The 115343-nt window shown below is 56.0% G+C and carries 104 protein-coding genes and 1 tRNA gene (2 of these 105 running past the window's edge); 70 read left to right on the top strand and 35 right to left on the bottom strand.

Annotation, left to right across the window (positions count from 1 at the left end):
• Positions 1 to 209 carry the 3' portion of an MFS transporter gene (locus L3068_RS15930; protein WP_014884673.1) on the top strand. Its footprint begins 970 nt before the window's first position, so the window shows 209 of its 1179 coding nt (coding positions 971-1179); the start codon falls outside the window, past its left edge; it ends in the stop codon at positions 207 to 209.
• An 84-nt stretch (positions 210 to 293) separates the two neighbouring features.
• Here L3068_RS15930 and flk read toward each other — a convergent pair whose 3' ends face one another.
• Positions 294 to 1298, bottom strand: coding sequence for a flagella biosynthesis regulator Flk (gene flk, locus L3068_RS15925; RefSeq protein WP_014884672.1), 1005 nt, complete (start codon positions 1296 to 1298; stop codon positions 294 to 296).
• Between the two features lie 113 nt (positions 1299 to 1411).
• On the opposite strand from flk, the gene pdxB reads away from it, so the two are divergent.
• The 15 genes from pdxB (at position 1412) to hisP (ending at position 15473) form a co-directional block, all read left to right on the top strand.
• Positions 1412 to 2548 (top strand): 4-phosphoerythronate dehydrogenase PdxB, encoded by a 1137-nt coding sequence (gene pdxB / locus L3068_RS15920; RefSeq protein WP_045269240.1) that lies wholly within the window; start codon positions 1412 to 1414, stop codon positions 2546 to 2548.
• A 67-nt stretch (positions 2549 to 2615) separates the two neighbouring features.
• Positions 2616 to 3629, top strand: coding sequence for an aspartate-semialdehyde dehydrogenase (locus L3068_RS15915; RefSeq protein ID WP_023330985.1), 1014 nt, complete (start codon positions 2616 to 2618; stop codon positions 3627 to 3629).
• A complete protein-coding gene (truA, locus tag L3068_RS15910) occupies positions 3629 to 4441 on the top strand; it encodes a tRNA pseudouridine(38-40) synthase TruA (protein ID WP_014884669.1) in 813 nt (270 codons plus the stop codon). Before L3068_RS15915 ends, truA begins: the two co-directional genes overlap by 1 nt.
• Positions 4442 to 4469: 28 nt before the next feature.
• Positions 4470 to 5129, top strand: coding sequence for a DedA family protein (locus tag L3068_RS15905; RefSeq protein ID WP_117580786.1), 660 nt, complete (start codon positions 4470 to 4472; stop codon positions 5127 to 5129).
• Positions 5130 to 5283: 154 nt separating this feature from the next.
• Complete coding sequence (gene accD, locus L3068_RS15900; RefSeq protein ID WP_014884667.1) at positions 5284 to 6189, top strand: acetyl-CoA carboxylase, carboxyltransferase subunit beta; 906 nt, start codon at positions 5284 to 5286, stop codon at positions 6187 to 6189.
• Between the two features lie 70 nt (positions 6190 to 6259).
• Positions 6260 to 7528, top strand: a complete 1269-nt coding sequence (folC, locus tag L3068_RS15895; protein WP_014884666.1) for a bifunctional tetrahydrofolate synthase/dihydrofolate synthase — start codon at positions 6260 to 6262, stop codon at positions 7526 to 7528.
• Entirely contained in the window at positions 7518 to 8204 is a 687-nt protein-coding gene (gene dedD / locus L3068_RS15890; RefSeq protein ID WP_023330982.1) for a cell division protein DedD, read from the top strand. Before folC ends, dedD begins: the two co-directional genes overlap by 11 nt.
• A 218-nt stretch (positions 8205 to 8422) precedes the next feature.
• Entirely contained in the window at positions 8423 to 8911 is a 489-nt protein-coding gene (gene cvpA, locus L3068_RS15885; protein WP_000262116.1) for a colicin V production protein, read from the top strand.
• 33 nt (positions 8912 to 8944) lie between these two features.
• A complete protein-coding gene (gene purF / locus L3068_RS15880; protein ID WP_014884664.1) occupies positions 8945 to 10462 on the top strand; it encodes an amidophosphoribosyltransferase in 1518 nt (505 codons plus the stop codon).
• A gap of 89 nt (positions 10463 to 10551) precedes the next feature.
• A complete protein-coding gene (locus tag L3068_RS15875; protein WP_014884663.1) occupies positions 10552 to 11121 on the top strand; it encodes a UbiX family flavin prenyltransferase in 570 nt (189 codons plus the stop codon).
• 290 nt (positions 11122 to 11411) lie between these two features.
• The gene (gene argT / locus L3068_RS15870; protein WP_014884662.1) at positions 11412 to 12194 is read left to right on the top strand and encodes a lysine/arginine/ornithine ABC transporter substrate-binding protein ArgT; all 783 of its coding nucleotides are present in this window, start codon (positions 11412 to 11414) and stop codon (positions 12192 to 12194) included.
• Positions 12195 to 12420: 226 nt separating this feature from the next.
• Positions 12421 to 13203 carry a histidine ABC transporter substrate-binding protein HisJ gene (gene hisJ / locus L3068_RS15865; RefSeq protein ID WP_008502592.1) on the top strand — a complete coding sequence of 261 codons (783 nt, stop codon included), beginning with the start codon at positions 12421 to 12423 and terminating at the stop codon, positions 13201 to 13203.
• 88 nt (positions 13204 to 13291) lie between these two features.
• Positions 13292 to 13978 carry a histidine ABC transporter permease HisQ gene (locus L3068_RS15860; RefSeq protein WP_014884661.1) on the top strand — a complete coding sequence of 229 codons (687 nt, stop codon included), beginning with the start codon at positions 13292 to 13294 and terminating at the stop codon, positions 13976 to 13978.
• Positions 13975 to 14691, top strand: a complete 717-nt coding sequence (locus L3068_RS15855; protein ID WP_008502590.1) for an ABC transporter permease — start codon at positions 13975 to 13977, stop codon at positions 14689 to 14691. The genes L3068_RS15860 and L3068_RS15855 overlap by 4 nt, the downstream gene beginning before the upstream one ends.
• 8 nt (positions 14692 to 14699) lie before the next feature.
• Positions 14700 to 15473, top strand: coding sequence for a histidine ABC transporter ATP-binding protein HisP (gene hisP, locus L3068_RS15850; protein WP_014884660.1), 774 nt, complete (start codon positions 14700 to 14702; stop codon positions 15471 to 15473).
• 45 nt (positions 15474 to 15518) lie between these two features.
• Here the strand turns inward: hisP and L3068_RS15845 are convergent, their stop codons facing one another.
• The 4 genes from L3068_RS15845 to yfcG all read right to left on the bottom strand — a co-directional run bounded on the left by L3068_RS15845 (position 15519) and on the right by yfcG (position 18053).
• Positions 15519 to 16028: a GNAT family N-acetyltransferase gene (locus L3068_RS15845; RefSeq protein WP_117580788.1), complete on the bottom strand. Its 510-nt coding sequence runs from the start codon at positions 16026 to 16028 to the stop codon at positions 15519 to 15521.
• A 44-nt stretch (positions 16029 to 16072) separates the two neighbouring features.
• A complete protein-coding gene (locus tag L3068_RS15840) occupies positions 16073 to 16966 on the bottom strand; it encodes a TIGR01777 family oxidoreductase (protein WP_023330978.1) in 894 nt (297 codons plus the stop codon).
• 13 nt (positions 16967 to 16979) lie between these two features.
• A complete protein-coding gene (folX, locus tag L3068_RS15835) occupies positions 16980 to 17348 on the bottom strand; it encodes a dihydroneopterin triphosphate 2'-epimerase (protein WP_023330977.1) in 369 nt (122 codons plus the stop codon).
• Positions 17349 to 17423: 75 nt separating this feature from the next.
• Complete coding sequence (gene yfcG / locus L3068_RS15830) at positions 17424 to 18053, bottom strand: GSH-dependent disulfide bond oxidoreductase (protein ID WP_058691113.1); 630 nt, start codon at positions 18051 to 18053, stop codon at positions 17424 to 17426.
• 141 nt (positions 18054 to 18194) lie between these two features.
• Here yfcG and yfcF point away from each other — a divergent pair, with 141 nt between their 5' ends.
• The 3 genes from yfcF to yfcD are packed head-to-tail and all read left to right on the top strand — an operon-like array spanning position 18195 to position 20069.
• A complete protein-coding gene (gene yfcF / locus L3068_RS15825; RefSeq protein WP_117580790.1) occupies positions 18195 to 18839 on the top strand; it encodes a glutathione transferase in 645 nt (214 codons plus the stop codon).
• Positions 18840 to 18895: 56 nt separating this feature from the next.
• Positions 18896 to 19447 carry a phosphodiesterase gene (gene yfcE, locus L3068_RS15820; protein ID WP_014884651.1) on the top strand — a complete coding sequence of 184 codons (552 nt, stop codon included), beginning with the start codon at positions 18896 to 18898 and terminating at the stop codon, positions 19445 to 19447.
• A gap of 55 nt (positions 19448 to 19502) precedes the next feature.
• Positions 19503 to 20069, top strand: coding sequence for an NUDIX hydrolase YfcD (gene yfcD / locus L3068_RS15815; protein WP_006811396.1), 567 nt, complete (start codon positions 19503 to 19505; stop codon positions 20067 to 20069).
• A 3-nt stretch (positions 20070 to 20072) separates the two neighbouring features.
• Here yfcD and L3068_RS15810 read toward each other — a convergent pair whose 3' ends face one another.
• Entirely contained in the window at positions 20073 to 21092 is a 1020-nt protein-coding gene (locus L3068_RS15810) for a LacI family DNA-binding transcriptional regulator (protein ID WP_048997210.1), read from the bottom strand.
• Between the two features lie 233 nt (positions 21093 to 21325).
• Between L3068_RS15810 and L3068_RS15805 the strand changes: the two genes are divergently transcribed.
• From L3068_RS15805 to L3068_RS15785, 5 genes are all read left to right on the top strand, one after another.
• Complete coding sequence (locus L3068_RS15805) at positions 21326 to 21769, top strand: PTS sugar transporter subunit IIA (RefSeq protein ID WP_014884649.1); 444 nt, start codon at positions 21326 to 21328, stop codon at positions 21767 to 21769.
• Between the two features lie 79 nt (positions 21770 to 21848).
• Entirely contained in the window at positions 21849 to 22121 is a 273-nt protein-coding gene (locus tag L3068_RS15800) for a PTS sugar transporter subunit IIB (RefSeq protein ID WP_014884648.1), read from the top strand.
• Positions 22122 to 22142: 21 nt separating this feature from the next.
• On the top strand, positions 22143 to 23534 hold the full coding sequence (locus L3068_RS15795; protein WP_014884647.1) for a PTS ascorbate transporter subunit IIC: 1392 nt from the start codon (positions 22143 to 22145) through the stop codon (positions 23532 to 23534).
• On the top strand, positions 23531 to 24361 hold the full coding sequence (locus L3068_RS15790; protein WP_023338574.1) for a transketolase: 831 nt from the start codon (positions 23531 to 23533) through the stop codon (positions 24359 to 24361). The genes L3068_RS15795 and L3068_RS15790 overlap by 4 nt, the downstream gene beginning before the upstream one ends.
• Entirely contained in the window at positions 24354 to 25307 is a 954-nt protein-coding gene (locus L3068_RS15785; RefSeq protein WP_032635980.1) for a transketolase family protein, read from the top strand. The genes L3068_RS15790 and L3068_RS15785 overlap by 8 nt, the downstream gene beginning before the upstream one ends.
• A gap of 115 nt (positions 25308 to 25422) precedes the next feature.
• Here the strand turns inward: L3068_RS15785 and pta are convergent, their stop codons facing one another.
• Together pta and ackA are read right to left on the bottom strand one after the other, a co-directional pair.
• Positions 25423 to 27564: a phosphate acetyltransferase gene (gene pta / locus L3068_RS15780; RefSeq protein WP_014884644.1), complete on the bottom strand. Its 2142-nt coding sequence runs from the start codon at positions 27562 to 27564 to the stop codon at positions 25423 to 25425.
• Between the two features lie 76 nt (positions 27565 to 27640).
• The gene (gene ackA, locus L3068_RS15775) at positions 27641 to 28843 is read right to left on the bottom strand and encodes an acetate kinase (protein ID WP_014884643.1); all 1203 of its coding nucleotides are present in this window, start codon (positions 28841 to 28843) and stop codon (positions 27641 to 27643) included.
• A gap of 337 nt (positions 28844 to 29180) precedes the next feature.
• Between ackA and yfbV the strand changes: the two genes are divergently transcribed.
• The 4 genes from yfbV (at position 29181) to L3068_RS15755 (ending at position 32802) form a co-directional block, all read left to right on the top strand.
• Positions 29181 to 29636, top strand: coding sequence for a terminus macrodomain insulation protein YfbV (yfbV, locus tag L3068_RS15770; protein WP_014884642.1), 456 nt, complete (start codon positions 29181 to 29183; stop codon positions 29634 to 29636).
• Positions 29637 to 29728: 92 nt separating this feature from the next.
• A complete protein-coding gene (locus tag L3068_RS15765) occupies positions 29729 to 30223 on the top strand; it encodes a YfbU family protein (protein WP_008502874.1) in 495 nt (164 codons plus the stop codon).
• 11 nt (positions 30224 to 30234) lie between these two features.
• Positions 30235 to 30894 carry a sugar phosphatase gene (locus L3068_RS15760; RefSeq protein ID WP_014884641.1) on the top strand — a complete coding sequence of 220 codons (660 nt, stop codon included), beginning with the start codon at positions 30235 to 30237 and terminating at the stop codon, positions 30892 to 30894.
• 75 nt (positions 30895 to 30969) lie between these two features.
• Positions 30970 to 32802 carry an SLC13 family permease gene (locus L3068_RS15755; RefSeq protein WP_023338572.1) on the top strand — a complete coding sequence of 611 codons (1833 nt, stop codon included), beginning with the start codon at positions 30970 to 30972 and terminating at the stop codon, positions 32800 to 32802.
• Between the two features lie 52 nt (positions 32803 to 32854).
• Here the strand turns inward: L3068_RS15755 and yfbR are convergent, their stop codons facing one another.
• Together yfbR and alaA are read right to left on the bottom strand one after the other, a co-directional pair.
• Positions 32855 to 33454 (bottom strand): 5'-deoxynucleotidase, encoded by a 600-nt coding sequence (gene yfbR, locus L3068_RS15750; RefSeq protein WP_014884639.1) that lies wholly within the window; start codon positions 33452 to 33454, stop codon positions 32855 to 32857.
• A 118-nt stretch (positions 33455 to 33572) separates the two neighbouring features.
• Positions 33573 to 34787 carry an alanine transaminase AlaA gene (gene alaA, locus L3068_RS15745; protein WP_003861471.1) on the bottom strand — a complete coding sequence of 405 codons (1215 nt, stop codon included), beginning with the start codon at positions 34785 to 34787 and terminating at the stop codon, positions 33573 to 33575.
• A 940-nt stretch (positions 34788 to 35727) separates the two neighbouring features.
• Here alaA and lrhA point away from each other — a divergent pair.
• The 14 genes from lrhA (at position 35728) to nuoN (ending at position 52236) form a co-directional block, all read left to right on the top strand.
• Entirely contained in the window at positions 35728 to 36666 is a 939-nt protein-coding gene (lrhA, locus tag L3068_RS15740) for a transcriptional regulator LrhA (RefSeq protein ID WP_014884638.1), read from the top strand.
• A 630-nt stretch (positions 36667 to 37296) separates the two neighbouring features.
• A complete protein-coding gene (nuoA, locus tag L3068_RS15735; RefSeq protein WP_014171000.1) occupies positions 37297 to 37737 on the top strand; it encodes an NADH-quinone oxidoreductase subunit NuoA in 441 nt (146 codons plus the stop codon).
• Between the two features lie 15 nt (positions 37738 to 37752).
• Complete coding sequence (gene nuoB, locus L3068_RS15730; RefSeq protein WP_003861482.1) at positions 37753 to 38427, top strand: NADH-quinone oxidoreductase subunit NuoB; 675 nt, start codon at positions 37753 to 37755, stop codon at positions 38425 to 38427.
• Between the two features lie 89 nt (positions 38428 to 38516).
• Positions 38517 to 40319 (top strand): NADH-quinone oxidoreductase subunit C/D, encoded by a 1803-nt coding sequence (gene nuoC, locus L3068_RS15725; RefSeq protein WP_014884637.1) that lies wholly within the window; start codon positions 38517 to 38519, stop codon positions 40317 to 40319.
• 2 nt (positions 40320 to 40321) lie between these two features.
• A complete protein-coding gene (nuoE, locus tag L3068_RS15720) occupies positions 40322 to 40822 on the top strand; it encodes an NADH-quinone oxidoreductase subunit NuoE (protein ID WP_014884636.1) in 501 nt (166 codons plus the stop codon).
• Positions 40819 to 42156: an NADH-quinone oxidoreductase subunit NuoF gene (gene nuoF, locus L3068_RS15715; protein WP_117580792.1), complete on the top strand. Its 1338-nt coding sequence runs from the start codon at positions 40819 to 40821 to the stop codon at positions 42154 to 42156. Before nuoE ends, nuoF begins: the two co-directional genes overlap by 4 nt.
• A gap of 54 nt (positions 42157 to 42210) precedes the next feature.
• Positions 42211 to 44934 (top strand): NADH-quinone oxidoreductase subunit NuoG, encoded by a 2724-nt coding sequence (gene nuoG / locus L3068_RS15710; protein ID WP_023330966.1) that lies wholly within the window; start codon positions 42211 to 42213, stop codon positions 44932 to 44934.
• The gene (gene nuoH / locus L3068_RS15705) at positions 44931 to 45908 is read left to right on the top strand and encodes an NADH-quinone oxidoreductase subunit NuoH (protein ID WP_008500211.1); all 978 of its coding nucleotides are present in this window, start codon (positions 44931 to 44933) and stop codon (positions 45906 to 45908) included. The genes nuoG and nuoH overlap by 4 nt, the downstream gene beginning before the upstream one ends.
• Before the next feature lie 13 nt (positions 45909 to 45921).
• Positions 45922 to 46464: an NADH-quinone oxidoreductase subunit NuoI gene (gene nuoI / locus L3068_RS15700; RefSeq protein WP_003861491.1), complete on the top strand. Its 543-nt coding sequence runs from the start codon at positions 45922 to 45924 to the stop codon at positions 46462 to 46464.
• Positions 46465 to 46474: 10 nt separating this feature from the next.
• A complete protein-coding gene (gene nuoJ, locus L3068_RS15695; protein WP_008500212.1) occupies positions 46475 to 47029 on the top strand; it encodes an NADH-quinone oxidoreductase subunit J in 555 nt (184 codons plus the stop codon).
• On the top strand, positions 47026 to 47328 hold the full coding sequence (gene nuoK / locus L3068_RS15690) for an NADH-quinone oxidoreductase subunit NuoK (protein WP_003861496.1): 303 nt from the start codon (positions 47026 to 47028) through the stop codon (positions 47326 to 47328). The genes nuoJ and nuoK overlap by 4 nt, the downstream gene beginning before the upstream one ends.
• Positions 47325 to 49166 carry an NADH-quinone oxidoreductase subunit L gene (gene nuoL / locus L3068_RS15685; RefSeq protein ID WP_047344838.1) on the top strand — a complete coding sequence of 614 codons (1842 nt, stop codon included), beginning with the start codon at positions 47325 to 47327 and terminating at the stop codon, positions 49164 to 49166. The genes nuoK and nuoL overlap by 4 nt, the downstream gene beginning before the upstream one ends.
• A 76-nt stretch (positions 49167 to 49242) precedes the next feature.
• A complete protein-coding gene (gene nuoM / locus L3068_RS15680) occupies positions 49243 to 50772 on the top strand; it encodes an NADH-quinone oxidoreductase subunit M (protein WP_014884633.1) in 1530 nt (509 codons plus the stop codon).
• 6 nt (positions 50773 to 50778) lie between these two features.
• Positions 50779 to 52236 (top strand): NADH-quinone oxidoreductase subunit NuoN, encoded by a 1458-nt coding sequence (gene nuoN / locus L3068_RS15675; protein ID WP_014884632.1) that lies wholly within the window; start codon positions 50779 to 50781, stop codon positions 52234 to 52236.
• Between the two features lie 90 nt (positions 52237 to 52326).
• On the opposite strand, the gene L3068_RS15670 is transcribed toward nuoN, so the two are convergent.
• Complete coding sequence (locus tag L3068_RS15670) at positions 52327 to 53331, bottom strand: chemotaxis protein (RefSeq protein WP_014884631.1); 1005 nt, start codon at positions 53329 to 53331, stop codon at positions 52327 to 52329.
• A 64-nt stretch (positions 53332 to 53395) separates the two neighbouring features.
• A complete protein-coding gene (rbn, locus tag L3068_RS15665) occupies positions 53396 to 54313 on the bottom strand; it encodes a ribonuclease BN (RefSeq protein ID WP_045268979.1) in 918 nt (305 codons plus the stop codon).
• A 71-nt stretch (positions 54314 to 54384) separates the two neighbouring features.
• Between rbn and L3068_RS15660 the strand changes: the two genes are divergently transcribed.
• The 8 genes from L3068_RS15660 to menE all read left to right on the top strand — a co-directional run bounded on the left by L3068_RS15660 (position 54385) and on the right by menE (position 62296).
• Positions 54385 to 54846 carry a GNAT family N-acetyltransferase gene (locus L3068_RS15660; RefSeq protein ID WP_023338569.1) on the top strand — a complete coding sequence of 154 codons (462 nt, stop codon included), beginning with the start codon at positions 54385 to 54387 and terminating at the stop codon, positions 54844 to 54846.
• Between the two features lie 53 nt (positions 54847 to 54899).
• Complete coding sequence (elaB, locus tag L3068_RS15655) at positions 54900 to 55205, top strand: stress response protein ElaB (protein WP_008500219.1); 306 nt, start codon at positions 54900 to 54902, stop codon at positions 55203 to 55205.
• An 86-nt stretch (positions 55206 to 55291) separates the two neighbouring features.
• Positions 55292 to 56587 (top strand): isochorismate synthase MenF, encoded by a 1296-nt coding sequence (gene menF / locus L3068_RS15650; protein WP_047344837.1) that lies wholly within the window; start codon positions 55292 to 55294, stop codon positions 56585 to 56587.
• 88 nt (positions 56588 to 56675) lie between these two features.
• Complete coding sequence (gene menD, locus L3068_RS15645; protein WP_047344836.1) at positions 56676 to 58346, top strand: 2-succinyl-5-enolpyruvyl-6-hydroxy-3-cyclohexene-1-carboxylic-acid synthase; 1671 nt, start codon at positions 56676 to 56678, stop codon at positions 58344 to 58346.
• Positions 58343 to 59119, top strand: coding sequence for a 2-succinyl-6-hydroxy-2,4-cyclohexadiene-1-carboxylate synthase (menH, locus tag L3068_RS15640; RefSeq protein ID WP_047344835.1), 777 nt, complete (start codon positions 58343 to 58345; stop codon positions 59117 to 59119). The genes menD and menH overlap by 4 nt, the downstream gene beginning before the upstream one ends.
• Positions 59116 to 59973: a 1,4-dihydroxy-2-naphthoyl-CoA synthase gene (gene menB, locus L3068_RS15635; RefSeq protein WP_013098093.1), complete on the top strand. Its 858-nt coding sequence runs from the start codon at positions 59116 to 59118 to the stop codon at positions 59971 to 59973. Before menH ends, menB begins: the two co-directional genes overlap by 4 nt.
• A complete protein-coding gene (gene menC, locus L3068_RS15630; RefSeq protein WP_047344834.1) occupies positions 59973 to 60938 on the top strand; it encodes an o-succinylbenzoate synthase in 966 nt (321 codons plus the stop codon). Before menB ends, menC begins: the two co-directional genes overlap by 1 nt.
• Complete coding sequence (menE, locus tag L3068_RS15625) at positions 60935 to 62296, top strand: o-succinylbenzoate--CoA ligase (protein ID WP_117580806.1); 1362 nt, start codon at positions 60935 to 60937, stop codon at positions 62294 to 62296. The genes menC and menE overlap by 4 nt, the downstream gene beginning before the upstream one ends.
• Here menE and L3068_RS15620 read toward each other — a convergent pair whose 3' ends face one another.
• The 3 genes from L3068_RS15620 to L3068_RS15610 are packed head-to-tail and all read right to left on the bottom strand — an operon-like array spanning position 62297 to position 65246.
• Positions 62297 to 63811, bottom strand: coding sequence for a tripartite tricarboxylate transporter permease (locus L3068_RS15620; RefSeq protein WP_014884623.1), 1515 nt, complete (start codon positions 63809 to 63811; stop codon positions 62297 to 62299).
• Positions 63812 to 63822: 11 nt separating this feature from the next.
• Positions 63823 to 64254, bottom strand: coding sequence for a tripartite tricarboxylate transporter TctB family protein (locus L3068_RS15615; protein ID WP_014884622.1), 432 nt, complete (start codon positions 64252 to 64254; stop codon positions 63823 to 63825).
• A gap of 11 nt (positions 64255 to 64265) precedes the next feature.
• A complete protein-coding gene (locus tag L3068_RS15610) occupies positions 64266 to 65246 on the bottom strand; it encodes a Bug family tripartite tricarboxylate transporter substrate binding protein (RefSeq protein ID WP_063667305.1) in 981 nt (326 codons plus the stop codon).
• Between the two features lie 141 nt (positions 65247 to 65387).
• On the opposite strand from L3068_RS15610, the gene tctD reads away from it, so the two are divergent.
• From tctD to L3068_RS15590, 4 genes are all read left to right on the top strand, one after another.
• Positions 65388 to 66062 carry a transcriptional regulator TctD gene (gene tctD / locus L3068_RS15605; protein WP_063667306.1) on the top strand — a complete coding sequence of 225 codons (675 nt, stop codon included), beginning with the start codon at positions 65388 to 65390 and terminating at the stop codon, positions 66060 to 66062.
• Entirely contained in the window at positions 66049 to 67458 is a 1410-nt protein-coding gene (locus L3068_RS15600) for a sensor histidine kinase (protein WP_117580810.1), read from the top strand. The genes tctD and L3068_RS15600 overlap by 14 nt, the downstream gene beginning before the upstream one ends.
• A 129-nt stretch (positions 67459 to 67587) precedes the next feature.
• Positions 67588 to 68127 (top strand): YfaZ family outer membrane protein, encoded by a 540-nt coding sequence (locus L3068_RS15595; protein WP_023330955.1) that lies wholly within the window; start codon positions 67588 to 67590, stop codon positions 68125 to 68127.
• 93 nt (positions 68128 to 68220) lie between these two features.
• Positions 68221 to 69420 (top strand): nicotinamide mononucleotide deamidase-related protein YfaY, encoded by a 1200-nt coding sequence (locus tag L3068_RS15590; RefSeq protein ID WP_117580812.1) that lies wholly within the window; start codon positions 68221 to 68223, stop codon positions 69418 to 69420.
• Positions 69421 to 69452: 32 nt separating this feature from the next.
• Here the strand turns inward: L3068_RS15590 and glpC are convergent, their stop codons facing one another.
• From glpC to glpA, 3 genes are read right to left on the bottom strand one after another with little or no spacing between them, the layout of a single operon-like run.
• Positions 69453 to 70643 (bottom strand): anaerobic glycerol-3-phosphate dehydrogenase subunit GlpC, encoded by a 1191-nt coding sequence (gene glpC, locus L3068_RS15585; protein ID WP_047344830.1) that lies wholly within the window; start codon positions 70641 to 70643, stop codon positions 69453 to 69455.
• On the bottom strand, positions 70640 to 71857 hold the full coding sequence (glpB, locus tag L3068_RS15580; RefSeq protein ID WP_071922023.1) for a glycerol-3-phosphate dehydrogenase subunit GlpB: 1218 nt from the start codon (positions 71855 to 71857) through the stop codon (positions 70640 to 70642). The genes glpC and glpB overlap by 4 nt, the downstream gene beginning before the upstream one ends.
• Positions 71847 to 73475 (bottom strand): anaerobic glycerol-3-phosphate dehydrogenase subunit A, encoded by a 1629-nt coding sequence (glpA, locus tag L3068_RS15575; RefSeq protein WP_117580813.1) that lies wholly within the window; start codon positions 73473 to 73475, stop codon positions 71847 to 71849. The genes glpB and glpA overlap by 11 nt, the downstream gene beginning before the upstream one ends.
• Positions 73476 to 73727: 252 nt before the next feature.
• Here glpA and glpT point away from each other — a divergent pair, with 252 nt between their 5' ends.
• Both glpT and glpQ read left to right on the top strand, forming a co-directional pair.
• On the top strand, positions 73728 to 75080 hold the full coding sequence (gene glpT, locus L3068_RS15570; RefSeq protein WP_014884613.1) for a glycerol-3-phosphate transporter: 1353 nt from the start codon (positions 73728 to 73730) through the stop codon (positions 75078 to 75080).
• Between the two features lie 11 nt (positions 75081 to 75091).
• Positions 75092 to 76147, top strand: a complete 1056-nt coding sequence (gene glpQ / locus L3068_RS15565; protein ID WP_117580816.1) for a glycerophosphodiester phosphodiesterase — start codon at positions 75092 to 75094, stop codon at positions 76145 to 76147.
• Between the two features lie 81 nt (positions 76148 to 76228).
• Here the strand turns inward: glpQ and yfaE are convergent, their stop codons facing one another.
• From yfaE to ubiG, 4 genes are all read right to left on the bottom strand, one after another.
• Entirely contained in the window at positions 76229 to 76483 is a 255-nt protein-coding gene (gene yfaE / locus L3068_RS15560) for a class I ribonucleotide reductase maintenance protein YfaE (protein ID WP_008500234.1), read from the bottom strand.
• Positions 76483 to 77613, bottom strand: coding sequence for a class Ia ribonucleoside-diphosphate reductase subunit beta (gene nrdB, locus L3068_RS15555; protein ID WP_014884611.1), 1131 nt, complete (start codon positions 77611 to 77613; stop codon positions 76483 to 76485). Before nrdB ends, yfaE begins: the two co-directional genes overlap by 1 nt.
• A gap of 100 nt (positions 77614 to 77713) precedes the next feature.
• The gene (gene nrdA / locus L3068_RS15550) at positions 77714 to 79999 is read right to left on the bottom strand and encodes a class 1a ribonucleoside-diphosphate reductase subunit alpha (RefSeq protein ID WP_117580818.1); all 2286 of its coding nucleotides are present in this window, start codon (positions 79997 to 79999) and stop codon (positions 77714 to 77716) included.
• Between the two features lie 347 nt (positions 80000 to 80346).
• A complete protein-coding gene (ubiG, locus tag L3068_RS15545; RefSeq protein WP_014884609.1) occupies positions 80347 to 81075 on the bottom strand; it encodes a bifunctional 2-polyprenyl-6-hydroxyphenol methylase/3-demethylubiquinol 3-O-methyltransferase UbiG in 729 nt (242 codons plus the stop codon).
• Between the two features lie 146 nt (positions 81076 to 81221).
• Here ubiG and gyrA point away from each other — a divergent pair, with 146 nt between their 5' ends.
• Both gyrA and rcsC read left to right on the top strand, forming a co-directional pair.
• Positions 81222 to 83858 carry a DNA topoisomerase (ATP-hydrolyzing) subunit A gene (gyrA, locus tag L3068_RS15540; RefSeq protein ID WP_014884608.1) on the top strand — a complete coding sequence of 879 codons (2637 nt, stop codon included), beginning with the start codon at positions 81222 to 81224 and terminating at the stop codon, positions 83856 to 83858.
• 134 nt (positions 83859 to 83992) lie between these two features.
• The gene (rcsC, locus tag L3068_RS15535; RefSeq protein WP_023330948.1) at positions 83993 to 86839 is read left to right on the top strand and encodes a two-component system sensor histidine kinase RcsC; all 2847 of its coding nucleotides are present in this window, start codon (positions 83993 to 83995) and stop codon (positions 86837 to 86839) included.
• A gap of 79 nt (positions 86840 to 86918) precedes the next feature.
• Here rcsC and rcsB read toward each other — a convergent pair whose 3' ends face one another.
• Positions 86919 to 87569, bottom strand: a complete 651-nt coding sequence (gene rcsB, locus L3068_RS15530; protein WP_003859405.1) for a response regulator transcription factor RcsB — start codon at positions 87567 to 87569, stop codon at positions 86919 to 86921.
• A gap of 16 nt (positions 87570 to 87585) precedes the next feature.
• Positions 87586 to 90258, bottom strand: a complete 2673-nt coding sequence (gene rcsD, locus L3068_RS15525; protein WP_045268967.1) for a phosphotransferase RcsD — start codon at positions 90256 to 90258, stop codon at positions 87586 to 87588.
• 743 nt (positions 90259 to 91001) lie between these two features.
• Here rcsD and L3068_RS15520 point away from each other — a divergent pair.
• The 6 genes from L3068_RS15520 (at position 91002) to mgtE (ending at position 98373) form a co-directional block, all read left to right on the top strand.
• Complete coding sequence (locus L3068_RS15520; RefSeq protein ID WP_014884606.1) at positions 91002 to 92117, top strand: porin OmpC; 1116 nt, start codon at positions 91002 to 91004, stop codon at positions 92115 to 92117.
• A gap of 115 nt (positions 92118 to 92232) precedes the next feature.
• Complete coding sequence (apbE, locus tag L3068_RS15515; protein ID WP_045268966.1) at positions 92233 to 93288, top strand: FAD:protein FMN transferase ApbE; 1056 nt, start codon at positions 92233 to 92235, stop codon at positions 93286 to 93288.
• A 72-nt stretch (positions 93289 to 93360) separates the two neighbouring features.
• On the top strand, positions 93361 to 94419 hold the full coding sequence (ada, locus tag L3068_RS15510; protein ID WP_050862913.1) for a bifunctional DNA-binding transcriptional regulator/O6-methylguanine-DNA methyltransferase Ada: 1059 nt from the start codon (positions 93361 to 93363) through the stop codon (positions 94417 to 94419).
• Positions 94419 to 95075, top strand: a complete 657-nt coding sequence (gene alkB / locus L3068_RS15505) for a DNA oxidative demethylase AlkB (RefSeq protein WP_023330945.1) — start codon at positions 94419 to 94421, stop codon at positions 95073 to 95075. Before ada ends, alkB begins: the two co-directional genes overlap by 1 nt.
• Positions 95076 to 95144: 69 nt before the next feature.
• Positions 95145 to 96788, top strand: coding sequence for a multidrug ABC transporter permease/ATP-binding protein (locus tag L3068_RS15500; RefSeq protein ID WP_045281828.1), 1644 nt, complete (start codon positions 95145 to 95147; stop codon positions 96786 to 96788).
• Positions 96789 to 96936: 148 nt separating this feature from the next.
• The gene (gene mgtE / locus L3068_RS15495; protein WP_014884601.1) at positions 96937 to 98373 is read left to right on the top strand and encodes a magnesium transporter; all 1437 of its coding nucleotides are present in this window, start codon (positions 96937 to 96939) and stop codon (positions 98371 to 98373) included.
• Here the strand turns inward: mgtE and L3068_RS15490 are convergent.
• Positions 98336 to 99625, bottom strand: a complete 1290-nt coding sequence (locus L3068_RS15490; protein WP_117580819.1) for a SulP family inorganic anion transporter — start codon at positions 99623 to 99625, stop codon at positions 98336 to 98338. The two genes, mgtE and L3068_RS15490, sit on opposite strands and share 38 nt — an antisense overlap.
• 187 nt (positions 99626 to 99812) lie before the next feature.
• Here L3068_RS15490 and mqo point away from each other — a divergent pair, with 187 nt between their 5' ends.
• Complete coding sequence (mqo, locus tag L3068_RS15485) at positions 99813 to 101462, top strand: malate dehydrogenase (quinone) (RefSeq protein WP_014884599.1); 1650 nt, start codon at positions 99813 to 99815, stop codon at positions 101460 to 101462.
• 80 nt (positions 101463 to 101542) lie between these two features.
• On the opposite strand, the gene eco is transcribed toward mqo, so the two are convergent.
• Positions 101543 to 102043: a serine protease inhibitor ecotin gene (gene eco / locus L3068_RS15480; RefSeq protein WP_045134317.1), complete on the bottom strand. Its 501-nt coding sequence runs from the start codon at positions 102041 to 102043 to the stop codon at positions 101543 to 101545.
• A gap of 208 nt (positions 102044 to 102251) precedes the next feature.
• Between eco and L3068_RS15475 the strand changes: the two genes are divergently transcribed.
• Complete coding sequence (locus tag L3068_RS15475; protein ID WP_008500962.1) at positions 102252 to 102512, top strand: DUF2534 family protein; 261 nt, start codon at positions 102252 to 102254, stop codon at positions 102510 to 102512.
• Between the two features lie 92 nt (positions 102513 to 102604).
• On the opposite strand, the gene L3068_RS15470 is transcribed toward L3068_RS15475, so the two are convergent.
• From L3068_RS15470 to L3068_RS15460, 3 genes are all read right to left on the bottom strand, one after another.
• Positions 102605 to 102681, bottom strand: a tRNA-Pro gene (locus tag L3068_RS15470).
• A 71-nt stretch (positions 102682 to 102752) separates the two neighbouring features.
• A complete protein-coding gene (yejM, locus tag L3068_RS15465) occupies positions 102753 to 104513 on the bottom strand; it encodes an LPS biosynthesis-modulating metalloenzyme YejM (RefSeq protein WP_023330941.1) in 1761 nt (586 codons plus the stop codon).
• 19 nt (positions 104514 to 104532) lie between these two features.
• The gene (locus L3068_RS15460) at positions 104533 to 104760 is read right to left on the bottom strand and encodes a YejL family protein (protein WP_117580821.1); all 228 of its coding nucleotides are present in this window, start codon (positions 104758 to 104760) and stop codon (positions 104533 to 104535) included.
• Positions 104761 to 104894: 134 nt separating this feature from the next.
• On the opposite strand from L3068_RS15460, the gene yejK reads away from it, so the two are divergent.
• Positions 104895 to 105902, top strand: a complete 1008-nt coding sequence (gene yejK / locus L3068_RS15455) for a nucleoid-associated protein YejK (RefSeq protein WP_014884595.1) — start codon at positions 104895 to 104897, stop codon at positions 105900 to 105902.
• 51 nt (positions 105903 to 105953) lie between these two features.
• On the opposite strand, the gene rplY is transcribed toward yejK, so the two are convergent.
• Both rplY and radD read right to left on the bottom strand, forming a co-directional pair.
• A complete protein-coding gene (gene rplY / locus L3068_RS15450) occupies positions 105954 to 106238 on the bottom strand; it encodes a 50S ribosomal protein L25 (RefSeq protein WP_014884594.1) in 285 nt (94 codons plus the stop codon).
• Between the two features lie 125 nt (positions 106239 to 106363).
• Complete coding sequence (gene radD / locus L3068_RS15445) at positions 106364 to 108124, bottom strand: DNA repair helicase RadD (RefSeq protein WP_045281821.1); 1761 nt, start codon at positions 108122 to 108124, stop codon at positions 106364 to 106366.
• Between the two features lie 151 nt (positions 108125 to 108275).
• On the opposite strand from radD, the gene rsuA reads away from it, so the two are divergent.
• The 3 genes from rsuA (at position 108276) to L3068_RS15430 (ending at position 110819) form a co-directional block, all read left to right on the top strand.
• Positions 108276 to 108983 (top strand): 16S rRNA pseudouridine(516) synthase RsuA, encoded by a 708-nt coding sequence (gene rsuA, locus L3068_RS15440; protein WP_014884592.1) that lies wholly within the window; start codon positions 108276 to 108278, stop codon positions 108981 to 108983.
• A 15-nt stretch (positions 108984 to 108998) separates the two neighbouring features.
• Positions 108999 to 110195 (top strand): Bcr/CflA family multidrug efflux MFS transporter, encoded by a 1197-nt coding sequence (locus L3068_RS15435; RefSeq protein ID WP_050862909.1) that lies wholly within the window; start codon positions 108999 to 109001, stop codon positions 110193 to 110195.
• A gap of 279 nt (positions 110196 to 110474) precedes the next feature.
• Positions 110475 to 110819 (top strand): YejG family protein, encoded by a 345-nt coding sequence (locus L3068_RS15430; protein WP_014884590.1) that lies wholly within the window; start codon positions 110475 to 110477, stop codon positions 110817 to 110819.
• A 3-nt stretch (positions 110820 to 110822) separates the two neighbouring features.
• On the opposite strand, the gene yejF is transcribed toward L3068_RS15430, so the two are convergent.
• The 4 genes in view from yejF to L3068_RS15410 are tightly spaced (at most 9 nt apart) and all read right to left on the bottom strand, a layout consistent with a single transcriptional unit that may run on beyond the window.
• Entirely contained in the window at positions 110823 to 112412 is a 1590-nt protein-coding gene (gene yejF / locus L3068_RS15425; protein ID WP_014884589.1) for a microcin C ABC transporter ATP-binding protein YejF, read from the bottom strand.
• Position 112413: 1 nt separating this feature from the next.
• A complete protein-coding gene (locus L3068_RS15420) occupies positions 112414 to 113439 on the bottom strand; it encodes an ABC transporter permease (RefSeq protein ID WP_014884588.1) in 1026 nt (341 codons plus the stop codon).
• Positions 113439 to 114533 carry a microcin C ABC transporter permease YejB gene (locus tag L3068_RS15415; RefSeq protein ID WP_032636009.1) on the bottom strand — a complete coding sequence of 365 codons (1095 nt, stop codon included), beginning with the start codon at positions 114531 to 114533 and terminating at the stop codon, positions 113439 to 113441. The genes L3068_RS15420 and L3068_RS15415 overlap by 1 nt, the downstream gene beginning before the upstream one ends.
• Positions 114534 to 114542: 9 nt before the next feature.
• Positions 114543 to 115343, bottom strand: partial view of an extracellular solute-binding protein gene (locus L3068_RS15410; RefSeq protein WP_117580823.1) — the 3' end only. 1005 nt of this gene lie beyond the right edge of the window; the window shows 801 of its 1806 coding nt (coding positions 1006-1806); the start codon falls outside the window, past its right edge; the stop codon is at positions 114543 to 114545.

Genomic DNA, 115343 nt, shown 5'->3' with positions numbered 1-115343 from the left:
GCGTGGAAGTCGTGAAGCGTGTGGCCCCGCAGGTGCGTGGCACAGCACTCGGCGGCTATGCGGCGTTTCAGGATATCTCATACGGAGTAACCGGACCGCTGGCCGGACTGCTGGCCACCTCGTTTGGCTACCCGTCCGTCTTCCTGGCCGGTGCTGTTTCTGCAGTGATGGGTATTGTGGTGACGCTGGTGGCGTTTCGCCGGTCGTAGTTTTTGCCCGGTGGCGCTTCGCTTACCGGGCCTACAACCGCACTGGCCTTAGGCCGGGTAAGGCGAAGCCGCCACCCGGCAGTGTTAAGCAACCAGCCAGAAAATCGCCAGCGCAATCAGTAACGCAATAAACAACAATCCCGGACGGGCAGAAAGCGTTCTGAACGTCTCCACAACGGGCGCAAAAAGCGGGCTGTAGATCGGCTGAATGTTTCTTGCCTCCGGTACGCCGCCTTCCCGCTCGGCGCGGCGCACGAAGATCTGATTGAGCACATCCTGCACCTGCGCGGTGGTCAGTACCGTTTGCGGTGTCGCCTGCCAGTTCTGCTGGGCGTAATCCCGAATCGCCTCGAACTCGTGCGGTTCCAGCGGCTGTTTAAGCGCAGCCTGAACGGTATGCAGGGTAGGGGCGCTCTGGGTGCTGAGCGTCTGGCGCGCCTGTAGCCAGGTCACCAGATGGGGAAACTGTTTGGCCGGGATCAACTCGCCCGCCTTTACGCCGGACAGTTCGAGCATGGATTGCCAGATAAGCTTTGTTGACTCGCCGGTGGCGGCGGCCAGTTTGGTCACCATTTGATTCAGCGTGTTGTGCTCAGCAGGCAGCAGCGAACGCTCGGTCGCTGGCCGCAGCTGCGGCTGTGGGATCGACAGCTGATTGTTCTGCAACAGCGTCAGCACGGTTTTAAGCTGGTCTGGCGTCAGCTGGCTCAGGGCCGTCTGGCCATACTGCTGGCGGATAAAGTCGCTGACCGCCTGACGGTTATTTCCCTGGCCGAGCAGCTCGGTCAGTTGCGTGACAATCTGCCGTGTGGTGTGGTTCTGCTGTGCGGTCGTAATACGCTGGTTAAGATTTTGCTCGGCAGCAGGGAAATGTCGCGACTGCAGCGGTGCGTCGTTCCTTACGCCTAAATCATGCTTTACCCCGGCCCAGACTTCCGCGTTTTGCTGTGAAGTCAGCGCAATCAGGCGCGTGATCAGTCGCTCCAGCACGGTGCGCTGTTGCGTGGATAGCGGTTGTTCACCGGCAACGTTTGGCGTGACAGGGCCTTCACCCGGAGGGCGTGGCGGCGTACCTGAAATGGGCTGCATCGTCAAAAATCCTTAAAGTCAAAACTCAGCGTAAACCTGGCAGACGTATATGCCTGGCGGCCAGATTATGGCACACTTGGCAGGTTTACTTCCTCTCAAACAGGTACTCAGACGTGAAAATCCTCGTTGATGAAAATATGCCTTATGCCCGTGAGCTGTTTAGCCGCCTGGGTAATGTTAAGGCTGTCCCTGGTCGCCCGATCCCGGTCAACGAACTGGATGACGCAGACGCGCTGATGGTGCGCTCGGTGACCAAAGTAAATGCGTCGTTGCTCGCCGGAAAAGCGATTAAGTTTGTCGGAACCGCAACGGCAGGGACCGATCATGTGGATGACCAATGGCTGAAGCAGGCGGGGATCGGCTTTTCCGCCGCGCCCGGCTGTAATGCTATTGCCGTCGTGGAATATGTCTTCTCCTCTTTGCTGATGCTGGCCGAGCGCGACGGTTTTGTGCTGAAAGACCGCACCGTGGGGATCGTCGGGGTGGGTAACGTGGGGGGACGCCTGCAAAAGCGCCTGGAGGCGTTAGGTATTCGCACGCTGCTGTGCGACCCGCCGCGTAAAGACAACGGTGAGGAAGGGGATTTCCGCTCGCTGGATGAGCTGGTTGAACAGTGCGATGTGCTGACGTTCCACACGCCGCTGTTTAAAGAGGGCCCCTATACGTCCCTGCATCTTGCCGATGAAGCACTGATCCGTCGTCTGAAGGCTGGCACTATTCTGATAAATGCCTGCCGTGGCCCGGTGGTGGACAACGCCGCGCTGCTGAAATGTCTGAATGAAGGACAAGACCTCCGCGTTGTGTTGGACGTCTGGGAGCCGGAGCCGGATCTTAACGTTGAACTGCTTAACAAGGTGGACGTAGCCACTGCGCATATCGCGGGCTATACGCTTGAAGGCAAAGCCCGCGGCACAACGCAGGTGTTTGAAGCCTACAGCACGTTTATTGGCCATCCGCAGCAGGTGGCGCTGGATACCTTACTTCCCGCACCTGAATTTGGCCGCATTACCCTGCATGGCCCGCTCGATCAGGCAACGCTGAAAAGGCTGGTGCATTTGGTGTATGATGTGCGCCGCGATGATGCGCTGCTGCGTAAAGTGGCGGGGATCCCGGGTGAATTTGACAAGCTGCGTAAGAACTATGTTGAGCGCCGCGAGTGGTCGTCCCTGTATGTGATGTGCGACGACGCAACGGCCGCGACGCTGCTGAAAAAACTGGGTTTTAACGCCGTTCATCACCCGGCGCATTAATGTCTTCTTAATGCTCCCTGTCGGATACTCCGGCAGGGACGCTTTTTTATTTCTGGAGTAAACCACCATGTCTGAAGGCTGGAACATTGCCATTTTAGGTGCCACCGGTGCCGTGGGCGAAGCCCTGCTCGAAACCCTTGCTGAGCGTCAGTTTCCGGTGGGCGATATCTATGCGCTGGCGCGTACCGATAGCGCGGGTGAGCATCTGCGCTTTAACGGTAAATCCGTCATGGTCCAGGATGCGGCTGCGTTTGACTGGACCCAGGCGCAGCTGGCATTTTTCGCCGCGGGTGCTGAAGCCACGGCGTCTTACATCGAAGAGGCGACCAATTCAGGTTGTCTGGTGATCGACCTGAGCGGTCTGTTCGCCATGGAGCCGGACGTGCCGCTGGTGGTGCCGGACGTCAACCCGTATGTCCTGGCTGACTACCGTAACCGTAATATCATCGCGGTACCAAACAGTCTGACCAGCCAGCTGCTGACCGCTCTCAAACCGCTGATTGACGACGGTGGCCTGTCGCGTATCACCGTCACCAGCCTGCTGTCTGCCTCCGCAAATGGCAAAAAGGCCGTCGATGCGCTGGCCGGGCAGAGCGCGAAGCTGCTGAACGGTATCCCGATTGATGAGGATGATTTCTTCGGTCGCCAGTTGGCGTTCAACATGCTGCCACTGCTGCCGGATCGTGAAGGTTCCGTGCGCGAAGAGCGCCGTATCGTCGACGAAGCGCGCAAAATTCTGCAGGATGAGGGGCTGATGATCTCCGCAAACGTCGTGCAGTCGCCGGTATTCTACGGTCACGCGCAGATGGTAGGTTTTGAAGCCCTGCGCCCGCTGGCGGCGGAAGAAGCGCGCGATGCGTTTGGCCGCGGTGAAGATATCGTACTTTCCGAAGAGAGCGAGTTTCCGACGCAGGTCGGTGACGCCACCGGTAGCGCCCATCTTTCAGTCGGTTGCGTGCGGAACGATTACGGTATGCCGGAGCAGGTTCAGTTCTGGTCCGTTGCGGACAACGTTCGTTTTGGCGGCGCGCTGATGGCGGTCAAAATTGCTGAGAAACTGGTGCAGGAGTACCTGTACTGATGTCAGAAGTGGAACAAAAGCCGGTTCATAAAATTGCCCTCGGTATCGAGTACGATGGCAGTAAATATTATGGCTGGCAGCGTCAGAATGAGGTGCGTAGCGTCCAGGAAAAGCTGGAGAAAGCGCTCTCTCAGGTGGCAAACGAGCCGATTAACGTTCTGTGTGCAGGACGTACGGATGCGGGTGTTCACGGTACCGGGCAGGTGGTCCACTTTGAAACCACTGCCGTACGCAAAGATGCCGCCTGGACGCTGGGTGTAAATGCGAATTTACCTGGTGACATTGCGGTGCGTTGGGTGAAAGCTGTGCCGGATGATTTTCACGCGCGCTTCAGCGCGACGGCGCGTCGCTACCGCTATGTCATCTACAACCAGCGTCTGCGTCCGGCGGTGCTAAGCCAGGGCGTAACGCATTTTTATGAACCGCTCGATGCTGAACGCATGCATCGTGCGGCGCAGTGTCTGATTGGTGAAAATGACTTTACGTCGTTTCGTGCGGTGCAATGTCAGTCCCGTACGCCGTGGCGTAACGTTATGCACATAAACGTCAGCCGTTTTGGCGCGTATGTGGTGGTGGATATCAAAGCCAATGCCTTTGTACATCATATGGTGCGGAATATTGTAGGCAGCCTGATGGAAGTGGGTGCCGGACACCAGCCGGAGAGCTGGATTGCAGACCTGCTGGCAGCGAAGGACAGAACGCTTGCGGCAGCCACGGCGAAAGCAGAAGGACTGTATCTGGTTGCGGTAGACTATCCGGATCGGTTTGACCTGCCAAAACCGCCAATGGGCCCGCTGTTTTTAGCGGACTAAACAAAGGTGCAATTAAGGCTTAGACAATATGGACGTAATACGTTTTCTGATTGATTTCATTCTGCATATTGATGTTCACCTGGCGGAACTGGTCGCGCAGTATGGCGTCTGGGTTTATGCCATCCTGTTCCTCATTCTGTTCTGTGAAACCGGTCTGGTCGTTACCCCCTTCCTGCCGGGGGACTCCCTGCTCTTTGTTGCGGGTGCGTTATCGGCCCTACCGACCAATGATATGAACGTGCATCTGATGGTGGTGTTGATGGTGATTGCCGCAATTATCGGGGATGCCGTCAACTATACCATTGGCAGGGTGTTCGGTGAGCGCTTGTTCAGCAATCCTGATTCGAAAATTTTCCGTCGCAGCTATTTAGATAAAACCCATGCGTTTTATGAACGTCATGGCGGAAAAACCATTATCCTTGCGCGTTTTGTGCCTATTGTGCGCACATTTGCACCGTTTGTGGCGGGAATGGGGCATATGTCCTATCGTCATTTTGCGATGTATAACGTCGTGGGCGCGCTGCTGTGGGTGCTGTTGTTTACCTATGCAGGCTACCTGTTTGGCGACTTGCCGGTGGTTCAGGAAAACCTTAAGTTACTGATTGTAGCGATTATTGTGCTTTCCGTACTGCCTGGCGTTATCGAGATTATTCGTCACAAACGCGCGGCGGCAAAGCAAGCGAAGTAAATGCACGCTGGCGGTTCGACCACTTTTTTATCCAAAGTTTCGGGCTGTTATGTTTTAATGTGCAACATTCATGGTCTGTTGGAGGCAAAAATGGCATTATTCGCCTCTTATAGCAAAACTGGCATACGACCAGGTTCAGGCAGAAAGGTTATCAATGAGCTGGATTGAACGAATTAAAAGCAACATTACCCCAACGCGCAAAGCGAGCATTCCTGAAGGGGTATGGACGAAGTGTGATAGCTGCGGCCAGGTTCTGTACCGTGCAGAGCTGGAACGCAATCTTGAAGTGTGTCCGAAGTGTGACCACCATATGCGTATGTCGGCGCGTAACCGCCTGCATAGCCTGCTGGACGAAGGTTCACTGGTAGAACTGGGCAGCGAGCTTGAGCCAAAAGATGTGCTGAAGTTCCGCGATTCCAAAAAATACAAAGATCGTCTGGCCTCTGCACAGAAAGAGACTGGCGAGAAAGACGCGCTGATCGTCATGAAAGGCACCCTGCATGAAATGCCGGTTGTCGCCGCGGCGTTTGAGTTCTCCTTTATGGGTGGCTCAATGGGCTCTGTCGTGGGTGCACGTTTTGTGCGTGCCGTTGAGCAAGCGCTGGAAGATAACTGCCCGCTGATCTGCTTCTCTGCCTCTGGCGGAGCACGTATGCAGGAAGCGCTGATGTCTCTGATGCAGATGGCGAAAACCTCTGCGGCGCTCGCGAAAATGCAGGAACGCGGTCTGCCTTACATTTCCGTACTGACAGACCCAACCATGGGTGGCGTCTCTGCAAGCTTCGCGATGCTGGGCGATCTGAACATTGCTGAGCCAAAAGCACTGATCGGTTTCGCTGGTCCTCGCGTCATTGAGCAAACCGTTCGTGAAAAACTGCCGCCGGGCTTCCAGCGCAGTGAGTTCCTCATTGAGAAAGGCGCCATCGATATGATCGTCCGCCGTCCGGAAATGCGCCTGAAACTGGCAAGCGTTCTGGCGAAGCTGATGAATCTGCCCGCGCCAAACCCGGATGAGCCGCGCGAAGGCGTGGTGGTACCGGATCAGGAACCCGAGGCCTGATAACTGAAAAGGGCAGGGCCAGATGGCGCTGCCCTTTTGCTTTATAACCTGCTAATGACAACCGGGCATCATGGAAAATAAAAGCATTCCTCAAGCCACGTCGCCCCTGGCCGCGTGGCTTTCTTATCTGGAAAACCTGCACAGTAAAACCATTGATATGGGGCTTGAGCGCGTAAGCCAGGTTGCCGCGCGTCTGGGCGTGCTGAAACCTGCGCCTTTCGTTTTCACCGTCGCAGGCACCAACGGTAAAGGCACTACCTGCCGTACGCTGGAATCCGTCCTGATGGCGGCGGGTTACAAGGTTGGCGTTTACAGCTCACCACACCTGGTACGTTACACTGAGCGGGTTCGCGTGCAGAACAGCGAGCTGCCGGAATCGGCGCATACGGCGTCGTTCGCGGAAATCGAAGCCGCGCGAGGCGATATCTCGTTAACCTATTTCGAGTACGGCACGCTTTCGGCATTGTGGCTGTTCAAACAGGCGCAGCTGGATGTGGTGATTCTGGAAGTGGGTCTTGGCGGGCGGCTTGATGCCACCAATATGGTGGATGCGGACGTGGCGGTGGTCACCAGTATCGCGCTGGACCATATCGACTGGCTGGGGCCGGATCGTGAAAGCATTGGTCGCGAGAAGGCCGGTATTTTCCGGGCGAATAAACCCGCCGTGGTCGGTGAGCCGGATATGCCGCACACTATTGCTGACGTGGCCCAGGAGAAGGGCGCTCTGTTGCTGCGCCGTGGCGTTGACTGGCAATATGAGGTTCAGGATAACGGCTGGCGCTTTAGCGATGCGCAGGGAATGCTGGACAACCTGCCGCTGCCGCAGGTGCCACAGCCTAACGCGGCAACCGCGCTGGCGGCATTGCGCGCCAGCGGATTAGCGGTCAGCGATCAGGCGATCCGCGACGGCATTCAGAATGCGCTGCTGCCGGGACGTTTTCAGATAGTGAGTGAGTCACCGCGCCTGATCCTGGACGTGGCGCACAACCCACACGCAGCGGCGTACCTCGCAGGACGTCTCAAATCGTTACCAAAAACCGGGCGCGTGCTGGCGGTTATCGGTATGCTTCATGATAAAGATATCGGTGGCACGCTGGCCTGCATGGAGAGTGTGGTCGATAGCTGGTATTGTGCTCCTCTTGAGGGGCCGCGTGGTGCGACGGCCGAGCAGTTGATGGAACATCTCGGCAAAGGCGCAATCTATAGTAGCGTGGCTCAGGCCTGGCATGCCGCGATGGCGGATGCTAAACCAGAAGATACCGTGCTGGTGTGTGGCTCTTTCCACACGGTGGCACATGTCATGGAAGTGATGGACGCGGGGAGAACCGGTGGCGAGTAAGTTTCAGAACCGTTTAACAGGAACCATTGTGCTGGTCGCGCTCGGGGTGATTATTCTTCCCGGGCTGCTCGACGGGCAGAAAAAGCATTATCAGGACGAGTTTGCAGCCATTCCGCTGGTGCCGAAACCGGGCGACCGTGATGAACCGGATATGCTGCCTGCGGCGACACAGGCGCTGCCTGCCCAGCCGCCGGAAGGGGCGGCTGAAGAAGTTCGCGCGGGCGATGCCGCTGCGCCGTCGCTCGACCCGTCGCGTCTGGCGGCGAATAACAACATCGAGATTGATCCGGTACCGGTAGAGAAGCCGAAGCCTGTTGAAAAACCGAAGCCGGTAGAGAAACCGCAGCCGAAGCCAACGCGTGATAAAGCGGCAGAGCAACTGGCTGCTGCGTCAGAAACCCCTCCGCCAGCGAAGCAAGACGCAGCCCCGACCGGCAAAGCCTATGTTGTGCAACTGGGCGCGTTGAAAAACGCCGATAAAGTTAACGAGGTCGTGGGTAAACTGCGCAGCGCGGGCTATCGTGTTTACACTTCACCTTCCACGCCGGTGCAGGGTAAAATTACCCGTATCCTTGTGGGGCCGGAAGCGTCTAAAGATAAGCTGAAAGGCTCGCTGGGTGAGCTGAAGCAGATCTCCGGTCTGAGCGGTGTGGTGATGAACTATAGCGCGAACTGATAAGATCTCCCCCTCACCCTAACCCTCGCCCTCAAGGGAGAGGGTTAGGGTGAGGGGGAGAAGACGTCCACAGAGATGTCAAAAGGACCGTGGCGTTGATTATTTTTTCAGCGCCTTTTTTATTTACGCGCGGGAAGGAAATCCCTACGCAAACGTTTTCTTTTTCTGTTAGAATTCGCCCCGAACTGGATGACAGGGCGTTAAATCGTGGGACACATATGGTCTGGATTGATTACGCCATCATTGCGGTGATTGGTTTTTCCTGTCTGGTTAGCCTGATCCGTGGCTTTGTTCGTGAAGCGTTATCGCTGGTGACTTGGGGTTGTGCTTTCTTTGTTGCCAGTCATTACTACACTTACCTGTCTGTCTGGTTCACGGGCTTTGAAGATGAACTGGTCCGAAATGGAATCGCCATCGCGGTGCTGTTTATCGCGACGCTGATTGTTGGTGCTATCGTCAATTACGTGATAGGTCAGCTGGTCGAGAAAACCGGTCTGTCAGGAACGGACAGGGTACTCGGGATCTGTTTCGGGGCGTTGCGAGGTGTGCTGATTGTGGCCGCCATCCTGTTCTTCCTGGATACCTTCACCGGGTTCTCCAAAAGTGAAGACTGGCAGAAATCGCAGCTCATTCCTGAGTTCAGCTTCATCATCAGATGGTTCTTTGACTATCTGCAAAGCTCGTCGAGTTTTTTGCCCAGGGCATAAACCCTGAGATGTGGCTTAACGAGGAAAAGACGAATGTGCGGTATTGTCGGTATCGCCGGTTTCATGCCGGTAAACCAGTCGATTTATGACGCGTTAACGGTGCTTCAGCACCGTGGGCAGGATGCTGCGGGTATCATCACCATTGATGCAAACAACTGCTTCCGTTTACGTAAGGCGAATGGCCTGGTAAACGATGTGTTTGAAGCCCGCCATATGCAGCGTCTGCAAGGTAATATGGGGATCGGTCACGTTCGTTATCCTACTGCTGGCAGTTCCAGCGCCTCTGAGGCACAGCCTTTCTACGTCAACTCACCGTATGGCATCACCCTTGCCCATAACGGCAACCTGACCAACGCCCATGAGCTGCGTAAAAAGCTGTTCGAAGAGAAACGTCGCCACATTAACACCACCTCTGATTCTGAAATCCTGCTCAACGTGTTCGCCAGCGAGCTGGATAACTTCCGTCACTACCCGCTGGAAGCAGACAATATCTTTGCTGCCATTGCTGCGACCAACCGCCAGATCCGCGGTGCATACGCCTGCGTGGCGATGATTATCGGTCACGGTATGGTTGCCTTCCGCGATCCAAACGGCATTCGTCCGCTGGTGCTGGGCAAGCGCGACCTTGGCGATGGCCGTACCGAATATATGGTTGCCTCTGAGAGCGTGGCGCTGGATACCCTGGGCTTCGAATTCCTGCGTGACGTTGCGCCGGGCGAAGCGGTGTATATCACCGAGAAGGGCCAGCTGTTTACCCGTCAGTGTGCCGACAACCCGGTCAGCAACCCGTGCCTGTTTGAATACGTCTATTTCGCCCGCCCGGACTCCTTCATCGACAAGATTTCCGTCTACAGCGCGCGCGTAAATATGGGCACGAAGCTCGGCGAGAAGATTGCTCGCGAATGGGACGATCTCGACATCGACGTGGTTATCCCTATCCCGGAAACCTCCTGCGATATCGCTCTGGAAATTGCCCGTATTCTGGATAAACCTTACCGTCAGGGCTTCGTGAAGAACCGCTACGTTGGCCGCACCTTCATCATGCCGGGCCAGCACCTGCGCCGTAAGTCCGTACGTCGTAAACTGAACGCCAACCGCGCCGAATTCCGTGATAAGAACGTTCTGCTGGTGGATGACTCCATCGTGCGTGGTACCACCTCTGAGCAGATTATCGAGATGGCGCGCGAAGCGGGGGCGAAGAAAGTGTATCTGGCGTCTGCCGCACCGGAAATTCGCTTCCCGAACGTGTACGGCATCGATATGCCAACCGCCAATGAGCTGATTGCGCACGGTCGCGAAGTGGACGAAATTCGTCAGATTATCGGCGCCGATGGCCTGATTTTCCAGGATCTGAACGATCTTATCGACGCGGTGCGCGCCGAGAACCCGGAGATTCAGCAGTTCGAGTGCTCCGTGTTTAACGGCGTCTATGTGACCAAAGACGTCGACCAGCAGTACCTTGACTATCTTGATTCGCTGCGCAACGACGATGCGAAAGCCGTTCAGCTGCAAAACGATCTCGAAAGTTTAGAGATGCACAACGAAGGTTAATCTCTCTGCAGGTGAGGGCGTTCGCCCTCACTTGCAACTCCCCGCGAAATCCTGCACAGTCTGCCCTGAAATCAGTAAGGGCGAAAATCATGAAACGACTCATTGTTGGGCTCAGCGGTGCCAGTGGCGCCATTTACGGCGTACGTCTGCTGCAGGTTTTGCGCGACGTAGCGGAAGTCGAAACCCATCTGGTGATGAGCCAGGCGGCGCGACAAACCCTCTCCCTTGAAACCGATCTCTCCCTGCGTGATGTTCAGGCACTGGCCGACGTCGTTCACGACGCGCGCGATATCGCCGCCAGCATCTCCTCAGGCTCGTTTAAAACCGCTGGCATGGTGATCCTGCCCTGTTCAATTAAAACGCTCTCCGGCATTGTGAACAGCTATACCGACACGCTGGTGACGCGCGCGGCGGATGTCGTGCTAAAGGAACGTCGCCCGCTGGTGCTTTGCGTGCGGGAAACGCCGCTACATCTGGGGCATTTGCGCCTGATGACCCAGGCCGCCGAGCTGGGCGCCGTGATCATGCCGCCGGTACCCGCGTTTTATCATCGCCCGCAGTCGCTGGATGATGTGATCAACCAGACCGTCAACCGCGTGCTGGATCAGTTTGATATCGACCTGCCGGAAGATCTCTTCACCCGCTGGCAGGGAGCCTGATTCTGTGCACACATGCTGTGCATGAAAAGAGACGTTGCCCTGTTTCAGGGCAATTATGCAACGGCGATCATATCCTCGACATTTAATTCGTTTTTTCCCTTTTTCTCTCTCCGGTTCGTTCGGCAGACCTGCTATCTTTCACCATTAAGGCAATATCGCAACGTTTTATTAACATATTTAACGTCGAAGTTTTGACCAGACGGCAATGTGGCATAAGACCTGCAAGAGAAGCCTGCAACACAACACACAACACAATACATAATAAAATCACGGTACTTGAGGGTAAATGTATGAAGAAGACGGTTCTGGCTCTGTCTTTGCTGGTGGGGTTAAGTGCGGCGGCAGGTAGCTATGCAGCGCTTCCACAGACGGTTCGTATCGGTACAGACGCAACCTACGCGCCATTCTCTTCCAAGGATGCGAAAGGCGATTTCGTGGGGTTTGATATCGATCTGGGAAATGAAATGTGCAAACGCATGCAGGTGAAATGCACATGGGTGGGCAGCGACTTTGACGCATTAATTCCGTCGCTGAAAGCCAAGAAAATCGATGCCATTATCTCTTCTCTCTCTATCACCGAAAAACGTCAGCAGGAGATTGCCTTCTCTGACAAGCTCTACGCCGCTGATTCACGTCTGATTGCTGCTAAAGGCTCCCCGATCCAGCCGACCATCGACTCCCTGAAAGGCAAGCATGTTGGCGTGCTCCAGGGGTCAACGCAGGAAGGTTATGCCAATGCTAACTGGCGCGAGAAGGGTGTCGACGTGGTTGCCTATCAGAATCAGGATCTGATTTACTCTGACCTGTCGGCGGGCCGTCTGGATGCTGCATTCCAGGATGAAGTCGCCGCGAGCGAAGGCTTCCTGAAGCAGCCAGCCGGGAAAGACTACGCTTTTGCAGGCCCGTCCGTGAAAGACAAAAAATACTTTGGTGACGGCACCGGTATTGGCCTGCGTAAGGATGATACCGAGCTGAAAGCCGCCTTTGACAAAGCGTTTACAGAGCTGCGTAAAGACGGTACTTACGACAAACTGGCGAAGAAATACTTCGACTTCAACGTCTACGGTGACTGAGACCTGACGGTGATGCACTGAAAAGAGGCATCAGGCGAAGGGGTGATCCAGTATGGTGCGTTAAATGCACTATATTGGATCGCTTTGTGCATACTTACGCATTTATAATGCAAAATATCCCGGCCCGAAGGCATTAATCTTTGCCTGAAGGTGGGGATTAATGGCACATTAGCACCACCCCGTCGTCGTAAAAATCCCGTATGAAGACAGTTTGTTGAGGACAAATATGAAAAAACTCGTGTTGTCACTATCTCTGGTGCTGGCCTTTTCCAGCGCCACCGCGGCATTCGCAGCCATTCCGCAGAAAATCCGTATTGGTACCGATCCAACCTATGCGCCGTTTGAGTCGAAGAATTCAAAGGGTGAATTGGTGGGTTTTGACATCGATCTGGCCAATGAGCTGTGCAAACGCATCAAAGCGCAATGTACCTACGTTGAGAACCCGCTGGACGCACTTATCCCATCCCTGAAAGCAAAAAAAATCGACGTAATTATGTCCTCGCTCTCCATCACTGAAAAACGCCAGCAGGAGATTGCCTTCACCGACAAACTCTACGCGGCCGATTCACGTCTGGTGGTGGCGAAGTCTTCTGATATTCAGCCAACGCTTGAGTCGCTGAAGGGTAAACGCGTGGGCGTGCTGCAGGGCACCACCCAGGAAACCTACGGTAACGAACACTGGGCGCCGAAGGGGATCGAAATTGTCTCCTATCAGGGCCAGGAAAATATTTACGCAGACCTGACGGCCGGCCGTATTGATGCGGCATTCCAGGATGAAGTCGCGGCAAGCGAAGGCTTCCTGAAAACGCCGGTGGGCAAAGATTACAAGTTCGGCGGTCCGTCCATTAAGGATGTGAAGTTGTTCGGTGTGGGTACCGGTATGGGCCTGCGCAAAGAAGACAACGAACTGCGCGAAGCGCTGAACAAAGCGTTTGCGGAAATGCGCGCTGACGGTACCTATGACAAGCTGGCGAAAAAGTATTTTGATTTCAATGTGTACGGCGGCTAATCGCTCCGTCAAATAACGTGCGGCCCCTCCCGATGCGGGAGGGGAAAAGACACGGTTTCACCACTCACGATACGACAGGGCTCGCGGTATGCTGTACGGATTTTCTGGCGTCATTTTACAGGGCGCGCTTGTCACCCTTGAGCTGGCTATCAGCTCCGTGGTGCTGGCGGTGCTGATAGGTCTGGCGGGCGCAGGGGCGAAGCTTTCGGCTAACAAACCGCTGGCGCTCATTTTTGAAGGCTATACCACGCTCATTCGCGGCGTACCCGATCTGGTGCTGATGCTGCTCATCTTTTATGGTCTGCAGATTGCGTTAAACAGCGTAACGGATGCGATGGGACTGGGACAAATTGATATCGACCCGATGGTGGCCGGTATTATTACCCTCGGTTTTATCTACGGTGCCTACTTCACCGAAACCTTCCGCGGTGCTTATATGGCCGTGCCGAAAGGTCACATTGAGGCGGCAACCGCATTTGGTTTTACCTCTTCACAAACGTTTCGCCGGATCATGTTCCCGGCCATGATGCGCTATGCGCTGCCGGGCATTGGTAACAACTGGCAGGTTATCCTCAAAGCGACGGCGCTGGTCTCTTTGCTCGGTCTGGAAGATGTGGTCAAAGCCACTCAGCTGGCGGGTAAAAGCACCTGGGAGCCCTTCTACTTTGCGGTGGTCTGTGGCGTGATCTATCTGGTCTTTACGACCGTCTCCAATGGTGTGCTGCTTCTGCTTGAGCGTCGCTACTCCGTGGGTGTGAAGAGGGCTGACCTGTGATTGAGATTATTCAGGAATACTGGAAATCCCTGCTGTGGACGGATGGCTATCGCTTTACCGGCGTGGCGATCACGCTGTGGCTGCTGATTTCGTCCGTGGTGATGGGCGGCATTCTGGCGGTGTTTCTCGCCATTGGCCGCGTGTCGAACAATAAATTTATTCAGTTCCCCATCTGGCTGTTTACCTACGTCTTTCGCGGTACGCCGCTGTACGTGCAGCTGCTGGTCTTCTATTCAGGCATGTACACGCTGGAAATCGTAAAAGGCACGGAAATGCTGAATGCGTTCTTCCGTAGCGGCCTGAACTGTACGGTGCTGGCGTTGACGCTCAACACCTGTGCCTATACCACCGAGATCTTCGCCGGGGCTATTCGTTCCGTGCCTTATGGCGAGATTGAAGCGGCGCGGGCGTATGGCTTTTCGTCGGTAAAACTTTACCGCTGCATTATTCTGCCATCGGCGCTGCGTATTGCGCTGCCTGCGTACAGCAACGAAGTGATTCTGATGCTGCACTCCACTGCGCTTGCCTTTACCGCGACGGTGCCGGATCTGCTCAAAATCGCGCGCGATATTAACTCCGCGACCTATCAGCCGTTTACCGCGTTTGGCATTGCGGCGGTGCTCTATTTAATTATCTCTTATGTCTTGATTAGCCTGTTCCGCAAGGCTGAAAAACGCTGGTTGCAGCATATAAAACCTTCTTCGACGCACTGAGAAAAATGATGGCTGAGAACAAATTAAACGTTATTGATTTGCACAAACGCTACGGCGAACATGAAGTGCTGAAAGGGGTGTCGCTGCAGGCGAATGCAGGCGACGTAATCAGTATCATCGGCTCATCCGGCTCGGGTAAAAGTACCTTCCTGCGCTGCATTAACTTCCTCGAAAAACCGAGTGAAGGCTCGATTGTGGTGAGCGGGCAGAATATTAATCTGATACGCGATAAAGACGGCCAACTGAAGGTGGCGGATAAGAATCAGCTGCGCCTGCTGCGCACGCGTCTGACCATGGTGTTCCAGCACTTCAACCTCTGGAGCCATATGACGGTGCTGGAGAACGTGATGGAAGCGCCGATTCAGGTGCTGGGCCTGAGCAAACAGGAAGCCCGCGAGCGCGCGGTGAAATACCTGGCGAAAGTGGGTATCGACGAGCGTCAGCAGATGAAATATCCGGTGCACCTCTCCGGCGGTCAGCAGCAACGTGTCTCCATCGCCCGCGCGCTGGCGATGGAACCCGAAGTGCTGCTGTTCGATGAACCGACCTCAGCGCTGGATCCTGAACTCGTTGGCGAAGTGCTGCGCATCATGCAGAAGCTGGCCGAAGAGGGCAAAACGATGGTGGTGGTGACGCACGAGATGGGCTTTGCCCGTAACGTTTCTAACCACGTCATCTTCCTGCATCAGGGCAAAATTGAAGAGCAGGGCCATCCGGACGACGTCTTAGCGAATCCGCAAAGCCCGCGTCTGCAGCAGTTCCTGAAAGGCTCCCTGAAATAACGGGGGTTTTCCCTCTCCCCGTGGGAGAGGGTTGGGATGAGGGCATCAGACCGCACCACACTCCAGCCGATAGACCCAGTCGTCATACCGCACCCCATTAATTTCATATGCCTTTTCCAGTACCTGCGTACGCACAAACCCGGCTTTCTCCAGAACGCGCACCGACCCGCCGTTATCCGCCAGCACAAACGCGTTAATGGCCTTCACGCCGGTCTGGTTAAAGGCGTAATCACACACCGCGCGCAGCGCCTCGCTGGCAATACCTTTCCCCTGCGCAGCAGGCACAACCGTATAGCCGATATCTGCCTCTTCATGATTCGCCGGGCTGATTTGCAGGCCAATATCGCCAAGCGGGGTCTCCTCATCCCGAAAACGGATCACGAAAACATGCTCGGCCATCAGGCGCGCGGCAAACACGCGTCGGGTCTCTTTTTCCGGCGCGATGGTGGACATATAGCGCATGATGTCGCGGTTTTCACGCAGCGAGCGGAAGAAGGCCCAGTCGGTGGGTTCGAAAGGAGTGAGATGAAGCCGGGGAGTGGTGATGGTTGCCATTGTTACGCCATTTCATCGGAACATGGCGTACAACTGTAACATATTCACCGCACCACATCCCCCAGCGCCTCTTCTAAGTCATACCAGCGGAACGCGAACCCCGCCGCTTCCAGCCGTTTGGGTAGCGCCCGTTGTCCGCCTAATACCAGCACGGACGCTTCACCCATCATCAGGCGGATCACCGTGGCAGGTACGCGCAATATCGCCGGGCGGTGCAGGGCGTGCCCCAGTGCGTGAGCAAACTGTTCATTACGCACCGGATATGGCGCGACCATATTAAACGGTCCGCGCAAATCGTTATCCAGCAGCCAGAGAATGCCGTTGACCATATCGTCGATATGGATCCACGCCAGATACTGACGGCCGTTGCCAATCGGTCCACCGAGTCCCAGCTTAAAAGGCGGGAGCATTTTGCCCAAAATACCGCCGTTCGGCGCCAGTACCACACCGGTACGCAGCAGGCAGACGCGGGTACGATCGCTTTGCGCCGCACAGGCGATGCGTTCCCACTGGGCACAGAGTTTATGGGTAAATTCGTTGTGGGGCGGCTCTTCCTCGGTCACCACCACTTCGCCAAGATCGCCGTAATAGCCCGTCGCTGAGCCCGAAATCAGCACCGACGGCGGCGTGTGGCTGTTGCGAATCAGCTCAACCAGCTTCTCGGTGATGTTCCAGCGGCTGCTGCAGAGCCGCTGTTTCTGCTCTTCGGTCCAGCGCTTATCGGCAATGGGTTCACCCGCGAGGTTGATGACGGCATCAAAGCCGTCCAGATTCTGCTGCTCAGCCAGCCCTTTCCAGATGTCGACGCCTGCGCCGAGCACCTGACGCGCTTTTTCCGGGCTGCGCGTCACCACGGTGATGTCATGATGCAGCGCCTGAAGACGCGCAATGAGATGGCGACCAATCAGGCCCGTACCGCCGGTCAGCAAAATCTTCATACAACCTCCAGGTTTATCCCTGGCGTCGCCAGCTTAACGTCATAGAGACGGAGTCGGCGTAGCGCAGGGCGTGAAGTTTATCGATCTCTACTTCAGCATAAGTGACCCAGTGATGATCGCGTGCGATATCGAGCACATCCTGAGTTAATTTCTCCAGCAGAGAGAAGCGGTTGTTCTCCACGTACTGAATGATGTTTTTGGTTATCGTGCGATAGTTCAGCGCGTCATTGATGTCTTCGCTGGCCCGCGCTTTGTCGGCGGGATAGTGAATAACCACATTAATGACAATATCCTGACGGTTGGCAATCTCTTCCTCTTTGATACCGATGAAGGTACGCAAGCGTAAATTTTTTATACGAATAATAGCGTCTGGCTGTGACATTGCAGGTCTTCTCCGTGTCAGTAATTGCCGCCCATAATACATGAGAGGCTTGCAGGCACACAGCCTCCTATAAGGTTAAATCTGCTGGATTTTTTGCAGTGCGCGTTCGGTGGCCGGGCGGGTACGGATACGTTCAAACCAGTTGTTCACCGCCGGGTAGGACGCGAGATCAATCCGGTGTTTTTCATGGGTATTCACCCACGGCCAGCAGGCGATATCGGCAATGCTGTAATGATCTCCCCCAAGCCACGGCGTTTTTTCCAGCCGCTGGTTTAGCACGCCATACAGACGTTGCGTCTCCACCTGATAGCGTTCTATCGCATAAGGGATGGGCTGCGGGGCGTAAGCGGTAAAATGGTGATTCTGTCCCAGCATGGGCCCAAGTCCGCTCGTCTGCCAGAAGAGCCATTGCAAGGTATGGTGACGTTCACGCAGCTCCCCGCTCAGGAGTTTGCCGGTTTTCTCCGCCAGATAGAGCAAAATTTCGCCGGATTCAAACAGGCTCAACGGTCTTCCTCCGTCGGCCGGCTGATTGTCAATAATGGCCGGAATTTTATTGTTCGGCGAGATAGCCAGAAAGAGAGGACTGAACTGTTCACCTTTGCTGATATCCACGCGAATGATTCTGTAATCCAGTTCGGCTTCTTCGAGAAAGAGGGTGATCTTATGGCCGTTTGGGGTAGGGGCGTAATAAAGGTCAATCATTCTCAACTCCTGTCCATGCGAATAGTAGTGCCACGACAACTGAGTATAGGTAATTGTTGTAAATCGTGAGTTTTCATCAAGTGACAGCGGGGCAAAGAGATTATATGTTGAGTAAAAAACCGATCAGCCGATGAGGATGTTATGAACCAGCCCCTAATCACGTTGTGGTCCGATGCGAATTTCTTTTCCCCCTATGTCATGAGCGTGTACGTTGCGCTGGCTGAAAAAGGGCTTACTTTTACGCTGAAGACCGTTGATCTCGACGGCGGGGAACATCTCAAACCGCAGTGGCAGGGTTACGATCTCACCCGACGCGTGCCGGTGCTGGAGGTTGACGGCTTTGCGCTGAGCGAATCATCAGCGATCGATGAATACCTGGAAGATCGTTTTGCGCCGCCCGAGTGGGAACGGATCTATCCTCACGATCTGCAAAAATGCGCCCGTGCGCGGCAGATCCAGGCGTGGCTACGTAGCGACCTGGTGCCGATTCGTGTAGAGCGCTCGACAGATGTCGTGTTTGCCGGGGTGAAAAAGCCAGCTCTGAGCGCGGAAGGTACGCACAGCGCCCAAAAACTGATTGAAACGGCCACGTCGCTTCTCGCGCACGGCAATCCGAACCTGTTTGGTGAATGGTGCATTGCCGATACCGACCTGGCGCTGATGCTGAACCGCCTGATCCTCAACGGCGATGAAGTCCCTCAGCTGCTGGTGGATTATGCAGCGTTCCAGTGGCAGCGCGCCTCTGTGCAGCGCTATGTGGCACTCTCCGCTAAGCGCGCGGGCTGATAAGCCCTGACGCTTCAGGTATGATAAGGGCAGTGAGTTTTCCGAGGGAGAGACGAATGAAATTGATGTTTGCGTCGGATATCCATGGATCGCTGCCCGCGACCGAGCGCGTGCTTTCTCTGTTTGCGCAAAGCGGCGCGCAATGGCTGGTGATTCTGGGGGATGTGTTAAACCATGGCCCGCGCAATGCGCTGCCAGAAGGCTATGCCCCTGCGCAGGTCGCGGAGAAGCTTAATCCGTTTGCCTCGCGCATCATTGCCGTGCGCGGTAACTGCGACAGCGAAGTCGACCAGATGCTACTGCACTTTCCCCTTACCGCTCCGTGGCAACAGGTACTGCTGGAAAACAGCCGCCTGTTCCTGACCCACGGGCACCTTTTCGGCCCGGATAATCTCCCGGCACTCGCGGCTGGCGATGTCCTGGTTTACGGTCATACTCATATTCCGGTGGCTGAAAAACGCGGTGAAATTTATCACGTTAACCCGGGGTCGGTCAGCATACCCAAAGGCGGATATCCTGCGAGCTATGGCATGCTGGATGGAAATACCCTGAGCGTAATCGCACTTAATGATCAGCAAGTTATTGCGCAGGTAGCGATTAATCCGTAAGTTACACCCCAACTGCAAACGCGCCGAAAGAGCGCTTAGACGAGAAGGTTTCCCGATGGTGGAGCAGAATCATTTGGCAAGTACTGAATGGGTTGACATTGTCAGCGAAGAAAATGAAGTGATCGCGCAGGCCAGCCGCGAACAAATGCGTGCAGAGCGTCTGCGTCACCGTGCAACCTACATTGTTGTGCATGACGGCATGGGCAAGATTCTGGTTCAGCGTCGCACGGATACGAAAGATTTTCTCCCAGGTATGCTGGATGCCACAGCGGGTGGTGTCGTGCAGGCCGATGAAGTGCTGCTGGATTCCGCGCGTCGTGAAGCGGAAGAAGAGTTAGGGATTGCCGGTGTGCCATTTGCTGAACATGGGCAGTTCTATTTCGAAGACGAACATTGCCGCGTCTGGGGCGGACTGTTTAGCTGCGTTTCCCACGGGCCTTTCGCCCTGCAGGAAGAAGAAGTGAGCGAAGTCTGCTGGATGACGCCGGAAGAGATTACCGCGCGTTGCGACGAGTTCACGCCGGATTCGTTAAAAGCACTGGCGCTATGGATGACCCGCAACGCCAAAAACGAATCCGCTAAGCCGGAAAATAAAGCGGAAAAAGAGGAAGAGGCTGAATAAGCCTTAACAGCTTTCCCGCAGACACAGGCTGGACGCGATAGGTTTATGGTCGCGCCAGTCTCCATCATTCAGACGTTCCAGTAACGCTTTCCCGGCCTCAATTCCAATCTTTCGATGCGGTACCGCCATGGTCGTCAGCGGCGGCTGACAGACGCGGCTGACGTCGCTATCCCCAAAGCCCACGACGGCAAGATCGTCCGGCACTTTGATTCGCCGACGCTGACACTCATACAGCACACCACAGGCCAGTTCGTCTGAAACGCATACCAGCGCATCCAGCTCCGGCCACGCCAGCAGAAACTCAGGCAGCTGCGCCGCACCGGTCGAGAAGCTCGGCGGCATGGCGGCGTTAATTACCCGGTTCGGCGACAGATGATGGCGCAGCATCGCTTTGTACCAGCCCTGCAAATGCTGCTGGAAAATCCACTGTTCCTGGTTGGCGCACAGCAGGCCGATATTCTGGTAGCCGCGCTTAATAACCATTTCTGTTAGCTCATACATGGCCGCCACGTTATCAATCCCGATATTCATATCAATCGGGTCGGCGCGCATAGCACCCATCTCCATCACCGGGATGGAGGCATTTTTCAGCCAGTGGCGAACGGTGTCGGTATGCTCCACGCTGAGCAGGATCGCGGCGGCAATATTTGACGCCAGTAGCGTTTCCAGCAGCTTTTCCTCTTGTTCAAGACGATGCTGAGACTCGGCCAGCATGATCTGGTATCCGGCAGGCTGAAGCACCTGCTGTAGCCCGGCAAACATCTCTGAACACCCAGCTTCGGAAAGATTAGGAACAACCATTGCGATCGTCCATGACGACGCCGATGCCAGTGCGCTGGCGGCGAGATTGGGCATATAACCCAGTTCCTGCACCGCAGCTTCAATTTTTTCACGCAGTTTATCGGAAACCTGTTCCGGCGTGCGGAGCGCACGGGAGACGGTCATCGTGCCAACTCCGGCAAGCTGTGCGACATCCGCGAGCGTGACTTTTCCGGTACTGCGCCGTTTTCGGGTTAAAGACATACACCTTCCTGCTGACCAGACGCGTTCTTATTTCCTTCACTCCAGGTGACAGGCAGTATACGCCTTAAATCCCTTTTTTTGCTGTGATTTCACACGATGATGGCATTTTGATAGCGCTATCACACTTCTGCATGTTAATCGTTGGTAGCGCTATCTTTGTGACCGGGATCGCAGTCAAGGATTGATGGGTTGAATAAAGTTTGCTCATCTTTGGCGTGACGACGGAGTGAAAAGTGCTCAAAAAGTGGATATATGATACAACCATCACACTTCAGGAGAGCGTTGAAAGCTGGCCTCAGGCGCTGGAGATATGCGCGAAACCGTTACTGGAGCTGCAGGTGATTGAACCGGAATACGTGACGGCAATCATTCAGCAGCACCATGCTTTAGGACCGTATTATGTGCTGGCACCAGGGCTGGCCATGCCGCATGCGCGGCCGGAAGAAGGCGCCAAAGGACTGGGGTTGTCATTACTAAAACTAAAACAGGGTGTCTCTTTTGGTGCCGGGGAGTTTGACCCTGTCGATGTCATTATTATGCTCGCGGCACCGGACAAACATAGCCATATCGAGATGATCTCATCGCTGGCAGAGTTATTTTCCAGCGACGAAGATATGGAAAAATTACATCAGGCGAATACCCTGGAGGACATTAAAACCATTATTGACCGCTTCTGATTTAATTCTTTAATCCGATTATTCACAACATTACGCGCCAGCGTGATGGGGCGTGCTCTACTCATAAAAGGGGACAACAATGAAAATCATGGCTATTTGTGGGTCTGGCCTGGGCAGCAGTTTTATGGTCGAAATGAACATTAAAAAGGTGCTCAAAAAGCTGGAAATTGACGCCGAGGTTGAACACTCCGATCTCTCCTCCGCCACGCCGGGCGCGGCTGACCTGTTCGTGATGGCAAAAGATATTGCCGCCAGCGCCAGCGTACCGGAAAGCCAACTGGTGGTGATCAATAACATCATTGATATCAACGAACTTGAAGCGCAACTGCGCGCCTGGTTCGAAAGACAATAATCCTGATAAGGCGAGGTGGATATGTTTATCCTTGAAACGCTGAATTTCGTTGTTGATATTTTAAAAGTCCCTTCGGTGTTGGTCGGATTAATTGCCTTGATCGGTCTGGTTGCGCAGAAAAAAGCGTTTTCAGATGTGGTGAAGGGAACCATTAAAACGATTCTTGGTTTTATTGTGCTGGGCGGTGGCGCCACGGTGCTAGTGGGGTCATTAAATCCATTGGGGGGTATGTTCGAGCACGCCTTTAATATTCAGGGCATCATTCCCAATAATGAAGCGATTGTTTCGATTGCGCTGGAAAAATACGGTGCCTCTACCGCGCTGATAATGGCGTTTGGGATGGTGGCGAATATTATCGTCGCGCGCTTTACCCGTCTGAAGTACATCTTCCTGACCGGGCACCACACGTTTTACATGGCGTGCATGATTGGCGTAATTCTCACCGTGGCGGGCTTTGAGGGGGTAGGGCTGGTCTTTACCGGATCGCTGATCCTCGGCCTGATTATGGCTTTCTTCCCGGCCATTGCGCAGCGTTACATGAAGCGCATCACCGGTAACGATGAGATCGCCTTCGGCCACTTCGGCACCCTGGGCTACGTGCTGTCCGGCTGGATTGGCAGCAAGGTCGGCAAAGGCTCTCGTTCAACCGAAGAGATGAACCTGCCGAAGAACCTGAGCTTCCTGCGCGACAGTTCGATCTCTATCTCCCTGACGATGATGATTATCTACCTGATCATGGCGGTGAGCGCCGGGCGGGAGTACGTCGAAGCCACCTTCAGCGGCGGTCAGAACTACCTGGTTTACGCCATTATCATGGCGATCACCTTCGCGGCGGGCGTTTTCATCATCCTGCAGGGCGTGCGCCTGATTCTGGCGGAAATCGTCCCGGCCTTTACCGGCTTCTCTGAAAAACTGGTGCCGAACGCACGCCCCGCGCTGGACTGCCCGGTGGTCTACCCCTATGCGCCAAATGCCGTGCTGATTGGCTTCCTGTTCAGCTTCCTCGGGGGAATTGTCGGGTTGTTCATCTGCGGGCAGTTCAGCTGGGTGCTGATCCTCCCGGGCGTCGTGCCGCACTTCTTTACCGGTGCAACGGCGGGCGTGTTCGGTAATGCCACCGGCGGACGTCGCGGGGCAATGATAGGCGCCTTCGCCAATGGTCTGCTGATTACCTTCCTGCCGGTTCTGCTGCTGCCAGTGCTGGGCGCGATTGGCTTTGCTAACACCACCTTCTCGGACGCCGATTTCGGCGCGGTGGGGATTGTGCTCGGTAACCTGGCGCGCTTCCTGTCACCGCTTGCCATCACCGGGCTGGTCGTGGCGCTGTTCGCGCTGCTGGTGGCCTACAACCTGTTTGCGAAAAACAAACCTGCGGGCGGTAACGCGCAGGAAAATACCGGAGCCAAATCATGAATGAGAATGAGATAACCGAGCTGGCGCGCCAGATTCGCCTTGAGACGCTGAAATCGCTGACGCAGCTCGGATTTGGACACTACGGCGGCAGCATGTCGGTGGTCGAAACGCTGGCCGTGCTGTACGGCGCGGTGATGAAAATCGACCCGGCGGATCCGGACTGGCCAGAGCGAGATTATTTTGTCCTGTCAAAGGGCCATGCGGGCCCGGCGCTGTACAGCACGCTGGCGATCAAGGGCTACTTCCCGGTGGAGGAACTGAGCACCCTGAACCAGAACGGTACGCGCCTGCCGAGCCATCCGGATCGCCTGAAAACACGCGGCGTGGATGCGACCACCGGTTCGCTGGGGCAGGGGATTTCCATTGCCGGCGGGATGGCGCTATCGCACAAGCTCGCGGGGCGACCGAATCGGGTTTTCTGCATTGTCGGTGACGGCGAGCTGAACGAGGGACAGTGCTGGGAAGCCTTCCAGTTTATTGCCCACCATCGTCTGAACAATCTGACGGTATTCGTCGACTGGAACAAACAGCAGCTGGATGGCGAACTGGATGAAATCATTTGCGCGTTTGACCTCGAAGGGAAATTTCGTGCCTTTGGTTTTGACGTGGTGACCGTGAAGGGAGACGACATTCCGGCGCTGCTGGACGTGACGTCGCGCGTGCCGGCGAAAGACGCCCGCCCGCAGGTGGTGATCCTCGACAGCATTAAAGGGCAGGGGGTGCCGTATCTGGAACAGCTCAGCAATTCGCACCACCTGCGATTGACCGCGGAGAGCAAAGCGGCCCTCAACGAGACGATTCGCCAACTGGAGGCTTCACATGATTAAGGTTGCACCGGCAGGACAGAAAGACGCCGTTGAGATGCGTAAGGTCTACGCGGGCTTCGTGGCAAAGCAGATTGAGGCCGAAAGCGAGATTATCGCCCTGGAAGCGGACCTGATGAGTTCGATGGCGATGGACGGCGTGGCGCGCGATTATCCGCAGCACGTGATTAACTGCGGCATCATGGAGGCCAACGTGATCGGTACAGCTGCCGGGCTGTCGCTCACCGGTCGCAAACCGTTCGTGCATACGTTCACCGCGTTTGCCAGCCGACGCTGCTTCGACCAGCTGTTTATGTCCCTGGACTATCAGCGTAACAACGTGAAGGTGATAGCCTCGGATGCTGGCGTGACGGCCTGTCACAACGGCGGGACGCATATGTCGTTCGAGGATATGGGCATCGTGCGCGGTCTGGCGCACTCGGTGGTGCTGGAGGTGACCGACGCGGTGATGTTTGACGATGTGCTGCGCCAGCTTATCGATCTGGAAGGCTTCTACTGGGTACGCACCATCCGTAAGCAGGCCCCGAGCGTGTATGCGCCGGGCTCAACCTTCACCATCGGCAAAGGCAACGTGCTGCGTGAGGGAAGCGATATTACGCTTATCGCCAATGGCATTATGGTAGCGGAAGCGCTGGAGGCGGCGCGTCAGCTGGAGCAGGAGGGGGTCAGTGCAGCGGTTATTGATATGTTCACCCTGAAGCCCATCGACCGTATGCTGGTGAAAAACTACGCTGAGAAAACCGGGCGCATCGTGACCTGTGAAAACCACAGCATTCACAACGGTCTTGGCTCGGCGGTGGCGGAAGTGCTGGTGGAAACCTGCCCGGTGCCAATGCGACGCGTGGGGGTGAAAGAGCGTTACGGTCAGGTGGGGACGCAGGACTTCCTGCAGAAGGAGTACGGCCTGACGGCACATGACATCGTGTCGGCGGCGCGAGAGCTGCTGTAATAAAAAAAGGCGACCCTTTGTGGTCGCCTTTTTGTTGCCCGGTGGCGCTAGCGCTTACCGGGCCTACGGTCCTGTAGGCCGGATAAGCGAAGCGCCATCCGGCAAGACCTTACAATTACTGCTGCTGCGAAGACTGGATCGCCGTCAGCGCGATGGTATAGACGATATCGTCAACCAGTGCACCACGGGACAGGTCGTTCACAGGTTTGCGCATACCCTGCAGCATTGGCCCGATGGAGATCAGGTCTGCTGAACGCTGTACCGCTTTATAGGTGGTGTTACCGGTGTTCAGATCCGGGAAGATGAACACGGTAGCGCGACCTGCAACCGGAGAGTTCGGCGCTTTGGATTTTGCCACGTCAGCCATCACGGCGGCGTCGTACTGCAGCGGACCGTCGATCATCAGATCCGGACGTTTTTCCTGAGCAATACGGGTCGCTTCACGCACTTTCTCTACGTCGCTACCTGCACCAGAAGTACCGGTGGAGTAGGAGAGCATCGCAACGCGCGGCTCGATGCCGAAGGCAGTCGCGGAATCTGCGGACTGAATAGCGATCTCAGCCAGCTGCTCTGCGGTTGGATCCGGGTTGATCGCGCAGTCGCCGTAAACATAAACCTGTTCAGGCAGCAGCATGAAGAACACGGAGGAGACCAGAGAACTGCCCGGTGCGGTTTTGATCAGCTGCAGCGGTGGACGGATGGTGTTTGCGGTGGTGTGAACTGCACCGGAAACCAGACCGTCAACTTCGTCCTGCTCCAGCATCAGCGTACCCAGCACCACGTTGTCTTCCAGCTGCTCGCGCGCAACGGCTTCGGTCATGCCCTTGCTCTTACGCAGTTCAACCAGACGGGCAACGTAGCTTTCACGAACCACTTCAGGGTCAACGATTTCGATGCCCGCACCCAGCTCAACGCCCTGAGACGCCGCAACGCGGTTGATCTCATCCGGGTTACCCAGCAGCACACAGGTCGCGATGCCGCGCTCTGCACAGATAGCCGCCGCTTTAACGGTACGTGGCTCGTCACCTTCTGGCAGAACAACGCGTTTGCCCGCTTTACGCGCCAGCTCGGTCAGCTGGTAACGGAATGCAGGAGGAGACAGACGGCGGCTGCGCTCGGAGGTCGCGGTCAGGGATTCGATCCAGTCTGCGTTGATGTAACCTGCAACGTATTCCTGAACTTTCTCGATACGCTCGTGGTCATCAACCGGCACTTCCAGGTTGAAGCTCTGCAGGCTCAGGGAGGTCTGCCAGGTGTTGGTATTCACCATGAAGACCGGCAGGCCAGTGGCAAACGCGCGTTCGCACAGCTTGCTCACGCGTGGGTCCATCTCGTAAGCGCCGGTCAGCAGGATGGCACCGATCTCTACGCCGTTCATCGCCGCCAGACACGCTGCAACCAGCACGTCAGGACGATCGGCAGACGTTACCAGCAGGGAACCTGCGCGGAAGTGTTCCAGCATGTGCGGAATGCTACGCGCACAGAAGGTCACGGACTTCACGCGGCGGGTATTGATATCGCCTTCGTTAACGATGGTCGCGTTCAGGTGACGCGCCATATCGATTGCACGGGTGGCAATCAGATCGAAGCTCCAGGGTACCGCGCCGAGAACAGGCAGCGGGCTGGAATCCTGCAGTTTAGCCGGATCAACTTTGATGACCTTCGCTTTGGAAGAGTCGTCGAAGATCTCAGACAGGTCTGGGCGAGTACGGCCCTGATCGTCAACCGGGGCGTTCAGTTTGTTCACGATCACGCCGGTGATGTTGGTGTTTTTCGTGCCGCCGAAGCTGCTGCGTGTCAGTTCGATACGCTCGTTCAGCTGTTCCGGGGTATCAGTGCCCTGGGACATGACGAAAACGATCTCTGCGTTCAGGGTTTTCGCGATTTCAAAGTTCAGAGACTGAGCAAACTGGTGTTTGCGCGTCGGGACCAGACCTTCAACCAGCACCACTTCTGCGTCCTGCGCATTTGCATGGTAGTTGGCGATGATCTCTTCCATCAAAACGTCTTTTTGGTTGCTGGAGAGCAGCGACTCAACGTGACTCATCTTCAGCGGTTCAGCTGCTGGCAGATTGGAGTTTTTGCGAACGATGGTGGTGGTCTGGTCAGGCGCATCGCCACCGGCACGAGGCTGGGCGATTGGCTTAAAGACGCTCAGACGAACGCCTTTGCGTTCCATAGCACGGATTACGCCAAGGCTGACGCTGGTCAGGCCGACGCTGGTTCCGGTAGGGATCAGCATAATAGTACGGGACACGGTTTATCCTCTTTCGTTACCGCCGACACGGGGCGGGTTACAAAACAGCACCGCCAGCATTGCTGGCGGTGTGGAATCAGGCAGTCAGGCGGTGTGCGTCTTGCGCGATGACCAGCTCTTCGTTAGTTGGGATAACGATAGCCGGACGGGTGCCTTCTTTGTTGATGAAGCCAGACTTGCCGAAACGCGCAGCCAGGTTACGCTCGTGATCAACGTCGAAGCCCAGAACGCCGAGTTTGCCCAGGGACAGTTCACGAACCATAGCCGCGTTCTCACCGATACCACCGGTAAAGATAACCGCGTCCAGACGACCGTCCATCAGCGCAGTGTAAGAACCGATGTATTTCGCCAGACGGTGGCAGTAAACGTCCATTGCACGTTTAGCGTCTGCTTTCTCTGCGTAGTTGTCTTCAACATAGCGGCAGTCGCTGGTGACTTCGGTCAGACCCAGCAGGCCAGACTCTTTAGTCAGCATTTTGTTGATGTCGTCAACGCTCATGCCCAGAGTGTCGTGCAGGTGGAAGATGATCGCCGGGTCGATGTCACCGGAACGGGTACCCATCACCAGACCTTCCAGCGGGGTCAGACCCATGGAGGTATCAACACATTTACCGTTGCGGATAGCAGAAACAGAACCACCGTTGCCCAGATGGCAGGTGATGATGTTCACTTCTTCAACAGGTTTGTTCAGGATTTTTGCGGCTTCCTGAGTCACAAAGAAGTGGCTGGTGCCGTGCGCGCCGTAACGACGTACGCCGTGCTCTTTGTACAGGCTGTATGGCAGGGCATAGAGGTAAGACTCTTCCGGCATGGTCTGATGGAACGCGGTGTCGAACACGGCCACGTTTTTGTCTTTCAGATTCGGGAAGGATTTCAGCGCTTCAGCGATACCGATCAGGTGCGCCGGGTTGTGCAGCGGAGCAAAAGAGGCAGAATCTTTGATGCCCTGGATAACAGATTCGTCGATCACGACGGAGCTGGTGTATTTTTCGCCGCCGTGGACGATACGGTGACCAATCGCAGTCAGCTGAGCAGACAGTTCTGGTTTTTGTGCCAGAATAGTGTTAACGATAAAGTTCAGCGCTTCACTGTGAGCGGCGCCTGCACCTAAAGCCGCTTCTTGTTTGCTGCCGTCCATCTTCCACTTGATACGTGCTTCAGGCAGATGGAAACATTCGGCCAAACCAGAGAGGTACTCGTCACCGTTGAGCGCATCGATGATGGCGAATTTCAGTGAGGAGCTACCGCAGTTCAGAACCAGTACTAACTTACTCGACATGGAAGTACCTATTATTGATACGTGGCTAAAAAAACGTCAGTGAGTCTAACAGCGTAACGCATGATGACTCGGACATTTATGATTAACATCATGCCAAACGAACATTGTGGCATGATGGAAGAAATAACTATGATTTTATGCCATTTTGCACAATTTTCAGCCAATGGCATAATGTGCGATAATTTGACGAGTGAATGATTCTCGTCTATGGCCCAATCAGGCTGGCACAGGATACCCGATACGGGGTAGCGATGACAAAATATTTTGAACGTTGTCATAGCCTGTTGTGGTTTTGCACAAAAATTTTAATTTTTATACGTGAAGTTGAGGTACAGCCATGTCGACACCCGAAACCCCTACCGTGAATTTCTTCAGTCTGTTTCGTCGGGGACAGCATTACGCAAAGACGTGGCCGATGGAAAAGCGCCTTGCGCCAATGTTTATTGAGAATCGCACCATCCGCGCCACGCGCTACGCGATTCGCTTTATGCCCCCTGTCGCCATTTTTACCCTGTGCTGGCAAATAGCGTTAGGCGGACAGCTTGGCCCGGCCGTGGCGACAGCACTCTTTGCATTAAGCCTGCCGATGCAGGGGCTGTGGTGGTTAGGAAAACGGTCCATCACGCCACTGCCACCTTCTATTTTACACTGGTTTTATGAAGTCCGTGGAAAACTGGAGGAGGCCGGGCAGGCGCTTGCTCCGGTTGAAGGCAAGCCTGATTACCAGGCGCTGGCGGACACGTTAAAGCGCGCTTTTAAGCAGTTGGATAAAACATTCCTCGATGACTTGTGATTGATCATCGAAACGACCAACAAAAAAAGGCACAGTAACAAACCGTTACCGTGTCTTTTTTTTACAGTGCAATGCGCTACAGGAGTCGAAAGATGGAAATGACCCATGCTCAACGTCTGATTTTGTCTAACCAGTACAAAATGATGACAATGCTTGATCCCGATAACGCTGCGCGCTACAGCCGCCTGCAGACTATCGTCGAACGGGGGTTTGGTTTGCAAATGCGCGAACTGGACCGCGAGTTTGGTGAGCTGAAAGAAGAAACCTGCCGCATCGTGATCGACATTATGGAGATGTACCACGCCCTGCATGTTTCCTGGACTAATCTCAAAGATCAGCAGTCCATTGACGAGCGCCGTGTCACCTTCTTAGGCTTTGATGCAGCGACGGAAGCGCGTTATCTGAGCTATGTCCGCTTTATGGTGAATACCGAAGGGCGTTATACCCACTTCGATGCGGGTACCCACGGCTTTAACGCGCAGACCCCAATGTGGGATAAATACCAGCGCATGCTGAGCGCGTGGCACGCCTGCCCGCGTCAGTACCATTTAAGCAGCAACGAAATTCAACAAATCATTAATGCCTGACGGAGGTGCGTGTGCAGTGTAGAGGTTTTCTGTTTGATCTGGACGGTACGCTGGTGGATTCGCTGCCGGTTGTGGAGCGTTCATGGTGCCATTGGGCTGACAGACAGGGTATCGACCATCAGGACGTACTGAATTTCATCCATGGCAAGCAGGCCATAACCTCGTTGCGGCACTTCTTAGCGGGGCGTTCTGAGGAGGAGATTCAGGCGGAGTTCAAATACCTGGAGCAGATTGAGGCCACCGATACGGAGGGTATCACTGCACTGCCTGGCGCACGCGAACTGCTTGAACATCTTAACGAAGCGCAGATCCCGTGGGCTATCGTCACGTCCGGCTCTGTTCCGGTCGCGCATGCCCGTCACAAAGCGGCCGGTTTACCGAAGCCCGAGGTGTTCATTACCGCTGAACGCGTTAAACGCGGCAAGCCAGAGCCGGATGCGTTTCTGCTTGGCGCTGAACTGCTGGGCCTCGCTCCCGCTGAGTGCGTGGTCGTGGAAGACGCGGCGGCCGGCGTGCTGGCCGGGCTGAACGCCGGGAGTCACGTCATTGCCGTTAACGTTCCGGCGGGGTCTCCCCGGCTGAGTGAGGCGGACTTTGTGCTGGATTCCCTGACGGCACTGGCGGTGTCTAAGGCGCCCGATGGCGTTGTAACCGTCTCGCTAAAAATGTAATCCCATGATTTAGCCCCACGTTGCTGGGGCTTTTTTATGGCAAAATTCCTCATCTTCCACTGACAAGGATAGGTTGTGAACGGTGAACTGATTTGGGTCCTGAGCCTGCTTTTAATCGCCATTATTCTCTTCGCCACAGGCAAGGTGCGCATGGATGCCGTTGCCCTGTTTGTCATCGTCGCGTTTGTGCTGAGCGGCACGCTTACGCTACCGGAAGCTTTCTCCGGGTTCAGCGATCCTAACGTTATCCTGATTGCCGCCCTGTTTATTATTGGCGACGGCCTGGTGCGCACCGGTGTGGCGACCATCATGGGCGCGTGGCTGGTTAAAGTGGCCGGCAGCAGTGAAACCAAAATGCTGATCTATCTGATGCTGACGGTTGCCGGGCTGGGGGCGTTTATGAGCTCAACGGGCGTGGTCGCTATTTTTATCCCGGTGGTACTGAGCGTCTCCATGCGGATGCAAAGCTCGCCGTCGCGACTGATGATGCCTCTGAGTTTTGCCGGTTTGATAAGCGGTATGATGACGCTGGTGGCGACGCCGCCGAACCTGGTCGTAAACAGTGAGCTGCTGCGGGAAGGTTTTCAGGGCTTCAGCTTTTTCAGCGTCACCCCGTTGGGTCTGGTGATTCTGGCGATGGGCGTGGTCTATATGCTGCTGACCCGTTTTGCCCTGAAAGGCGAGAACCAGGACAAAAACAAAGACGGGTGGAAGCGGCGCACTTTCCGCGATCTCATCAAAGAGTACCGCCTCACCGGGCGGGCACGGCGTCTGGCCATTCGCCCCGGCTCGCCGATGGTCGGCCAGCGTCTTGACGACCTGAAACTGCGCGAGCGCTATGGGGCGAACGTGATCGGCGTGGAACGCTGGCGCCGTTTTCGCCGGGTGATCGTCAACGTCAATGGCGTATCGGAATTTCGGGCGCGTGACGTCCTGCTGATCGATATGTCCACTGCGGATGTGGATTTGCGCGAGTTCTGCAGCGAACAACTGCTGGAGCCAATGGTGCTGCGCGGGGAGTATTTCTCCGATCAGGCGCTGGATGTCGGTATGGCTGAAGTCTCGCTGATCCCCGAGTCCGAACTGTTGGGCAAAACCGTGCGCGAAATGGGGTTCCGCACCCGGTATGGCCTGAACGTCGTGGGGCTGAAGCGCGACGGCGTGGCGATGGAAGGGGCCGTCGTGGATGAACCGATCCTACTGGGGGATATCTTCCTTGTGGTGGGAAACTGGAAGTTGATTAGCCAACTCGGGCAAAAAGGGCGTGATTTTGTGGTGCTCAACATGCCGGTTGAGGAGAGCGATGCGTCTCCGGCGCACAGCCAGGCGCCGCACGCGATTTTTTGTCTGGTGCTGATGGTCGCGCTGATGCTGACCGATGAAATTCCAAACCCCATAGCCGCCATCATTGCCTGTCTGCTGATGGGGAAATTCCGCTGTATCGACGCCGAGAGCGCTTATAAAGCCATCCACTGGCCGAGCATCATTCTTATCGTGGGGATGATGCCTTTTGCCCTCGCGCTGCAAAAAACCGGCGGGGTAGATTTAATCGTTAAAGGGCTCATGGACATGGGCGGCGGGTACGGACCGTATTTGATGATGGTGTGCCTGTTCATTATGTGCGCCACGATCGGGTTGTTTATCTCCAATACCGCCACGGCGGTGCTGATGGCACCCATTGCGCTGGCGATGGCGAAATCCATGGGCGTGTCACCCTACCCGTTTGCGATGATGGTGGCGATGGCGGCTTCCGCGGCATTTATGACGCCGGTTTCATCCCCGGTCAATACGCTGGTGCTGGGGCCAGGAAATTATAAATTCAGTGATTTTGTAAAGATTGGCGTGCCATTCACCGTGCTGGTGATGGTGGTGTGCGTGGTGTTAATTCCGGTTTTATTCCCGTTTTAGCGTGAGCGCAGAAACGTAGGCCGGGTAAGGCGAAGCCGCCACCCGGCTAAAATTACAACGGTGAATCCTGGCTAATCTCATCCAGCGATAAATGGAAGCTCGGCACAAATACCTGCATAAAATAATCCATCTCGTCGCTGCGGCGGGATGCCAGGGTTTTTTCCAGACGCGTTTTCGCCAGTAAAAACTCGTTATTGCCCGCAGACAACTCTTCAAGACACTTCAGATAGGCGCACAGCGCGTCGGCCTGTTTGACCAGCGACTTTTCATCTTCCGTATACTGATGCTCGTCGATGAGCGGTTCAAAGATATCGCGCAGCTCCTCGGGCACCATGTCGATCAACTTCTGTTGGGCGATTTTCTCAATGGCCTTATATTCCTGCGCAATCTGTGAGTTGAAATATTTCACCGGCGTCGGCAGATCCCCGGTTAACACTTCTGACGCGTCGTGGTACATCGCCAGCAATGCGATGCGCTCGGCATTCACCTGCCCGTTAAATTTGCGGTTTTTAATGGCGGCCAGCGCGTGCGCGACCATGGCAACCTGAAGACTGTGCTCTGATACGTTCTCTGTGCGCACGTTGCGCATCAGCGGCCAGCGGTTGATGAGTTTCAGGCGGGAGAGGTGGGCAAAGAAATGACTCTGACTCATAGGTTACCTTTTGTCTTCACTGCGACAGGACTTCATTGTGCGGGGAGGGGAGGCAAGATGCAAATTTGCGGATTTTGTAGGCCGGGTAAGCGCAGCGCTACCCGGCAGAATGGCTACGTTACTGATGATAACCTGAGAGGAATCGCCCGAAGCGGCTGATAGCCATTTCGAGATCGTCCTCGCGCGGCAGCGTCACGATACGCACATGGTCCGGCCACGGCCAGTTAAATGCCGTCCCCTGAACCAGCAGCACTTTTTCCTGCAACAGGAAATCGAGCACCATCTTCTGATCGTCGTGAATATTGAAGCGCTTCGCGTCGATTTTCGGGAACATATAGAGCGCCCCATTTGGCTTCACGCAGGAGACGCCCGGGATATCGTTGATCAGCTCCCACGCGCGGTTACGCTGTTCGTACAGGCGGCCTCCAGGGACGATAAACTCGCTGATGCTCTGATAGCCACCGAGCGCGGTCTGGATTGCATGTTGTGCCGGCACGTTGGCGCAAAGACGCATAGACGCCAGCATTTCCAGCCCTTCAATATAGCCTTTGGCGTGCTTTTTCGGGCCGTTGAGTACCATCCAGCCCTGGCGGAAACCGGCCACGCGGTAGGTTTTAGACAGGCCGTTAAAGGTAACGGTCAACAGGTCCGGGGCCAGCGCGGCAATGGAGTGGTGTTGCGCCGCGTCATAGAGGATCTTGTCGTAAATTTCGTCGGCAAAAATGATCAGGTTGTGCTGGCGGGCGATCTCAACGATCTCCATCAACAGCTCTTTTGAGTAGACCGCGCCCGTCGGGTTGTTCGGGTTGATAATTACGATGCCGCGCGTGCGAGGGGTAATCTTCGCGCGAATATCATCCAGATCCGGGAACCAGTCAGAGGATTCGTCGCAAAGATAATGGACAGCTTTACCGCTGGACAGTGATACGGCAGCCGTCCACAGCGGATAGTCTGGCGCGGGAACCAGCATTTCGTCACCGCTGTTCAGCAGCGCCTGCATGGCCTGGACGATCAGTTCAGATACACCGTTGCCAATGTAGATATCTTCTACGGTAACGTCACGCATGCCGCGAGCCTGGTAGTGCTGCATAATGGCTTTACGTGCGGAATAAAGTCCTTTTGAGTCGCAATAGCCTTGCGCTGTGGGCAGGTTGCGGATCACATCAACCAGAATCTCATCCGGCGCTTCAAAACCAAATGGCGCAGGGTTACCAATGTTGAGCTTCAGAACCTTATTGCCTTCTTCCTCAAGGCGTTTTGCCTCTTTCAGAACCGGGCCACGGATGTCATAACAGACGTTATCTAGCTTGCTGGATTTTTCGATAGGGGACATGAACCTTTAACCTTTTCGCTATTATTGCCACTCCCTGCCGTGGAAGTCAGCACGGAATAATGTACTCCCCCCACGCTTCGTTTTGAAGGGTGTGCAGTAGAAGATTTTGTGCATGTTGTGAAATTCTGGTGAATCTTTTTTGCTGTTTATTGACGCTTTTACTGTTGTAACGTAAGGTCAAATGCGCTGGTTAAGGGTGATTGTGCTGAAAATCATTGTAAAAAATGGATATTATCCCGGTGTAAAATAAATGACCCGTAGAGGAGAGACAGAAGTCACTCTGCGTGACTTTTCGTAAAACCTGAGTGTTGAAAAAATCTTGCAGTAATAGCCTGCAGCGGCTAAAAGTTACTCATGTGAAAATAATGTTAAGTGTTATTAATGAATGACCTTAATCGAAATTAAAATTTATTTATTATTAACCAACAAAATGCAACTTTAGTTAATTTTAATAAAATTAGTTGAGAAGCTTAACAAAGCGCTTTACTCCTTAATATTGCAATAAGACTTATAAATAAAGTGGATTTGGGTTAAGATGTCTTTAGGTAAAGCAGATGAAAGATACCCAAATGTTGTATATCTGAAACTGGTTTTCCGATTTAATTGATTGTTATTGTTAGAGTTATCTCTGGCTGGAATGTGTAAAACATCTCCTGCTACGTTGACAGCGCTGCGATAAAGATGGCAGAAAAGGTGTCACGCCTTTAATGTAATTTACATAAACCTGCGAACATCTAAATATCCTGAACGTTTAAGAGAATAAAAATATCGTCATGAAACGTGCTTTCTGACTGTTGATATAAAGCAGCACAATAACTATCTGTCAGGCAGTCTGCCGGGCCGGGATGCGAGGGAAAATCTTCAGAGGGAATTGCTTAACTGTTACACACACAGCTTCAACCCGGGCAGCTCCGCACGAGCAACCTGAAAGTGAATAGATATGATAAATGCAAATCGTCCGATAATGAATCTCGACCTCGATCTGCTGAGAACGTTTGTTGCGGTCGCCGATCTCAACACTTTTGCAGCAGCTGCTGCCGCCGTCTGCCGAACTCAGTCCGCCGTTAGCCAGCAAATGCAGCGGCTGGAGCAACTGGTCGGTAAAGAGCTTTTTGCCCGTCACGGACGCAATAAGCTCTTAACGGAACACGGTATTCAGCTACTGGGTTATGCCAGGAAAATTCTTCGCTTTAATGATGAAGCATGTATGTCACTTATGTTTAGCAACCTTCAGGGGGTGTTAACCTTAGGGGCATCTGATGAGTCAGCGGATACGATATTACCGTTTCTTCTCAACCGAATTAGTTCGGTTTATCCGAAACTTGCGCTGGATGTGAGCGTCAAGCGCAATGCTTTTATGGTTGAGATGTTAAATGAGAATAAGGTCGATCTGGTGGTCACCACGCATCGTCCCGGGCAGTTTGATTGCCTGACGTTGCGCAGATCGCCGACGCACTGGTATTGCGCGGCTGAATATGTGTTGCAAAAAGGGGAGCCCGTTCCACTGGTTTTACTGGACGATCCGAGCCCTTTCCGCGATATGGTGCTGACGGCATTAAATGAAGCCAATATTCCATGGCGTCTGGCGTATGTAGCGTCCACGCTGCCTGCGGTGCGTGCCGCCGTCAAAGCAGGACTTGGCGTAACGGCCCGTCCGGTGGAGATGATGAGCCCTGACCTGCGCGTTCTCGGTAAATCTGATGGTCTTCCTGCGCTGCCAGATACTGAGTATCTGCTTTGCCATAATGCGTCCAGTCATAACGAGCTGGCGAAAGTGGTGTTCGAGGCGATGGAAAACTACCATAACCCGTGGCAGTACGAGCATGTTACCTCCGAAGGAGGGGATGATTCCCTGATCGTTGAAGGTGACTTTGAGTGATCAAACGCTCAAAATTCTGGTAACAAAATGTAAGTGTAAAAAAAAGCCACTCGTGTCGTTTTCGCACGCAGTGGCTTTTTTTTGTCAATATTATCCCTGTTTGACGAAGGGGCTTCATAAATAGGGTCTATTTATCAATGTCATAAATGCTTTTGCTTAAATTCTGTTCGTTTTCAGTTCTAACTTCATCCATAACCTAACGATGTTAAAAAAACAGCAAATATGTTGCTGGTTTTTTGGTTGAATTAACAAAAGCGTGTCTCAGATCAAGAAAATACTCCTATTTGGGGGGAGGAATCGTTGGCAAATCCTGTCAAAATAGGAGGGTTATTTTTTTTACTTCCAAAACGGACACGATTCAACAACCTGCATTTGACGGAAAGTCATGTACCCACCAGGGTTAAAGGGCACCAAATGTTAATGAGAATCGCTCGATGTAATTTAATGTGAAGAAACCTTTGTTAAAGTTGACAAAAGGTTATAGAAAGGAGTAAAAAACCCCATCATTTTGCTGTCTACGTCTCATTTCAGACAGTTAGTGTAAGGTTATTTGTTCCTCCCCATGAATCGATGTGATGCCTATCTGCCAGCAAGAGCAGTGTCGTCGGTATCACTTTTGATGAGTAAGCAATGAGTATGTCAACATCCACAGAAGTCATCGCTCATCACTGGGCATTCGCAATCTTTCTTATTGTAGCCATTGGCCTGTGCTGCCTGATGTTAGTCGGCGGCTGGTTCCTGGGCGGTCGCGCCCGTGCAAGGCACAAAAACACACCTTTCGAATCAGGTATTGATTCAGTAGGTTCCGCTCGCTTACGCCTGTCTGCCAAGTTCTATCTGGTAGCGATGTTCTTCGTCATCTTCGACGTGGAAGCGCTCTACCTGTTCGCATGGTCGACCTCCATCCGCGAAAGTGGTTGGGTGGGCTTTGTCGAGGCCGCAATTTTCATTTTAGTGTTACTGGCCGGTCTGGTTTATCTGGTGCGTATTGGCGCGCTTGACTGGACGCCTGCGCGTTCACGTCGTGAACACATCAACCCGGAAAACAGTATCTCTAATCGTCAGCAGTAACAGCGAGGCAATAAGATGGATTATACGCTCACCCGCATAGATCCTAACGGTGAGAATGACCGTTACCCCCTGCAAAAACAGGAGATCGTAACCGACCCCCTGGAGCAAGAAGTCAACAAAAGCGTGTACATGGGCAAACTCGAACATGCCATGCACGATATGGTCAACTGGGGTCGTAAGAACTCTATCTGGCCCTACAACTTTGGCCTTTCTTGCTGCTACGTTGAAATGGTGACGTCATTCACTGCGGTGCATGACGTTGCGCGTTTTGGCGCCGAGGTACTGCGTGCATCCCCGCGTCAGGCTGACCTGATGGTGGTAGCCGGTACCTGCTTTACCAAGATGGCACCTGTTATTCAGCGTCTTTATGACCAGATGCTGGAGCCAAAATGGGTTATTTCCATGGGCGCATGTGCAAACTCTGGCGGCATGTACGACATTTATTCCGTTGTGCAGGGCGTTGATAAGTTCATTCCGGTGGATGTTTACATCCCGGGCTGCCCGCCGCGTCCAGAAGCCTATATGCAGGCGCTGATGCTGCTGCAGGAGTCTATCGGTAAAGAGCGTCGTCCGCTTTCATGGGTTGTTGGCGATCAGGGTGTCTACCGCGCGAACATGCAATCTGAGCGCGAGCGTAAACGTGGTGAACGTATTGCCGTCACCAACCTGCGTACGCCTGACGAAATTTAATTTGCGCCTGTGGGCCTGGAGAACACCTTCGCATATCACTACTCAAATAGCGCGAAGCCAGGCTTAACAGTCACCACGGACCATTTGCAATGGTGAACAATATGACCGACTTAACCGCGCAAGAAGCCGCATGGCAGACCCGGGATCACCTGGATGACCCCGTCATTGGCGAACTGCGCAACCGTTTTGGGCCGGATGCCTTTACCGTTCAGGCGACCCGCACCGGGGTACCCGTTGTTTGGGTGAAGCGTGAACAATTACTGGAAGTGGTCGATTTCCTCAAGAAATTGCCAAAACCTTACGTCATGCTGTTTGACTTACACGGCATGGATGAGCGTCTGCGTACTCACCGCCAGGGTCTCCCTGCAGCGGATTTTTCCGTTTTCTACCACCTGATCTCAATAGACCGCAACACGGATATCATGCTCAAGGTGGCATTGTCTGAAAACGACATGCATCTGCCGACGATCACCAAACTTTTCCCGAACGCGAACTGGTATGAGCGTGAAACCTGGGAAATGTTCGGCATGACCTTCGACGGCCACCCACATCTGACGCGCATCATGATGCCGCAGACCTGGACCGGCCACCCGCTGCGTAAAGACTACCCGGCACGTGCAACCGAATTCGATCCGTTTGAGCTGACCAAAGCCAAGCAGGATCTGGAGATGGAAGCGCTGACCTTCAAGCCGGAAGACTGGGGCATGAAGCGCGGTACCGAAAACGAGGACTTCATGTTCCTCAACCTCGGTCCGAACCACCCGTCTGCGCACGGTGCATTCCGTATTATTCTTCAGCTTGATGGCGAAGAGATTGTCGACTGCGTTCCTGACATCGGTTACCACCACCGTGGTGCTGAGAAGATGGGCGAGCGTCAGTCCTGGCACAGCTACATTCCGTATACCGACCGTATCGAGTACCTCGGCGGTTGCGTCAACGAAATGCCTTACGTGCTGGCCGTTGAGAAACTGGCGGGTATCGTTACGCCGGATCGCGTTAACGTGATTCGCGTCATGCTGTCAGAACTGTTCCGTATTAACAGTCACCTGCTGTACATCTCCACGTTCATTCAGGACGTCGGCGCGATGACCCCGGTCTTCTTCGCCTTTACCGATCGTCAGAAAATCTACGATCTGGTGGAAGCGATTACCGGTTTCCGTATGCACCCGGCCTGGTTCCGTATCGGCGGTGTGGCACACGATCTGCCGCGCGGCTGGGATCGTCTGCTGCGTGAATTCCTTGACTGGATGCCAAAACGTCTGGCCTCTTACGAGAAAGCCGCACTGCGCAACACCATCCTGAAAGGCCGTTCCCAGGGCGTTGCTGCCTACGGCGCAAAAGAAGCGCTGGAGTGGGGGACGACAGGTGCAGGTCTGCGTGCGACCGGTATTGATTTCGACGTGCGTAAAGCCCGTCCTTACTCTGGCTATGAGAACTTCGACTTTGAAGTCCCGGTGGGCGGCGGTGTTTCCGACTGCTACACCCGCGTGATGCTGAAAGTGGAAGAACTGCGCCAGAGTCTGCGCATCCTTGAGCAGTGCCTCAACAATATGCCGGAAGGCCCGTTCAAAGCGGATCACCCGCTGACCACGCCGCCACCGAAAGAGCGCACGCTGCAACATATCGAAACCCTGATCACTCACTTCCTGCAGGTTTCCTGGGGCCCGGTCATGCCGGCGCAAGAATCCTTCCAGATGATTGAAGCGACCAAGGGTATTAACAGTTACTACCTGACCAGTGATGGCAGCACCATGAGCTACCGTACCCGCGTGCGTACGCCGAGCTTTGCGCACCTGCAGCAGATCCCGTCCGCCATTCGCGGCAGTCTGGTCTCCGACCTGATTGTGTATCTGGGTAGTATCGATTTTGTTATGTCAGATGTGGACCGCTAATTATGCACGAGAATCAACAACCACAAACCGAGGCTTTTGAGCTGAGTGACGCAGAGCGTGCCGCCATTGAGCACGAGATGCACCACTACGAAGACCCGCGTGCGGCGTCCATTGAAGCGCTGAAAATCGTACAGAAACAGCGTGGTTGGGTGCCGGATGGGGCGATCTACGCGATCGCAAAAGTGCTGGGTATTCCGGCCAGTGACGTAGAAGGCGTAGCCACGTTCTACAGCCAGATCTTCCGTCAGCCGGTGGGCCGCCATGTGATCCGCTACTGTGACAGCGTGGTCTGCCACATTACCGGTTATCAGGGCATTCAGGCTGCCATTGAGAAGAAACTCAATATCAAGCCGGGCCAGACCACGTTCGATGGGCGCTTTACTCTGCTGCCAACCTGCTGCCTGGGTAACTGCGACAAGGGGCCGACCATGATGATTGATGAGGATACTCACAGCCATCTGACGCCGGAAGCGATTCCTGACCTGCTGGAGCAGTACAAATGAAAACTGTAATTCGTACTGCTGAGACGCATCCGCTGACCTGGCGTCTGCGTGATGACAAACAGCCGGTATGGCTTGACGAATACCAGAGCAAAAACGGCTATGCCGGTGCGCGTAAAGCCCTTAGCGGCATGGCGCCGGACGACATCGTTAACGCGGTGAAAGACTCCGGCCTGAAAGGTCGCGGCGGTGCGGGCTTCTCCACCGGTCTGAAGTGGAGCCTGATGCCGAAAGACGAATCCATGAACATCCGTTACCTGCTGTGTAACGCTGATGAAATGGAGCCGGGCACCTATAAAGACCGCCTGCTGATGGAACAGCTGCCGCACCTGCTGGTGGAAGGCATGCTGATCTCCGCGTTTGCGCTGAAAGCCTACCGTGGCTACATCTTCCTGCGCGGTGAGTACATCGAAGCGGCGGAAAACCTGCGTCGCGCGATTGCCGAAGCCACCGAAGCCGGCCTGCTGGGTAAAAACATCCTGGGCACTGGCTTTGACTTTGAACTGTTCGTGCACACCGGTGCAGGGCGTTATATCTGCGGTGAAGAAACCGCGCTGATTAACTCCCTGGAAGGCCGCCGCGCGAACCCGCGTTCCAAGCCACCGTTCCCGGCAAGCTCCGGCGTATGGGGTAAACCGACCTGCGTCAATAACGTTGAAACCCTGTGTAACGTTCCGGCTATCCTCGCCAACGGCGTGGAGTGGTATCAGGGCATCTCTTCAAGTAAGGATGCCGGTACCAAGCTGATGGGCTTCTCCGGTCGCGTGAAAAACCCGGGTGTCTGGGAACTGCCGTTCGGTACCACCGCACGCGAAATTCTTGAAGACTACGCGGGCGGCATGCGTGATGGCCTGAAATTCAAAGCCTGGCAGCCAGGTGGGGCAGGGACAGACTTCCTGACCGAAGCCCACCTTGACCTGCCAATGGAATTCGAAAGCATTGGTAAAGCAGGCAGCCGTCTGGGTACGGCGCTGGCGATGGCCGTCGACCACGAGATCGGCATGGTTTCGCTGGTGCGTAACCTGGAAGAGTTCTTTGCCCGCGAGTCCTGCGGCTGGTGTACACCTTGCCGTGACGGACTGCCGTGGAGCGTGAAGATCCTGCGTGCTATCGAACGCGGCGAAGGTCAGCCGGGCGATATCGAGACACTTGAGCAACTGTGTCGATTCCTTGGCCCTGGTAAAACCTTCTGTGCCCACGCGCCGGGTGCCGTCGAGCCGCTGCAGAGCGCGATTAAATATTTCCGCGACGAATTCGAAGCAGGCATCAAGCAGCCGTTCAGCAATACCCATTCTATCAATGGGATTCAGCCGAACCTGCTGAAAGCACGCTGGTAAAGACAGAATTTTGATTAACGCTCGGTTACGACCGAGCCAACTGGAAGCATGCTAATGGCTACGATTCATGTAGACGGCAAAGAATACGAAGTCAACGGGGCGGACAACCTTCTGGAAGCTTGTCTGTCTCTTGGCCTCGATATTCCGTACTTTTGCTGGCATCCGGCGCTGGGCAGCGTCGGTGCTTGCCGCCAGTGTGCGGTGAAGCAATATCAAAACGCGGAAGACACGCGTGGTCGCCTGGTGATGTCCTGTATGACGCCAGCCACCGAAGGCACCTTTATTTCGATTGATGACGAAGAAGCCAAACAGTTCCGCGAAAGCGTGGTGGAGTGGTTGATGACCAACCACCCGCACGACTGTCCGGTCTGTGAAGAGGGCGGTAACTGCCACCTTCAGGATATGACCGTAATGACCGGTCACAGCTTCCGTCGCTATCGCTTTACTAAACGTACCCACCGTAACCAGGATCTGGGGCCGTTCATCTCTCACGAAATGAACCGCTGCATCGCCTGCTACCGCTGCGTGCGTTACTACAAAGACTACGCAGACGGTCAGGATCTGGGCGTGTATGGCGCGCATGACAACGTCTACTTCGGTCGCCCGGAAGACGGAACGCTGGAAAGCGAGTTCTCCGGTAACCTGGTAGAAATCTGCCCGACCGGCGTATTCACGGATAAAACCCACTCCGAGCGTTACAACCGTAAATGGGACATGCAGTTTGCGCCTAGCATCTGCCAGCAGTGTTCCCTCGGCTGTAACACCAGCCCGGGTGAGCGTTACGGCGAACTGCGTCGTATCGAAAACCGTTACAACGGTACCGTTAACCACTACTTCCTGTGCGACCGCGGTCGTTTCGGCTATGGCTATGTGAACCTGAAAGACCGTCCGCGTCAGCCGGTTCAGCGCCGTGGTGACGACTTCATTACCCTGAACGCTGAGCAGGCGATGCAGGGCGCGGCAGATATTCTGCGTCAGTCGAAGAAAGTGATCGGTATCGGTTCCCCGCGCGCCAGCATCGAAAGCAACTTCGCGCTGCGTGAGCTGGTTGGGGCTGAGAACTTCTATACCGGCATCGCCGAGGGCGAGCAGGAACGTCTCCAGCTGGTTCTGAAAGTGCTGCGTGAAGGCGGTATTCATACCCCTGCGCTGCGCGAAATTGAATCCTACGATGCGGTTCTGGTGCTGGGTGAAGACTTGACTCAGACCGGCGCACGCGCGGCTCTGGCGGTTCGTCAGGCGGTGAAAGGGAAAGCACGTGAAATGGCTGCGGCGCAGAAAGTGGCTGACTGGCAGATTGCGGCGATCCTGAACATCGGTCAGCGTGCGAAGCATCCTCTGTTTGTGACCAACGTCGACAACACCCGTCTGGACGATATCGCTGCGTGGACCTACTGCGCGCCGGTTGAAGATCAGGCACGCCTTGGCTTTGCCATCGCCCACGCGCTGGACAACAACTCTCCTGCCGTTGAACTGGATCGCGATCTGCAAAACAAGGTTGACGTGATTGTTCAGGCTTTGGCAGGTGCGAAGAAACCGCTGATTATTTCCGGTACCAACGCCGGTAGCGCGGAGATCATTCAGGCGGCAGCTAACGTGGCTAAAGCGCTGAAAGGCCGTGGTGCAGATGTTGGTGTGACCATGATTGCCCGTGCGGTGAACAGCATCGGTCTGGGTATGATTGGCGGCGGCTCGCTGGAAGCGGCGTTAAGCGAACTGGAGTCTGGTTCTGCGGATGCCGTTGTGGTGCTGGAAAATGACCTGCATCGCCATGCTTCTGCCGCTCGCGTTGACGCCGCGCTCTCCAAAGCGCCGCTGGTCATGGTCATCGACCATCAGCGCACCGCGATCATGGACAAAGCACACCTGGTGCTCTCTGCGGCAAGCTTCGCAGAAAGTGACGGTACCGTTATCAACAACGAAGGTCGCGCACAGCGTTTCTTCCAGGTCTATGATCCGGCGTACTACGACAGCAACACCGTGATGCTGGAAAGCTGGCGCTGGCTGCACTCCCTGCACAGCACCGTACAGAGCCGTGAAGTGGACTGGACGCAGCTTGACCACGTTATCGACGCGGTGGTGGAAAAACTGCCTCAGCTGGCGGGCATTAAAGATGCAGCCCCTGAAGCAAGCTTCCGTATTCGCGGCCAGAAACTGGCACGTGAACCGCACCGCTACAGTGGCCGTACCGCAATGCGTGCCAACATCAGCGTACACGAACCGCGTCAGCCGCAGGATAAAGACACCATGTTCGCCTTCTCAATGGAAGGGAACAACCAGCCGTCTGCGCCGCGTTCGCAAATCCCGTTCGCATGGGCTCCGGGCTGGAACTCCCCGCAGGCGTGGAACAAGTTCCAGGCTGAAGTGGGCGGTTCCCTGCGCCACGGCGATCCGGGCGTGCGTCTGATTGAAGCGTCTGAAACCGGTCTGGATTTCTTCACGACCGTGCCAGCAAGCTTCCAGGCCCAGGACGGTAGCTGGCGTATTGCGCCGTACTACCATCTGTTCGGTAGCGACGAGCTGTCCCAGCGTTCACCTGTCTTCCAGACCCGTATGCCGCAGCCGTACATCAAGCTCAACCCGGCGGATGCCGCAAAGCTTGGCGTTAACGCGGGTGCGAATATTGCCTTTAGCTATGACGGCCAGACCATCAGCCTGCCGCTGATTATCTCTGAAAGTCTGACAGCAGGGCAGGTGGGTCTGCCGATGGGTATGCCAGGCATCGCGCCGGTTCTGGCGGGTGCGCGTCTTGATAATCTGCAGGAGGCAAAAGCATGAGTTGGTTAACGCCGGATCTTATCGACATCCTGCTGAGCATTCTGAAAGCGATTGTTATCCTGCTGGTGGTGGTCACCTGCGGCGCGTTCATGAGCTTCGGTGAACGTCGTCTGCTCGGTCTGTTCCAGAACCGTTACGGACCGAACCGCGTGGGCTGGGGTGGTTCACTCCAGCTGGTCGCGGACATGATCAAGATGTTCTTTAAAGAGGACTGGATCCCGCGCTTCTCGGACCGCGTGATCTTTACGCTGGCGCCGATGATCGCCTTCACCTCGCTGCTGCTGGCATTTGCTATCGTTCCCGTTAGCCCGACCTGGGTGGTCGCTGACCTGAACATCGGCATTCTGTTCTTCCTGATGATGGCAGGCCTCGCGGTTTACGCGGTCCTGTTCGCAGGCTGGTCCAGTAACAACAAATACTCGCTGCTGGGTGCGATGCGTGCTTCCGCGCAGACGCTGAGCTACGAAGTGTTCCTGGGACTCTCCCTGATGGGCGTGGTGGCGCAGGCCGGTTCATTCAACATGACCGACATCGTCAACAACCAGGCTGACATCTGGAACGTTATCCCGCAGTTCTTTGGTTTTATTACCTTTGCTATCGCGGGCGTGGCAGTGTGTCACCGTCACCCGTTTGACCAGCCAGAAGCCGAACAGGAACTGGCCGACGGTTACCACATCGAATATTCCGGTATGAAGTTCGGTCTGTTCTTCGTGGGCGAGTACATCGGTATCGTCACCATTTCCGCGTTGATGGTAACGCTGTTCTTTGGTGGCTGGCATGGCCCGTTCTTACCGCCGTTCATCTGGTTCGCGCTGAAAACCGCGTTCTTCATGATGATGTTCATTTTGATTCGCGCAGCGTTACCGCGTCCACGTTATGACCAGGTAATGTCCTTCGGCTGGAAAGTGTGCCTGCCGCTGACGCTCGTCAACTTGTTGGTAACGGCAGCTGTCATTCTCTGGCAGCAGCCATAAGGGGCTATAGACCATGACCTTAAAAGAATTACTGGTAGGCTTCGGTACCCAGGTACGCAGTATCTGGATGATCGGCCTGCACGCGTTTGCCAAACGCGAAACCCGAATGTACCCGGAAGAGCCGGTATATCTGCCGCCGCGCTACCGTGGTCGTATTGTGCTGACGCGCGACCCGGACGGTTCCGAGCGCTGCGTTGCCTGTAACCTGTGTGCGGTAGCGTGTCCGGTCGGCTGTATCTCTCTGCAGAAAGCAGAGACGGTAGATGGCCGCTGGTACCCTGAGTTCTTCCGCATCAACTTCTCACGCTGCATTTTCTGCGGTCTGTGTGAAGAAGCGTGCCCAACCACGGCGATTCAGCTGACTCCAGATTTCGAGCTGGGTGAGTACAAGCGTCAGGACCTGGTGTACGAGAAAGAGGATCTGCTGATTTCCGGTCCGGGCAAATACCCGGAATATAACTTCTACCGGATGGCGGGTATGGCAATCGACGGCAAAGATAAGGGCGAAGCAGAGAACGAAGCTAAGCCTATCGACGTCAAGAGCCTGTTACCGTAAGGAGAGGGCAATGGAATTCGCTTTTTATATCTGTGGCCTTATCGCCATCCTGGCTACGCTGCGAGTGATTACGCACACCAATCCGGTGCATGCGCTGCTGTACTTAATCATCTCGCTGCTGGCTATCTCCGGGGTGTTCTTCGCACTGGGCGCGCACTTCGCCGGTGCGCTGGAAATCATCGTCTACGCCGGGGCCATTATGGTGCTGTTCGTGTTCGTGGTGATGATGCTGAACCTGGGCGGCTCTGAAATTGAGCAGGAACGTCAGTGGTTAAAACCGCAGGTGTGGATTGGCCCGGCAATTTTGTCGGCCATCATGCTGGTTGTGATTGTTTACGCCATTCTGGGCGTGAACGATCAGGGCATCGACGGCACGCCGATCGGCGCTAAAGAGGTGGGTATCACGCTCTTTGGCCCATACGTTCTGGCGGTGGAACTGGCCTCTATGCTGCTGCTGGCAGGCCTGGTGGTTGCTTTCCACGTTGGTCGCGAAGAGCGTGCTGGCGAGGTGCTGAGCAACCGCACTGACGACCGCGCGAAAAGAAAAACGGAGGAGCGCGCATGATCCCCTTAACACATGGACTGATCCTCGCTGCGATTTTATTCGTTCTGGGTCTGACCGGTCTGGTTATCCGCCGCAATCTGCTGTTTATGCTGATCGGTCTGGAAATCATGATTAACGCCTCCGCGCTGGCCTTCGTGGTCGCCGGAAGCTACTGGGGCCAGACCGATGGTCAGGTGATGTACATTCTCGCCATCAGCCTCGCGGCTGCTGAAGCGAGTATTGGCCTGGCGCTGTTGCTGCAGCTCCATCGTCGCCGCCAGAATCTGAACATCGATTCAGTAAGTGAGTTGCGTGGATGAACATGCTTGCCTTAACCATTATTTTTCCGCTGATTGGCTTCGTGCTGCTGGCGTTTTCTCGCGGCCGCTGGTCTGAGAATCTGTCTGCGACCGTGGGCATTGGCTCAATCGGTCTGGCTGCGCTGGTCACAGCGTATGCGGGGATCGACTTCTTTAACAACGGACGTCAGCCTTTCAGCGTGCCGCTGTGGACCTGGATGTCGGTCGGTGATTTCAACATTGGCTTCAACCTGGTGCTGGACGGCCTCTCGCTGACCATGCTCTCCGTGGTCACCGGCGTTGGCTTCCTGATCCACATGTTCGCCTCCTGGTATATGCGCGGTGAAGAGGGTTACTCCCGTTTCTTCGCCTACACCAACCTGTTTATCGCCAGCATGGTGGTTCTGGTGCTGGCCGATAACCTGCTGCTGATGTATCTGGGCTGGGAAGGCGTGGGTCTGTGTTCTTACCTGCTGATTGGCTTCTACTACACCGATCCGAAGAATGGCGCAGCGGCCATGAAAGCGTTCGTCGTGACCCGCGTGGGTGACGTCTTCCTCGCTTTCGCGCTGTTCATTCTTTACAACGAACTGGGCACGCTGAACTTCCGCGAAATGGTGGAACTGGCGCCAGCGCACTTCGCTGCAGGCAACAACATGCTGTGGTGGGCAACGCTGATGCTGCTGGGTGGCGCTGTGGGTAAATCCGCACAGCTGCCGTTGCAGACATGGCTGGCCGACGCGATGGCGGGTCCAACCCCTGTCTCCGCGCTGATCCACGCCGCGACCATGGTCACCGCCGGTGTCTACCTGATTGCGCGTACCCATGGCCTGTTCCTGATGACCCCGGAAATTCTGCATCTGGTGGGTATCGTCGGTGCGGTCACGCTGGTGCTGGCAGGCTTTGCTGCGCTGGTACAGACCGACATCAAACGCGTTCTCGCGTACTCCACCATGAGCCAGATTGGTTATATGTTCCTGGCGCTGGGCGTTCAGGCGTGGGACGCGGCCATTTTCCACCTGATGACGCACGCGTTCTTTAAAGCGCTGCTGTTCCTCTCATCCGGTTCGGTGATTCTGGCCTGCCACCACGAGCAGAACATCTTCAAGATGGGCGGACTGCGTAAGTCCATTCCGCTGGTGTATGTCTGCTTCCTGGTGGGCGGCGCGGCGCTGGCGGCACTGCCGCTGATCACCGCGGGCTTCTTCAGTAAGGACGAAATCCTTGCGGGTGCCATGGCGAATGGTCATATCAATCTTATGGTTGCGGGTCTGGTCGGTGCATTCATGACCTCCCTGTATACCTTCCGTATGATTTTCATCGTATTCCACGGTAAAGAACAAATTCACGCTCACGCAGGGAAGGGGATTACCCACCACCTGCCGCTGATTGTGCTGCTGGTACTGTCCACCTTCGTTGGCGCAATGATTGTGCCGCCGCTGCAGGGCGTACTGCCAGACACCACCGAGCTTGAGCACGGTCGCGTTCTGACGCTTGAAATCACCTCCGGTGTAGTCGCTATTGCGGGCATCCTGATTGCGGCATGGCTGTGGCTGGGCAAACGCACGCTGGTGACCGCCATTGCCAACAGCGCGCCTGGCCGTCTGCTGGGCACCTGGTGGTACAACGCGTGGGGCTTCGACTGGCTGTACGACATGATCTTCGTTAAGCCGTTCCTGGGCATCGCGTGGCTGCTGAAGCGCGACCCACTGAACAGCCTGATGAATATCCCGGCGATCCTCTCCCGCTTTGCAGGTAAAGGCCTGCTGTACAGCGAGAACGGTTACCTGCGCTGGTATGTGGCGTCCATGAGCATCGGTGCGGTTGTCGTGCTGGCGCTGCTGATGGTGTTGCGTTGATCGTTAAGTGAATTTTATTCGAATTCGTTGAAAATCAGGCCCCTGCTGGGGGCCTTAAAAAGGAATGTAAATCGCCATGTTACTACCCTGGCTAATATTAATTCCCTTCATCGGCGGCTTCCTGTGCTGGCAGACTGAACGCTTTGGCGTGAAGATGCCGCGCTGGATCGCGCTGATCACCATGGGATTGACGCTCGCGCTTGGCCTGCAACTGTGGTTGCAGGGCGGTTACTCACTGACCCAGTCTGCGGGCATCCCGCAGTGGCAGTCTGAGTTCATCCTGCCCTGGATCCCACGTTTCGGTATCACCATCCACCTGGCGATTGACGGTCTGTCGCTGCTGATGGTGGTGCTGACCGGTCTGCTCGGTGTTCTGGCGGTACTCTGCTCCTGGCGAGAAATCGAAAAATACCAGGGCTTTTTCCACCTGAACCTGATGTGGATCCTGGGCGGCGTGATCGGCGTGTTCCTTGCCATCGACATGTTCCTGTTCTTCTTCTTCTGGGAGATGATGCTGGTGCCGATGTACTTCCTGATCGCGCTTTGGGGCCACAAGGCATCCGACGGTAAAACGCGTATCACGGCGGCGACCAAGTTCTTCATCTACACCCAGGCGAGCGGTCTGGTGATGTTGATTGCCATTCTGGCGCTGGTGTTTGTTCACCATAACGCGACGGGCATCTGGACCTTCAACTACGAAGATCTGCTGAAAACCCCGATGTCACACGGCGTTGAATACCTGCTGATGCTGGGCTTCTTCATCGCATTCGCGGTGAAAATGCCGGTGGTTCCGCTGCACGGCTGGCTGCCAGACGCGCACTCTCAGGCACCCACGGCGGGTTCCGTTGACCTGGCGGGCATCTTGCTGAAAACCGCGGCCTACGGTCTGCTGCGTTTCGCGCTGCCGCTGTTCCCGAATGCGTCCGCTGAGTTTGCCCCGATTGCCATGTGGCTCGGTGTGATCGGTATCTTCTACGGTGCCTGGATGGCCTTCACGCAGTACGACATCAAGCGTCTGATTGCCTACACCTCCGTTTCCCACATGGGCTTCGTGCTGATTGCCATCTACACCGGCAGCCAGCTGGCGTACCAGGGCGCGGTGATCCAGATGATTGCACACGGTCTGTCCGCTGCCGGCCTCTTCATCCTGTGTGGTCAGCTGTACGAACGTCTGCACACGCGTGACATGCGCATGATGGGCGGTCTGTGGAGCAAAATTAAATGGCTGCCAGCGCTCTCCATGTTCTTCGCGGTTGCCACCCTGGGGATGCCAGGCACCGGTAACTTCGTCGGCGAATTTATGATTCTGTTCGGCAGCTTCAAAGTGGTGCCGGTGATCACCGTGATCTCCACCTTTGGTCTGGTGTTCGCTTCCGTCTACTCGCTGGCGATGCTGCACCGCGCTTACTTCGGTAAAGCGAAGAGCGAAATTGCTGCACAAGAACTGCCGGGGATGTCGCTGCGTGAGCTGTTCATCATCCTGCTGCTGGTCGTACTGCTGGTGCTGCTGGGCTTCTTCCCGCAGCCGATTCTGGATACCTCGCACAGTGCGATGGGCAACATCCAGCAGTGGTTTGTTAATTCTGCTTCTACTACAAGGCCGTAAATCGCCATGACAATAACTCCACAACAACTGATTGCGCTGCTACCGCTGCTGATCGTCGGATTGACGGTGGTGGTTGTGATGCTCTCCATTGCGTGGCGACGCAATCACTTCCTGAATGCCACGCTGTCGGTCATCGGCCTGAACGCCGCGTTAGTCTCTCTCTGGTTTGTTGGCCAGGGCGGTGCGATGGACGTCACGCCGCTGATGCGCGTTGACGGCTATGCCATGCTCTACACCGGTCTGGTGCTGCTGGCGAGCCTGGCGACCTGTACCTTTGCGTACCCATGGCTCGAAGGCTACAACGACAACAAAGAAGAGTTTTATCTGCTGGTTCTGATTGCCGCGCTGGGCGGCATTCTGCTGGCGAATGCTAACCATCTGGCCGCGCTGTTCCTCGGTATTGAGCTGATCTCTCTGCCGCTGTTCGGTCTGATTGGTTACGCCTTCCGTCAAAAGCGCTCTCTGGAAGCAAGCATCAAGTACACCATCCTGTCTGCTGCTGCGTCCTCGTTCCTGCTGTTTGGTATTGCGCTGCTGTACGCACAGTCCGGTAACCTCTCTTTCATGGCGCTCGGCAAGAGCCTCGGCGACGGCATGCTCCATGAGCCGCTGCTGCTGGCGGGTCTGGGCATGATGATTGTAGGCCTTGGCTTTAAACTCTCACTGGTTCCGTTCCACCTGTGGACACCAGACGTATACCAGGGCGCGCCTGCGCCGGTGTCGACCTTCCTGGCGACAGCGAGCAAAATCGCTATCTTCGGTGTGGTCATGCGTCTGTTCCTGTACGCGCCGGTGGGTGACAGTGAAGCGGTTCGCGTGGTGCTGGGCATCATCGCGTTCGTCTCCATCATCTTTGGTAACCTGATGGCGCTGAGCCAGACCAACATCAAGCGTCTGCTGGGCTACTCGTCCATCTCTCATCTGGGCTACCTGATGGTGGCGCTGATTGCGCTGCAGAGCGGTGAAATGTCGATGGAAGCCGTGGGCGTGTATCTGGCCGGTTACCTGTTCAGCAGCCTCGGCGCCTTCGGCGTGGTGAGCCTGATGTCCAGCCCATACCGTGGCCCGGATGCCGACTCACTGTTCTCTTACCGTGGTCTGTTCTGGCACCGTCCGATCCTGTCCGCGGTGATGACCGTGATGATGCTCTCTCTGGCGGGTATCCCGATGACGCTGGGCTTTATCGGTAAATTCTACGTGCTGGCCGTCGGTGTGCAGGCACACCTGTGGTGGCTGACTGCCGGTGTGGTTATCGGTTCCGCGATTGGTCTCTACTACTACCTGCGCGTTGCCGTGAGCCTCTACCTGAGCGCGCCTCAGCAGCTCAACCGCGATGCGCCATCTAACTGGCAGTACAGCGCCGGTGGTATCGTAGTGCTTATCTCAGCCCTGCTGGTGCTGATCTTCGGTATCTATCCGCAGCCGCTGATTGATATCGTGCAGCGAGCGATGCCATTAATGTAAAAGTAAAACCCGCCTCGGCGGGTTTTTTTATGGTTTTCTCCCTCTCCCTGTGGGAGAGGGACGGGGTGAGGGCACCAGCCCGCACCAGACCTAAGCCAGCTGCTTCCGGCTAATCAACGGCCCGTCAATCTTCTTCATCGAGCGATCCAGCACCTCTTCAATCACCGACGACAGCTCGTTCAGCTCAAACTTCGCCACGTACCCGTCCGCCTTCACCTTGCGAATATGGTCTTCGTTGGCGTTGCCGGAAAGGGAAGAGTGGATCACCACCGGAATATCCTTCAGTACCGGGTCGGTTTTGATTTTGCGCGTCAGCGTAAAACCGTCCATCTCCGGCATTTCGAGGTCGGTCAGCACCAGGGCAATCTTATCGGTGATCGGCACACCTTCGGCCTGCGCCTGAGCGGCCAGCAGGCTAATTTTTTCCCACGCATCTTTGCCGGTGATATGCAGCTGCGCCGGGATCTCCATCGCCTGCAAACCTTTCTCCAGCATCGAGCGCGCCACTTTGGAATCTTCCGCCACAATCGCCACGGAACCCGGCTTGATGTTGAATTTAGTGGTCTTCAGATTCGTGGCGTGCAGGTCGTGGTTCGCCGGGGTGATGTCATACAGGATCTGCTCAACGTCCAGCACCATCGCCAGTTCGTTGGTATCGGCCTTCTCGTCCAGGCAGGCAATACTGGTGATGTAGCGCCCGCTGACGGCAGTTTCCGCCGCGTGCACCTGCTTCCAGTCCAGACGCATGATGTTCTCAACCGACTCCACGGCAAACGCCTGCACGCTGCGGGCATATTCGGTAATCAGCAGGATGTTCAGCCCGGTGGTGGGTTTACAGCCCGCCACGGCGGCCAGATCGATAACCGGGATCACCTGATCGCGAATATTCACCATCCCCATCAGCGGAGACTTCATCCCGGCAGGTTTCGTGAACTCCGGCATCGGTACAATTTCGCGCAGCTTGAAAACGTTAATACCAAACAGCTCGGATTTGTTGTCGTTCAGAGAGGTGCCAAGACGGAACAGCAACAGTTCAAAACGGTTCGACAGGGTCAGATTCGCCCTGTCATCAATATCTTTCTGGAAATTATCCATTCTACCCTCGAGAGAAATGCTGGCCTTTTAATCGTTATCGGCATCCTGAGGGAAAAATGAAGGGCTAAACGCTGACCTTAGCGAAATCTTCGGCCAGCTCACATTCCGGGAACAGCGCCCGACACTCTGCCAGCAGGCTTTCGCACCCCCGCGCGTCGTAACGCGAGCTGACATGGGTGATAATGAGCCTGCCGACAGCCGCGTCACGGGCAAGCAGCGCCGCCTGACGCGTTGAGCTATGGCCCCGACTGTTGGCTTTCTCTTCCATCGCCGTCTCCAGGGTGGCTTCATGCACCATCACGTCCACGCCCTGAGCAAGCTGAACGGCGGCAGGGCACGGTGCCGTGTCGCCAAAAATGGCCAGTTTTTTGCCCGGCTGAGGTGCGGCGAGATAATCCTGGCCGTTGATGATGCGCCCGTCCTCCAGCGTAACGTGCTGTCCGTGCTTCAGGCGCTGGAACAGCGGTCCAGGCTTTACGCCATCGGCGATGAGCGCGGCGGCATCCAGTGCGCCGGGTTTGTCGTGTTCCTCAATGCGGTAGCCATAGCACTCCACCGGATGATTAAGCGGTCGGGCGGTGACCTGATAATCCCCATCGTCGAAAACCAGGCCTTCGGTAATCTCAACGACCTCAAGCGGATAGTCGGTCCAGGAGCCGCTGAGGCGTAGCGCGGTTTCAACAAATTCCCGGATCCCCACAGGCCCATAAATCGTCAGCGGGTTGGCATTACCGGCCATTGAGCGGCTGCAAAGCAAACCGGGAAGGCCAAAAAGATGGTCGCCATGCAGGTGAGTGATGAAAATTTTATCCAGCTTGCCGGGGTGATAAGCGGTATGTAAAAGCTGATGTTGTGTCCCTTCACCACAGTCAAACAGCCATAGCCCGCCACGGGTGGGATGTTTAAGATCCAGCAGTATCGCGGTCACATTTCGTGATCGGGTTGGCACGCCAGCAGACGTCCCCAGAAATATCAGTTCCATAATGCAATCAGCCCTTTGCCGAACGGGGAGGGGTTTAGTATAACGTGATGAACCCCAGGAAGGAGAAAGAGATGATCCAGTGGCAAGATTTACACCATAGTGAGCTCACCGTTCAGTCGCTCTACGCGCTGCTCAAACTGCGCTGCGAAGTGTTTGTGGTTGAACAAACCTGTCCGTATCAGGATATCGACGGTGATGATCTCACAGGGGAAAACCGTCATATCCTCGGCTGGAAGGACAACGAGCTGGTGGCGTATGCGAGGATTCTGAAAAGCGAGGACGATTTTGAGCCCGTCGTGATAGGTCGCGTCATTGTCAGCAACAAAGCACGGGGCGAAAAACTCGGCTATCAGCTGATGGAAAAAACGCTGGATGCGTGCCGGAAACAGTGGCCGGACAAGGCGTTATACCTGGGCGCGCAGGCGCACCTGCAACCCTTCTACGGCCATTTTGGTTTTACGCCGGTTACCGACGTTTATGACGAAGATGGCATCCCGCACATCGGCATGGCACGGGAAGTGAAACAGGCGTAATGGCACGTCGTTGTCTATAGTTAGCGGACTGGTGTACTAACATGGAGAAAAATATGTCATTTCAATCCTGGGATACCCGTATCGACGACGACCTGGCTTTGCTGAGCGAAACGCTGGAAGAGGTGTTACGTTCCTCGGGCGACCCTGCCGATCAGAAATATATTGAGTTAAAAGCCCGTGCTGAACAGGCGCTGCATGAAGTGAAAAACCGCGTCAGCCATGCGTCTGATACTTACTACTACCGTGCCAAAAAAGCGGTTTATCGTGCCGATGACTATGTCCATGAAAAACCGTGGCAGGGCATTGGGGTGGGTGCTGCCGTAGGGCTGGTGCTGGGCCTGCTGCTGGCCCGTCGTTAAGCCGCTTAACCACTCCCTATACGTGGGTACTGCTATTTATGTTCAGTACCCCGTATAATATGCGGTTTTAACAGGGAGAGGTTCGCGTGAATTCGATTTTCCTTGCGCTGGAGCAACTGCAAACCCAGCTTTCGCAAGCGTTACCCGCTACACCCGGCCTGCGTCATTTCGACGTCTCTTTCCCGTTAAACGACGCCTTCGATCCTCTCGCCTGGCTTGGCGAGCAGCAGTGCTATCCGCAATTTTACTGGCAGCAGCGTAACGGTGATGAAGAGCTGGCTGCGCTGGGGGCGGTCACCCAATTTTCCTCTCTGGCGCTGGCCTCACAGTTTTTGCGTGCAGAACATGCGCCAAAAGAGACTCGCATCTGCGGCCTCAACGCATTCAGCCCGGAGCAGGGCAGTCTTTTTCTGCCGCGCCTGCTCTGGCGACGTACCGCTGGCAACGCCACCTTGCGCCTGCAGCTGTGGAGCGATAGCTCGCTTCAGGACGACGCGTGCACTGCCCTGGAATTACTCCAGCAACTCCGTCCAGCCAGAGCCATTCGTCCGCTGTCTGTCCAGGTTGAGCGCGAAACGCATCTGCCGCAAAAACCGGAATGGTTGACCCTTATCGGCAAGGCGACGGAGACTATCGCGCGCGGCGATTTCGAAAAGGTCGTGCTTGCCCGGGCCACCGATCTGCAGTGTAAACAGCGGGTTAATCCTGTCGCTCTGATGGCCGCCAGCCGCGCCCTGAATCTCAACTGCTATCATTTCTGCATGGTATTCGACGCCCGCAACGCGTTCCTCGGCTCCACGCCCGAGCGCCTCTGGCGGCGACGTGGCAAGCTGCTGCGCACCGAAGCGCTGGCGGGCACCGTCGCCAGCCATACGGATGATAAACAGGCGCAGCGCCTGGGCGAGTGGTTGCTGAATGATGATAAAAACCAGCGTGAAAATATGCTGGTCGTGGAAGATATCTGTCAGCGTCTTCAGCACCATACGCAGACGCTTGAGGTATTGCCTGCTCAGGTCGTCCGGCTGCGTAAAGTACAGCATTTACGACGCTGTATCTGGACGGAGCTAAAACAGGCCGATGACGAATTGTGTCTGCATGTGCTCCAGCCGACAGCCGCTGTTGCCGGCCTTCCGCGACAGCCCGCGCGTGCGTTTATCCACAACGTTGAGCCTTTCAACCGCGAATGGTACGCCGGTTCGGCCGGGTATTTATCGCCCGATCAAAGCGAGTTCTGTGTGGCGTTGCGCTCGGCGCGCGTCCAGGATGACGCCCTGCGGCTCTACGCCGGGGCGGGCATCGTCAGCGGATCTGACCCGGAGCAGGAGTGGCAGGAGATCGAAAACAAAGCCGCTGGCTTGCGCTCTCTGCTCCTTAGGGATTAATACTGATTCGCGCAATCCCGATTCATATCAAAATTCCAATTTTTTCTATTATTTATACTGTGTCGCATTCTTGATACCGGACAATCTCATGTCAGTAAGTTCTTTTAACCGACGCTGGGCGGCGGTGATCCTTGAAGCCCTGACGCGCCATGGCGTCAGGCACGTGTGTATTGCACCGGGTTCTCGCTCAACGCCGCTGACGCTGGCGGCCGCCGAAAATCGGGCATTGATTCATCACACCCATTTTGATGAGCGTGGCCTTGGGCATCTGGCGCTTGGGCTGGCAAAGGTCAGCAAAGAACCTGTGGCGGTGATTGTCACCTCCGGTACCGCCGTGGCGAACCTCTACCCGGCCCTGATTGAAGCCGGGCTAACCGGTGAAAAGCTGATCCTGCTGACGGCCGACCGTCCTCCTGAGCTTATCGACTGCGGAGCGAATCAGGCCATTCGCCAGCCGGGACTCTTTTCTTCGCATCCTTCGCAGACGGTTTCGCTGCCGCGTCCTACCCAGGATATTCCGGCAAGCTGGCTGGTCTCCACGGTCGATCACGCCATGGAGACATTGCGCAGCGGGGCGTTGCACATTAACTGTCCATTTGCCGAGCCGCTGTATGGCGAACTGGACGATACCGGCCTTGACTGGCAGCGCTCCCTCGGTAACTGGTGGCAGAGTGAAAAACCGTGGCTGCGCGGGCAAACGCATCTTGAGAGCGCGAAACAGCGCGACTGGTTCTTCTGGCGCCAAAAACGCGGCGTGGTTATTGCCGGGCGCATGAGCGCCGCCGAAGGCAGGCGGGTCGCCGAATGGGCGCAAACCCTCGGCTGGCCGCTGATTGGCGACGTGCTTTCCCAGACCGGTCAGCCGCTGCCGTGCGCCGATCTCTGGCTCGGGAATGCGAAGGCGGTCACTGAGCTTTCACAGGCGCAGATTGTGGTTCAGATCGGCGCCAGCCTGACCGGGAAACGCCTGCTGCAGTGGCAGGCGACCTGCACGCCGGAAGAGTACTGGCTGGTCGACCCGCTGGAAGGGCGGCTTGACCCGGCGCACCATCGCGGCCGCCGTCTGGTGAGCAACATTGAGAGCTGGCTGGAACTGCATCCGGCGGAAAAACGTCAACCCTGGGCGGTGGCAATCCCCGAATTATCTCGTCAGGCGTGGGAAATCACCAAAGCGCACTGTGAGACATTCAGCGAAGCCGGTCTGGCGCACCGTATTCGTCAGTATCTGCCTGAACAGGGCCAGCTGTTTGTCGGTAATAGCCTGGTGGTGCGTCTGATTGACGCCTTTTCGAAGCTGCCTGCGGGCTACCCGGTTTATAGCAACCGCGGCGCCAGCGGCATCGACGGGCTGATCTCGACGGCGGCGGGCGTGCAGCGCGCCAGCGCGAAATCGACGCTGGCGATCGTGGGCGATCTCTCCGCGCTTTACGATCTCAACGCGCTGGCGCTGCTGCGTCAGGCTTCCGCACCGTTTGTGCTGATCGTCGTGAACAACAACGGCGGGCAGATTTTCTCTCTGTTGCCAACGCCCCAGAGCGAGCGTGAGCGTTTCTATCTGATGCCGCAGAACGTGCAGTTTGAACATGCTGCGGCAATGTTCAGCCTGAAATATCACCGCCCGGAGAGCTGGGAACAGCTGGAAACAGCGCTAAGCAGCGCCTGGAAGCAACCGGGCGCGACGCTGATTGAGCTGGTCGTGAACGATGCCGACGGTGCGCAGAGCCTGCAAAGCCTGCTGGCACAGGTGAGCCAGCTGTGATCCTCGCAGGCGTGCAGCAGACCGGAGAACCAGGCTATCCCTGTCTGGTCTTTTTGCACGGTTTTTCCGGAGACTGCCGCGAGTGGCAGGTTGTCGGGGAGACGCTGAGCGAGTATCCCCGGCTCTATCTTGACCTGCCGGGGCACGGTGAATCCCGGAATATTACCGTGACGGGGTTCGAGGAGATGAGCGATTTGTTGACCCGGACTCTGCTTAGTTACAACATACTGAATTTCTGGCTGGTGGGGTACTCCCTCGGCGGCCGCATTGCGATGTTTCACGCCTGCCAGCAGCCGAAGGGGCTGTTGGGCGTGATGGTTGAGGGCGGACATCCGGGCCTGCAGAACGCCGACGATCGCCATGCGCGGCGGGTATCCGACCACCGCTGGGCGACACGTTTTCGCACCGAACCGCTGGATAAGGTCTTTGCTGACTGGTACCAGCAGCCGGTGTTTGCCTCTCTCCCGGACGCTGAGCGGAAGGCGCTTATTACCCTGCGCAGCCAAAACAACGGCATAACGCTGGCGAAAATGCTTGAAGCGACCTCGCTGGCCGGGCAGCCGGATTTACGTCTCGCGCTCAGCACCCGCCATTTCTCTTTTGATTACCTCTATGGCGAACGTGATAAAAAGTTCGCGGCCCTTGCCGCCGAACTGCACGCCGTTCGCCATGAAATTCCAAACGCCGGACACAACGCCCACCGGGAAAACCCCGCTGCGGTCGCCGCGAGTCTGGCTCAGATACTGCGTCTTCGAACAAAGGACACTCTATGATCTATCCTGATGAAAACATGCTTTACGCGCCGGTCGAATGGCAAGACTGCTCCGAAGGCTACACCGACATTCGTTACCACAAATCCGCTGACGGCATCGCCAAAATCACCATCAACCGTCCGCAGGTGCGTAACGCCTTCCGTCCGCTGACCGTCAAGGAGATGATCCAGGCCCTGGCGGATGCTCGCTATGACGATAACATCGGCGTGATTGTCCTGACCGGCGAAGGTGAGAAAGCCTTCTGCTCCGGTGGCGATCAGAAAGTGCGCGGTGACTACGGCGGATACCAGGACGATGCGGGTACGCATCACCTGAACGTGCTCGATTTCCAGCGCCAGATCCGCACCTGCCCGAAACCGGTGGTGGCGATGGTGGCGGGTTACTCCATCGGCGGCGGTCATGTGCTGCACATGATGTGTGACCTGACCATTGCCGCCGAGAACGCCATCTTCGGCCAGACCGGTCCGAAAGTGGGCTCTTTCGACGGCGGCTGGGGCGCTTCCTACATGGCGCGCATCGTCGGGCAGAAAAAAGCGCGTGAAATCTGGTTCCTGTGCCGTCAGTACAACGCCCAGGAAGCGCTGGATATGGGCCTGGTGAATACCGTGGTACCGATTGCCGATCTCGAAAAAGAGACCGTCCGCTGGTGCCGTGAAATGCTGCAAAACAGCCCAATGGCGCTGCGCTGCCTGAAGGCGGCACTCAACGCTGACTGTGACGGTCAGGCGGGCCTGCAGGAGCTGGCGGGCAACGCCACCATGCTGTTCTACATGACCGAAGAGGGTCAGGAAGGACGCAACGCGTTTAACGAAAAACGCCAGCCTGATTTCAGCAAATACAAACGGAACCCGTAATGCGTCGCGCGCAGGTTTACCGCTGGCAGATACCGATGGACGCGGGCGTGGTGCTGCGTGAACGGCGGTTAAAAACCCGTGATGGCTTCTTTGTGCATCTCCAGCAGGGTGAGCGAGAAGGCTGGGGCGAGATTTCGCCGCTGCCGGGCTTTAGCCTGGAATCGCTCGATGATGCAAAGGCTGCGCTGCTGGCGTGGGCAGGTGCGTGGCGCGAGGGCGCGAACCCGGCGTTGCCGGACGTGCCTTCTGCGGCCTTTGGTATCAGCTGTGCGCTGGCAGAACTGGAGGGCAGCCTGCCGGAAGAGGGCAATTACCGCGCGGCACCGCTGTGCACGGGCGACCCGGACGAGCTCTTTGCGTTGCTCTCCACCATGCCGGGCGAGAAAGTGGCGAAAATTAAGGTCGGTCTCTACGAAGCGGTGCGCGACGGAATGGTTGCCAACCTGCTGCTGGAAGCGATTCCCGATTTGCACCTGCGTCTTGACGCAAACCGCGCCTGGACGCCGCTTAAGGCGCAGCAGTTTGCGAAATACGTCAACCCGGCGTACCGCAGCCGCATCGCCTTCCTGGAAGAGCCGTGCAAAACCCGCGACGATTCGCGCGCGTTTGCTCGTGAAACGGGGATTGCTATCGCCTGGGATGAAAGCCTGCGCGAAGACGATTTTGAATTTATTGCCGAGCCGGGCGTCAGCGCAGTGGTGATTAAACCGACGTTAACCGGCAGCCTGGCGAAGGTCCGCGAGCAGGTTGCCGCGGCGCATGCGCTGGGTCTGACGGCGGTGATCAGTTCGTCGATTGAGTCCAGCCTTGGGCTGACCCAGCTGGCACGTATTGCCGCCTGGTTAACGCCTGACGCTGTCCCCGGCCTCGATACGCTGAACCTGATGCAGGCTCAGCTTCTCCGCCAGTGGCCGGACAGCGCGCTGCCGTGCCTCAGCGTTGAGGCGCTGGAGCCGCTGCTATGAGTTTTACCGACTGGCCATGGCGGCACTGGTGTGCGCAGTTTGCCGACAAACCTGCTCTCAGGCTGAACGACGACGCGCTGAGCTGGCAACAGCTGTGCACGCGTATCGATCGCCTTGCCGCGGGCTTTCATCAGCAGGGGGTGGAGGAGGGTGACGGTGTTCTGCTGTTGGCCTATAACCACCCGCAAACGCTGATGGCATGGCTGGCGCTGCTCCAGTGCGGCGCGCGTATTCTTCCAGTGAATCCACAGCTGCCGCGTCCGCTGCTGGACGTGCTGCTCCCCCAGATGACCCTGCGCTTTGCGCTGGTGCTGGACGGCAGCTACGACGCTCTTCCTGCCCTGAGCATGCGTGAGCCAGCCGATGCATACCGCGTTGCATGGCAACCGGCGCGGCTGGCCTCGATGACGCTCACTTCCGGCTCGAGCGGGCTACCGAAGGCGGCGGTGCATACCTGTGCCGCCCACCTTGCCAGCGCGCGCGGCGTGTTGTCGCTGATGCCCTATGGGGACAACGACGACTGGCTCCTTTCGCTGCCGCTGTTTCACGTTTCCGGTCAGGGAATTTTATGGCGCTGGCTGGTGGCCGGGGCACGCTTAACGGTGCGCGAGAAACAACCTCTGGAACAGGCGTTACGCGGCTGCACCCACGCCTCGCTGGTGCCGACCCAGCTCTGGCGTCTGCTTAATCGTCACAAGCCTGTTGCACTGAAAGCGGTGCTGTTGGGCGGGGCTGCAATCCCCGTTGATTTAACACAGCAGGCGCGCGAACAGGGTATTCACTCCTTCTGCGGTTACGGCCTGACCGAGTTTGCCTCTACCGTCTGTGCGAAAGAGGCAGACGGAGAGCCGGACGTAGGGTATGCGCTGCCGGGCAGAGAGGTGCAGGTCGTTGACGGTGAAGTCTGGATCAGGGCGGAAAGTATGGCTTCCGGCTACTGGCGGGACGGTGCGCTGATGCCGTTGACCAATGCGCAGGGATGGTTCGCCACCCGCGACCGTGGGGAATGGCATAACGGGCGACTGACGATTTTAGGCCGCATAGACAATCTCTTTTTCAGCGGAGGAGAGGGGATCCAGCCGGAATCGCTGGAACGTGTTATCGCCGCACACCCGCAGATTAACCAGGTGTTTATCGTCCCGCTGGACGATGCCGAGTTTGGACAACGTCCGGTGGCGGTGGTGGAGTGCGAGCCGGGAACGGATATCGCGCAATTTCCTGACTGGATCCAGGGCAGACTGGCGCGCTTTGAGCAGCCGGTCCACTGGCTGGTACTGCCGGCGGAGCTAAAAAATGGCGGGATTAAGATCTCCCGCCAGGCGTTAAAACAGTGGGTGAATGCCCAGCTGTCGGCGTAATTATCCGATATCCGGCTCCGGTTTGCGCTGGCGACGACGCAGCAGGCGTAATACCGGCGGCACCACAATCACCATGATTGCCAGCGCTAACAGGACCTTCGCGACGCTGCTGTCCCACAGGATCGACATATTGCCGTTACTGATGGACAGCGCGCGGCGCAGGTTCTGCTCCAGCATCTCGCCAAGCACGAACCCCAGAATCAGCGGTGACATCGGGAAGTGCATCTTACGGAGTATGTATCCCAGCACGCCCAGGACCACCATCAGCACCAGGTCAAACGTGGTGCTGTGCACCGCGTACACCCCTACAGCAGAGACGGCGGCAATCGCCGGGACCAGGAACCACAGGGGAATGGTCAACATGCGGGTGAACAGCCCAATCAGCGGGATATTCATCACCAGCAGCATCACGTTAGCGATCAGCAGGGCGGCAATCAGCCCCCAGACAATATCCGGCTGCTCGGTAAACATTGCCGGTCCCGGCGTGATGTTGTAGAGCGTCAGGGCGCCCATCATCACCGCCGTGGTGCCGGAGCCCGGTACGCCAAGGGTCAGCATCGGGATAAACGAGCCACAGGCCGAGGCGTTATTGGCCGCCTCAGGCGCCGCCACGCCGCGAATATCGCCTTTACCAAAGCTGTCGCTGTTGCCGCTGAGCTTTTTCTCGGTCATGTAGGTAATGGCGCTGGCGATGGTGGCCCCGGCGCCCGGCAGGATGCCGACAAAGAAGCCAATTACCGATGAGCGCAGCGTGGTGCCGATGCACTGCGCGCCCTCTTTAGCGCTAAAGAGCATTCGGCCGGTTTTGCGCACCAGCGTCTGCCCGCTGCTGGTATGTTCCAGCATCAGTAAGATTTCAGAGACAGAGAACAGACCAATCACGACCACGATAAACTGCACGCCGTCGGACAGGTGAACGCTGTCGAAGGTAAAGCGATAGACCCCGGTGTTGGCATCCACGCCGACGGTGGCTAACCCTAAGCCAATCAGCGCGGACAAAAACGACTTGAGCGGATTTTGCGCCATCATGCTGCCGAGGCAGGCAATGGCAAACACCATCAGGGCAAAATATTCTGCCGGACCAAACGCCAGCGACCACTGGGCCAGCGCAGGCGCAAACAGAATGATGCCGCCAATGGCAACCAGCGAGCCAAAGAACGAACTGACCGCTGAAATGGAGAGCGCCACGCCCCCGCGACCCTGTCGCGCCATCGGATAGCCATCCAGCGCGGTCATGATCGCCGCCGCATCTCCCGGCACGTTAAGCAGGATCGACGAGATGCGCCCGCCATATTCACAGCCGATATAGACCGTTGCCAGCAGGATCAGCGCCGATTCCGCAGGCAGATGCAGGGCAAAGGCCAGCGGAAGTAAAATTGCTACCCCGTTGATCGGCCCAAGACCCGGCAGCAGGCCGACAATCGTGCCCACGAAACAGCCGATCAGGGCGATCACCAGGTTTTCCGGGGTCATCGCCACGGCGAACCCCTGTGAGAGGTAAATCCAGGTATCCATAGCGTGCTCCGTTAATTAAGCCAGGCGCCGAGCGGTAACGTCACGTCCAGCAGGCGGTCAAAGGCGTACCACAGTAAAATCCCCATCACCACGCCTGAGATCCCTGCCGCGGGAAGGGTGGCGTTAAACAGCATGCCGATCACCATCGTCAGGATGGCGGTCGCCACCGGGAAGCCGAGCCATTCAAAGCCCCAGGCGTACATCAGCAGGACAATGACCATCACCAGCAGACGCTGCAGAATGCGACGCGGTGGCCACTCGACGGTGTCCGGGTGGCGCAACAGCAGCGCCACCGAGCAGAGCAGCATCAGGCCGACGATGCCCATCGGGAAGGGGCGTGGCCCTACGGGTTCATAGCTGTATTCGCTGTGGATCTGCCAGGCGACAAACATCCCGCCAACGCAGAGCAGCAGCCATATCCCGGCAAAAATACGATCGCTCATAGCGCCTCCGGTTATTTCGCCAGGCCAAAGGCTTTCGCCTGCTCGCGGTAGTCATTCACCTGTTTTTTGACGTACTCATCCAGTGGCTTACCGGTCAGGTTAAATTCAAACAGCCCGCGCAGATCGCGCTGTTTCTTAAACGCTTCGGTCTGCTGGAGTTTGTTGAACGCGTCGACCCACCACTGGTACTCGGCATCGGTCACTTTTGGCCCGACGAAGAACCCGCGGATGATTGGCCAGACCAGGTTGTAACCCTGCTCTTTGGCGGTCGGCACGTTAGCCAGCTGTCCCGGCAGACGGTTTTCCGAGAAGGCCGCCAGCACGCGGATTTTGTCCCCGTTCAGGTAGGGCACCATCTCGCTGAGATCGCCGGAAACGGCCTGAACGTGGTTGCCCATCAGTGCCGTAACCGGCTCGCCGCCGCCTTCAAAGGCCACGTAGCGCATTTTGTGTGGGTCAACCTTCGCCTGTTGCGCGAGAAGGGCGGCTTTCATCCAGTCCTGGCTACCGATCGACGCGCCTGCGCCAATCACCACGCTGTTCGGATCTTTTTCCATGGCGGTGAGTAGGTCTTTCAGGGACTTCCACGGTGAGTCGGCACGCACGGCAATCATCCCGTAGTCGGTACCGACGGTCGCCAGCCAGCGCACGTCATCCACGCCATAACGGCCAAACTTGCCCTGAGACAGGTTCAGCAGTGAACCACCGGAGAAGGCCACCACCGTCCCCGCTTCCGCAGGTCGTTGTGCGACGATGGCGTTATAGGCCACCGCGCCCACGCCGCCGGGCATGTAGGTCACGCGCATCGGTTTCTCGATGGCCTTCGTCTCCAGCATGCTGACCTGAATCAATTTGCAGGTGAGATCGAAACCGCCACCCGGTTTGGCCGGGGCGATACATTCGGTACGGGACGGGGCGTCCTGCGCCTGAACGACAGAGGTACTCAACAGGAATGCGCTTGCAGCAAGGGTAGAAAGTAAGTGTTTTTTCATCGTTTATCCTCACGCCGGGGTACGGGTATGGGTCTTTTTTCTGATTATGTGAACCGCCTTGTAGCGGTTCCGTTGCGTGATTGTTAAAACAATAACCTTTCATTTCCCTTTCAATGGGGAACCAACTTTACAGGATGTGACATGCGTCTCTTACTGGCAGAAGATAATCGTGAGCTGGCTCACTGGCTGGAGAAAGCACTGGTGCAGGAGGGCTTCGCCGTGGATTGCGTGTCTGACGGGCGTGCCGCCGACCATCTGCTGCAGGGAGAACATTACGCGGTTGCTATTCTGGACATCGGCATGCCCGGTTTTGACGGCCTGGAAGTGGTCCATCGCCTCAGAAAACGGGGGCAGACGCTGCCCGTCCTGTTCCTGACTGCGCGCAGCAACGTGGCGGACCGGGTAAAGGGCCTGAACGCCGGGGCGGATGATTATCTGCCAAAACCGTTTGAGCTGGAGGAGCTTGACGCCCGGCTGCGTGCCCTGTTGCGCAGAAGCGAGGGGCGCACGCAGGAACGCCAGCGTCTTGGGGAACTGGAGTATGACGACGAGGGCTTTTTCCTGCTCCGCGATGAACCGCTTTCCCTGACGCCGCGCGAGCTCTCTTTGCTGAAAGTGCTGATGCACCGCCGCACCCGTCCGGTTTCGCGGCAGCAGCTTTTTGACCAGGTGTTCAGCCTGAACGACGACGTCAGCCCTGAAAGTATCGATCTATATATTCACCGCCTGCGAAAGAAGCTCACCGACAGCGGCGTGCGGATCACCACGTTACGGGGGCTGGGATACGTGCTGGAGTGCGGCGATGAGAGGGTTTAAGCCGCAGTCGCTCTACCTGCAACTGCTGCTTTTCCTTGGCCTGCCGCTACTGTTGCTGTGGGGATTGTCAGCCTTTAACAGCTACGTCAGCGCGTTGCAGGCGGCCACGCAGGCTTACGACCGCACGCTGTTATCCTCTGCCCGCACCATCTCGGAACGGCTGGAGGTACGCGACGGCAAGCTGGCGGTGGACGTGCCCTGGGTGGTGCTTGATAGCTTTGAGCTCAACATGAACGACCGGCTCTATTACAAGGTGGTCGACCCCGACGGGCGGGTGATCTCCGGCTATGACGATCTGCCGAAGATGCCGCCTGCAACGTCGCGTACCACGCTCTACCCCGCGCTGGCGTGGTTTTACCATACCGAATATCGCGGGCAGGCGATTCGGGTGGCGCGTCTGCTGCAGCCCGTGAATCAAGATTCTATTTTTGGCATGGCGGAAATTTACGTTGCGGAGACGCTCCAGTCACGCCGCTATCTCGCCAGCCAGTTGCTCTTTTCATCCTGGGTTTCGCAGGGGCTGCTGGTGCTGCTGACGCTGGTGCTAACCGCCTGGATGCTGCGCCGCGTGTTGCGCCCGATGCGCCAGCTCTCCTCGCTGATGGTGCGGCGCGAGCCGGGCCTGCTGGCACCGCTGCCGGAGCTGCTGCCCTGGTCCGAGACCCGGCTGCTGATTGTGGCTTTTAACCGCTATATCGACCGTCTGCGCGGCGTGCTTTCGCGTCAGGAACGTTTCAACGCGGATGCATCGCACCAGCTCAAAACGCCGCTGGCGGTACTTAAAACACAGGTGTCTGTCGCGCTTACTCGCCAGGATCCCGCTTTGTGGCAGGAGAGTCTGCGGGCAATGAACGCCACGCTGAATGAGACTATCGTACTCACCGAGCGGCTGTTGCAGCTTTCGGCGGTGAAGGGGAGAGAGCAGGGCGATCGTCAGTTCTCGCCTGTGGATTTGGTTCAGGTGGTGCAGAACTGCTGCTTCTCCCGACTGGCGCAGGCGCGGAGCAAAGGGATCGATCTGGGTTACGACGGTGTGGAGCAGCCGGTCATGATCGAAGGCGATGACGTCCTGCTGGGCGAACTGTGCGCTAACCTGCTGGAGAACGCGATTAAATATACCCCAGCAGGCGGGACCGTGACCGTTTTCCTGCGCGCGGAGGCCGGTGCCGTTGAGCTGCGCGTTGAAGACAGCGGCCCCGGCATTGAAGAGGATCAGATCCACCAGGCAATGCTCCCTTTCCACCGCCTGGACAACGTCGGGGACGCTGCCGGTTCCGGGATCGGGCTGGCACTGGCGGGTGACATTGCCCGGCTGCACCGCAGCCATTTGCAACTCAACCGCAGTGAATCCCTGGGTGGCCTGTGTGTCAAAATGCGCTTTCTGTTGCTTGCATAAAAAAGCCGCAAGTTTCAAATCGTTACAATCTTCCCCCCCGCCGCACGCAGAGTGCTTGATCCCCGGGAGACTCAGGTTAAAATCTCGCGGTTTTGGGACTTCTCTATAAAATTGCGCGGGATCATGACAATGAAAAAAGTGGCATTACTGGGCTTCGGCCTGATGGTTGTATCTGCGGCGGCTAACGCCATCAGCTTCAACGGCTCGGCGGGTCAGGACTATACCCACCTGGGCTTTGGCCTGGGAACAGAGACTTCCGGTCTGGCGATGACCGGTGGCTGGACGCATAACGATGACGACGGCGATGCGGCAAGTCTCGGTCTGGGTCTGAACATTCCTCTTGGTCCATTCCTGGCGACCGTCGGCGGTAAAGGTATCTATACCAACCCGAACGACGGTGACGAAGGGTATGCGGCAGCGGTGGGTGGCGGCCTGCAGTGGAAAATTGGCGACAGCTTCGGTCTGTTTGGCGAGTATTACTACTCTCCGGACTCGCTCTCCAGCGGTATCGACAGCTATGAAGAAGCCAACGCCGGCGCGCGCTGGACCATCATGCGTCCGATTACCATCGAAGCGGGCTATCGCTACCTGAACCTGGCGGGCAAAGACGGCAACCGCGACAACGCGCTGGCCGACGGTCCCTACGTGGGCGTAAGCGCAGGCTTCTAATCCTGTCGGCGCGGCGTTCCGTCGCGCCAGTTTCTCTCTTCTCCCTCCCGCGATTGCGCTATAGTGTTTTCACCAAATAAGCGGGAGAACACAATGATTAACGTGGAGATGTTATCCACCGGCGACGAAGTGCTGCATGGACAAATTATTGATACCAATGCTGCCTGGCTTGCCGATCTTTTCTTTGAGCAAGGATTACCGTTAACGCGTCGCAATACGGTAGGCGACAATCTTGAGTCGCTGGTCAGCATTCTGCGTGAGCGGAGCGAACACTGCGATGTGCTGATCGTGAATGGCGGACTCGGTCCTACCAGTGACGATCTCAGCGCGCTGGCCGCCGCAACCGCAAAAGGTGAAGGGCTGGTGCTGCATGAGGCATGGCTTTCACAGATGGAACGCTTTTTCTCCGAACGTGGCCGCGTTATGGCCCCCAGCAACCGCAAGCAGGCTGAAATCCCCGCCAGTGCTGAGCTGGTTGATAACCCGGTCGGCACCGCGTGCGGGTTTGCCCTGCAGCTGAACCGTTGCCTGATGTTCTTCACGCCCGGCGTACCTTCCGAATTTAAAGTGATGGTTGAGCAGCAGATCCTGCCGCGCCTTCGCGACCGTTTTACCCTGCCTGAACCTCCGCTGTGCCTGCGACTGACCACGTTTGGCCGTTCTGAAAGCGATCTGGCCCAGAGTCTTGACCACCTGCAATTGCCGCCGGGCGTGTCCATGGGCTATCGCTCCTCTATGCCGATCATTGAGCTCAAGCTGACAGGACCGGCGACGCAGAAAGCGGCGATGCTGGCCCTGTGGCCCGAAGTGCAGCGCGTGGCGGGCGAGAGCCTGATCTTTGAAGGGACGGAGGGGTTGCCTGCGCAGATTGCGAAGCACCTGCAGGATCGTCAGCTGAGCGTGACCTTAAGCGAGCAGTTCACCGGTGGCCTGCTGGCGCTGCAATTGTCGCGCGCCAGCGCGCCGCTGCTGGCCAGCGAAGTGGTGCCGTTCCAGCAGGAGACCCTGGCGCAAACCGCCCGCTGGGCCTCGGAGCGACGGGTTAAACATTTTGCCGGTCTGGCGCTGTTCGTGGGTGGGCTGGATGAGGAACACCTTAACGTCGCGCTGGCGACGCCGGAGGGGACCTGGGCTCTGAGGGGCAAAATGAGCATCACTCGCCACAGTCTGGCGGTGCGTCAGGAAGTCTGCGCCATGATGGCGCTGAATATGCTGCGCCGCTGGCTCAATGGCAAAGAGGTCGCCAGCGAGCACGGCTGGATTAACGTTGTTGAGTCGCTGTTCGTCGAGTAATGTTTGTGCCGGGGCGTTCGCCCCGGCCATGTTCAGCCCAGCGCGTTCGCCAACAGGGTAATCGGATGCTCACAGCGCTTGCTGGTGGACATCTCGATCTGCCATTTACAGGTTTCGCAGTCGGTCACCACGATATCCGCGCCGCTCTCTTCGATCTGTCGGAACAGCGGGGCGCCAATCGCCTGGGAGGTTGCGTAGTTTTCGCGCTTAAAGCCGTAGGTTCCCGCAATCCCGCAGCAGCGCGAATCCAGCACCGTCAGCTCAAGTCCGGGAATTAACCGCAGCAGCTCAAGCGTATAGAGCGACCAGCCCATTTTCTCCATATGACACGGGGTGTGATACACCACTTTCAGGGGCAATTTCCCCAGCGACAACGTCTGCCCGCTGTCCAGCTTGCGCCACAGGAAGCGTGTTGCCAGCTCGATGTGCTCACGCAGCCCGCCGTTATCGACATCCAGCAGGTGCGGATACTCATCGCGCAGGGTGAAGGTGCAAGTGGACGAGGTCGCCAGCACCGGTATGCCTTTGTCGACGATGGCTTCGCGCAGGGAAGTCACATTGCTTTGTGCCTGTTTGCGCGCTTTATCGGTAAATCCGTTGGCAATCAGCGGTACGCCGCAGCACTTCTCCTTGCTGAGCAGCTGCACGCCGGTTCCCATGGCGTTTAGCACCTTCAGCAGGTCTTTGCCTAACTGTGGATGGTTGTAATTCACGTAGCAGCCGTGGAAAAAGGCGACCTGCTCGGCATACTGCGCCTGCTCCGCCGCGACGGATTTGTACCAGCGGCGGAAGGTGCCGTGAGAATATTTCGGCAGGCTGCGGTGATGGTCTATCTTCAGCGTGGCATCCAGCAGCTGGCGCACCGGTTTGAGGGCGGTCGCGGCATTGACCAGCGGGGCAAACGGCGTTGAGACGCTGCCCATCAGGTCGGTATGGCTGAGGATGGCATCGCGCAGGGACGGCTTTTGCGTGCTGTAGCGCGCCCTGGCGCGCTGGATGATATCGCCGATTTTCACATCCGACGGGCAGGCAACTTCGCAGCGTTTGCAGTTGATACAGTATTTCAGCGCCTCGTCGTACAGCTTACCGTCCTTCAGACGCAGACGCTCGCCGTCAGGCCCGGCCTGTTTCGGTCCGGGATAGCGCGGGTTCACGCCGCTGACCGGGCAGACGGTCGTGCAGACCGTGCATTTAATGCAGCTTTCAAAACGGGTATCGTTCATTGTTCCGCCTCCGCGCGCTGGCTAATCTGCTCTGCCACATACAGCGCCGTGACGGCGCAGACCCCGCCACCGCACCCCTGAGTTATGGGATCATATCCGCCCAACAGCGAGCCAATGGCAAAGAGATTCCTGACGGGCTTACCGGACAGTTGCGGGTGCAGCTGGTTATCAACCATCACGCCGAACTGTTGCCAGGGCTGCGGCGAGAAGAAATCACTCTGATACCAGTCCGCGCGGGACGCGCCTTGCCGGACATCAAGCCCCATAATGGCTTCCCGGATGCCCTCCCGGCTGCTCAGCAGCCCGTTGCTGAAGAAACTGCCGCTTGCCAGCACCGTATAGCGGGCGCGAAGCGGAATATCACCGTGGTTGCGGGTCCAGATTTCACTCACCGCGCCGTCCGTCAGGGTGATTTTTTTCACCTCGTCACCCGCCATCCACACGCCGCCCAGCGCCACAAACTGGCGCTGGAGCTGGGTATGCAGGCGAATGCCGGGCACGGAAGGGGGAAGCGTTGGCAGCAGGCCGAGCGAGCAGGGCAGACGGTCCGACAGCCAGCGCCACAGGCGGTTATCGCTGAGTCCAAAGCAGGCAGGCATCAACAGCGTATCGCAGGTTTCACCGAGCGGTCTGAGCGCCTCATACAGCAGCGGCCATCTGTCTTCGTTATCCAGAAAGCGGGCGATATTCACCGCGCGAAACTCGCTCGGGTTTTCGCGCAGGACATCCAGTTCAGGCAGTTCTATCTCTGCCGTCTCGGCGTTCACGCCCTGGCGACACAGTGACGCCGCCGCTAGATGGGGCTGAAAATCCAGAAAGCCGCTAATACCCACGACCCTTACCCGTCCTGTGCTCACAGGGGCAACGGGGACCTCCTCCGGGCTGAGCCACGCGGAACGCAGGGTGCCAAGCGGCGTGATGCGTTGATGATTTTGCCTGGCGCTCCCCTTCAGACGCGCACCGCAGTCAGCCAGCAGCGCTTCGGTTTCCAGCGCAAAGCGGTCAATATGCTGCGCGCCAACCCGATGATACGGGTGCTCCGGCGGCAGTTTGTCGCGGTACGTGTCGTCCACCAGATCCAGCGATCCCGACGAGAAGTGCAGGGCACTCTGGCCCCGGGTGATAATGGCGCAGCGCAGCCCCTGCTTCGTGAGCTTGATGCCACAGAGCAAGCCCGCCAGCCCGCCGCCGACAATCACGGTATCAAATTTCATCGTGTTGCTCCTTCTCAAGACCGCAAAGCCCCTGGTAGACCCAGCGGGTAAACTCGCTCTCACGCAGGGCATCGCCCCAGGCGACAGGCTGAATGCCTTTCCAGCGCTCGTTTAAAAAGGCGCTGAGCTGATCGAGCGACTGGGTGGCAGTCGTGGTATGAAAACGCTGCAGCAGACCCGCCGCACGGCAGGCGCACAGTTTACCCTGACAGGTTCCCATGCCGACGCGGGTGCGACGGCGGAGATCGAGCAGGCTCTTGACCGTCAGGTTCTCCACCGCGTATTGCACCTCGCCCGCGGTGACGGCTTCGCACTCGCACACCAGGCTGTGGCTCAGCCGACCTTCGCCGAGCCAGACCGGTGTTCTGTCCCCGTGGCGGTAAATCGCGGAACCGCGCAGCGGGGCGGGCAGGGAGATGATTTTTTGCAACGTTTTTTCGGTGGACTGACGCGATCCCGGCAGCGGTTGTTCTGCCGTCACGCACGGCTCGGTATTCCCCAGCTTGCGGCAGACTGCATCGGTGGCCCATTCGGCCATCAGGCGGTAGGTCATTAGTTTGCCGCCTGTAATGGTGATAAATCCGTCCATGCCGTCGCGTTCGGCGTGGTCGAGCAGCACGATGCCCCGGCTAACGTTACGTCCGCTCGGATCGTTATCGCTGGCGACAAGAGGACGCACGCCCGCGTAGGCACGCAGAATACGCGTCTGGGCCATAACCGGGGCCAGTTTCTCACCTTCACGCAGCAGGATATCCACCTCTTCGGCGGTCACGCGGTTGTAGTCAATGTCGCTGTAGTCGACGTGGGTTGAGGTCGTACCAATCAGCGAAATGGTATCGCCCGGCACGAGGATATCGGCATCAGACGGTTTGCGGCAGCGGTTGATCACATGGTTATTGATGCGATGGTCGAGGATCAGCAGCGAGCCTTTCGCCGGGAACATGCGCACCGACAGGTCAGCGTATTCTGCAATGCGCTGCCCCCAGATCCCCGCGGCATTAATGACGACGGAGGCAAACAGTTCGCTGTGTTCGTGGTATTGCGTATCAAACACCCGCACGCCGCAGACGCGCTGGCCTTCGCGGATAAGTCCGGTCACTTCATGTCCGGTCAGAATGCGCGCCCCATGTTCCCGGGCATCCAGCATATTGGCGGCGGTCAGGCGGAACGGATCGACGGTGCCATCCGGGACTTTCACTGCGCCAATAAGCGCCGGGTTGACCGACGGTTCCAGCTGCCGTGCCCGCGCCGGATCCATGGCCTCCGCCTGAATACCTGCTGCGTTACAGGCGGTGATAAAGGTTTCCTGAAAGGCGAGGTCATCTTCGGGAAGGGTGATAAAGAGGCCATCGGTCGGTTCAATGCAGTGGTGGGCGATACGCTTGAGGATCTGGTTTTCCGCAATACATTCCCGTGCCGACTCACCGTCAGTGACGGCATATCGCGCGCCGCTGTGGAGCAGACCGTGGTTTCGCCCGGTCGCGCCCGTGGCAATATCGTGGCGTTCCAGAAGCGTGACGCTTAATCCGCGAAGGGCGCAATCGCGAGCGATACCGGCGCCGGTGGCACCACCGCCAATGATAATCACATCGCTGTAGCGAGGATCGTGAATTGTCATTGTCTTCCCTCAATGTTCGTTTTTTTATCATTTAGCCACATGAAAACTGTGGTTTGTTTGATTTCGAACATAAACGCGCGAAATTCGAAAGTGAAACGTGATTTCATGCGCTTTTTTGCGCATTCTGTCATATTTCTGTAACAATCTGTGCGTTGATTCACAGTAACAATCACCATGATTTCTTAACATCCCCGGCTCTGGAATTCAGGTGCGAGCCACCTGCTCATTCAATTCAAGGCCACGGAGGCTGTCATGCTCAGTATTTTCAAACCCGCGCCGCATCGGGCGCGTCTGCCAGAGGCAGAGATTGATCCGCTATACCGTCGTCTGCGTTGGCAAATTTTCCTGGGGATCTTCTTCGGGTACGCGGCGTACTATCTGGTGCGTAAAAACTTTGCGCTCGCCATGCCGTATCTGGTGGAGCAGGGCTTTTCACGCGGCGATCTGGGGTTCGCGCTGTCGGGGATCTCTATCGCGTATGGTTTTTCCAAGTTCATTATGGGGTCCGTGTCGGATCGCTCGAATCCGCGCGTGTTTCTGCCCGCCGGTCTGATTCTGGCGGCTGCGGTGATGTTGTTCATGGGTTTTGTGCCGTGGGCAACCTCCAGCATTGCCGTTATGTTCGTGCTGCTGTTCCTCTGTGGCTGGTTCCAGGGGATGGGATGGCCGCCATGCGGACGTACCATGGTGCACTGGTGGTCGCAGAAAGAGCGCGGCGGCATTGTGTCGGTGTGGAACTGCGCGCATAACGTGGGCGGGGGGATCCCGCCTCTTCTGTTCCTGCTGGGGATGGCCTGGTTCAACGACTGGCACGCTGCGCTCTACATGCCTGCGTTTGGCGCCATTCTGGTGGCGATTATTGCCTTCGCGCTGATGCGCGATACGCCGCAATCCTGCGGCCTGCCGCCGATTGAAGAGTATAAAGACGACTACCCGGATGATTACAGCGAGAAGCACGAAGAAGAGCTGACCGCGAAGCAGATCTTCATGAAGTACGTGCTGCCTAACAAACTGCTGTGGTACATCGCGGTGGCCAACGTGTTCGTTTATCTGCTGCGTTACGGCATTCTGGACTGGTCACCGACCTACCTGAAAGAGGTGAAACACTTCGCGCTGGATAAATCATCCTGGGCCTACTTCCTGTATGAATACGCGGGGATCCCGGGCACGCTGATCTGCGGCTGGATGTCGGACAAAGTGTTTAAAGGTAACCGTGGTGCAACAGGCGTGTTCTTCATGACCCTGGTGACCATCGCCACCGTGGTGTACTGGCTCAACCCGCCGGGCAACCCGGGCGTAGACATGGCCTGTATGATCGTCATCGGCTTCCTGATTTATGGCCCGGTCATGCTGATTGGCCTGCATGCCCTGGAACTGGCACCGAAAAAAGCGGCGGGCACGGCGGCAGGCTTTACCGGTCTGTTCGGCTACCTGGGCGGTTCGGTCGCGGCGAGCGCCATCGTGGGCTACACCGTTGACTTCTTCGGTTGGGACGGCGGCTTTATGGTGATGATTGGCGGTAGCGTGCTGGCGGTACTGCTGTTGATTGTCGTGATGATCGGTGAGAAACGTCACCACGCGGAAGTGCTGGCGCGTCGTCAATAAGGAACATGACCATGAAATTATCTCATTTAACCACCGGTCTGCTGCTGGCGGGCCTGATGACAGGCTCCGCGCTGGCGGCGGATAAAATCGTGATTGCCCACCGCGGCGCGAGCGGCTATCTGCCGGAGCATACGTTGCCGGCGAAAGCGATGGCCTATGCGCAGGGCGCGGATTATCTGGAGCAGGATCTGGTGATGACGAAGGACGACCAGCTGGTCGTCCTGCATGATCACTATCTTGACCGCGTAACGGACGTGGCGGAGCGTTTCCCGGACCGCGCGCGTAAAGATGGCCGTTTCTACGCCATTGATTTCACCCTGGCGGAGATCCGCTCCCTGAAGTTTACCGAAGGGTTCGAGATTGAAAACGGCAAGAAGGTACAGGTCTATCCGGGACGTTTCCCGATGGGCAAATCTGACTTCCGTATTCACACCTTCCAGGAGGAGATAGAGTTTGTTCAGGGGCTGAACCACTCGACCGGTAAAAATATCGGTATCTACCCGGAAATCAAAGCGCCGTGGTTCCATCATCAGGAAGGGAAGGATATTGCCGCGAAAACCCTGGAGGTCCTGAAGCAGTACGGCTACACCAGCAAGAAGGACAAAGTTTACCTGCAGTGTTTTGACGCCGCCGAGCTGAAGCGCATTAAAACCGAGCTGGAGCCGAAGATGGGGATGGATCTCAATCTGGTGCAGCTGATTGCCTACACCGACTGGAATGAAACCCAGGAGAAACAGCCGGACGGGAAGTGGGTGAACTACAACTACGACTGGATGTTTAAGCCGGGCGCGATGAAGCAAATTGCGCAGTACGCTGACGGCATCGGACCGGATTACCACATGCTGGTGGCAGAAGGCTCCACGCCGGGTCACGTGAAGCTGACGGCGATGGTGAAAGAGGCGCATGTCAGCAAGATGCAGGTTCATCCGTATACCGTGCGCGCAGACCAGCTGCCGCCGTATGCCACGGACGTGAATCAGCTTTATGAGGTGTTGTATAACCAGGCGGGCGTGGACGGGTTGTTTACGGATTTCCCGGATAAAGCAGTGAGTTTTTTGAAGGATTAACACTGGAATTGCCGGGTGGCGGCTGCGCCTTACCCGGCCTACGAACTAACCCTCTCCCACAGGGAGAGGGAACCAGGGCAATCACATCTCGATCTCAATATCGCCTTTTGCACGGCAGCAGCAGGGTAAAATTTCCCCTTCGTTGATAAAGGCCAGTGGTTCGGTCAGCCAGTCCACCTGGCCGGCGACCAGACGGCAGCGGCAGGAGCCGCAATAGCCGGAACGACACTGGTACTCTACTTCTACCTGATGCGCCTCAAGCGCCACCAGCAGAGAAGGGTGCTCCTCCCGACACAGCACCTCAGTGCCGGAAAGACTTAACGTGACGCGTGACATCAGAGCTGGAAGTCGCTCAGATCGTCAGTGTTGACTTCAGAATCAATCTGACCGACCAGGTAAGAACTCACCTCCACTTCCTGAGGCGCAACCTGCACGTTATCGGACACCAGCCAGGTGTTGATCCACGGGATTGGGTTAGAACGCGTCTGGAACGGCAGGTCGAGACCGACAGCCTGCATACGGATGTTGGTGATGTACTCAACGTACTGGCAGAGAATGTCTTTGTTCAGGCCAATCATGGAACCGTCGCGGAACAGGTAATCTGCCCACTCTTTCTCCTGCTGAGCCGCCAGCACGAACAGGTCATAGCACTCCTGCTTGCACTCTTCGGCGATTTCCGCCATTTCAGGGTCATCCGTACCGCTGCGCAGCAGGTTCAGCATGTGCTGGGTGCCGGTCAGGTGCAGGGCTTCGTCACGGGCGATCAGACGGATGATTTTGGCGTTGCCTTCCATCAGCTTGCGCTCGGCAAAGGCGAAGGAGCAGGCGAAGCTCACGTAGAAGCGGATCGCTTCCAGCGCGTTGACGCTCATCAGGCACAGGTACAGCTGTTTTTTCAGCGCGCGCAGGTTCACGGTAACGGTTTTACCGTTCACGTTATGCGTACCCTCGCCCAGCAGGTGCCAGTAGCTGGTCATCTCGATCAGTTCGTCGTAATAGTGCGCAATGCCTTCCGCACGCTTCTGGATCTGCTCGTTGGTGACGATATCGTCAAACACCACCGCCGGATCGTTCACGATGTTGCGGATGATATGCGTATAAGAGCGGGAGTGGATCGTCTCGGAGAACGCCCAGGTTTCCACCCAGGTTTCCAGCTCGGGAATGGAAATCAGCGGCAGCAGTGCCACGTTCGGGCTACGGCCCTGAATGGAATCCAGCAGCGTCTGGTACTTCAGGTTGCTGATGAAGATATGCTTTTCGTGATCCGGCAGCGACTGGTAATCAATGCGATCGCGGGAGACGTCTACTTCTTCCGGACGCCAGAAGAAGGAGAGTTGCTTTTCAATCAGCTTTTCGAAGATGTCATATTTTTGCTGATCGTAGCGTGCCACGTTGACCGGCTGGCCAAAGAACATCGGCTCTTTGAGCTGGTCGTTTTTCGTCTGTGAAAATGTGGTGTATGCCATTGCGGTGAGTCCTGTTGAGATTTTATTGCCCGGCAACACTGCGTTTGCCGGGCCTACAAAACCGTAGGCCGGGTAAGCGTAGTGCCACCCGGCGAAGTGCTTAGATCTTACATGCGCCGCTTTCGCAGCCATCGTCCTGAATTGACGGTACCATGTCGTCCTGCGCGTCTTCTGCACCGTCACGGGTGTTGTGATAGTACAGCGTTTTCACGCCAAATTTGTAGGCGGTCAGCAGGTCTTTCAACAGCTGCTGCATCGGTACCTTGCCAGACGGGAAACGCGTCGGGTCATAGTTGGTATTGGCAGAGATCGACTGGTCGATAAACTTCTGCATGATACCCACCAGCTGCAGGTAGCCGTCGTTGTTTGGCATTTCCCACAGCAGCTCGTAGTTGTTCCCGAGAGTTTCGTAGTCCGGTACCACCTGACGCAGCACGCCGTCTTTCGACGCTTTAATGCTGACGTGGCCGCGCGGCGGCTCAATACCGTTAGTGGCGTTGGAGATCTGCGAAGAGGTCTCAGACGGCATCAGGGCAGAGAGCGTGGAGTTGCGCAGACCGTGAGTCTTGATGGACTCGCGCAGGCCTTCCCAGTCAAGGTGCAGCGGCTCGCTGACGATCGCATCCAGGTCTTTCTTGTAGGTGTCGATCGGCAGAATGCCTTTTGCATAGGTGGTTTCGTTGAACCACGGGCATGCGCCTTGCTCTTTCGCCAGCTCGTTAGACGCTTTCATCAGGTAATACTGAATGGCTTCGAACGTCTGGTGCGTCAGGTTATTGGCGCTGCCGTCGGAGTAACGCTTACCGTTTTTCGCCAGCCAGTAGGCGAAGTTAATCACGCCGATACCCAGGGTACGACGACCCATCGCGCCACGTTTAGCGGCCGGAATTGGGTAATCCTGGTAGTCCAGCAGGGCGTCAAGCGCGCGAACCGCCAGCACGGCCAGCTCTTCCAGCTCGTCCAGGCTTTTAATTGCACCCAGGTTGAACGCAGACAGCGTACACAGCGCAATTTCGCCATTTTCGTCGTTCACGTCTTCCAGCGGCTTGGTCGGCAGGGCGATCTCAAGGCACAGGTTAGACTGGCGTACTGGCGCAACCACCGGATCAAACGGGCTATGGGTGTTGCAGTGGTCAACGTTCTGGACGTAGATACGGCCGGTAGAGGCACGCTCCTGCATCATCAGGGAGAACAGATCGACCGCCTTCACGCGCTGCTTACGGATGCTGTCGTCTTTTTCATATTTGGTGTACAGACGCTCGAACTCGTCCTGATCGGCGAAGAACGCGTCGTACAGGCCAGGGACGTCGGACGGGCTGAACAGGGTAATGTCTTCCCCTTTCAGCAGACGGGTGTACATCAGTTTGTTGATCTGTACGCCGTAGTCCATGTGACGCACGCGGTTGCCTTCCACGCCACGGTTGTTTTTCAGCACCAGCAGGCTTTCCACTTCCAGGTGCCACATCGGGTAGAACAGGGTCGCAGCACCGCCGCGCACGCCGCCCTGAGAGCAGGATTTCACTGCCGTCTGGAAGTGCTTGTAGAACGGGATACAGCCGGTGTGGAACGCTTCACCGCCGCGAATCGGGCTGCCCAGTGCACGGATGCGACCGGCGTTGATGCCGATACCGGCGCGCTGGGAGACGTATTTAACAATGGCGCTGGAGGTCGCATTGATGGAATCCAGGCTGTCGCCACACTCGATCAGTACGCAGGAGCTGAACTGACGGGTAGGGGTACGCACGCCAGACATGATTGGCGTTGGCAGAGAAATCTTGAACGTCGATACCGCATCGTAGAAACGCTTCACGTAATCCAGACGGGTGTCACGCGGGTAGTTTGAGAACAGGCAGGCGGCCACCAGAATATAGAGGAACTGGGCGCTTTCGTAGATCTCACCGGTAACGCGGTTCTGAACCAGGTATTTGCCTTCGAGCTGCTTCACCGCCGCATAGGAGAAATTCATATCGCGCCAGTGATCGATAAACCCGTTCATCTGCTCGAACTCTTCTTCCGTATAGTCTTCCAGCAGATGCGTGTCGTATTTGCCCAGCTCAACCATTTTCACCACGTGATCGTAAAGCGCAGGCGGCTCAAACTGGCCGTAGGCTTTTTTACGCAGGTGGAAAATCGCCAGACGTGCAGCAAGGTACTGATAATCCGGTGCGTCGCGGGAGATCAGATCTGCCGCTGCTTTGATAATCGTTTCGTGGATATCAGACGTTTTGATGCCGTCGTAGAACTGAATGTGGGAACGCAGTTCAACCTGGGAGATAGATACGTTGTTCAGTCCTTCTGCTGCCCAGTCGAGAACTCGATGGATTTTGTCCAGATTGATACGCTCGGTCGTCCCGTCGCGCTTTGTCACCAGCAGACTCTGATTCATGTGGGTTTTACCTGTCCGTGAAATAAAAAATATCCCCCGCTTATCCACAGAATCGTCTTGTGACTAACTCTGTGGATAAATACTACATATAGGGGGTTTGCGATAAGAAAAACGCTATATGGTGAGTATTCTAGTATCGAATCTTTTCAGCACAAGGGTTGATTTTGACGTTAAATTGAGGTTGTGAAAGGGTAAAAAAGGCTAAGTCCTCGTACCGTAAGGCCTGGACGACATGTCAATAATTAAGAAAAAAAATTCAAAATTTGATCGAGTGCTGATTTCTTCAACGGGAGGGCAGAATTGCGCAACATGATGTCGCGCAATCTTTATAAGAATAACGAATGACGTTAGTCGTTTTTGGCGGTTGTATGCAACATATAGTTAACATCCACGCCCGGGGCGAGTTTGAATTTATCGGTCAATGGATTGTAGTGCAGGCCGGTAATGTGCTGCTCTTTAAGCCACGTCCGATCAACCCAGCTCAGTAATTCAGCAGGCTTGATGAATTTCTTCACGTCGTGCGTGCCTTTTGGCACCATGCGCAGCACATATTCCGCGCCGACGACGGCCATCAGCCAGGCTTTACCGTTACGGTTGATGGTTGAGAAGAAGACCTGGCCGCCCGGTTTCACCAGTTTTGCGCAGGCGTTCACCACGGATTGCGGATCGGGAACGTGTTCCAGCATCTCCATGCAGGTCACCACATCATACTGGTGGGCATGTTTTGCCGCGTGTTCTTCCACGGTTTCCTGCACGTATTCAACCTGGATCCCTGACTCCAGCGCATGGAGACGGGCCACCTGCAAGGGTTCAAAGCCCATATCCAGACCGGTGACCGTCGCGCCTTCGCGCGCCATGCTCTCCGCCAGGATGCCGCCGCCGCAGCCGACATCAAGCACCTTCTTACCGAACAGGCCGCCGGAACGCTCCGCGATATAGCCCAGACGCAGCGGGTTAATGCGATGCAGCGGTTTGAACTCACCTTCGAGATCCCACCAGCGGGACGCCACCGCTTCAAATTTGGCAATCTCTTCGTGGTCAACGTTGTGAGCCACCGGGGATTTTTCGGCATTCATGGGCGCTTTTACTCCTTATTTAGCAAGACAAAGGAGTATATCAGGCAATCCCCATGAATAAAGCGTATAGGTTTACCTCAATCACCGCGGCTGTGTTATAATTTGCGACCTTTGAATCCGGGATACAGTAGAGGGATAGCGGTTAGATGAGCGACCTTGCGAGAGAAATTACACCGGTTAACATCGAGGAAGAGCTGAAGAGCTCCTATCTGGACTATGCGATGTCGGTCATTGTTGGCCGTGCGCTGCCGGACGTCCGCGATGGCCTGAAGCCGGTACACCGTCGCGTACTATACGCCATGAACGTATTGGGCAATGACTGGAATAAAGCCTACAAAAAATCTGCCCGTGTCGTTGGTGACGTAATCGGTAAATACCATCCCCATGGTGATTCCGCGGTGTACGACACTATCGTCCGTATGGCGCAGCCATTCTCGCTGCGCTACATGCTGGTAGATGGTCAGGGTAACTTTGGTTCTATCGACGGCGACTCCGCCGCGGCAATGCGTTATACGGAAATCCGTCTGGCGAAGATTGCCCATGAGCTGATGGCCGACCTGGAAAAAGAGACGGTTGATTTCGTTGATAACTACGACGGCACGGAAAAAATCCCTGACGTCATGCCGACGAAAATCCCTAACCTGCTGGTGAACGGCTCGTCCGGTATCGCCGTGGGTATGGCAACTAACATTCCGCCGCACAACATCACGGAAGTGATCAACGGCTGCCTGGCCTATATCGAAGATGAAGACATCAGCATTGAAGGGCTGATGGAGCACATCCCGGGCCCGGACTTCCCGACGGCGGCGATCATCAACGGTCGTCGCGGTATTGAAGAAGCGTACCGCACCGGTCGCGGCAAGATTTACATCCGTGCCCGCGCCGAAGTGGAAGCGGACGCTAAAACCGGCCGTGAAACCATTATTGTTCACGAGATCCCGTATCAGGTGAACAAAGCCCGTCTGATTGAAAAAATCGCCGAGCTGGTAAAAGAAAAACGTGTTGAAGGCATCAGCGCGCTGCGTGACGAGTCTGACAAAGACGGTATGCGCATCGTGATTGAGATCAAACGCGACGCGGTGGGTGAGGTTGTACTGAACAATCTGTACTCCCAGACTCAGCTTCAGGTCTCCTTCGGTATCAACATGGTGGCACTGCACCATGGTCAGCCGAAGATCATGAACCTGAAAGAGATCCTGAGCGCGTTCGTGCGTCACCGCCGCGAAGTGGTGACCCGCCGTACCATCTTTGAACTGCGCAAAGCGCGCGACCGTGCGCACATCCTTGAAGCGCTGGCGGTTGCGCTGGCCAACATCGACCCGATCATTGAACTGATCCGTCGCGCGCCAACCCCGGCAGAAGCAAAAGCCGGACTGGTATCCCGTCCGTGGGATCTGGGTAACGTGGCGGCGATGCTGGAGCGTGCGGGTGATGACGCGGCGCGTCCTGAGTGGCTGGAACCTGAGTTCGGCGTACGTGACGGTCAGTACTACCTGACTGAACAGCAGGCCCAGGCGATTCTGGATCTGCGTCTGCAGAAACTGACCGGCCTTGAGCATGAAAAACTGCTCGACGAATACAAAGAGCTGCTGGAGCAAATTGCCGAGCTGCTGCACATTCTGGGCAGCGCAGAGCGCCTGATGGAAGTGATCCGCGAAGAGCTGGAGCTGGTCCGCGACCAGTTTGGCGACGAGCGCCGCACCGAAATCACCGCGAACAGCTCTGATATCAACATTGAAGATCTGATCAACCGCGAAGATGTGGTGGTCACCCTGTCTCACCAGGGCTATGTGAAGTATCAGCCGTTGACCGACTACGAAGCACAGCGTCGTGGCGGCAAGGGCAAGTCTGCGGCACGTATTAAAGAAGAAGACTTTATTGACCGTCTGCTGGTGGCCAACACCCACGACACGATCCTCTGCTTCTCCAGCCGTGGCCGTCTGTACTGGATGAAAGTCTATCAGCTGCCTGAAGCGAGCCGTGGCGCGCGTGGTCGTCCAATCGTCAACCTGCTGCCGCTGGAAGCGAACGAACGTATCACCGCCATTCTGCCGGTACGCGAGTACGAAGAGGGCGTGAACGTCTTTATGGCGACCGCCAGCGGTACCGTGAAGAAAACCGCGCTGACCGAGTTCAGCCGTCCACGTTCCGCCGGGATCATCGCGGTGAACCTGAACGAAGGCGACGAGCTGATCGGTGTGGATCTGACCTCCGGTTCTGATGAAGTCATGCTGTTCTCTGCGGCCGGTAAAGTGGTGCGCTTCAAAGAGAACGCCGTGCGCGCAATGGGTCGTACAGCGACCGGTGTACGCGGTATCAAACTGGCGGGTGAAGATTCCGTTGTTTCCCTGATCGTTCCTCGCGGCGAAGGTGCAATCCTGACCGTCACCCAGAACGGTTACGGTAAACGTACCGCGGAAAGCGAATACCCGACCAAATCACGTGGCACGCAGGGCGTTATCTCTATTAAGGTTACCGAGCGCAACGGTTCCGTTGTGGGTGCGGTACAGGTCGATGATGCCGACCAGATCATGATGATCACCGATGCCGGTACGCTGGTGCGTACACGCGTATCTGAGATCAGCGTGGTGGGTCGTAACACTCAGGGCGTTATCCTCATCCGTACTGCGGAAGATGAAAACGTGGTGGGTCTGCAGCGCGTGGCTGAGCCGGTGGATGACGAAGAGCTCGATTCCATCGACGGTAGCGTTGCGGAAGGTGACGATGAAATCGCGCCGGAAGCGGACACCGACGATGATGCAGCGGATGACGCTGACGAGTAATGTCTCCTGACGCAAAAAGGGCCGGATTCCGGCCCTTTTCTTTTACGTAAGCAGACAAGTGAACGTTGCGGCAAGCCGCGTTTACCGCTACCTTAACCACATTCTTTTGACCCCGACGGCGGAGCCTCGCCCCTTTGAAATACCTCGTCTCCTTTCGTACCACGCTGAAAGTTTCTCGCTATCTGTTTCGGGCGCTGGCGCTCCTGCTTTGGTTGCTGGTGGTCCTGCTGTCGGTGTTCTACATCGTCAACGCGCTGCACAAGAAAGAAGCGGAGATCCGCCAGGAGTTTAATTTAAGCTCCGATCAGGCCCAGCGTTACATTCAGCGAACATCTGATGTAATGAAGGAGCTGAAGTATATTGCTGAAAACCGGCTGACGGCGGAAAACGGCATCCTGGCGCTTCGCGGGCGTAATGACAAAACCGAAGTGCCGGACTTCCAGCCGCTGTTCCCGGACTCCGACTGCTCCACCATGAGCAACACCTGGCGCGGGTCGCTGGAATCCCTCGCCTGGTTTATGCGCTACTGGCGCGACAATTTTTCCGCCGCCTACGATCTCAATCGCGTCTTCCTGATTGGCAGCGAAAATCTCTGCATGGCTGACTTCGGCCTGCGCGACGTACCCGTCGAGCGTGATGATGCGCTGAAAAGCCTGCATGAGCGTATTGTGAAATATCGCAATGCGCCGCAGGACGAGCGCGGGAATAACATCTTCTGGATTAGCCAGGGGCCGCGCATGGGCGTGGGCTATTTCTACGCGCTGACGCCGGTTTACCTCGGTAACCGCCTGCAGGCTCTGCTGGGCATTGAGCAGACCATCCGCATGGAAAACTTCTTCACGCCAGGCAGCCTGCCGATGGGTGTGACCATTCTTGATGAAAACGGACATCAGCTGATCTCGCTTGCCGGGCCGGATAACCGTTTGAACGTCGATCCGCACTGGATGCAGGAACGCTCGTGGTTTGGTTACACCTCCGGCTTTCGTGAGCTGGTGCTGAAAAAAAGCCTGCCACCGTCGTCGCTGAGTATCGTCTACTCGCTGCCGGTCGATATGGTGCTGGAGCGGATACGCATTCTGATTATGAATGCAATTCTGCTCAACCTGCTGGTGGGAGGGGCGCTGTTTACGCTGGCGCGCATGTATGAGCGAAGAATCTTTATTCCCGCCGAAAGTGACGCCCAGCGTCTGGAAGAGCACGAGCAGTTTAACCGTAAGATAGTCGCCTCCGCACCGGTGGGGATCTGTATTCTGCGTACTCAGGACGGGACCAACATCCTGAGTAACGAGCTGGCGCACAACTATCTGAACATGCTGACGCATGAGGATCGTCAAAGGCTGACGCAAATCATCTGCGGTCAGCAGGTAAACTTTGTCGACGTGCTCACCAGCACCCATACCAACCTGCAGATCAGCTTTGTTCACTCCCGCTATCGTAATGAAAACGTGGCGATTTGCGTGCTGGTGGATGTCTCCGCACGCGTGAAGATGGAGGAGTCGTTGCAGGAGATGGCGCAGGCGGCGGAGCAGGCCAGCCAGTCGAAATCTATGTTCCTTGCCACCGTCAGCCACGAGCTGCGTACGCCACTGTACGGGATTATCGGTAACCTCGACCTGTTGCAGACGAAAGAGCTGCCGAAAGGGGTCGACAGGCTGGTGACGGCGATGAACAACTCCTCCAGTCTGCTGCTGAAAATCATCAGCGATATTCTCGATTTCTCTAAAATTGAGTCTGAGCAGTTGAAAATCGAACCGCGGGAGTTTTCGCCGCGTGAGGTGATGAACCACATCAGCGCCAACTATCTGCCGCTGGTGGTGCGTAAACAGCTGGGTCTCTACTGCTTTATTGAACCGGATGTGCCGCTGACGCTGCACGGCGATCCGATGCGCCTGCAGCAGGTCATCTCTAACCTGCTTAGCAACGCCATCAAATTCACCGATATTGGCTGTATCGTGTTACACGTCTGCCGGGCGGGGGATTACCTGAGCATTCGCGTCCGGGACACGGGTGTAGGCATCCCGGCGAAAGAAGTGGTTCGCCTGTTCGACCCCTTCTTCCAGGTCGGCACCGGCGTGCAGCGTAACTTCCAGGGCACCGGTCTGGGGCTGGCGATTTGTGAGAAGCTCGTCAGCATGATGGACGGTGATATCTCGGTGGATACCGAGCCCGGCATGGGTAGCCAGTTCACCATCCGTATTCCGCTCTATTCGGCGCAGTATCCGGCAAAAGCGACGGTTGACGGGCTGAGCGATAAGCGCTGCTGGCTGGCGGTGAATAACGCTTCGCTGAATGATTACCTGACGGCGCTGCTTACCCATAGCGGCGTGAGGGTGTGCCGCTATGAAGACCAGACGCCGGACGCGGATGACGTGCTGATCGCCGACGAGATGCCGGAACAGGCGTGGCAGGGGAGAGGAACGGTACTCTTCTGTCGTCGCCACATTGGCATACCGGTTGAACGTGCGCCGGGAGAGTGGGTACACAGTGTCGCCACGCCGCATGAGCTGTTGAGCCTGCTGGCACGCATCTACAAAGTGCAACTGGAAGAGAACGACGGAGCCGGTGAATTGCCGTCACCGGAAGGTCTGGCGTCAGTGAATGACGATATGATGATTCTGGTCGTGGATGACCATCCGATTAACCGCCGACTGCTGGCAGACCAGCTCGGGTCGCTTGGCTACCAGTGCAAAACGGCCAATGACGGTGTGGATGCGCTGAATGTGCTGAGTAAAAATCATATTGATATCGTTCTCAGTGACGTCAACATGCCTAACATGGACGGCTACCGTCTGACGCAACGTATCCGCCAGCTTGGCCTGACGTTGCCGGTGGTGGGCGTCACGGCGAACGCGCTGGCGGAAGAGAAACAGCGATGCCTGGAGTCAGGCATGGACAGCTGTCTGTCGAAACCGGTCACGCTGGACGTGCTGAAGCAGACCTTGTCGGTCTATGCGGAACGCGTCAGGAAAACGAGGATATAAAAAAGGCCCTTTCGGGCCTTTTTTATTTGCCCGGCGGCGCTTCGCTTGCGCGAACACCACCCGGCATTTACTGCGGTGATCAATCCTTGTCCGTTGCGCTCAGCGTCACGGAGGAGAGATAGTTCAGCAGGGCAATATCGTTGTCCACACCCAGCTTCATCATTGCGGATTTCTTCTGGCTGCTGATGGTTTTAATACTGCGGTTCAGCTTCTTGGCAATCTCGGTCACCAGGAAACCTTCAGCGAACAGGCGCAGAACTTCGCTCTCTTTCGGTGACAGACGTTTGTCACCGTAGCCACCCGCGCTGATTTTTTCCAGCAGACGAGAGACGCTCTCAGGCGTGAACTTCTTGCCTTTCTGCAGCGCAGCGAGCGCTTTTGGCAGATCGGTCGGTGCGCCTTGTTTCAGCACAATCCCTTCGATGTCCAGATCCAGCACGGCGCTCAGGATCGCCGGGTTGTTGTTCATGGTCAGAACAATGATCGAGATGTCCGGGAAGTGACGTTTGATATATTTGATGAGCGTAATCCCATCACCGTACTTATCTCCAGGCATGGAGAGATCGGTAATGAGCACGTGCGCATCAAGCTTTGGGAGGTTATTGATCAGTGCTGTAGAGTCTTCAAATTCACCGACTACATTCACCCACTCGATCTGTTCAAGCGATTTGCGAATACCGAACAGTACAATCGGATGGTCATCGGCAATAATTACGTTCATATTGTTCATGTATAAGGCTACCTTGCTACAGCAAGCTTTTGACGTAGTCGTCAATGTCGCTGATGTATTTTTCAATGCCAGAGGCATCTTTCTCACGAATTAGATGTTCCAGCGTTTCACATAACTGCTTGCCGGGAACCAGATTAAGCATGGCAAACACCCCTTTAAGCCGGTGTGCTGTCTGCGCCAGCGCTGCAAAATCATTCGCAGCGGACTCAGTATACAACCGCTTAACATCATCTGGTACTGTATCAACAAAGAGTGAATAGTATCCGCTGGCGTGAAGCTCGGCGTTTTCATTGCCGCCTAACGGGGATTCCGTTATCTCATCCTGCGCCAGCTGCTCTTCTATTAGTTGTAGTACAGCTTCCTGCATCGCATTGCTTATATTAAAGTTGACGCGCAGCTGGCCAGGGCCGATTTTCCGCACGCCTGACTCATCATCGCTTAAAAGCAAGCCCGAGGCAGTAAGATTAGACGGATTATCCGTTAAAAACAGATCAAATTCTTGACTTGCCAGTCGTTCATCCGGCGTGATGCAGGCCGCGCCCCAGTTTTCTAACTGACGCACCACGATGTTGCGAATCTCGTTTGAGGTCACATCCACCATCGCCACCACGTCATCCAGCAGGCGCTCTTCATCTTCTTCCTGCGGATTGACGGCCATTTTCACGTGCAGAGAGTAGCGAGTGCCGAGCGATTCACGTGCTTTGATATTCAGGTGGCCGCCGAGCTTACGCGCCAGCTGATCGCACAGCCAGAAGGTCAGGGCGTTAGCCTTACCGTAATGATCGCTTTGTGTGTCATTCAGGAACGGGAAGTGCAGATTATCAATTTCACTCGTCGTGACGCCTTCACCGGTGTCCAGAATGCGGAACGTCAGGCGATCTTCTGCCGACTCGTCGGTGCTCACTTCGAGGGTGATCTTGCCGATCTGCGTGGTGGTCACGGCATACTGAATAATCATCAGCAGAATGCGACGTAGCGCTTCGCGATCGCCATGGCGTTCGTCATTCGCCGGTAAATGGTTGTTGATCAGCAGCTGCAGACCTTTACGCTTGATCACCGGCAGGACTTCCGGAACCACTTCATCGATCAGATCCTGAATGGAGAAGAGGGAAGGCGTACCTTTCCAGAAATCATTCTCCAGCATGTTCGCTAACTGGATCTCATCCACCATACGAACCAGCGAGTCGGCCTGGCAGGCAAGCTGGTGGCTTTCAGAGGTGTTTAACGCCGCCGCCTGGGTTGCCAGCGTTTTTAACGGCTGTTTGAAGGCGTCGCCAATATTCTGCATAAAGGCGGCGCGCCCCTGCTGGTTCTTCTCATACAGCCTTTGCGCCTGCTTGAGTTTCTTATTCACCAGCACTTCGCGATCCTGGTCGCGGATAATGAAGATTTGCGTGCGTGGGGCTACCTGACTGCGGAACTGACGGATCTCGTACAGTTCATTATTGATGGTGGCCTGAATAACCCCCTGGTGCTGATCCGCCATGGTGGTGATGTTCTGCAGGTTAAGATGCGGCAGCAGATGGTCTGCAATTTTATTGCTCATCACCGTGCGGTTCGCTTCCTGATCGTGGACTAATACGCCCAGCGGCAGCACGGAAACAATCTCTTCATTGAGCGCGCGTAACACGCGAAGTTCATTCGTGTTGCCCGCGGTAACCGCAGAGGCGTCGCTATGACGTCCCGGCTGGAAGCGGAAGGTGCTGTAGCCAAACAGGGCCAGCGCCAGCAGGCCGATATTCAGCAGCAACGGCAGCAAAATATTTTGCAGGGTATCGAGCAGCAGGGTGCCAAACGGTACCTGCCACACCAGGCGCATGCCGGTTGAGTTCAGTGACGAGGCAATTTCAATTTTCGAGCCGTTAAAGGAGATGGTGACGCTCTCTGCGGCCTCTTTGTCCGACGCCGCGCGCATGTTCTGGGTACTGCTGTCTGGCTCCATACGGAAGCTGTCGAGCGGCATATCCGGCGGGATCAAATCATTAATAGGCAAATCAAACGCCACGACCGTCGCCAGATGTCCCGGCTGGTTGAACGTGGTACGCAGGGTAAAATAGTGACCATTTTGCCAGGCCAGGCGGCGCAGCGATGAGAAACTTTCACGCTCATCAAGGGCATTCGCCTGCTGCAGCATTTCTGCACGGCGGGAATCGACAATGCCGCCAACGGTCGTCTCTTTAAAACCAGAAGAGAGATCTTTCAATGGCAGCGTCGAGATCAGGATCATGCTGTTGTCCTGACCATTCAGATAGTACATCGACCACGGCACCGTCTCGGCACCCCAGAGGGTATCCAGATAGGTTGAAATACGCTGCGTCATCTCAAGCGTTGCGCTGTCGTGAGAGCCAAAGATAAGCGCCTCAGTCTTACGCTGCGGTTTTTCGAGATAGTAGACATCCTGCTTAAGCCGGGTCTCCTGAAGCCCATCCCCGGATGCGCTTGCAGGCGCTGCGGCAATATTGTCGTAAATCTGCCAGGTGGCGTAGCGCCAGGTATCAATGCGCTTGTGGACGGCATGAGTGATATCAACCACCTGGTAGCTCTTGTCCTTCAGCCAGGCGTTTACCGCGCTCTGCACCATCACGCCCAGGGTGACTAATAACACAACGATCAAAAGAAGAAAGAAACGGGTGATGCTCCCGGGAAGAAGGGAGAATTTGCTCGGGGCGGTAGTTTCAGTCTGACTCATTGATATCTTTAACCCGTAATGGTCGTGCTCTGTGGCGATAGGGCAGTATAAAGGGTAATACCTGAATTTCCAGCGCCACTGGCCTGGAACAGGCGACTTTTTCAGGGAACACTGCGGAAGAGGCGATGTGCGTTAAAAGTGTACAAGTTCACGATGCGTGTACAAATAAAAGAAACTTCTCGCCAGTAAATAGCACGAATTAACAAGAAATTAAGTTTCTGCTGAATTTTTACACGTTGGTTGACCCTCGTAACGGGATTAGTTAATAGTCGTTACAATTTCGTGCTGGTAGCACATAAAAAGAAAAGTTACGTAAAGAAGGGTAAAAAAAAACCGAATGCGATGCATTCGGCTCAATTAGGGATAAACAGACATTCAAAACTGAATGACGGTAATAAATAAAGTTAATGATGATAGCGAGAGTTATTTTAGAGATTAGGTGCGATCTTGTTTTGTCATTCAGTGCTGTAACGATTTATATCACAATTCATTGAAATTTAATGAAATAATATTAATTTTGATAATAAATGCTAATTTTCTAAGCTATTTGTGCTTTGTAAAAGTTCCTTGGTATTAACATTTTGAAACATGTTGATAGATGAATGAAACATCTTCAAAGTTTTCGTATCATATTCGCATTGGATTATTCTGTAATTTTGCGGAGAATGAAATTGCCGACTGGTTAATGAGGGTTAGCCAGTAAGCAGTGGCAATTATAAGGCATATAACAGAGGGTTAATAAAATGAAAGTTAAAGTACTGTCCCTCCTGGTACCAGCACTGCTGGTAGCAGGCGCAGCAAATGCGGCTGAAATTTATAACAAAGATGGCAACAAATTAGATCTGTACGGCAAAGTTGATGGTCTGCACTATTTCTCTGACGACAAGAGTGCTGACGGTGACCAGACCTACATGCGTCTTGGCTTCAAAGGTGAAACTCAGGTTAACGATCAGCTGACCGGTTACGGCCAGTGGGAATACCAGATCCAGGGCAACACAACAGAAAGCGACAACCAGGCCTGGACCCGTGTGGCGTTTGCTGGTCTGAAATTCGCTGAAGCGGGTTCTTTCGATTACGGTCGTAACTACGGTGTGATCTACGACGTAACATCCTGGACTGACGTGCTGCCAGAATTTGGTGGTGATACCTACGGTGCAGACAACTTCCTGCAATCTCGTGCTAACGGCGTGGCAACCTACCGTAACCAGGACTTCTTTGGTCTGGTGGATGGCCTGAACTTTGCTCTGCAGTATCAGGGTAAAAACGGTAGCGTAAGCGGTGAAAACGACACCGGCCGTAGCACCCTGAAACAGAACGGCGACGGTTACGGTGCGTCCCTGACCTATAACCTGGGCGAAGGCTTCAGCATCGGTGGTGCAATGTCTTCTTCCAAACGTACCGCCGATCAGAACAACACGGCTAACCCAGCCCTGAAAGGCGAAGGCGATCATGCCGAAGTCTATACGGGTGGCCTGAAATACGATGCCAACAACATCTATCTGGCCGCGCAGTACTCTCAGACTTATAACGCAACACGTTTCGGCAACTCTCAGAGCAGCAGCGATATCTACGGTTTCGCTAACAAAGCGCAGAACTTCGAAGTGGTTGCTCAGTACCAGTTCGACTTCGGCCTGCGTCCATCCGTGGCTTACCTGCAGTCTAAAGGTAAGGACATCGAAGGGTATGGCGACCAGGATCTGCTGAAATATGTTGATGTGGGTGCGACTTACTACTTCAACAAAAACATGTCTACCTACGTGGATTACAAAATCAACCTGGTTGATGAAAATGAGTTCACCCGTCAGGCCGGTATCGGTACTGATGATATCGTCGCGCTGGGTCTGGTTTACCAGTTCTAATCGCGTCGTAGTATGACTTAGGGGCCTGGTGGCCCCTTTTTTGTGCGTGTTTTTGGATCTCACAATTGACCCGTTTTGGTGTACTCTTGCCGCCCTGGCATGAGGATAATAATGAATGGATATGACTTTTTTACGCGCCAGCTTTCTGGCTATGCTTTTTTTCCTGACCGCATGTAACGATCCCGCCCCCGTGGCGAAAACCGACGCACCCGCTGCCACGGTGCTCGAAGGCAAAACGATGGGCACCTTCTGGCGCGTCAGCGTGATGAATCTCGATAAAACGCGCACGGAAGAACTTCGCGGCAAAATCCAGTCTCAGCTGGACGCCGACGATCAGCTGCTGTCGACCTACAAAAATGACTCGGCGCTGATGCGCTTTAACCTCTCCACCAGTACGTCTCTGTGGCCGGTGAGTGAAGCGATGGCTGATATCGTCACCGAGTCCATTCGCGTGGGATATAAAACCAACGGTGCGATGGACGTGACCGTCGGGCCGCTGGTGAATCTCTGGGGATTTGGCCCGAATAAACAGCCGGTGGCGACGCCCGATCAGGCGGCTATTGATGATGCCCGTGCCCGGACAGGGCTGCAGCATCTGACGGTGATCAATCAGTACGGCCAACAGTACCTGCAAAAAGATATCCCCGATCTGTTTGTCGATCTGTCGACGGTAGGGGAAGGCTACGCGGCGGATCACCTTGCCGCGCTGATGACGCAGGAAGGCATTTCGCGCTATCTGGTCTCCGTGGGCGGCGCGTTAGTCAGCCGGGGCATGAACGCCAGCGATAAACCGTGGCGCGTAGCGATTCAAAAACCGACCGATCGGCAAAATGCCGTGCAGGCGATAGTCGATATCAACGGACATGGCATCAGCACCTCCGGGAGTTACCGTAACTATTACGAGCTTGACGGGAAGCGCATCTCGCATGTTATTGATCCGCAGACCGGGCGGCCGATCGCGCATAATCTGGTCTCTGTGACGGTGATTGCGCCGACGGCGCTGGAAGCCGATGCCTGGGATACCGGCTTAATGGTCCTCGGCCCGGAAAAAGCGAAAGAGGTGGTTCGTCAGGAAGGGCTGGCGGTGTATATGATCACCAAAGAGGGCGACGAGTTTAAAACCTGGAGCTCGCCGCAGTTCAACAGTTTCCTGGTGAGCGACAAAAATTAAAAAGCAAGGTTGCGGGTTTTTTATCAGTGGCACTCAGGCACGCTACAGGTATGCTTGTAAGAGGAGCTGATGATGAAAAATCCAACCTATATGACCGATGAGGAACGCTGGCAGGCTGTACTGGCTCGCGATCCGCGTGCTGACGATCAGTTTGTCTTTGCCGTGCAAACGACGGGGATTGTCTGTCGTCCGTCCTGCCGGGCACGTCACGCCCTGCGTAAAAACGTCCACTTCTATCCTGATGTTCACCATGCCATTGAGGCAGGGTTTCGCCCGTGCAAGCGCTGTATGCCGGATAAACGCGATCCGCAGCAGCAGAAGCTGGCGAAAGTGGAGCACGCCTGTCGCCTTCTGGAGCAGGATCCTGCGTTAACGCTGGACGGTCTGGCGCAGCAGGTGGCCATGAGTCCTTTTCACTTCCACCGGCTGTTTAAGTCCGTTACCGGAATGACGCCAAAAGCCTGGCAGCAGGCGGCGCGCGGTCAACGTCTGCGCACGGCGCTTGCCCAGGGGGATACCGTTACCGATGCCGTGCTGGCCGCAGGCTTTCCCGACAGCAGCAGCTATTATCGTAAAGCGACAGATGCGCTGGGTATGACGGCGAAGCAGTACCGCAAAGGCGACGTGGCGGTGCAGTACGCCATCGATGACTGCTCATTAGGACGCTGTCTGGTTGCTGAAAGCGAGCGGGGGATTTGCGCAATATTGCTCGGTGACGACGATGCCGAATTAGCCGGGGAGCTGGCGACGCTGTTTCCAAAAGCAGAGCCCGCGCCGCAGGAAGATGCCTTCGCGCAGCGTATCCACCAGGTGATTGCCAGTATTGATAACCGCGCAGCGCCGCTTGAACTGCCGCTGGATATACGCGGAACCGCGTTCCAGCAGCGAGTCTGGCAGGCCCTTCGTGAAATTCCCTGCGGTGAAACGGCAAGTTATCAGCAGGTGGCGCAGGCGATTGGACAACCCAACGCGGTACGTGCCGTCGCGGGAGCCTGTGCGGCAAACAGGCTGGCGATTGTGATCCCCTGTCACCGCGTTGTCCGTAACGATGGCGCACTGTCGGGTTACCGATGGGGGACGGCGCGAAAAGCGCTATTGCTAAAACGTGAGGCGAAACGCCAGGAGGGATAATGCTCGATCTTTTTGCGGATGCGGAACCCTGGCAGGAACCACTGGCACCGGGGGCGGTTATTTTGCGTCGCTTCGCGCTCTCCCGTGCGGCGGCGCTGCTTGCGGGTATAGAAGAGGTGACGGCGGTTTCCCCGTTTCGCCATATGGTCACGCCGGGCGGTTACACGATGTCGGTGGCCATGGCGAACTGCGGCGAATTAGGGTGGGCGACGAATGAACGAGGCTACCTGTATGCGCCTAACGATCCCGCGACCGGCCAGCCGTGGCCCCCGATGCCTGCGGTTTTTCAGGCTCTCTGCCACGAGGCTGCCGTTGCCGCTGATTATCCTGACTTCCGACCGGATGCCTGCCTGATTAACCGCTACGCCGTCGGCGCGAAACTCTCCCTGCATCAGGATAAAGATGAACCCGATCTCCGCGCGCCCATCGTCTCGGTATCGTTAGGGCTTCCTGCCGTCTTCCAGTTTGGCGGATTACGCCGTAACGATCCGCTCAAACGCATTATGCTGGAGCATGGCGACGTGGTGGTGTGGGGCAGGGAATCGCGGCTGTATTATCACGGCATTCAGCCTCTGAAACCCGGGGTGCATCCCCTCACTGGCGAGTACCGTTTTAACCTGACGTTTCGCCAGGCAGGGTTTAGTAAACAAAAATAAGAATTATTCTTGATGTACACGCCGGGCAGTTTACACTGCTGGCTGATTTTTATTGTCCGGATTGCCTGCATGCAACTACTTCTCCTTGTCTGGCGTCAGTATCGCTGGCCCTTCATTGCCGTCATGGCGTTAAGCCTTGCCAGCGCCGCATTGGGTATTGGCCTGATCGCGTTTATTAACGTGCGGTTGATTGAAATGGTCGATACCTCACTCTCTGTTTTGCCAGAGTTTCTCGGCCTGCTGCTGCTGTTGATGGCGGTTACGCTTGGCTCTCAGCTGGCGCTAACCGCGCTCGGCCACCATTTCGTTTTCCGTTTGCGCAGCGAATTTATCAAGCGGATCCTGGACACTCAGGTTGAACGGGTGGAGCAACTTGGCAGCGCCTCCCTGCTGGCGGGGCTGACCAGCGACGTGCGGGCTATCACCATCGCGTTTGTTCGTCTGCCGGAGCTGGTGCAGGGGATCATTCTGACCTTTGGCTCGGCGGCTTATCTTGCCTGGCTCTCCAGTAAAATGCTGGCGGTGACCGCTCTGTGGATTGCCATTACCATCTGGGGCGGCTTTGTGCTGGTGTCACGCGTCTATAAACACATGGCGGTGCTGCGCGAAACGGAAGATAAACTGTATAACGATTACCAGACGGTGCTGGAAGGGCGCAAGGAGCTGACCCTGAACCGCGAGCGCGCCGAGTATATCTTCAATCACCTCTATATCCCGGACGCGCGCGAATATCGGCATCACATCATCCGCGCCGATACTTACCACCTGAGCGCGGTGAACTGGTCAAATATCATGATGCTGGGTGCCATTGGCCTGGTATTCTGGATGGCGAACAGCCTGGGCTGGGCGGACACCAACGTGGCGGCAACCTACTCACTGACGCTGCTGTTTTTACGCACGCCGCTGCTCTCGGCGGTCGGCGCATTGCCCACCTTGCTGAGCGCACAGGTGGCGTTTAACAAGCTCAAAAAATTCGACCTCGCGCCATTTAAGGCGGAATTCCCGCGCCCGCAAGCCTTCCCGGACTGGCATACGCTGGAGCTGCGCGACGTGACGTTCCGCTATCAGGACAACGCCTTCTCCGTGGGGCCGGTCAACCTGACGATTCACCGCGGTGAACTGCTGTTCCTCATCGGCGGTAACGGCAGCGGTAAATCCACGCTGGCGATGTTGCTCACCGGACTCTACCAGCCGCAGTCGGGCGAGATTTTGCTGGACGGTAAGGCGCTGAGTGCCGGGAAACCTGAGGACTACCGCAAGCTCTTTTCGGCGGTATTTACCGACGTCTGGCTGTTCGATCGGCTGCTCGGCCCTGAAGGGCAGCAGGCCAATCCTGTGCTGGTGGAAAAATGGCTGGCACAGCTGCAGATGTCGCACAAGCTGGAGCTTCAGGACGGTAAAATTCTCAACCTGAAGCTCTCTAAAGGGCAGAAGAAGCGCGTGGCGCTGCTGCTGGCGCTGGCGGAAGAGCGCGATATCATTCTGCTGGACGAATGGGCGGCGGATCAGGATCCCCACTTCCGCCGTGAGTTCTATCAGGTGCTGCTGCCGCTGATGCAGGAGATGGGCAAAACCATTTTCGCCATTAGCCACGACGATCACTACTTCATTCACGCCGACCGTCTGCTGGAGATGCGCGATGGCAAGCTGAGCGAATTGACCGGTGACGAGCGTGCGGCGGCCTCGCGTGATGCGGTGGCGCGCACGGCCTGATGCCCTCACCTTAACCCTCTCCCACAGGGAGAGGGGATAGATCGTGGCCGTAATGCCGTTTTTTTCTTCATCCCGTCCCGTTGTTTATTCTTATTTACATATCCTCGCGCTATGCTTAACGCCAACTCATTTAATGGATTTATGATTGATGTCGGTATTAAAGAAAAACAGCGCCAGGCAGCGCGATCAGGAGCGTGCGCGACTCATCTGGCTTCTCACGACCGATAAAGCGGTCACTTCTACGTTATTAGGCAAACTGACCCTGGCTGAGCAATATGATGTCGGCACTTTAGCCGACGATATTGCTGAGGTAGGTGCGCTGGTTGCTCATTTACCCCCGCCGGATCTGGCGGATACGCTCGAAGCACTTCCCTCCGAAGAGCGTCACGCCCTGTGGCGTCTGGTGCAGGATCACGAGCGCGGGCAGGTACTGCTTGAAGCTTCGGAAAACGTCTGGGATGACCTGATCGACGAGATGAGCGACCGGGACATTCTCGATGCGCTGCAAACGCTGGATATCGACGAACAGATTTACCTTGTACAACACCTGCCGCGTAACCTGACCGGTCGCCTGCTGGCCTCCCTGCCTGCCGATGAGCGCGCGCGTGTCCGTCAGGTGATGCACTACGAGAAAAATAGCGTCGGCGCGATCATGGAGTTTGGCGTTATCACGGTGCGTCCGGACGTCACGCTCGGTACCGTGCAGCGCTACCTGCGTCGCCTGGGCAAGATGCCGGATAACACCGATAAACTGTTCGTTACCTCGCGGGATAAAACCCTGCTGGGCGAGCTGGAGCTGAAAACGATCCTGCTTAACAGCACCCAGCGGCGAGTCAGTGAGGTGATGGAAAACGAGCCGATGGTCTTCTCTCCTGAAGACGATGCTGAAAAAGCGGCACGTACCTTCGAACGTGACGACCTCGTGAGTGCGGCCGTCGTGGATTCCGTCGGCAAGCTGATGGGCCGTCTGACGGTTGATGAGATCGTTGACGTGGTCTACGAAGAGACCGATAACGACCTGCGCGCGCTCGGGGGGATCAGTGCCGAAGATGACGTCCACGCCTCCGTCGGTAAGGCGGTGAAAACGCGCTGGGCGTGGCTTGCCATTAATTTGTGTACCGCCTTTATCGCCTCCCGCGTAATCGATGGCTTTGAACACACCATTTCACAGCTGGTGGCTCTTGCGTCATTGATGCCGATTGTGGCCGGGATTGGCGGCAATACAGGAAACCAGACCATTACGATGATCGTCCGCGCGCTGGCGCTGGAAAATATTCAGCCCGGCAATTTCGCCTTTCTGATCTTCAGGGAGATGGGGGTGGCGCTGATCAACGGCCTGGTGTGGGGCGGCATTATGGGGGGCATCACCTGGTGGCTGTATGACGATATGGCCTTAGGCGGGGTGATGATGCTGGCGATGGTGCTGAATTTACTGGTGGCATCGATGATGGGGGTCATTATTCCACTGACCATGACCAAGCTGGGGCGCGACCCCGCGGTGGGGTCGAGCGTGATGATCACTGCCATCACCGATACCGGTGGTTTCTTTATTTTTCTTGGGCTTGCAACGCTTTTTCTGCTTTAAGACGACGTTTAATGCGGGCGGGAAGCAGTGCCATGAGGATAATCCCCCCCAGCACGCCAATCGCCAGGTTACCGGTTGATACCGTTGCGGCGACCGTCACCAGCATCACGACGGTTTCCGCAACCGGTGCATTTTTTACCGTTGCGGGCTGAATGCTGTGCCAGCTGAAGGTTCTGATGGCGACTATCGCCATAATGCCTGCCAGCACCGCCATCGGAATTTTAGCCATCACGTCGCTCAGCGCCGTCACCAGCACCAGTAAAACGATACCAGCCGCTAACGTTGAAATACGGCTTCGGCCTTTCCCCATCTCCACGTTGACGATGGTTTGTCCAATCATCGCGCAGCCTGCGATCCCGCCATAGAGCCCGGCCAGGATATTGCCCACGCCCAACCCGATGCTTTCACGGCGTTTACTGGACGGGGTGACGGTCAGTTCATCCACCAGCTTCGCCGTTAGCAGTGACTCCAGCAGCCCGACGAACGCAATGCTTAACGCGCACGGCCAGATAATGCTTAACGTTTCTATGTTCAGGGGGACCAGCAGTTGCGTCAGTCCCGGTAACCCGCCACTCATCGAGCCTTCATCACCCACCGTCGGCAGAATTTGCCCGCTGGTAACGGTGAACAACGTGAGCACCACTATCGCAATCAGCGGGGAAGGGATGCTTTTGATATAGCGCGGCACCCACAGCACGATAAGCAGCGTGAGCACGAACAGGCCGACGATTAACGGGCTTCGGCTCCAGAAGTGCGGAACCTGAGCAAAGAAAATTAAGATGCCGAGGGCGTTAACAAACCCGGTCATCACCGACTGAGGGATAAAGCGCATCAGCCTTGCCATGCCCAGTGCGCCAAACAGTATTTGGATCACCCCCGCCATGAGAACCGCCGGAAGAATGTACTGCACGCCGTGCTGGTGCACCATCGGGCCAATAACCAGCGCCACGGAACCGGCCGCCGCCGTGACCATCGCCGGACGACCGCCCAGCACAGACAAAGCAAAACACAACACCACGGAGGCGATCAGGCTGACTTTGGGATCAACGCCTGCAACCACCGAAAATGAGATCACTTCAGGGACCAGGGCCAGGGCGGTAATGACGCCCGCCAGCGTTTCACGCATCAGAAGTTTTGGCGAGCTAAGGACCGTGGTGACGCGGTCTTCGCCGGGTACAGCAGAATGGGGTAAGGACATAACTCTTCGCAGATTAGGGCAGGCTTCCGTGCGCGCGATCACAAAACGCCACATACTAGCCAGTAAACCCACGATTTACCAGCCACATCGATAATTCCTTACAAACAACCCACCATTAAATTTCACAATTACAATAATTTCGTAACCTTTAAACAATATTTAAAAGTTGTTACCGTGCCTCCGCAGCTTTTTTCACCTGCAATTTCCACGCATCAAGCACTTTTACACTAAGGCATAAATTATGAAAAAAATGACTGCCATGCTCTTTTCTCTGGCCGTGGGGCTTAACACCGTCTCTATGGCGGCGAAAGCTGACACCCCTAAAGAGCAGGAAACGGACGTCCTTTTAATTGGTGGCGGTATCATGAGCGCCACGCTGGGAACCTATCTGCAAGAACTTCAGCCGGACTGGTCCATGACCATGGTCGAGCGCCTTGATGGCGTGGCGCAGGAAAGTTCGAACGGCTGGAACAACGCCGGTACCGGACATTCGGCACTCATGGAACTGAACTATACGCCGCAGAAAAAGGACGGTTCCATTAGTATCGAGAAGGCGGTAGAGATCAACGAAGCGTTTCAGATCTCACGCCAGTTCTGGTCTCACCAGGTCAACAGCGGCGTGATGCATGACCCGCACTCCTTCATTAACACCGTACCGCACATGAGCTTTGTGTGGGGCGAGCAGAACGTCAACTTCCTGCGCGCGCGTTACGCTGCGCTGCAGCAGAGCACGCTCTTCCGTGGGATGAAATACTCTGAAGACCACGCTCAGATCAAAGAGTGGGCGCCGCTGGTGATGGAAGGTCGTGACCCGAACCAGAAAGTGGCCGCGACCCGGACCGAAATTGGTACCGACGTTAATTATGGCGAAATTACCCGTCAGCTGGTGACGTCTCTGAAGAAGAAAGAGAACTTCAACCTGCAGCTCAGCACCGAAGTGCGTGGTTTTAAGCGCAACGCGGATAACAGCTGGAGTGTGACCGTTGCCGATCTGAAAAACAACGAAGCCGAGCACGTCATCAAGGCGAAGTTTGTCTTTATTGGTGCCGGTGGGGCGGCGCTGAAACTGCTGCAGGAGTCCGGTATTCCTGAAGCTGACGACTATGCGGGATTCCCGGTTGGCGGTCAGTTCCTGGTATCCGAGAACCCGGAAGTGGTGAATCGTCATCTGGCAAAAGTGTACGGTCAGGCTTCCGTCGGTGCACCGCCGATGTCTGTTCCACACATCGACACCCGTATGCTTGACGGTAAGCGCGTGGTGCTGTTCGGACCGTTCGCGACTTTCTCCACCAAGTTCCTGAAAAATGGCTCCCTGTGGGATCTGCTCAGCGCCACGACCACCTCTAACGTCAAGCCGATGATGGACGTGGGTCTGGATAACTTCGATCTGGTGAAATATCTCATCAGCCAGGTGATGCTCTCTGACGAGGAACGCTTCGAGGCGCTGAAAGAGTACTATCCGCAGGCGAAGAAAGAAGACTGGCGTCTGTGGCAGGCGGGACAGCGCGTTCAGATCATCAAGCGTGACCCGAAAGAGGGCGGCGTGCTGCGTCTGGGTACGGAAGTGGTGAGCGATAAGGATGGCACGATTGCCGCGCTGCTGGGCGCGTCACCGGGTGCATCTACTGCTGCGCCAATCATGCTGCACCTGATGGAAAAAGTGTTTAAAGATAAAGTTGCCAGCCCGGAATGGCAGGCGAAGCTGAAAACGATTATTCCATCCTACGGTACGAAGCTGAACGGGAATGTCGACGCGACGGAGCAGGAGCTGGAATACACCAGCCGCGTATTGCAGTTGCAATATGTGAAGCCGCAGGCAGCGGATGCTGCGCCAAAGGCGGAACTGAAGCCTCAGGCGGAAAACAAACCGGTTGCGGATATCGCCCTGTAAGGTAAAAGCAAAACGGTAACATTCGTTACCGTTTTTAGTGTTGTAGGTCGGGTAAGGCGAAGCCGCCACCCGACTTAATTTCAACGTACTACCGCTTGTCCGACATTCTCATCCGCTTTCCATACGCGGTATTTCACTTCTACGTTTTCAGGCGTATACACCACGACAGGCAACTTGCTGTTATAGCGCAGCAGACTGTTATCACCCAGATATGCCGTTACAAATTTCTTCTCTTTCTTGCCGTCCGGGCACGCCATCATGGTGGAGACGGGGGAGGTCACTTTGTCGAAGACGTAGTAATCGTAGCCCCAACCTTCCAGCGTTTTGCTCTCCAGTTGGCCGCCCAGTCGGTGCTGGTTACAGTCCACTTCCAGCGTTTTACCAATCAACAGCTCCACTTTGTAGTTCGCTTCGTCCTGCAGAACCGGTAGCTGAATCACCTGACGTTTCATCCCTTTGTCCGCTTTCGGATAGGGGGCAACTTTTTCCAGCGGCTGCTCTTTTTGGGTTTCGCTGGCGAAAGCGCCGGTGCTGATGCACGCGGCAATCAGGGCGATGGCAAATTTAGGTGCGTTTTTCATTGTCATTCCTTTATGTCAAAACGAGCCGAATCAGATTAGCATAACACTTATGAATGATTAGCGTCATTTACTTACATTTTCAATATAAGTGGTGTAATGAACCTGACTTGCACTATAAATCCAGTTTTTTGTGCTGAAATGGTATCTGGCGGCAGATCGTGTTATTTTGAACGCCACATAATGTTATTCATCTGTAAAGGGAAGAGAGATGGTTCGTGCAAAACTGAAAACACCTGAAGGCCGCAAGTTCCTCCTGGCGCTACTGGTTGTGTTTATGATTGCGGCCGCGTGCGTGGGGCGGGCAACCATTGTTGGCGTTATCGAACAGTACAACATTCCTCTCTCCGCCTGGACCACCAGCATGTATGTTCTGCAATCGGCGATGATCTTCGTTTACAGCCTTGTCTTCACCGTTCTGCTTGCTATCCCGCTGGGCATTTTCTTCCTGGGTGGACGTGAGAAGCACTAAGCGCCGACGTGCGATAAGGAAGCCATCCTGCGGGGTGGCTTTTTTATGCATAAAAAAAACCAGCCATAAGAGGCTGGTTTTCAATGTGTTTTTGGTCGGCACGAGAGGATTTGAACCTCCGACCCCCGACACCCCATGACGGTGCGCTACCAGGCTGCGCTACGTGCCGACGCATAAAAAGATACTACTCGATTCCGTTTCGAATGCAAGAGAATCTGTCGCTAACTGGTTTATAATTAATCAGTTAGCGATAAAGCGCTTCTCATCCGTCAGGACCTGCAGCAACAGGCTCAGCTGCGGTTTCTGGTCCTTCAACCGTTCACCCTGTAGATTATACGTCTGGTAATTTCCGTTACTGTTCAGCACCAGCGTCAGCGTCGGTGTGGTCACCGCCAGCGTGTTACCGTCTGCTGATGTCACCCAATTATGGCGGCGCGCGGCGCTGAAAAGATCCTGCCCCTGCGAATACTCGTTTGCTGGCGTACTGACGTGCAGCAGGCGTTGCATCAGGGTCGTCATAACATCTTTATGTTCAGTGAGCATATTGATGCGCTGCGCCGGCGTTCCCGGCCAGTGGATCACCAGCGGTACATGCAGGTTCGGGCGTGACCAGCTCATGCTCTTCGTTTCGTCGCCGAGCGGTACACCATGGCCTGCGGTCACAATCACGACAGTGTTATCGAGCTTGCCTGATTCGCGTAGCGCGTCAAGAACGCGGCCGATCTGCGCGTCAACATTGCTGGCCGCACGGCTGTATCGGCGGGCAAAGCCAGTCTGGTTGCTGTCGTCAAGCGTGGTGCCGTTAAAGGCCACCCACGAGAACCAGCGGTTATCTTCCTGGGCGTAGCGCTGCAGCCAGTTTATCCACTGGTTTGCGGTCTGGGTATCAGACTGGCTCTGCGCAGCAGGCAGCGAGAAATCAGACAACAGCGCCTGGCGGTAGAGTGGGCTGTTAAAGCCATCGGATGAGAACAACCCTAACTGATAGCCTTGCTGATTCAGTCCGGTAATTAGCGCCGCAGGAATGCGTGCAGCCAGAACGCCATCCATGTATCCGGCAGAAATGCCATAGAACAGGCCAAAGATGCCCGCATCGGTAGTGTTCCCGGAACTCATATGCTGGGTGAACGAGACGTTTTGACTCGCGAAATCGGCCAGCGCAGGCATCTGCTTCTCGTAACGGGAATAGTTCAGACCATCGACGGTAATCAGCAGGACGTTTTGTCCGCGGCCCATATCGCGATAGCGCAGTTCACTCAGCGGATACTGAACGCTGACCGCTTCCGGATTACCCTGTTCGACCAGACGACGCTGATACTCCTGGGCATCTAACAGGCCGTGTTTCTCAAGGAAACGACGGGCCGTCATGGGGTACGAGAGCGGCAGGTTGGCACGCTGCATCGTAATGGGGCGATAGAAGTTCGCATCCGCCCAGATGTACATGATGTGCGAACTGATAAATGAGATGAAAAAGAGTGCGGCGACGGGCTTCGCGTAGTGGCGGCGTCGGGTCAGGCTGCGGAGCTTTTGCCAGCTCCAGGTGGCGAACAACATCTCAATCAGCAGGATCACCGGGACGCTGATAAACATCAGCTGCCAGTCACGAGCCGTTTCGTTCTGGTCAGGGTTGATCACCAGTTCCCAGACGATAGGGTTAAGATGCAGGTGGAAACGGGTGAACACTTCACTGTCGATAAGCAGCAGCGTCATCCCTGCTGTGGCAAGGATCGCGGATAAGAACCGCATCAGACGCTGCGACATGACGATAAACGTCAGAGGAAACAGGATCAGCAGATAGGTGGCGAATACCAAAAAGCTAAAGTGACCGACAACGCTTATCCAGGAGTAGATACGCCCGGTTAGCGTGGTTGGCCAGTCTGCGACAAACAGATAACGACAGCCAATCACCGCCGCTAACAGAATGTTAAACAGGGCAAACCAGTGTCCCCAGCTGACCATCTGGGAGACTTTTTCACGGTAGCGCTGACGATTCGTCACCATAAACTGTTGTTCGTTTCCCTTAATGGGCTTGGTCGTTGCTGACGGATGACTGTAACGCCTGGGCGAAAGATTTTGCGATCGCCTGACGCTGAGCCGGAGCAACGCTGGTGTTGATAAGGTTGGTGACCATATTTCCCAAAACCATCAGGGAGAGATCGGCCGGCGTTTTATGTTTTTCCAGTACGTTGACCAGCTCACTGAGCAGTTGTTCAACGTGTTCATCACTGTAGCGGGAATGTTGTGGCATAAATCAAAATCAGTTTGTTGATGAAAGGGCAACATATTACCGTAGCAACAGCTTTTTTTCCCCTTTTTTATCTGTTGTTGCACACATGTCCTGGTGGTGGTTGAATACCGCCCGGTCTAAAAGGAGAGTTTATCATGAGTCTGGAAATCAACCAGATTGCCTTGCACCAGCTTATCAAGCGTGATGAGCAAACCCTTGAAGTGGTGCTACGCGATTCGTTACTGGAACCCACGGCGACCGTTGTGGAAATGATGGCTGAGTTGCATCGCGTCTACAGCGCCAAAAATAAAGCCTATGGTCTGTTCAGCGAAGAGAGTGAACTGGCTGATAGCCTGCGCCTGCAGCGTCAGGGGGAAGAGGATTTCCTGGCGTTTAGCCGCGCGGCCACCGGGCGTCTGCGCGACGAGCTGGCAAAATATCCGTTCGCTGACGGCGGCATCGTCCTGTTCTGCCACTATCGCTACCTGGCGGTAGAGTATCTGCTGGTTACCGTGCTGAATAACTTGAGCAGCATGCGCGTGAATGAGCAGCTGGATATCAGCTCGACGCATTATCTGGATATCAACCATGCGGATATTGTGGCGCGGATTGATTTGACCGAGTGGGAAACCAACCCGGAATCGACCCGCTACCTGACCTTCCTGAAAGGGCGTGTGGGCCGTAAAGTGGCCGATTTCTTTATGGATTTCCTCGGCGCCAGCGAAGGACTTAACGCCAAAGCGCAGAACAAAGGGCTGTTGCAGGCGGTAGATGACTTTACGGCTGAGGCGCAGCTCGATAAATCTGAACGCCAGAACGTGCGTCAGCAGGTTTACAGCTACTGCAACGAACAGCTGCAGGCGGGGGAAGAGATTGAGCTGGAGTCGCTGTCAAAAGAGCTGGCGGGCGTCAGCGAAGTCAGCTTCCAGGCGTTCACCGCAGAGAAAGGCTATGAGCTTGAAGAGAGCTTCCCGGCGGATCGCAGTACGCTGCGTCAGTTAACCAAATTTGCCGGGAGCGGCGGTGGGTTAACCATCAACTTCGATGCCATGCTGCTGGGGGAACGTATCTTCTGGGATCCTGCCACCGATACGCTGACCATCAAAGGCACGCCGCCAAACCTGCGCGATCAGCTTCAGCGTCGCACCTCGGGCGGTAAATAATCGCCATAAAAAAACCCCGCCGAAGCGGGGTTTTTCTCGACAGGTTTGCGATTACGCGCGAACGAAGTCGATGTGAGTCAGTTTTGGCTTGAACGCGTGACGCTGAACAGCCTGAACTTTCACTTTTTCTTCTTTACCGCCAACAACGATGGTCAGAACTTCGCTGTAGAATTCAGCTTTGGTCTGCAGGTTCCATACTTTGTCGTGATCCAGTTCGATTGCAACTGGAGCAGCTTCGCCACCGTAAACGATAGCCGGGAACTTGTTAGCGGTACGCAGGCGGCGGCTCGCACCCTTACCCTGCACGTTACGTACTTCTGCTTCGATAGTGAACATTGATTTCTCTCTGTATTTAAAACCCTACTACAGGCGACCCAGCAGCAGGTGAGTGTTCTGCCCCACGGATGTGAAGCGGGCGGCATTTTATACTCAAACGCCGCTCACATCAATGAAAAGTCCTGCTAACCACGCAATTCGTTTGCCCGACGATAGCGACCTTCATAGTCAAAGACCTTCTCACGTACCTGCCAGAACTGGCCTTTCTTGCGGGCGACAACAAAATCCGGATGGCGCAGCAGCGCCTGCTGATGCACGATATCTGCCACGGTGATCCAGCGCAGCGGCACGCCAGGCGTGCGGGTATGCGGGCGGATAAACAGTTGCTCAAATGCCGTGCGCTGGGCTGGCGTCTGTACCCGGAACCGCTCGCTGACGTCAGCGCCGTCCTCGTCGTAATAGGTAATTTTTAGCCACTCGCCTTTTTCATCCGCGCCCGGCTGTAAGGCCATGCCGGAACAGCGCAGCACCAGCGCATCTTTCAGCTTCAGCGCCGCTTTCAGCATGTCGTCCGGGTCGACCAGCACCGTGTCGCACTCACGGCAGCGGCGGGCGGCAATGTCATTTTCGGCGTTGCACTGTGGACAGTTTTTGAAACGAAAACGGAAATCGCACTGCTCGCGATGCCCGTCATCATCTTCAAACCAGCCCTGACAGCGGCGGCCAAAGTGTTCGATCAGCGTGCCGTCGGCGGTGGTTTTCCCCCAGAAGGTGTTGGCAAACCCGCAGGCTGGACAAAACACCTGTACCGGCACGTTGTCACTTTTGCCTTTTGGCGTGCCCACTTCGGGAGAGTAAAGATCGTGCGGGTTACCGGCGTAATCGAGGATCAGACAGTCAGTTTTGCCCGGTGCCAGGCGCAGACCACGACCGACAATCTGCTGATACAGGCTGACGGATTCCGTCGGGCGCAAAATCGCAATCAGGTCGACGTGCGGGGCGTCAAAACCGGTGGTTAGCACGGAAACATTCACCAGATAGCGGAACTGCTGGGCTTTAAACGCCTCAATCAGTCTGTCACGCTCAGGGCCGGGCGTTTCGCCGGTAATTAACGCAGCGTCGTCAGCGGGGAGCAGTCCGGTAATTTCTCGCGCGTGCTCGACTGTCGCGGCAAAGATCATCACCCCTTTGCGCGTCGCGGCAAACTCCTCAATCTGGCTGATGATATGCGGCGTTATGCGCTTTTGCTTATTCAACTCCTGGTTGAGATCCGCTTCGCTGAATAAGCCGTTGCTCTGCGCCTGTAACCGGCTGAAGTCGTACTGTACCACCGGCATATCCAGCCGCTCGGGGGGCGTCAGGTAGCCGTGTTTAATCATGTAGCGCAGCGGAAGTTCGTAGATACAGTCGCTGAACAGCGCTTTTTCATCGCCACGCACCATGCCGTGATAATGAAAGCGGTAAATCCAGCCTTTGCCCAGGCGAAACGGGGTTGCCGTCAGGCCCAGCAGGCGTAAGTGAGGGTTCACCTCTTTCAGGTGCGTGAGGATTTGCTGATACTGGCTGTCGTCGTCATCGCTGATGCGGTGACACTCGTCGACAATCAGCAGCGAAAATTCGCTGCGAAACAGATCCAGGTTGCGGGCGACCGACTGCACGCTGCCAAAGACAACCTTACCGTGGCTCTCTTTACGCTTGAGCCCGGCGGCGAAAATATCGGCCTCCAGCCCCAGCGCGCAATACTTGGCGTGGTTTTGCGCGACCAGCTCTTTGACGTGCGCCAGCACCAGCACGCGGCCACGCGCCAGGCGGGCCAGCTCGGCAATGACCAGGCTTTTGCCTGCGCCGGTCGGGAGGACAATCGCCGCCGGTTCCCGGTGTTTGCGAAACCAGGCGAGGGTGGCGTCAACGGCTTCCTGCTGATAGGGACGAAGTGTAAAAGTCATGGTGTCTCAGTTTCGTTAATCCGCATATAGTATGCCACGAAACTTTTTCCCTTGAGTGGCGCAACCAGACCATTATACTGAACCGTTCCTGACTGCTTCTTTTTCGGACGCACGGTCCGACTTCCAGCACCATTAAGGCTAAAAAGATTTCATGCGACTTGATAAGTTTATCGCTCAGCAACTCGGCGTAAGCCGCGCTATTGCCGGGCGCGAAATTCGCGCCAGCCGCGTTACCGTGGATGGCGACATTGTGAGAGACAGCGCTTTCAAACTTCAACCTGAGCATCAGGTTGAATACGACGGCAATCCGCTGACCCAGCAGAACGGCCCGCGCTACTTCATGCTCCACAAGCCGGAAGGCTACGTCTGCTCAACGGACGATCCCGATCACCCGACGGTACTCTATTTCCTCGACGAACCGGTGGCACATAAGCTGCATGCCGCGGGCCGCCTCGACATCGACACCACCGGGCTGGTGCTGATGACCGACGACGGGCAGTGGTCACACCGTATTACTTCCCCACGTCACCACTGCGAGAAAACCTATCTGGTCACGCTGGAGTCGCCGGTTGCGGATGACACGGCAGAGCAATTCGCGAAAGGCGTTCAGCTGCATAATGAAAAAGACCTGACTAAACCGGCGGTGCTGGACGTGATCACGCCGACGGAAGTCCGTCTTACCATCAGCGAAGGGCGTTACCATCAGGTTAAACGCATGTTTGCCGCAGTGGGTAACCGCGTTGTCGGTCTGCATCGCGAACGTATTGGCGCAATCGCGCTCGATCCCGACCTGGCGCCTGGCGAATATCGCCCGCTGACGGAAGAAGAGATCGCCAGCGTCGGTCTGCCTTCGCACTAATTTCAGGAGATTTCTGTGACCACCAGGCCACACTCGTCGTTCAAAATTGTCTTCATTCTTGGCCTGCTGGCCATGTTGATGCCGCTGTCTATAGATATGTATCTGCCCGCGCTGCCGGTCATTTCCGCGCAGTTTGGCGTACCGGCAGGCAGCGCACAGATGACGCTCAGCACTTATATTCTCGGCTTTGCTCTCGGCCAGTTATTGTACGGCCCGATGGCCGACAGCCTGGGGCGCAAACCGGTTATTCTGGGCGGAACGCTGGTCTTTGCCGGGGCGGCGGTGGCCTGCGCGCTGGCGCAAACCATCGATCATCTGATTTTCATGCGATTTTTGCACGGTCTGGCCGCTGCTGCAGCGAGTGTGGTGATCAACGCCCTGATGCGTGATATCTACCCGAAAGAAGAGTTCTCCCGCATGATGTCGTTTGTCATGCTGGTGACGACGATTGCGCCGCTGATGGCTCCGATGGCCGGTGGGGCGGTTCTGGTGTGGTTTAGCTGGCATGCGATTTTCTGGATCCTGGCGCTGGCTGCACTGCTGGCCTCTGCAATGATTTTCTTCTTTATTGATGAAACGCTTCCTGCCGAGCACCGCCAGAAATTCCACATTCGCACCACAATAGGTAACTTTGCCTCGCTGTTTCGCCACAAGCGCGTGCTGAGCTATATGCTGGCAAGCGGGTTCAGCTTCGCCGGGATGTTCTCCTTCCTGAGCGCCGGGCCGTTTGTTTATATCGAGCTGAACCATGTTTCTCCGCAGCACTTCGGCTATTATTTTGCGCTCAATATCGTCTTCCTGTTTGTACTGACTATTATTAACAGCCGCTTTGTCCGGCGGGTCGGCGCGCTGAACATGTTCCGCGCCGGGCTGTGGATACAGTTTGTGATAGCTGTCTGGCTGGTGGTCAGTGCATTCCTGGGCGTGGGCTTCTGGGCGCTGGTGATTGGCGTGGCGGCCTTTGTGGGCTGCGTGTCGATGATATCCTCAAATGCGATGGCGGTGATCCTCGATGAATTCCCGCATATGGCGGGAACCGCATCGTCACTGGCGGGGACGTTCCGCTTCGGCATTGGCGCCATCGTCGGGGCATTACTGTCTATGGCGACCTTCACCACGGCCTGGCCTATGCTATGGGCGATGGCGTTTTGCGCAACCAGCTCCGTCCTCTTCTGTCTTTATGCCAGCCGGCCACGGAAAGCGGCTCATTGATGAGCAGATAAGGCCCGACAGGGCCTTTTTTGTTGATACATATCAACCAAACCCGCGTTCGTTTATCCCGTGTTTGTTTATTTTATGTAAAATCTATTTATGTAAAAAGTCACATCATTGTATTCAAAAAGGTTGAGTTAGATCGCAGAAACGGGTACATATAGCGCCGACGCGAACCTCTATACCGATAAAAAAGCGCTGAATAGTGCAGGTTAGCGATGATGTGTTACTATAAATGTAAATAAATTGTGAAGTAAATTTTGCTTCCGGGGAACGAACGTGAATACATTACAACTCTCCATTGTCCATCGCTTGCCCCAGAGCTATCGCTGGTCGGCGGGTTTTGCAGGTTCGAAAGTTGAACCGATTCCGCAAAACGGCGCGGGCAGTGACAATTGCCTCGTGGCGCTCAAACTGTTGAGCCCAAGCGACGAAAATGCGTGGCGGGTGATGGAGCGTCTCAGTCAGGCCCTGACGGATATCGAAGTGGACAGCTCCGTACTGGAGTGCGAAGGCGAGCCGTGCCTGTTTGTTAAAAGCCAGGATGAATTTGCCGCCACCTGCCGTCTGAAAAACTTTGGCGTTGCGATTGCTGAGCCTTTTTCCGGCCAGTACCCGTTCTGAGCGCTAGTCTGCTGCCAGCAGCTGGCGCGTGTAGCTCTGCGTTGGCGCAGTAAAAACGCGCTGGCATTCCCCCTGTTCGACCACCTCACCCTGTCGCAAAACAATCACCTGATGGCATAGCGCCCGTACCACCTGCAGATCGTGGCTGATGAAGATATAGGCCAGCCGATGCTTTTCCTGTAGCCCTTTCAGCAATGCCAGAATCTGCGCCTGGACGGTTCTGTCCAGAGAGGAGGTGGGTTCATCCAGAATAATCAGCTCCGGTTTCAGGATCAGCGCACGGGCGATGGCGATACGCTGGCGCTGCCCGCCGGAAAATTCCGCCGGATAACGGTGACGGGTATCGGGATCTAAGCCCACTTCGGCCATCGCCTGTATGACCTCCTGCTCACGCTGCTGCGCGTTCAGGCCGGGCTGGTGAACGCGCAAACCCTCTTCGACAATCTGCAACACGCTGAGGCGCGGGTTAAGCGAGGAGTTGGGATCCTGAAACACCACCTGCATACGCGGGCGCACCGGCAGCATCTGGCGGCGGTTCCAGCGGTGCAGCGGCATGTCGTCAAAAAGGATCTCGCCCTGAGAGGCAATTAAGCGCAGCAGTGCCAGACCGGTGGTGCTTTTACCCGAACCGGATTCGCCCACCAGCCCCAGGGATTCACCGGGACGCAGCGAGAAGCGGATATTTTTCAGGACCGGGTTTGGGTCGACGATACGCCGCAGAATGCCTTTGCGGATCGGGAAGGAGACGGACAAATCCTCAACGCGCAGCAGCGGAGTGCTGTCCGCCGTGAGCGGAACCGGGTCGCCGGAAGGTTCGCTGTTGAGCAGACGTTGCGTATAAGGGTGCTGTGGCGCGTTTAGCAGCGTGGATGCGCTATTCTGTTCAACGCATCGGCCGTTTTGCATGACCGCGACGCTGTCCGCCAGCTTTTTCACAATACTCAGGTTGTGCGTGATAAAAAGCAGGCTCATGTTCAGCTCGTCGCGCAGCTCCCGCAGCAGCGTCAATATTTGCGCCTGCACCGTCACGTCCAGCGCCGTCGTCGGCTCGTCGGCAATTAACAGTTCGGGCCGGGTGAGCAGAGCCATGGCAATCATCACTCGCTGGCGTTCACCGCCGGAGAGCTGATGCGGAAAATCATTCAGCCGTTTGGCCGCATTGCGTATGCCCGTCCGTTCAAGACAATCCAGTATTTCCCCTCGCGCAGCCTCTTTGCGCATGCCCCGGTGCAGAGACAAGACTTCATAGAGCTGTTTCTCCAGGGTATGCAGGGGGTTGAGAGAGACCATGGGCTCCTGGAAGATCATGGCAATTTTATTGCCGCGAATACCGCGCAGGGTATGTTCGTCGGCATGAAGCAGTGAACTGCCGTGAAAAAGAATATCCCCCTGCGGATAGCTCGCCGGTGGTGAAGGCAGCAGCCGCAGGATAGAGAGCGCTGAAACACTCTTACCTGAACCGGATTCCCCCACCAGGGCCAGCGTTTCACCGCGCTGGATCTGCAGCGACAAATCGGTGACCACGGTGCGCGTCTCACCCTGTTTCGAGAAAGCAATCGACAGGTTATCAATACTGAGAAGAGGCTGGGTCATCTTATACCGCCTTATTGGGGTCAAAGGCATCGCGCACGGCTTCGCCAATAAAAATCAGCAGCGAAAGCAGCACGGCCACGGAAAGAAAGGCGGTGATGCCTAACCACGGTGCCTGAAGGTTATTCTTGCCCTGCAGCAGCAGTTCGCCGAGCGACGGTGAGCCCAACGGCAGGCCAAAGCCCAGAAAATCCAGCGAGGTGAGGGTGGTAATGGAGCTGCACAGAATAAACGGCAGGAAGGTGAGCGTGGCCACGACGGCATTAGGCAGCATATGGCGGAAGATGATCCCCCGGTCGCTCACCCCAAGCGCCTGCGCGGCGCGAATATAGTCGAAATTACGGGTGCGCAGGAACTCCGCCCGCACGACACCTACCAGCGCCATCCAGCCGAACAGAACGGTGATGCCGAGCAGCCACCAGAAGTTCGGCTGTACCACGCTGGACAGCAGGATGATCAAAAATAGCGTTGGCATACCGGACCAGACTTCGATGATACGCTGGCCCCACAGGTCAATTTTCCCGCCGTAGTAGCCCTGAACGGCACCCGCCACCACGCCCATCACGCTGGAGAAGAGTGTCAGCATCAGCCCAAAGAGAATTGAAATCCGTGTGCCATAGAGAATGCGTGCCAGCACATCGCCACCGTTAGCGTCCGTCCCCAGCCAGTTTTGCGTCGAGGGCGGGGAAGGGAAGGGGGTCGTGGTGGCAAAGTTTATGCTGTTCGCACCAAAACGCACCGGCGCCCAGAGGGCCCAGCCGTGCTGCTCAATCTGCTGGCGCAGCCACGGATCCTGATACTCCGCCGGTGTTGCAAACGGGCCACCAAAGTCGCTTTCGCTGTAGTTAGCCAGCACCGGCACATACCAGCGGTCGTTAAAATGCACCAGCAGCGGTTTGTCGTTGGCGATAAGCTCCGAACACATGCTCAGGACAAACAGGACGGCAAAAATCCACAGCGACCAGTAGCCGCGACGGTTGTGGCGAAAACGGGCCCAGCGGGCCTGGTTGACGGGGCTTAAACGCGGCATCAGCGGCCCTCAAAATCAATTCGGGGATCGACCAGCGTATAGCTGATATCGCTGACGATATTCAGCAGCAGGCCAATCAGGGTGAAAATATAGAGTGTGCCAAACATCACCGGATAGTCACGCGACACGGTGGCCTCATAGCCCAGCAGCCCCAGACCGTTGAGCGAGAACATCACCTCTATCAACAGTGAGCCGGTAAAAAACATACTGATGAACGTGGCGGGAAATCCGGCAATCACCAGCAGCATGGCGTTGCGGAAGACGTGTTTCCACATAATCTGCTTCTCGCTGACCCCTTTGGCGCGGGCCGTGACAACATACTGCTTGCGGATTTCATCGAGAAACGCGTTTTTGGTCAGCATGGTCAGAGCGGCAAACCCACCGATCACCGTTGCCAGAACCGGCAGCGTGATATGCCAGAGATAGTCGGTGATTTTCTGATACCACGGCAGCGTGCTGAAATCGGCGGAGACTAAACCTCGTAGCGGGAAGATGTCGAAATAGCTGCCCCCGGCAAAGAAGACGATCAGCAGGACGGCAAACAGGAACGCCGGGATGGCATAGCCGATGATGATGAAGGTGCTGCTCCAGATATCGAAGCGGCTGCCGTTGTAAACCGCTTTACGGATCCCGAGCGGGATAGAGACCAGGTAGATAATCAGCGTTCCCCACAGCCCCAGCGTGACCGAAACCGGCAGGCTTTGCTTGATCAACGTTAACACTGACGCACTGCGAAACAGGCTATCGCCAAAATCAAAGCGGATATAATCCCAGAGCATCTTGAAATAGCGCTCGTGAATGGGCTTATCGAAGCCGTAGCGGTGGGTGATCTCGGCGATCACCTCAGGATCAAGCCCGCGCCCGCCGCGATAGTGGCTTTCACTGATATTCCCCACGCCGGTACGCGCATGGCTCGCGCCCATGCCTTCGCCGCCGCCGCCGGGCATACCGCCGTTGTTACCAAACTCAATAGCAGCAATCGCCTGATCGACCGGGCCGCCGGGGGCGATTTGCACGATAAAAAAGTTAATGGTGATGATGGCCCACAGCGTGGGAATGACCAGCAGCAGACGGCGAATCAGATAGGCACCCATGATGATTCCTTATCGCCGCTCAGCGGGCAGTCTGGCGGCTTTATTGACGTCATACCACCAGGTGTCAAAGCCCAGCGAGTAGACAGGGCGCACGGCAGGTACGGAGAATTTATCCCAGCGAGCCAGACGGTCTTCGCCCATATACCACATGGGCAGCATGTAGTAGTTCCAGGTTAAGACCCTGTCGAGGGCACGGCCGAGCGGCAGGAGTTTTTCTTTATCGCCCTGCGCCGCCACAATTTTCGCAATCAGCGCATCAATCGCCGGGCTTTTTACGCCTGGCGCATTGTATGAGGAGTCAATGTAGCTGGAAGCCCAGGAAATTTGCAGGTCCGAGCTCGGCCACGGCTGAGCCTGCCACAGACGCTGCATCATGTCGTAATCACGGTTGCGCATGCGGTTGGTGATCTGCGCGTTATCGACCTGGCGAATGTTCATGGTAATCCCCAGTCTCTCCAGGTTGTGCTTAAACGGCAGTACCCACTGATCGTTGCCCCCGGATGAGAGCAGCAGCTCAAAGCTGAGAGGCTTACCCGTTTTGGCATCCACGCGCTTTTGATTTTTAAGGTGCCAGCCCGCCTCATCCAGCAGCTTGCTGGCCTTAAGCAGGTTGTCGCGGTCGTAGCCGTCACCGTTTGAGGCCGGGGGCTGAAAGACCGTGGTAAACACCTCCGGCGGCACTTCCGCCTTCAGCGGGGCCAGCAGAACCAGTTCGTCGGCTTTCGGATAATCACGCGCGGCATATTCCGTATTCTGGAAATAGCTGTTCGCACGGCTGTAAGCCCCGTAAAACAGCGCTTTGTTCATCCA

It is taken from the genome of Enterobacter cloacae complex sp. ECL414 (genome assembly GCF_021869685.1).
Lineage (GTDB): Bacteria > Pseudomonadota > Gammaproteobacteria > Enterobacterales > Enterobacteriaceae > Enterobacter > Enterobacter kobei.
The sequence above is the reverse complement of the archived record's forward strand: the minus strand, read 5'-3'. Positions and strand labels throughout refer to the sequence as shown.

Coding starts and splice junctions, on each gene's coding strand:
- lrhA (WP_014884638.1), top strand. CDS start 35,728: ATGATAAATGCAAATCGTCCGATAATGAATCTCGACCTCGATCTGCTG.
- menB (WP_013098093.1), top strand. CDS start 59,116: ATGATCTATCCTGATGAAAACATGCTTTACGCGCCGGTCGAATGGCAA.
- elaB (WP_008500219.1), top strand. CDS start 54,900: ATGTCATTTCAATCCTGGGATACCCGTATCGACGACGACCTGGCTTTG.
- glpB (WP_071922023.1), bottom strand. CDS start 71,857: ATGAAATTTGATACCGTGATTGTCGGCGGCGGGCTGGCGGGCTTGCTC.
- ada (WP_050862913.1), top strand. CDS start 93,361: ATGAAAAATCCAACCTATATGACCGATGAGGAACGCTGGCAGGCTGTA.
- yfaE (WP_008500234.1), bottom strand. CDS start 76,483: ATGTCACGCGTCACGTTAAGTCTTTCCGGCACTGAGGTGCTGTGTCGG.
- nuoH (WP_008500211.1), top strand. CDS start 44,931: ATGAGTTGGTTAACGCCGGATCTTATCGACATCCTGCTGAGCATTCTG.
- glpC (WP_047344830.1), bottom strand. CDS start 70,643: ATGAACGATACCCGTTTTGAAAGCTGCATTAAATGCACGGTCTGCACG.
- eco (WP_045134317.1), bottom strand. CDS start 102,043: ATGAAAAACGCACCTAAATTTGCCATCGCCCTGATTGCCGCGTGCATC.
- nuoA (WP_014171000.1), top strand. CDS start 37,297: ATGAGTATGTCAACATCCACAGAAGTCATCGCTCATCACTGGGCATTC.
- L3068_RS15500 (WP_045281828.1), top strand. CDS start 95,145: ATGCAACTACTTCTCCTTGTCTGGCGTCAGTATCGCTGGCCCTTCATT.
- yfcD (WP_006811396.1), top strand. CDS start 19,503: ATGGTGGAGCAGAATCATTTGGCAAGTACTGAATGGGTTGACATTGTC.
- yejM (WP_023330941.1), bottom strand. CDS start 104,513: ATGGTGACGAATCGTCAGCGCTACCGTGAAAAAGTCTCCCAGATGGTC.
- hisJ (WP_008502592.1), top strand. CDS start 12,421: ATGAAAAAACTCGTGTTGTCACTATCTCTGGTGCTGGCCTTTTCCAGC.
- yfbR (WP_014884639.1), bottom strand. CDS start 33,454: ATGAGTCAGAGTCATTTCTTTGCCCACCTCTCCCGCCTGAAACTCATC.
- L3068_RS15840 (WP_023330978.1), bottom strand. CDS start 16,966: ATGAAGATTTTGCTGACCGGCGGTACGGGCCTGATTGGTCGCCATCTC.
- gyrA (WP_014884608.1), top strand. CDS start 81,222: ATGAGCGACCTTGCGAGAGAAATTACACCGGTTAACATCGAGGAAGAG.
- L3068_RS15785 (WP_032635980.1), top strand. CDS start 24,354: ATGATTAAGGTTGCACCGGCAGGACAGAAAGACGCCGTTGAGATGCGT.
- ackA (WP_014884643.1), bottom strand. CDS start 28,843: ATGTCGAGTAAGTTAGTACTGGTTCTGAACTGCGGTAGCTCCTCACTG.
- mqo (WP_014884599.1), top strand. CDS start 99,813: ATGAAAAAAATGACTGCCATGCTCTTTTCTCTGGCCGTGGGGCTTAAC.
- L3068_RS15595 (WP_023330955.1), top strand. CDS start 67,588: ATGAAAAAAGTGGCATTACTGGGCTTCGGCCTGATGGTTGTATCTGCG.
- purF (WP_014884664.1), top strand. CDS start 8,945: ATGTGCGGTATTGTCGGTATCGCCGGTTTCATGCCGGTAAACCAGTCG.
- L3068_RS15670 (WP_014884631.1), bottom strand. CDS start 53,331: ATGGATAATTTCCAGAAAGATATTGATGACAGGGCGAATCTGACCCTG.
- L3068_RS15810 (WP_048997210.1), bottom strand. CDS start 21,092: ATGTCTTTAACCCGAAAACGGCGCAGTACCGGAAAAGTCACGCTCGCG.
- hisP (WP_014884660.1), top strand. CDS start 14,700: ATGGCTGAGAACAAATTAAACGTTATTGATTTGCACAAACGCTACGGC.
- L3068_RS15905 (WP_117580786.1), top strand. CDS start 4,470: ATGGACGTAATACGTTTTCTGATTGATTTCATTCTGCATATTGATGTT.
- radD (WP_045281821.1), bottom strand. CDS start 108,124: ATGACTTTTACACTTCGTCCCTATCAGCAGGAAGCCGTTGACGCCACC.
- alkB (WP_023330945.1), top strand. CDS start 94,419: ATGCTCGATCTTTTTGCGGATGCGGAACCCTGGCAGGAACCACTGGCA.
- L3068_RS15660 (WP_023338569.1), top strand. CDS start 54,385: ATGATCCAGTGGCAAGATTTACACCATAGTGAGCTCACCGTTCAGTCG.
- rcsD (WP_045268967.1), bottom strand. CDS start 90,258: ATGAGTCAGACTGAAACTACCGCCCCGAGCAAATTCTCCCTTCTTCCC.
- rbn (WP_045268979.1), bottom strand. CDS start 54,313: ATGGAACTGATATTTCTGGGGACGTCTGCTGGCGTGCCAACCCGATCA.
- nuoL (WP_047344838.1), top strand. CDS start 47,325: ATGAACATGCTTGCCTTAACCATTATTTTTCCGCTGATTGGCTTCGTG.
- L3068_RS15520 (WP_014884606.1), top strand. CDS start 91,002: ATGAAAGTTAAAGTACTGTCCCTCCTGGTACCAGCACTGCTGGTAGCA.
- L3068_RS15765 (WP_008502874.1), top strand. CDS start 29,729: ATGGAAATGACCCATGCTCAACGTCTGATTTTGTCTAACCAGTACAAA.
- cvpA (WP_000262116.1), top strand. CDS start 8,423: ATGGTCTGGATTGATTACGCCATCATTGCGGTGATTGGTTTTTCCTGT.
- nuoB (WP_003861482.1), top strand. CDS start 37,753: ATGGATTATACGCTCACCCGCATAGATCCTAACGGTGAGAATGACCGT.
- L3068_RS15875 (WP_014884663.1), top strand. CDS start 10,552: ATGAAACGACTCATTGTTGGGCTCAGCGGTGCCAGTGGCGCCATTTAC.
- nuoG (WP_023330966.1), top strand. CDS start 42,211: ATGGCTACGATTCATGTAGACGGCAAAGAATACGAAGTCAACGGGGCG.
- nuoE (WP_014884636.1), top strand. CDS start 40,322: ATGCACGAGAATCAACAACCACAAACCGAGGCTTTTGAGCTGAGTGAC.
- nuoK (WP_003861496.1), top strand. CDS start 47,026: ATGATCCCCTTAACACATGGACTGATCCTCGCTGCGATTTTATTCGTT.
- menC (WP_047344834.1), top strand. CDS start 59,973: ATGCGTCGCGCGCAGGTTTACCGCTGGCAGATACCGATGGACGCGGGC.
- rcsB (WP_003859405.1), bottom strand. CDS start 87,569: ATGAACAATATGAACGTAATTATTGCCGATGACCATCCGATTGTACTG.
- apbE (WP_045268966.1), top strand. CDS start 92,233: ATGGATATGACTTTTTTACGCGCCAGCTTTCTGGCTATGCTTTTTTTC.
- L3068_RS15475 (WP_008500962.1), top strand. CDS start 102,252: ATGGTTCGTGCAAAACTGAAAACACCTGAAGGCCGCAAGTTCCTCCTG.
- menE (WP_117580806.1), top strand. CDS start 60,935: ATGAGTTTTACCGACTGGCCATGGCGGCACTGGTGTGCGCAGTTTGCC.
- L3068_RS15460 (WP_117580821.1), bottom strand. CDS start 104,760: ATGCCACAACATTCCCGCTACAGTGATGAACACGTTGAACAACTGCTC.
- yejK (WP_014884595.1), top strand. CDS start 104,895: ATGAGTCTGGAAATCAACCAGATTGCCTTGCACCAGCTTATCAAGCGT.
- mgtE (WP_014884601.1), top strand. CDS start 96,937: ATGTCGGTATTAAAGAAAAACAGCGCCAGGCAGCGCGATCAGGAGCGT.
- yfcE (WP_014884651.1), top strand. CDS start 18,896: ATGAAATTGATGTTTGCGTCGGATATCCATGGATCGCTGCCCGCGACC.
- yfcG (WP_058691113.1), bottom strand. CDS start 18,053: ATGATTGACCTTTATTACGCCCCTACCCCAAACGGCCATAAGATCACC.
- L3068_RS15795 (WP_014884647.1), top strand. CDS start 22,143: ATGTTTATCCTTGAAACGCTGAATTTCGTTGTTGATATTTTAAAAGTC.
- L3068_RS15790 (WP_023338574.1), top strand. CDS start 23,531: ATGAATGAGAATGAGATAACCGAGCTGGCGCGCCAGATTCGCCTTGAG.
- folC (WP_014884666.1), top strand. CDS start 6,260: ATGGAAAATAAAAGCATTCCTCAAGCCACGTCGCCCCTGGCCGCGTGG.
- nuoF (WP_117580792.1), top strand. CDS start 40,819: ATGAAAACTGTAATTCGTACTGCTGAGACGCATCCGCTGACCTGGCGT.
- L3068_RS15590 (WP_117580812.1), top strand. CDS start 68,221: ATGATTAACGTGGAGATGTTATCCACCGGCGACGAAGTGCTGCATGGA.
- yejF (WP_014884589.1), bottom strand. CDS start 112,412: ATGACCCAGCCTCTTCTCAGTATTGATAACCTGTCGATTGCTTTCTCG.
- L3068_RS15610 (WP_063667305.1), bottom strand. CDS start 65,246: ATGAAAAAACACTTACTTTCTACCCTTGCTGCAAGCGCATTCCTGTTG.
- nrdB (WP_014884611.1), bottom strand. CDS start 77,613: ATGGCATACACCACATTTTCACAGACGAAAAACGACCAGCTCAAAGAG.
- flk (WP_014884672.1), bottom strand. CDS start 1,298: ATGCAGCCCATTTCAGGTACGCCGCCACGCCCTCCGGGTGAAGGCCCT.
- alaA (WP_003861471.1), bottom strand. CDS start 34,787: ATGTCCCCTATCGAAAAATCCAGCAAGCTAGATAACGTCTGTTATGAC.
- L3068_RS15490 (WP_117580819.1), bottom strand. CDS start 99,625: ATGTGGCGTTTTGTGATCGCGCGCACGGAAGCCTGCCCTAATCTGCGA.
- argT (WP_014884662.1), top strand. CDS start 11,412: ATGAAGAAGACGGTTCTGGCTCTGTCTTTGCTGGTGGGGTTAAGTGCG.
- L3068_RS15620 (WP_014884623.1), bottom strand. CDS start 63,811: ATGGATACCTGGATTTACCTCTCACAGGGGTTCGCCGTGGCGATGACC.
- L3068_RS15845 (WP_117580788.1), bottom strand. CDS start 16,028: ATGGCAACCATCACCACTCCCCGGCTTCATCTCACTCCTTTCGAACCC.
- truA (WP_014884669.1), top strand. CDS start 3,629: ATGTCAGAAGTGGAACAAAAGCCGGTTCATAAAATTGCCCTCGGTATC.
- ubiG (WP_014884609.1), bottom strand. CDS start 81,075: ATGAATGCCGAAAAATCCCCGGTGGCTCACAACGTTGACCACGAAGAG.
- glpQ (WP_117580816.1), top strand. CDS start 75,092: ATGAAATTATCTCATTTAACCACCGGTCTGCTGCTGGCGGGCCTGATG.
- L3068_RS15600 (WP_117580810.1), top strand. CDS start 66,049: ATGAGAGGGTTTAAGCCGCAGTCGCTCTACCTGCAACTGCTGCTTTTC.
- L3068_RS15415 (WP_032636009.1), bottom strand. CDS start 114,533: ATGGGTGCCTATCTGATTCGCCGTCTGCTGCTGGTCATTCCCACGCTG.
- yfbV (WP_014884642.1), top strand. CDS start 29,181: ATGTCGACACCCGAAACCCCTACCGTGAATTTCTTCAGTCTGTTTCGT.
- nuoC (WP_014884637.1), top strand. CDS start 38,517: ATGGTGAACAATATGACCGACTTAACCGCGCAAGAAGCCGCATGGCAG.
- nrdA (WP_117580818.1), bottom strand. CDS start 79,999: ATGAATCAGAGTCTGCTGGTGACAAAGCGCGACGGGACGACCGAGCGT.
- L3068_RS15860 (WP_014884661.1), top strand. CDS start 13,292: ATGCTGTACGGATTTTCTGGCGTCATTTTACAGGGCGCGCTTGTCACC.
- accD (WP_014884667.1), top strand. CDS start 5,284: ATGAGCTGGATTGAACGAATTAAAAGCAACATTACCCCAACGCGCAAA.
- folX (WP_023330977.1), bottom strand. CDS start 17,348: ATGTCACAGCCAGACGCTATTATTCGTATAAAAAATTTACGCTTGCGT.
- L3068_RS15915 (WP_023330985.1), top strand. CDS start 2,616: ATGTCTGAAGGCTGGAACATTGCCATTTTAGGTGCCACCGGTGCCGTG.
- L3068_RS15800 (WP_014884648.1), top strand. CDS start 21,849: ATGAAAATCATGGCTATTTGTGGGTCTGGCCTGGGCAGCAGTTTTATG.
- nuoJ (WP_008500212.1), top strand. CDS start 46,475: ATGGAATTCGCTTTTTATATCTGTGGCCTTATCGCCATCCTGGCTACG.
- tctD (WP_063667306.1), top strand. CDS start 65,388: ATGCGTCTCTTACTGGCAGAAGATAATCGTGAGCTGGCTCACTGGCTG.
- glpA (WP_117580813.1), bottom strand. CDS start 73,475: ATGACAATTCACGATCCTCGCTACAGCGATGTGATTATCATTGGCGGT.
- nuoM (WP_014884633.1), top strand. CDS start 49,243: ATGTTACTACCCTGGCTAATATTAATTCCCTTCATCGGCGGCTTCCTG.
- rsuA (WP_014884592.1), top strand. CDS start 108,276: ATGCGACTTGATAAGTTTATCGCTCAGCAACTCGGCGTAAGCCGCGCT.
- L3068_RS15420 (WP_014884588.1), bottom strand. CDS start 113,439: ATGCCGCGTTTAAGCCCCGTCAACCAGGCCCGCTGGGCCCGTTTTCGC.
- yfcF (WP_117580790.1), top strand. CDS start 18,195: ATGAACCAGCCCCTAATCACGTTGTGGTCCGATGCGAATTTCTTTTCC.
- menD (WP_047344836.1), top strand. CDS start 56,676: ATGTCAGTAAGTTCTTTTAACCGACGCTGGGCGGCGGTGATCCTTGAA.
- nuoI (WP_003861491.1), top strand. CDS start 45,922: ATGACCTTAAAAGAATTACTGGTAGGCTTCGGTACCCAGGTACGCAGT.
- rplY (WP_014884594.1), bottom strand. CDS start 106,238: ATGTTCACTATCGAAGCAGAAGTACGTAACGTGCAGGGTAAGGGTGCG.
- nuoN (WP_014884632.1), top strand. CDS start 50,779: ATGACAATAACTCCACAACAACTGATTGCGCTGCTACCGCTGCTGATC.
- glpT (WP_014884613.1), top strand. CDS start 73,728: ATGCTCAGTATTTTCAAACCCGCGCCGCATCGGGCGCGTCTGCCAGAG.
- L3068_RS15615 (WP_014884622.1), bottom strand. CDS start 64,254: ATGAGCGATCGTATTTTTGCCGGGATATGGCTGCTGCTCTGCGTTGGC.